The following is a 115,343-nucleotide window of genomic DNA, read 5'->3' as shown; positions in this document are numbered from 1 at the left end:
GGTCCGGGGGCTCCGTGTCGTACGACGGCACCCGTGTCCCCGGGGGGGGCACGGCCGACGGTGCCGTCGCCGACGAGGGCCCCCGGCCACGGGGGTGAAACCGGCGGCCCTCATCCCGGTCTACGGGCGGCCCGCCGTCCCGGGTTCACCACCGGCACCACGAACCTCACCAGAGCCGCCTGACCCACCCGACCCGCCTGACCCGCCTGACCCGCCAGGCCCCGACCCCCGGAACGCCGGAAGCCCCTGGCCGCACGGGGGAACGGGCCAGGGACTTCCACCTGGGACTACGGCTGACCCACCCTCACGGGTTCACCGCCAGCACCGCGTACCCCGCGAGCACCGCCAGGTGCACCGCGCCCTGCAGCAGCGTCGCCCGGCGCGGGATCACCGTGAGGATGCCCAGCACGATCGTCAGGGTCAGCAGCACCATGTGCGCCGACCCGAGGCCGAGGACGAGCGGGCCGGACAGCCAGGCGGAGGCGATCGCGACCGCCGGGATGGTCAGGCCGATGCTGCGAGCACCAGGGATCCGAACGGCTCCCCCGACCAGTGCGCGATGACCTCGGCGTGGTGCACGGCGGACAGTACGGCGGCCACCAGGAAGCACGCGACCACGCCCACCACCCAGCCGGGCAGGTCCTTGTGCCAGGTCAGGACGAGCACGACGAACGACACCACCGGAACGACGACGGTCCATTGCGCGGCACCCGCGCGGAGCTTCGTGATCATGCCGCCGAGGATCCCAGACCTGGCGCCCGTCACCCGAGTGCTCGCGCCGGGATACGTGGGGGTATGGCATAACTCATCCCGGTTTGCGCGTTCACCCGCCGTAGTCGGCAAGGTACTGAAGCACCTTGTCGACATGGGCCCGCACCCGGTCCGGGACGCCCCCGGTCGCCTCCACGGTCTTGTCGCTGGTCCGGTAGGCGGCCGTGACCAGGGCCGGCAGGTCGCGGGTGAAGCCGCTGCGCTTGAGCTGCTGGTCGAGCCAGCAGACGTAGTTGCCCATCGCGGCGATCGCGTCGCCCGGGTCGAAGTACGACTTCGGGCCGGGGTGGGTGGCCGCCTTGGCCCAGGCCTCGAAGACGCCGGGCGTCCACATGGCGATGCCGTACTCGCCGGTCTCCGGGCGGGCGGCGTTCGGGTCGAAGCCGCTCTCGGCCTTCAGCATCGCGGCCAGCAGCACCGGGGTGACCTCCGGCTCGGGGCAGCGCCGGGCCGCGTTCAGGATCATGTCCCGGTAGGCGACCGGGACGTCCGAGCCCGCCGGGATCGCGCCGGGCAGCGGGGGCGGGGCCGACAGCAGGGGCGGAGCGGGCAGCCGGGCGCGGTGGGCGCCCGGCCCGGCGGGCTCAGGACCACCGGTCAGCGCGAGGGCGGCGAGCGCGCAGGCCAGCAGGCCCGCCCCGGCCCGTACGGCGGCGCGGCGGTGCCGGGCCGGACGGGCGGTGGCCCGGGCGACCAGCGCGGCGAGGTCGGCGCGGGCCCGTTCCTCCTGCCCGGGGGCGAGGCAGGCGGTGACCACGGGACGCCATCGCGCGGGCAGTGCCGCGTCCAGCCGGAGCGGCGCCGCGCCGCGCGCGTACGCCTGGGCGGCCAGCGAACGGGCCCGGGCGGTGGCGCCGAGGAAGGGGTGCGGACCGCCGGTGAGCAGTTGGTGGGCGATCACCCCGTAGGCCCAGACGTCGGCGCTGGGGCGCACCGCGACACCGCGCGCGCCGGTGCGCTGGGACCACCACTCGGGCGGGACGTGGTCGGGCGAGCCGAGCGGCGGGGCGTAGGCGTGGGTGCCCTCCAGCTCCGCGGTGAGGCCGAAGTCGGCGATCTTGGCGGTGCCGTCGGGCATCAGGAGGATATTGGCCGGTTTCAGGTCCCCGTGCACCCAGCCGACCCGGTGCATGTGGGTCAGCCCGGCGCAGACCTCGGCGAGGATCCGCTCGGCACCGGGCACCGCACCGCCGGGACGGGCGACGGCCAGCACGTCCTGCAGACTGCGGGCGGCGCGCTCCATCACCAGGGCGACGGCACCGTCCAGGGCCGGGTGGTCCGGGTCCTCGACGGTGACCACGGCGAAGGTGCGGATCAGGTGCGGGTGGTCGGCGCGGCGGCTGAAGCGCTGCTCGCTGCGGGCCATCCGGGCCACGGTCCGCCGCTGGCCGGGGCTGAACCGGGCGGCGCCGAGGAGCTTGACGGCGACCGGGGTGCCGTCCGGGCCCTCGGCGGCGTGGACGCTGCCCCAGGCGCCCGCGCCGAGGAAGGCGCCGAGGCGGTAGCCGGCGATCGGGTAGCCGTCCGGGACCTCGAAGGGCGGGCCGTCCGACGACGGGTCTTGCGGCGACCGGCCTTCCGGCGAAGGGTCGTCCGGTCGGTGGTGGTCGGTGGGCAGTCCCTTCGGCGGCTCCGGATCGGGCCCGGCGTCGGGCCCGACGTCGGGCGTCACGGCCGGGCGGCCGCGCGCCGGGGCGGGAGCAGGGCCAGGTGCTCCTCCCGGACGAGGTCGAACTTCAGTGCCAGGGCGGCGAGTTCCTCGCGCTTGCCGCCGCCCGGGCCCTCCTCGTACGGCTCGCGCAGCCGCAGCTTGGTCTCCACCAGGTAGTCGATGTGGTAGTTCACCGCCGAGCGGGTCAGCCCGTGGCAGGAGGGCAGGGCGCGCAGCCGGGCCAGCACCTCGGTCACCCCGGGGACGGCGGCGGCGGAGGGCGAGCGCAGCCGGGGCTCGCAGAGCGCGAGCAGCACGAGGAAGTACTTGGCGGTCGGGTCCAGGGCGAAGGGGCTGACGGTGTGTTCGCCGTCGGCGCCGCCGGGACGGCCGTCCAGGTAGGCGTGCTGCGGGGCGAAGACCTTGAAGGAGGCGGGTTCGCCGAGCGCGGGCAGCAGCACGCGGGAGAGCTCGAAGGGCACGGGCGCGCCGAGCCGGCCGGGGGCGACCTTGATGTGCTCCCCCGCGCCCTCCAGGTTCTCCACGACGTAGGTCGCGGAGGCGCTGAAGTTGGACAGCCGCCAGTAGTCCTCGGCCGCGACCACCTCGCCCGCGCGGCGGGAGACGCCCTGGTCGGGCAGCGGGATGGCGACCGGTCGGCCGGGCTCGCCGCGCCCGAACACCGCGGCCTCGCCCGGGCCCATCCGCACCAGCGCGGGCGCTTCGCCGGGCGCCATCTCGGGCCCCGGACCGGGAAGTTGCACGATGACCGTGTCCACGCAGCCACCTCCGTGGGATCGGGTCGATGGTATCCGCCCGATTCGCCCCGTCGGCAATCCGCCACCCGGACGAGTGAAGGGACACCGCCAACGCCGCAACGCCGCCAACGCCCCAACGCCGTCCGGCTCGACCGGAGTTGCCGTCCACCCACGGGAGGAGCGCCCTTCTCCTTCCGGTCGGAGGGTCGGGCCGTTCGGCCGAGGCGGGCCCGGCCGAACGGCGCTGCGTACACGGCGAGCAAAAGAGCGATCCAAGGGTTGGTCAAGGCGGCGGCACCGGCGTACGACACCAAGGGCATCCGGATCAAACGCGGTCCTCCCGGGCACCGCGGACACGGCCTGCGTCCGGCCGCCGGGCATCCCGGACGCGGCCTGGGCGCAGTTCAAGAAGGCCTACGGGCCGCTGAACGTCGGAGGCTTGGAACGGATGGCCGAGCCGGAGGGGATCGCGCGCGCGATCCTGGCGCTGACCTCGGACGATTTCGGGTACCGGACCGGCGCTTCGGTGCCGCTGGACGGCGGGGCCACGGCCGGACGCCGGATGGTGCTGCCGCCCACGAACTGATCGCCCGCCAGGCCGCGGGTTGTCCGGATATCGAACGCTCGGCGAAATGATTGCGGTATGTAGTTGAACGGTCACCATGAGTGTGACGCAACGCACACACGCGGCGTTCACAATGTGTGCAACACTCATCCCAAGGAGTGAGATTCCCTTAATTTCCAAGGAGGTTCGCATCATGCGCACTCGGATCGCAGCTGTGATGATGACGGTGGCAGGGATCGCCGGGCTGACGGCAGGACCGGCCCTGGCCGCCACGGCAACGTCCGAGACCGACACCGTGGCCTGCACCACGGTGCTCAACCGCCCCTGCATCTCGCACCAGGCCGACGGCGAGGGCGTCGTCGGCGTCGCCCAGGTCACCGCCGACCCGGCCCAGTTGACGGTCGTCAGGGTCGAGGTCCGCACCCAGGCCGCCTGGGGCAGCCCGTGGGAGACCGCCGCCTCGGCCACCACCGTGCGGATCGGCTCCGCCAAGGCCGTCACCCCGCGCGTCGTCACCACCGACCTGCGCATCATCTGCGCCACCGCCGGCCCGGCGCTGGACGCGGCCAAGCAGGTCACCACCTGTACCAACCCGTTCTGATCACGGGGCCGGCCGCCGGGACCCCCGTTCCCGGCGGCCGCCCTGCCAGTTCGGCCATCCCGGTCGCACCGCCCCTCGGCCCTCGACCCTTCCGGGCACACCGCCCCCGACCAGGCCTCGGGTGGACCTGGGGCACCCGTTCACGGCAAACTGGTCTAGACCTCGAAGGTCTAGACCTCATACGCGCCTCAGAACGGTGGACCCAGTATGGAAATCGTGATCGTCCCAGACGCCCCAGCGGCCGGCGAACTCATCGCCGCGGCGATCACCGATCTGCTGACCGACAAGCCCGACGCCCTGCTCGGCGTGGCGACCGGCTCGACCCCGCTGCCGATCTACCAGGCCCTCGCCGCGCGGGTCGGCGACGGCCGGCTGGACGCCTCCCGGGCGCGCATCTGCCAGCTGGACGAGTACGTCGGCCTGCCTGCCGGCCACCCGGAGTCCTACCGCTCGGTGGTGCTGCGCGAGGTCGTGGAGCCGCTCGGCCTGACCGAGGGCTCCTTCCTGGGCCCGGACGGCAACGCGACGGACATCGCCGCGGCGGCCACCGCCTACGACCGCACGCTGGCCGAGGCCGGCGGCGTCGACCTCCAGCTTCTCGGCATCGGCACGGACGGCCACATCGGCTTCAACGAGCCCTGCTCCTCGCTGGCCTCCCGGACCCGGATCAAGACCCTGACCCGGCAGACCCGCGAGGACAACGCACGCTTCTTCGACAGCATCGACGAGGTCCCGCACCACGTCATCACCCAGGGCATCGGCACCATCCTGGAGGCCCGCCACCTGGTGCTGCTCGCCACCGGCGAGGCCAAGGCCGAGGCCGTCGCCCTCTCCGTCGAGGGCCCGCTGTCCGCCGCCGTCCCCGCCTCGGCGCTCCAGTTGCACCCGCACGCCACCGTGGTGGTCGACGAGGCCGCCGCCTCCCGCCTCAAGCTCGCCGACTACTTCCGCGACACCTACGCGGCCAAGCCGGCCTGGCAGAAGCTCTGAGCACTCCCGCGGCGCAGCCGTGACGGCCGGGGCGCCGGCCACCGATCCCCTCGGTGGCCGGCGCCCCGGCCTCGTCGTGTCGGCGGGTGCCAGAGTGCGGCGGGTACCGGAGTGCGGCGGGTGCCGGAGTGCGCCGGTCAGCGCTTGCGGAGCCAGGCGGCGAAGGCGTCCAGGGCCGGGCCCGGGTCGCGGCGGCCGAGGCCGATGCGGAAGCGGTCGGTCGGGGTGGGGGTCAGCTCGGAGCGGAAGATGCTCGCGGGCAGCAGGATGACACCCGCCTGTTCGACCAGCCCCGTGCAGAAGTCCTCCACGCCGTCCGCCCCGAGGTAGCGCGGGAAGGCGACGCAGCCGCCGTCCGGGGCGCGCCACTCGAAGAGGTCGGCGAACTCGGCGAAGAAGGCGTCGAAGAGCGGCAGGTTCTCCGCGATGATGCCGCGGTTGCGCGCCAGGATCCGCTCCCGGGCGGTGATCGCGATCCGGGCCAGCACCTCGCTCGGTGCCGAGTTGCAGATCGTGGTGTAGTGCTTGGCCCGTTCCAGGCGGGCGCGCAGCTCCTTGTCCCGGCAGGCGATCCAGCCGATCCGCAGGCCGGGCAGGCCGAGCGACTTGGACGTGACGTTGAGGGAGAGGGCCCGCTCGGAGAGGTCGGCGGCCTGCGGCAGGGTGCGAGCCGGGTCGCGCTCCAGGCCGCGGTAGACCTCGTCCGAGAAGACCCGGATACCGCGCTCGTCGCAGATGTCGACGAGCCGGGCGAAGTCGGCGGCGTCGATCACCGCGCCGGTGGGGTTGTTGGGGAAGTTGACCGACAGCACCTTGGTGTTGGGGCGCAGCGCCGCCTCGACCGCGTCGAGGTCGAGCGCCCAGTCCTGCCGCTCGTCCAGGGCGACGCCGGTGACCTCGCACAGGGAGAGCGGGATGGTCTCGGCGGACTGGTAGTTGGGGGTCACCACGACCGCGTGGTCGTCCGGTTCGAGCAGCACCCGCATGGCGAGGTTGAGCCCCTCCTGGGCGCCGCCGAAGCAGAGCACGTCGTCCGCGTCGACCCGCTCGTACATCCCGGCGATCGCCCGGCGCAGCCCGGGGTCGCCGAAGGTCTCGGTGTAGCCGAGGGCGAGGGTGTCCCAGGCCTCGCGGTCCTCGGGGCCGGCCAGGGCGAGCAGCTCGGCCATCGTCATGGTCTGGGCGTCGGAGGCGGTGAGGTGGTGGGGGGCGGTGAACTCCCAGCGCGAGAGGTGGGTTTCGAGCCGGAATTCGGGGAGCTGGGGCATGGGGGCTGTTCCTTCCTGAGGCCTGCGGGGCTGCGGGGCCTACGGGTCCTGCTGTCCTACGGGGCGGCGAGGCCTGCGGGGCTCACGGCCTGCGGGGCTTCACGGGTGGGCGGGGCTCACGGGCCTGCGGGGTGCTTGAGCTCGGCGAGCAGGCTGTAGGCGGTCGAGCGGGAGATCCGCAGCGCGGTGGCGACGACGGGGACGGCGCGTCGGACGGCGAACACCCCGGCCTGGTCGAGTTCGTGCAGTACGGCGAGCCGGTCCTCGCGGGTGAAGCGCTCCAGCGGGCGGCCCTGCGCGCGGACGTGGGCGCCGATGACGTCGTTCATCCGCTCGGTCCAGTCGCGTTCGAAGAGCGGTTCGGGGCGCGGCGCGGTGGGGGCGGCGAAGCCGGCCAGGAGGGCGGCGGCCTGTTCGAGCGGGCCTCGGTCGAGGTTGACGCAGAGCACCGCCGAGGGCCGTCCGGCGTCGTCGCGCAGTACGGCGCTGACGGAGGAGAGCCGGCGGCCGTCGGGCAGCGACTTCTCGTACGGGCCGTAGACGTCGGGGACGGAGGGGTCGACCTCGTCGAGTTCGCCGAGCATCGACGGGTCGCCCGGGGCGCGGGGGGTCATCGGGTTCCAGATGGCGAGCACCCGGTCGGTGGCGGGGTCGTGCAGCACCACCTCGGCGTACGGGCCGAGCAGCAGGGCGACCGCGCGGCAGACCGGGGCGAAGGTCCGGACGCGCGGGTCGGTGTTCTCCGAGGGCATGTCTGGACTGTACGTCCAGATCGGACACTTAGTCCAGCACCGCCGACGGCCGAGGCCCTGCCGGAACGGTCCGGCAGGGCCTCGGCGCGCGGGTGAGCGGCAGGTCCTACGCGCAGGTGATCGACAGCCCGAGGACGGAGGAGCAGCTGCGGGTGTCCCGGCTGGTGCCGGGCGACGGGTCGGCGGGCGCGCCGGCGGAGCGGGCCACGGTGACGTCCCAGCTGCGGACCAGCGAGAACAGGCCGACCTTGATCGAGAAGTGCCGGGTGGCGGTCGCGCCCTTGGCGAGCGGTGCGGCCAGCGTGCAGGTGAGCTTCCCGGCGGCGATGGCGCAGTCGGTGGAGGTCGCGGTCAGCCCGGCGGGCAGGTCGGCGGCGACGGTGGCCGCGGTGATCGGGTCGGGCCCCTGGTTGGTGAGGGTGATCGTGTAGTCGACCCGGCTGGCGAGCAGCTGGGTCACCGGGGTCGCGGTGAGCGCGACGCCCAGGTGGGCGCTGGGCGCGGCGTAGGTGAACCGGTCGGCGGTGACGGCCGCGCTGGTGCCGCCGGGCGTGGTGACCTGGACGTCCACCGGACCGGTCACGGTGGTGGCGGGGGCGGTCGCGGTGCAGCGGGTCTTGGTGCAGCTGAACGAGGTGGCCGCGCCGGCCGCGCCGAAGGTCACCGCGGTGGCACCGTTCAGGTCGGTGCCGGTGACGGTCACCGTGGTGCCGCCCGTCCCGGAGCCGCCGTTCGGGGTGATCGCGGTCACGGCCGGTACGGGCAGCGGGAAGTGCAGCAGCTGGACGGCGCTGCCGGTGAAGTCGGCGAGGTAGCCGTGCCGCCCGTCGGCGGCCAGCGCCAGGGTGTACGGGCTCGCGCCCACCGGGACGGTCGCGGTGACGGTCCGGCTCGCGGTGTCCACCACGCTCAGCGTGTTGTCGGCGTAGTTGGACACGTACGCGGCCGAGCCGTCCGGGGCGACGGTGACGGCGTACGGGCCGGCGCCGACCGGGACGGTGCCGAGGACCGTGTTCGCCGCGGTGTCGATCACGGCGGCCGTGCTGTCGTCGCCGTCGGCCACCCAGAGACGACTGCCGTCCGGGCTGAGCGCGAGGCCGAAGGCGCTGTGGCCGACGGGAACGGTGGCGCTCACCGCGCTGCCCGCGGTGTCGACGACGTTCACCGCCTTGTCGCCGGAGGCCGCGACGTACAGCCGCTTGCCGTCCGCCGAGACGGCCAGCCCGTGTGGCTCGGCGCCGACCGGGACGGTCGCGGTCACCGTGTTGGACGAAGTGTCCAGCACGCTCACGGTGTTGGCGCCGGCGTTGCTCACATAGGCGCGCGAGCCGTCCGGCGAGAGGGCGAGTCCCCAGGGCTGGGGGCCGACCGGGACGGTCGCGGTGACGGTGTGGCTCGCGGTGTCCACGACGCTGACCGTGTTGTCCAGGTGGTGCGTCAGGTAGGCGCGGTGCCCGTCGGGCGAGAGGGCGACCGCGTAGGAGCCGGTGCCGGCGGTGAAGCTGCCGCTCACGGTGTTGCTCGCGGTGTCCAGCACGCTGACGGTGCCGCTGCTCTGGCTGGTCACGTAGGCGTGGCCGCCGTCCGGCGCGAGGGCGACGCCCGCCGGGTAGGGCGCCACCGGCACCTGGGCGGTGACGGTCGGCGGCGGTGCGGCGGCCTGGGCGGTGGCGGGCTGGGACAGCAGTGCGGCCGTGGCCGCGGCTATCGCGGTCACGGCCGTCAGGGTCCGGCGGGGGGCTCGGCGTGTTCTCACGGTCTCTCCAAGCGGTCGGCGATACGGGCGGTGCTGCTGGGCTGCTGGGCCGCGGGTCACGTGTGGTACGTCACATGCGGGTGGGCGATGTGGGCCGCACGGGCACCACGCGAGGGGCGGCCCGGGGCCGCACGAAGCGTAGAAGCCACCCTGACTGCCCGTCAGGGAGTGACAACTAATGTCGCCAACTGTTCAGATTCGACCGATTCACCGGGGTAGCCCCCGGGCCGAACGGTTCAGGATCGTGCAGGAAATTGGAGTTTTGGAGTCGTATTAGATAGCGTTTCGAACGTGAGGCTGACCAAGAGCACCGACATCGCCCTCCGGATCGCCATGCGGCTGGCCGTGCTGGACGAGGGCGACAACCCGACCACCCGCGAGGTGGCCGAGTCGGTCGGTGTGCCGTACACCCACGCGGCGAAGGTGGTCAGCCGCCTGCAGCACCTGGGGGTGCTGGAGGCTCGGCGCGGTCGCGGCGGCGGGCTGATGCTCACCTTCGCCGGGCGGACCGGTTCGCTCGGGCTGCTGCTGCGGGAGCTGGAGGGGGTCGGCGACGTGGTCGGCTGCGCGGACGACCCGCCGTGCCCACTGCGGGCCGCGTGCCGGCTGCGCGGGGCGCTGCGCAACGCCCAGGAGGCGTTCTTCGCCGCGCTCGACCCGCTCTGCGTCGACGACCTGGTCGCCGCGCCCACCGGGCCGGTCCTGCTCGGCCTCGGCACCGGACCCACCGACTGATCACCCACCGATCGCACCCGCCCATCGGGGTCGCGCGCCACCGCACGGCCTTTAATACGCATCTCAGATGCCAGTTAGGAGCCCGACTGATGCTGTCCGCGAAGTCCACCGAGGTCATCGAGGCCACCCTGCCCGTCGTGGGCGCCGCCATCGGCGACATCACCCCGCGCTTCTACGACCGGCTGTTCGCCGCCCACCCCGAGCTGCTGCGCGCCCTCTTCAACCGGGGCAACCAGGCCAACGGCACCCAGCGCGAGGCGCTGGCCGGCTCGATAGCCGCCTTCGCCACCGCACTGATCGCCCACCCGGACCAGCGCCCGGACGCGATGCTCGCGCGGATCGCCCACAAGCACGTCTCGGTCGGCATCGACAACGAGCAGTACAAGGTCGTCCACGAGCACCTGTTCGCCGCCATCGTCGAGGTGCTCGGCGCGGCCGTCACCCCCGAGGTCGCCGCCGCCTGGGACGAGGTCTACTGGCTGATGGCCAACGCGCTGATCGCCATCGAGAACCGGCTGCGCGCCGAGGCCGTCGCGGGCGGCGGCCCGGCCGACCTGTGGCGCCCCTACACCGTGGTGACCCGCTACCAGGAGACCGACACCGTCACCAGCTACCTGGTCCGCCCGGCCGACGGCCGCCCCGTCCCCGCCTCCCGGCCCGGCCAGTACGTCTCCGTGCGCACCGAACTGCCCGACGGTGCCCGGCAGATCCGCCAGTACAGCCTCTCCGGCGAGGCCGACGGCGCGCTGCGCTTCACCGTCAAGCGCGAGGCCGGCGGCGAGGTCTCCGGCCACCTGCACGACCACCTGCGGACCGGCGACACCGTCGAGCTCTCGGCCCCGATGGGCGACATCGTCCTCACCGACGGCGACGGCCCGGTCCTTCTCGCCTCGGCCGGCATCGGCAACACCCCGATGACCGCGATGCTCGACCACCTCGCCGCCACCGGCTCCACCCGCCGGATCGTCTCGGTGCACGGCGACCGCGACCAGCTCGGCCACGCCTTCCGCGCCGACCTGGAGCAGCTGACCGCCAAACTGCCGAACGCCACCGCCCACGTCTTCTACGAACAGCCGCTCGGCGAGTGGCCGGCCGAGCGCACCGGGCTGGTGGACCTCGCCTCCGTCGAGGTTCCGGCCGGCACCACCGCCTACCTCTGCGGCCCGCTGCCCTTCCTGCGCGCCGTCCGCTCGCAGCTGCTGGCCGCGGGCGTCCCGGCGGCGGACATCCACTACGAGGTGTTCGGCCCGGACCTGTGGCTCGGCGCCTGACCTCCGGCTCCGGCAGCTGACTTCGGCTCCGGCGCCTGACCTCCGGTTCCCGCAGCTGACCTCCGGCTCCGGCACCCGACTTCGGGCGCAGGAGCGCGAGTTCCCCCCACGGCACCGGTCCACTCGATACGATCACGAGCGGTCCGGTGCCCGATCACGAACGGACCGGTGCCGTACGACCGGAGGGAGCCCGGATGCGGGTCGCGCTGTTCGCCACCTGCGTCAACGACGCGCTGTACCCCGCCACCGCGATCGCCACCGTGCGGCTGCTGGAACGCCTCGGCGTGACGGTGGACTTCCCCGCCGGGCAGACCTGCTGCGGGCAGCCGCAGTACAACACCGGCTACCGGAAGGGCTGCGAACCGCTGGTGCGACACACGACCCGGGCCTTCGCCGGATACGACCACGTGGTCACGCCCTCGGGTTCCTGCGTGGCGATGGTCCGCGACAACTACCCGCGGATCGGCGCCCGGGCCGCCGCCGACGGCCGCGGCACCGAACTGGCCGACCTCGCCGCCGACTTGGCGCCCCGGGTGTACGAGCTCACCGAGTTCCTGACCGACGTGCTCGGCGTCGAGGACGTCGGCGCGTACTTCCCGCACACCGTCACCTACCACCCCTCCTGCCACGGCCTGCGGCTGCTCGGCCTGGGCGAGCGGCCGCGCCGACTGCTGCGCGCCGTCCGGGCGTTGGAGCTGGTCGAGCTGCCCGGCGCCGAGGAGTGCTGCGGCTTCGGCGGCACCTTCGCGGTCAAGAACGCGGCGGTGTCGGCCGCCATGGCCGCCGACAAGGTCGCGAACGCCCTCGGCACCGGCGCCCGGGTGCTGTGCGGCTCCGACAACTCCTGCCTGCTGCACCTCGACGGCACGCTGCGCCGCCGGGGCGAGACGCTTCGCCCGCTGCACCTGGCGGAGGTCCTGGCCAGCACCGAGGAACACCCCTGGGGGCCCGCGTGACGCAAGCGTTCCTCGGCATGCCCGCCTTCCCCGAGGCCGCCGCCCGGGCCGTCCGGGACGAGCGGCTGCGCGCCAACCTGCGGCATGCCACCCACACCATCCGTGACAAGCGGGCCCGGGCGGTCGCCGAACTCGCCGACTGGGCGGAGCTGCGCGAGGCCGGGAAGGCGATCAAGGACCACACGCTGCGCCATCTCGACCGCTACCTGGTGCAGTTGGAGGAGTCCGTCACGGCGGCCGGCGGCACCGTGCACTGGGCCGCCGACGCCGAGGAGGCCAACCGGATCGTCGCCGGCCTCGTCCGGGCCACCGGAGAGACCGAAGTCGTCAAGGTCAAGTCGAATGGCCACCCAGGAGATCGGGCTGAACGAGGCGCTCGCCGCCGAGGGCATCACCGCCTACGAGACCGATCTCGCCGAGCTGATCGTGCAGTTGGGCGACGACCGCCCCTCGCACATCCTGGTGCCCGCGATCCACCGCAACCGCGCCGAGATCCGGGAGATCTTCGCCGAACGGATGGCCGCCTGGGGCCGGCCGGCGCCCGAGGGCCTCACCGACTCCCCCGCCGAACTCGCCGAGGCCGCCCGGCTGCACCTGCGGGAGAAGTTCCTGCGCGCCCGGGTGGCCGTCTCCGGCGCCAACTTCATGGTCGCCGAGACCGGCACCCTGGTCGTCGTCGAGTCCGAGGGCAACGGTCGGATGTGCCTCACCCTGCCGCGCACGCTGATCTCCGTGGTCGGGATCGAGAAGGTCGTGCCGACCTGGCGGGACCTGGAGGTCTTCCTCCAACTGCTCCCCCGCTCCTCCACCGCCGAGCGGATGAACCCCTACACCTCGATGTAGACGGGCACGAGCGCGGGCGACGGCCCGTCCGAGTTCCACCTCGTGCTGCTGGACAACGGCCGCACCGCCGCGCTCGCCGACCGGGTCGGCCGCCAGGCGCTGCGCTGCATCCGCTGCTCGGCCTGCCTCAACGTCTGCCCGGTGTACGAGCGGGCCGGCGGGCACGCGTACGGCTCGGTGTACCCGGGCCCGATCGGCGCCATCCTGACGCCCCAACTGCGCGGCACGGCAAGCCCGGTGGACGCCTCACTGCCGTACGCCTCCTCGCTCTGCGGGGCCTGCTACGAGGTGTGCCCGGTGGCGATCGACATCCCCGAGGTGCTGGTGCACCTGCGCGAGCGGGTCACGGAGCAGGGCGGGCACCCGCTGGAGCGGGCGGCGATGGCCGCCGCCGGGTACGTGCTGGACCACCCGGCGGCACTCGCGGCCGCCGAACGGCTGGCCGGGCGCACCCGCGCGCTGCACCCGCGCCGGCTGCCCGGGCCGGGGCGCGCGTGGACCGACACCCGGGACCTGCCGGAGGTGCCCGCCGAACCGTTCCGCGACTGGTGGCGGAGGAACCGCACGTGAAACCGCACACGACCGCACGGGAGTCGATCCTCGCCCGGATCCGGGCGGCGCTCGGCGACGCCGCCGGGATGGACGAACAGCCGCTGCCGCGAGGCTACCTGGCGGCGCACGTGCCGACGGACGACCCGGCGGCGCTGGTCGACCTGCTGCACCGCAACCTGGCCGAGTACCGGGCGCGGGTGCACCGGTGCCGCGAGGACGAACTGCCGCGGCGGATCGCCGGGTTGCTGGCCGAGCGGGGCAGCCGGACGGTCGCCGTGCCGGACGGGCTGCCGTCCGGGTGGCTGGCCGCGACCGCCCCCGCCGTCGAACTCGTGCCGGACGACGGGACGCTCACCGCCGCCCGGCTCGACACCGTGGACAGCGTGGTCACCGGCTGCGCGCTGGCCGTCGCCGAGACCGGGACGATCGTGCTGGACGCGGGGCCGGGCCAGGGGCGTCGGCTGCTCTCGCTCGTCCCGGACCACCACGTGTGCGTCGTCCGGGCGCCGGAGCAGGTCGTCGCCTCGGTGCCGCTCGCGCTGCCGCGCCTGGATCCCCGGCGGCCGCAGACCTGGATCTCGGGGCCGTCCGCGACCAGCGACATCGAACTCGACCGGGTGGAGGGGGTGCACGGGCCGCGCACCCTGGAGGTGCTGCTGGTCGGGCCGGAGCTCAGGCCGGCCTGAGCTCCAGGGTGCAGCACTTGGCCCCGCCGCCGCCCTTCAGCAGCTCCGAGACGTCCACCGGTATCGGCTCGTAGCCGTGTTCGGCGAGGCGGCCCGCCAGGTTCTTGGCCGTCTCCGGCAGCAGCACCCGGCGGCCGTCCGAGACCGCGTTGAGCCCGAACACCTCGGCGTCGGCGCGGTCGGCGAGGATGGCGTCCGGGTAGAGCGCGCGCAGCACGGCGCGACTGTCGGCGTCGAAGGCCTCCGGGTAGTACATGACGTGGTCGTCCGAGAGCACGGCCAGCGCGGTGTCCAGGTGGTAGAAGCGCGGGTCGACCAGGTTCAGGCTGACCACCGGGACGCCGAACAGCTCGCCCGCCTCGGCGTGCGCCGCGCGCGAACTGCGGAAGCCCGTCCCGGCGAGCACCCGGTGGCCCACCACCAGGTGGTCGCCCTCGCCCTCGTTGACGTGCCCGGCGCGGCGCACCTCGCGGTAGCCGCGCTCCCGGAACCAGGCCTGGTAGGCGTCCGACTCGGCGGCGCGCTCCGGGTAGCGGAAGGTCGCCACCAGTGCCCGGCCGTCCAGCACGGTCGCACCGTTCGCGGCGTAGACCATGTCCGGCAGGCCGGGCAGCGGGTCGATCAGCTCGACGGTGTGGCCGAGGCGGCGGTAGGTCCGGTGGAGCCGCTCCCACTGGCGCAGCGCGAGCGCGGTGTCGGTGGGCTGGGCCGGGTCCATCCACGGATTGATGGCGTAGTCCACGGTGAAGTGCGTCGGCCTGCACATCAGGTAGCGCCGTGGCCGGGCGGTGCGCTCCGGGGTCTGCGTGGGCATGGGTCAACCGTCCTTGGATCGCGGGGTGGCCCGGGTTCCGCCGGTACGGAACACCGCGCTGTTGCAGAGGCGGCTGCCCCGGTGGCACCGTTTCGCACACCCGCGCGGGCGCCCCCGGTGGACGCACGCCCCCGCGCACCCGGCGCGAGCACCGGCGCACGAACGCTCCGCCGCTGTCGGCGCTGTCGGCGTGGTGGCGCTCTCGGCGCTCTCGGCGCTCTCGGCGCTCTCGGCATTGTCGGCGCTCTCGGCATTGTCGGCGCTGTCGGCGCTGTCGCCGCTGCCGGCGGGCAACCGTGGTGGGCGGGCCGCCGGTCAGGCCCGCGTGGCTACCAGCGGAGCGCGGTGAAGTCCACCGGCGCGGGCCGCAGCGTCCGGCAGCGTTCGGCGAGGGAGCGCAGCCGGCGGTCCGCCTCCTCGGCGGGCATCCGGCGCCGGTCCCCGTGGCCGGGCAGCAGCCACTCGAAGCGGAGCACGCCCAGGCTGCGCTCCAGCGAGGCGGCCTGCTCCTCGATCGAGTACCAGGTGATGGCCTCCTGCACCTCCACGTCCTCGGTGGTGCGGGACCAGTACAGGCTGTCGCCGCTGAAGCAGTACCGCTCCTCGGCGACGAAGAGCACGCTGCCGCGGGTGTGGCCGGGGAACGGGTGGGCGACCAGGCCGGGCCCGATCTCCACCGGCTCGGTGCCGCGCAGTACCCGGTCCGCGTCGGGCACGGCCTCGAGGTCGCCCTCGTGGATCCAGAGCCGGGCGCCGAGCCGGTCGGCGTACTCCCGGCCGTGCCTGGCGTGGTCGCGGTGGGTGAGCAGGATGTCGGTGACCGGGCCGAGTGCGGCGTAGCGGGCGGCGAGAGCCTCGCTGTAGCGGGGCGTGTCGACCATCACCCAGCCGGTGGGGCGGCGGCAGAGGTAGGAGTTGGCGCCCGCGGTCCAGCGGGAGTTGTGGCCGAGCAGCAGCACGTCGTCGTCGAGCGCGAGCGGGAAGGGGTCGCCGGCCGGGTCGAGTGGGCCGGAGCCGGGGCGGATGGAGCGGGTCGGGCAGGCGTGGGCGGCGGCCCGCAGCTGTCGGCGCTCGGCCTCGTCGCGCGGTTGGCGGACCAGCTCGGACCGGCCGGCGTGCTCGCGGACCAGGTCGGGCGCGAGCTGCCGGGCGGCGTCGCAGTTGGTGCAGCGGTCGTCGATGGACCACTTCTCGGGTACGTCGGAGCGCGTGTCGATGGCCATGGATGTTCTCCCCCGGGAGGACGGCGACCCGGGCGGTCGCTCCCTTCGAGCATCGGCCGGTCGGGCCCAAAAGCGATAGGGGGTAAGGATCTTGTTCTTTCCGGGGTGCGGCGCTCTGAGCCGCGAGGAGAGCCGACGAGGGTACGTGGTCCATCTCACGTGCGGCCGGGGCGACCTACGGTGGCGTAGGTCACTTGATTGGGTGAACTATCTCTTTCATGCCGTACCTCCAGGAGACCCTTGACCTCAGCTCGTACGCCGCCCTCGGGGACAGCTTCACCGAAGGCCTGAACGACCCCGGTGTCGACGGCAGGTTCGCCGGATGGGCCGACCGCCTGGCCGGGCTCCTCGCCGCCGGGCGCCCGCCGGGCGCATTCCGCTACGCCAACCTGGCGGTGCGCGGCCGACTGTTGGACCAGATCGCGGCCGAGCAGGTGCCGCAGGCCCGCCGGCTCCAGCCCGACCTGGTCACCTTCTGCGCCGGCGGCAACGACATCCTGCGGCCGGGCAGCGACCCGGACGAGGTGGCCGAGCGCTTCGAGGCCGCCGTCGTCCAACTCGTCGAGTCCGCCGGGACGGTGCTGATCTGCACCGGCTTCGACACCCGCGAGGTGCCGCTGCTCAAGCACCTGCGCGGCAAGATCGCGACCTACAACGGGCACATGCGGGCCGTCGCCGACCGCAACGGCTGCAAGGTGGCCGATCTGTGGTCGCTGCGCGCGGTGCAGGACCGCCGCGCGTGGAGCGAGGACCGCCTACACCTGTCCGGCGACGGCCACCAGCGGGTCGCCCTGCTGGCCGCCCGCTCGCTGGGCCTGGCCACCGAGCAGGACCCGGAGGCGCCGTGGCCGGACGCCCCCATGCTCACCCCCGCCGACCAGCGGCGCGAAAACCTCCAGTGGGCCCGTGAGTACCTGATCCCCTGGGTCGGCCGACGCCTGCGCGGCGAGTCCTCGGGCGACCATGTCGAGGCCAAGCGGCCCGACCTGCTGCCCTTCTGACGGAGCGTCACGTTATCCTGACGATCCGTCAGGTAGCTCCGCCGGGTGCTGCGCCGCGAACGGCCCGCAGCACCCGGTGGAGCAGCACGGCAGCGCCCGCGCCGACCAGGTACCAGAACAGGTCCGGCGGGTTGAACGTCGAGCCGAGGACCAGCCGGACGAGCATGCTCCGGCGACCCCAGGCGTCCGGCAGCCCGGTGAGCTGGAACAGCTCCACGGCCCAGCTCAGCGCGGCCGCCAGGGCGGCGGCCCGGGCCGGCCGGATCCTCGGCGCGACCAGCACCACCAGCGCGTACACCAGGACGGTGTAGAGCGCGTCCCCGGCGTACTTGGCGACGTCCCCGCCCGACACCGCCCGCACACCCAGACCCGCGGCCACCGTCACCACGGCTGCTGCCCCTGCGGCCGTGCGGGCACGCAGGTTCCCCCCAAGATCATCCACGGGCCCACGCTACCCCGCTGCGGTGGCACCCGCATCGTCCGGGGCGCGTCGGCGGTCAGGGGCAGGCAGCGCACGGACGGGGCGGACGGGTACGGGTGGGGGCGATCTCACCCGCCCCGCAGGAACCACCGTGCGGCTCCGGACGTCCCTCCCCCCGATAAACCATCCGCGCAGCTCGCGGGCGGGTAAGGACCGGAAGGGACGGGCGGGGCGCGGTGGCGCGGATGACCGAAGCAGTGGACGGAACTGAGCTGAGAGCAGCGGGAGGCCGGGGCGGGCCTGGCGTCGCGGCGCAGCGGAGCATGGCAGCGCAGCGGAGCGTCGTGGCACAGCGGAGCGCGGACGGTGCGGACGACCCGGCCGGGCGGGCCCGGCGCGGGTTCGCGGTGGCCGGGTTCGCGTCGGCGCAGGACGGGCGGGCGCGGGAGCGGGGCAAGGAGCTGCGGGCCCGGGTGCCCCGGGAGCGGCACGCGGAGTTCGCCCTCGCCCACGGGCGGCCGACGGCCGTGGAGGCGATCGAGGCGTCGAACGCGGGCCGGCTCGCCGAGTTGGTGCCGATCCGGGTGGGACGGATGGCGGCCACGCCGTTCGCGTTCCTGCGCGGGTCGGCCGGGCTGATGGCGGCCGACCTCGAGGGCACGCCGGTGACCGGGGTCGGCGCGCAGCTGTGCGGCGACGCGCACGCCGCCAACTTCGGCCTGTACGGCGATGCGCGCGGCCAACTCGTCATGGATATCAACGACTTCGACGAGACCGTGCACGGTCCGTGGGAGTGGGACGTCAAGCGGCTCGCCGCCAGCCTGGTACTGGCCGGCCGGGAGACCGGCGCGAGTGAGACCACCGCGCGCGAGGCCGCCGAGCACGTGGCCGGCTCGTACCGCCGGACCATGCGTACGCTCGCCAAGCTGCCCGCGCTGGACGCCTGGAACGCCGTCGCCGACGAGCAGTTGGTGTCCTTCGCCGAGGCGCACGACCTCGCGGACGTGCTGCGCAAGGTCGGCGCCAAGGCGCTCGGCAACACCAGCGCGAAGTTCGCCGCGCGCAGCACCACCCGTACGGCGGACGGCGGTTGGCGTTTCTCCGCCGCTCCTCCGGTGCTCACCGAGGTGACCGACGCGACCGCCCGGGCCGTCGCCCACGCGCTCGGCCCGTACGTGGAGACGGTGCCCGCCGAGGTGCGCACGCTGCTGTCCCGCTACCGGGTGCAGGACGTGGCGTTCCGGGTGGTGGGCACGGGCAGCGTGGGCACCCGCTCGTACGTGGTGCTGCTCACCGACCACCGGGACCAGCCGCTGGTGCTGCAGGTGAAGGAGGCCCGCCCGTCCGCGCTGCTGCCGTACCTGCCGCCGGTGGAGCGGGACGGCCACGAGGGCCGGCGGGTGGTGCTCGGCCAGAAGCACATGCAGGTGGTCAGCGACACCCTGCTGGGCTGGACGACGGTCGACGGACTCCCCTACCAGGTGCGGCAGTTCCGCAACCGCAAGGGCAGCGTCGACCCGGCCGCGCTGCTGCCGACCCAGCTGGACGACTACGCGCGGATCACCGGCGCCCTGCTCGCCCGGGCGCACGCGCACACCGCCGATCCGAGCCTGCTGGCCGGGTACTGCGGCAAGAGCGAGGCGCTGGACGAGGCGGTCGCGGCCTTCGCCGTGGCCTACGCGGACCGCACCGAGGCGGACCACGCCGACCTGCTCACGGCGGTGCGCAGCGGGCGACTGCCCGCCGAGCACGGCGTGTAGTCACTCCGGCAGGCACTCCGCACAGCGTGTGGTCACTCCGACAGGAACGGCGCCACCGCGGCGACGAAATCCTCGGGCCGGGCACCGTGCACCAGGTGCCCGGCCTCGATGGTGACGAGGCGGCAGTCCGGGATCAGCCGGACGAGTTCGGCGATCCGCTCCTGGGGGACGTGGCTGGTCGGGCCGCCCGCGACCGCCAGGGTGCGGGCGGTGATCCTCGCCAGCCCCTCCCGCCAGGCCGGATCGGGGCTGTCGATCTGGGCCCGGACGGCCCTGACCATGGCCCAGTGGAAGTGGACGGACTCGTCCGGGTCGTCCGGCAGCGCACTCGCGGGGCGCGGGTACAGCGCGGGGATCTCCTCCAGGACCAGCCGGTCGATCCGTTCCGGCGCGGCCTGGGCGAGCAGGTAGGCGACGGCCCCGCCCATGGAGTGGCCGACGAGGTCGACGCGGTCCAGCCCGAGCGCGTCGAGGAAGGCCAGCACGTCGTCCCGCATCGCCTGCAGGCTGTAGGCCCCGGCCCGGTCACTGTCGCCGTGGCCGCGCAGGTCGAGCGCGTACACGTGGTGGCCGGGGGCGAGACCGGGCAGCACCACGTCCCAGTCGGAGGCGCGCTCGCCGAGGGCGTGCAGCAGTACCAGCGGCGGGCCGTCGGCGCGTCCGCTCTCGCGGTAGGCGAGCGTCACTCCGGGCAGGTCCACGGTCCGTACGTCGGTCATGCAGGCCACCGTACGGGCCGGAAGACCGTCAGCGGACCGCAGTTCGCCCTCGGCAGAGCGCGACCGGCTCGTCCTCGCGCCGCTCCCGCGCGGTGGCGCGGCCCGCGAGGACCGAGGCCAGGACGGCGAGTCCGGCCACCGCCGCGCAGACCGCACTCGTGGTGGGGCAGGCGGAGCGGTGCCCGCCGCCGCCGGCGGTCTGCCGCAGGTAGACGCCGGACAGGCCGAGACCGCGACGGCCGACCCGGCGCTGGGCCGAAGATCACCGAGCAGTAGGATCGATTCGCAACACGACGCGAAGGGGAGCTCAATGGCGCGGGTTGCGGTGGTCGGCGGCGGTATCAGCGGACTGGGGACGGCGCTCATGCTCGGCCGGCGGGGCCATACGGTCACGTTGTTCGAGCAGGACGCCAGACAGGCCGGCGAGGACCTGAACCAGGACTTCTTCGACTGGAACAGACCGCGAGTCCCGCAGGCCAACCAGCCCCACTCGTTCCTCGCGCCCGTGCGCACCGTGCTGCGCGCCGAGGCCCCTGACGTCTACGCGGACCTGCTGGCCCGCGGAGCCCACGAGTACCACGACTTCGACTGGTTCGGTGAGCACCCGCCGCATCGGGCCGGCGACGAGGAACTGGTGACCCTGCGCACCCGCCGCATCGTGCTGGAGGCCGCCCTGACCGCGGCCGTGCAGCGGGAATCCACCGTCGAGGTGCGGCGAGGCTCCCGGGTCAGCGCCCTCGTCTTCGAGGAGGGCAGCCCGGCTCGGGTCACCGGCGTGCGGGTGGGCGAGGAAACGCACCGGGCCGACCTCGTCGTCGACGCCTCCGGTCGTCGCTCGCCGATACCTGCCTGGCTGATCGCGGCCGGCTGCCGCCCGCCCGTGGTCGACAACCACCGCACCGGGATCACCTACCTGTGCCGCTGGTACCGCCTGCGCGCCGACGGCCCGCGTGACCCCGGGCGGGTGAAGAACGGCTCGACCGCGCCGTACGCACTCGCCGGCATCTTCCCGTCCGACAACGACACCTTCGCGGTGAGCCTGGTGGTCTCCACCGGTGATCCGACCCGCAGCGCGCTCATCGACCCTGCCGTGTTCGAGGCCGTCGTCCGCCGCTTCCCCGCCACCGCCGCCTGGCTCGACCTGGACCCCGAACCGCACTCCGCCGTGCTGGCGATGGCCGGCCTGGACAACCGCTGGACCTCGCTCGTCGACGCCGACGGACCCGTCGTCACCGGCCTGGTCAACGCCGGGGACAGCCTCGTCCACACCAACCCCACCCTCGGCCACGGGGTGGCCCTCGGCCTCCGGGCCGCCCAGCACCTCGCCACCCACGTCGACCGGATCGCCGCCGACCCCACCGGCTACCACACCTGGGCTGCACAGACCCTCCGCCCGTGGTTCGACGCGCAGGTGGCGGCCGACCGTGCCAACGAGCAACGCCTCACCGACAGTTCTCCGTCCACGGACGTACGGGCCGCCGCCCAGGCCGCCTGCGCCTTCGACGATCCCGTCGTCATGCGCGCCCGGGCCCAGGTGCGCCACCTCGTGCGCACACCCGACGAGGCCTTCGGCAGCGACGAGGTGCGCGAGCGCGTCACCGCCTGGCTGGCCGAGCGCCCGGACTTCTCGCCCCGGCACGACGGCCCGACCCGGGACCAGTGGGACGCGCTCATCCCGGCCTGAGCGCTTCGACCCGGGGCGGCGGCGGCCGGGACTCCCGACCGTCCGCAGGCCTCCCGTCCGTAGGCCTCCGGGTGGCACGCACCCTTGTGGCTTCGGCCGCTTCCACCACGGTCGTCCCCGCTCAGGTCCGTCAAGGGCTCGGCCCAGGCACGCCGCTGATCATATGATGTGCGGCGAATCGTGGCCGGTCAGCGGCCCGAAAGGCGAGGGGGACGATCGTGTTCGGCATCATCAGACCGTGCAGGCACCGGCTGTCCGAAAAGCTGCAGACCTCCTGGATGGCCCACCTGTGCGGGCTCTGCCTCGCACTGCGCGACGACCACGGTCAACTCGCCCGGACCGCCACCAACTACGACGGCCTGATCATCTCCGTCCTGGTCGAAGCCCAGGCCGCCCGGGAGGACGTCTCCTGGCGGCGCACCGCCGGGCCGTGCCCGCTGCGCGGCATGCGAACCGCCTCCGTCGCCAAGGGCGAGGGCGCCCGGCTCGCCGCCGCCGTCTCGCTCACCCTCGCCTCGGTGAAGATCCGCGACCACGTCGAGGACCGCGACGGCGTGTTCGCCCGCCGCCCCGTCGCCGCCGGGGCCCGCGCGGTCACCCGGCGCTGGGACCGGCAGAGCGCCGGCAGCGCCTCGACGATCGGCTTCGACACCGCCGTCCTGCTCGAAGCCGCCTCCCGGCAGGGCGAGTTGGAGCGCTCGCTGCTTCCTGGCGGATCCGTCCTGCTGGTCACCGAACCCACCGAGACCGCCACCTCGGCCGCCTTCGCGCACACCGCCGTCATCGCCGGACGCCCCGGCAATGCCGCCCCGCTCGCCGAAGCCGGGCGGCTGTTCGGCCGGCTCGCCCACCTCCTCGACGCCGCCGAGGACCAGGCCGCCGACGCCGCCTCCGGCGCCTGGAACCCGCTCACCGCCACCGGCACCGACCGCGCCGAGGCCGAACGGCTCTGCCGCGACGCCGTCCACGGCATCCGGCTCGCCCTGCGCGAGGTCGACCTGACCGACCGGGCGCTGGTCCACGTCCTGCTCGCGCACGAGACCGAGCGCGCCGTCGACCGGGTCTTCGGAGCCTCGCACACGGCCGACTGCCGCACCACGGGCGGCGCCGCGGGCGCCACGCCGGACGTCACCACGGACGTCACCACGGACGTCACCACGGGCGAGCACCCGCACGACGCGCCGCCGCGCCAGGCGCCGCCCGGACAGGACCCGGGTGCGCCGATCCCGCCGTGGGTGCCGCAGGGCCCCGGCTTCACCCCGCCCGGCGAGAAGCCGCCGCGCCCCCGCAACCTGCTCGCCGGGTGCGCGGTGTGGGCGCTGATGGCCTGCACCTGCCAGCTGCTCTGCTGCGACCACAACGACCCGTTCAGCCGCCGGCGCCGCCAGGGCTTCTGTGAGCGGCACGACTGCTGTGAGTGCCCCGACTGTTGCGACTGCTGCAACGGCTGCTCCGGGTGCGGAGACTGCTGCAACTGCTGTGACAGCTGCGACGGCTGCGACTGCGGATGCGACTGTTGAGGCGACTGCCGAGACGGCTGCCGAGGCACTTGCCGATCCACCGTCAGTCGGCGTCCCCGGCGACCGCCTTCCCCGGCATCCCCGGCATCCCCGCCTGATCGGCGCCGACCGGCCCGGAGTGCCCCCGCGGCACTCCGGGCCGGTCGGCGTTCCCGTACTCCACGCCCTCGCTCCCGCGCTCGCCCTCACCGCGCCGCCACAGCGGAACCACCGCCACCGGGCACCACCCGGCGAACTCAGGCATCGCGCCCCGCCGCCTCCCGGTCCGCCATCAACGAGTGCTCCAGCCGCGCCAGCAACTGCCGGAACCGCTCGGTGTCCTGCTCCGTCATTCGCCCCTCGGGCACTGCCCCCGGCCGCTCGGCCGTTCTCTCGTCCATGCGCCCGACGGTAGGCGATGACGATCAACGGCCGATAAACGTGCCCTGGAGTCCGGATGTGGTCGGCCCGTGAGCGCGGGCCCCGATCCGGCTGTCGGCACCGGCGGTCGGGCGAAACGGCGGTCGGCGAACGGCGGTCGGCGAACGGCCGTCCGGCTGCGGTCAGGGCCGGCCCGCCAGGGCGGCGTCCAGCAGCAGCCGGGCGGCTTCCCTGGCGTCGGCGGCGGCCGTCGGGTCGCCGTGGACGGCGGCGGTGGTGATGGCACCCTCGGCGAGCAGGGCCAGGTGGGCGGCGGTGGCGGGCGGGGCGCCGGCGGCCTCGGCGAGGCCGGCGAGGTAGCCGCTGAACTCCTCCTTGTGGTGCCGGGCGGCGGCCGCGACGACGGGCGTGGTGGCACCCAGTTCGCCGAAGGAGTTCACGAACGCGCAGCCGCGGAAGCCGGGTTCGGCGAACCACTGGCCGAGCCAGTCGAAGACCGCGAGCAGCTGGTCCCGGGGGGTGCCGCCGGCACGGGAGACGTGCACGGCGAGGCTCGCCCGCCAGCGGCCGTCGCGGCGCTGCAGGTAGGCCTCGACCAGGTCGTTCTTGGACGGGAAGTGCTGGTACAGGCGGCGCATCGTCACGCCGGAGGCGGTCCGGACGGCGTCCATGCCGACCGCTTGGATGCCCTGCCCGTAGAACAGTTCCTCGGCCGCGTCGAGGATGCGGGTCCGCGGGTCTTCGTGCTCCATCTGCCGTGCCCTTTGCGCGAGAACGATAGTTCTCCTATCGTAGCCACGGAAGTGAGAACGATCGTTCTCGCCAGTGGAATACCCGTTCCCGAGGAGTTCACCCATGGCCGAGCAGCTCGACGGACAGCGACCGCCCCTGCCCCCGTTCACCGAGGAGACCGCCCGGCAGAAGGTCCGGGCCGCCGAGGACGCCTGGAACACCCGCGACCCGCAGCGCGTCGCCCTCGCCTACACGCCCGACAGCCGCTGGCGCAACCGCACCGAGTTCCTCACCGGTCGCGAGCGGATCGCCGAGTTCCTCACCCGCAAGTGGCGCCGCGAGCTCGACTACCGGCTGATCAAGGAGCTCTGGGCGTACGACGGCAACCGCATCGCAGTCCGCTTCGCCTACGAGTGCCACGACGAGGCGGGCCGGTGGTACCGCTCCTACGGCAACGAGAACTGGGAGTTCACCCCGGACGGCCTGATGGCCCGCCGCCACGCCTCCATCAACGACCTGCCGATCACCGCCGAGGAACGGCTGTTCCACTGGCCGCTCGGCCGCCGGCCCGACGACCACCCGGGCCTCACCGAACTCGGCCTCTGAGTGCACTGAAAGCCCTGTCGGGCTGCCACCGGAACACTGCTGACGCCGTATCGGCGCATCGGACCGCGCTGTTCCAGGTCTGTGACACATCGCGAACCGGTCATTGACCTTGCGCTGGGACGCTTCTCCCCAGAAAGCGAACAGCACCATAGGGGGGACCTGGAATGTCCGTGCGCAACAGATTCGGCACCGCCGCCGCGATCGCCCTCATGACCACCGTGGGCGCGGTCCTGCTCTCCGCCTGCGGTCCCGACGGCCCCGACTCCGGTCCCACCGCCGCACCGACCGGCGCCGCTCCCGCTTCGGCGGCGCCGGGGACGGCCGCGCCCGGTGCCCCGTCCCAGTCCGGCAGCCCGGCGCCGGGCGCCAAGGAGGTCAACGGCACCTCCGCCGCCAACCACCTCACCATCAGCACGGGCACCCAGACCGTCGCGATGAACGGCGCCACCGTCGACTTCGGCACCACCGTCCGCGACCTCGCCTGGTCCCCCGACGGCAAGAAGGCCGCGTTCGTCAACGGCAGCGGCGACCTGGTGATCGCCAACCCGGACGGCACCGGGAAGGTCACGCTCGCCAAGAACCCGGGCGGGGAGACCTGGTCCCACCCCACCTGGCTGCGGGCCACCGCGATGCCCGGTGACACCTCCGGCGCCGCGGGGCTCGAGCGCTTCAACACGATCGTCTTCGCGTCCGACAAGGGCGGTGTGCTGAAGCTGGAGCGGGTCCCCACCAAGACCCCCGGCGCCACCCCCGAGGTGCTCACCCCGCACAGCTCCGAGGGCGGCGACGACAACCTGCCGCAGCCGCCGCAGACCGGCAACACCTGGGCCAACGCCGGCGGCCACCGCGGCGAGATCGCCTACGCCAACACCCCGGCCAACGAGGTGTACATCTACGACGACTACATCCGGCCCGCGGCCCGGGACATGGGCAAGGGCTCCCAGCCGGCCCTCTCCCCCGACGGCGAGCACCTGGTCTTCGTCCGCTCGGTGAACGGGCACGACCACCTGTTCACCCGCTCCACGCAGTTCGACCAGAAGCCCGAGAAGGACCTCACCCCCTCGGCCACGACCGACTACACCGAGCCCGTCTGGTCCCCCGACGGCAAGACCATCGCGGCCCGCACCCCGGACGGCGTCAGCACCCTGCCCACCGACGGCTCGGCTGGGCCCGTCCGGGTCTCCACCATCAAGGGCCTGCCCGCCTACCGGCCGTAAACAGCCGCACGGCCGTGAACCGCGGCACGGCCGTGAACCGCAGCGCGACGGTGCGCTTACTACTGTCCCCGGCCGGGCTGCTTCGCCAACTCGGCGCGCAGCTCGGCCAGGTGCTCGTCGGCCGACTCGTGCGGCAGGTACTCGACCAGGTCGAGGAAGCGGAACAGCACCCGGGTCTCGGTGACCGCGTACTCGTAGTCACCGAACCCGACCACCGCGCCCAGCCCACCGCGTGCCGCCCCGTGGACGGCGGCCGACGTCAGTGCGTCGGCCGCGTCCTCGGCGGTCACCCGTCGCCGGGCGTTCGGGCGGGCCAGGTACGGGCAGACCATCGACGCGTAGAGCATGCACGCGCGGTGCCCGGGGCCCTCCATGGTCGGCGCGAGGTTGCGGTACGGCCGGCCGGCCGCGAGCGCCTCGGCGATCGCGGCGCTCTCGGCGGGCCCCACGACCCGCCACACCGGTCCGCGCTCCATGAATCCGCCGCACACCGAACAGCGGCGCTCCAGCGCGCAGTCGGCGCTGCGGCCGTGGTCCGTCAGCGCGAACTGCGGCTCCTCCCCGTGCCACGGCGTGATCGCCGGCACCGGGTACCCCCGCCCGTCCCGGGGCCGCGCCCCCACACCGTCCGGCATCGGCACATGTTCGAATCGCACGCCCCTATCGATATCAGGGACGGGACCAGCCGGTCGACCCCGGGCGTGAGACCCCGCCGACCCCGCCGACCCTGCTGGCCTCGGTGGCGCCCGCCCCGGCGCCGACCGCGGTCAGCCCGAGCGGCCGTCCTCGGGGGCCTCCTGGACCAGCATCACCTTCCGCAGCAGGTCCGACAGCGTGCGCCGCTCGTCCTCGGAGAGCACTCCGAGCAGTCGGCGTTCCTCCCGCCCGACCACGTCGAGGGCCTCCTGCCACGCGGCGCGTCCGGCCTCCGTGAGGAGGATGTCGACCTTGCGGCGGTCCTCCGTGGAGGGGGTGCGCACGACGAAGCCCCGCCGTTCGAGGGTCTCCAGGCGGCCGGTGATCGAGGCCGGGGCGAGGTTGAGGTCGGCGCGCAGGTCGGAGGGGGCGGCGTGGCCGCCGCGGCCGGCGAGCTCGTGGAGGGTGTCGAACTCGTGCTTCTGCAGGCCGTAGTCGGCGACGCCCTGTTCGCGGACCCGGCGGAAGTGCCGGGTGAGTTTGGACATGCGGGTGACAGCGGCCTCGATGTCCGGGTCGAGGTCGGGCAGCACCGGTTGCCAGCGCTCGACGTGGCCGTCCGTCCAGTCGCGGGGCGGGGTGCGGTCCTGGTGGGGGTGCTCGGCCATGGGAGGAGTCTACAAACCTCAAAGCAACGCCATCAAAATATTCGTTGTCAAAATTTCGTCACCGAAATACAGTGCGGCGCGTGACCCGACACCCCCTGCGCCTACCGGACTTCCGCCTGCTCTTCCTCGGCCGGACCATCTCCACCCTCGGCGACGCCGTCGTCCCCGCCGCCCTCGCGATCGCCATCACCCGGGCCACCGGCTCCTCCGCCGCGCTCGCCCTGGTGCTGGGCTGCGCGATGGTGCCGAAGCTGCTCCTGCTGCCCTTCGGCGGGGTGGTCGGAGACCGCTTCGACCCGCGCCTGGTCGCGCTCACCACCGACCTCGTCCGGGCCGTCGCCCAGGTGCTCGTCGGCCTGGAGCTGCTCGGCGGGCACCCGAGCCTGCCGCACATCGCCCTCGCCTCCGCCGTCGGCGGCATCGCGTCCGCCTTCGCCATGCCGACCGCCTCGCCGCTGGTCGCGGCCACCGTCCCGGGCGAGCTGCGGCTGCGCGCCAACGCCCTGCTGGGCACCGCGAACGGCGCCGCCCGCCTCGGCGGTCCGGCCCTCGCCGGGCTGCTGGTGTACACCGCCGGGCCCGGCTGGGCGTTCGTCCTGGACGGCGCCTCCTTCGTGGTCAGCGCCGCGCTGCTGACCCTGCTCACCCGGTTCACCCGACCCGCCGGTGACCGCGCGCCCGCCGCGGACCGCGCCGACCACGCCCCGGGCGAACCGCGCTCGCTGCGCCGGGACCTCGCCGACGGCTGGGGCGAGGTGCGCTCCCGGGACTGGTACTGGACCAGTCTGATCGCCCACGGGGTGTGGAACGGCGCGAGCGCCGTGCTGCTCACCCTCGGCCCGCTCATCGCCGCCACCCGCCTCGGCGGCGACGGCGCCTGGGTGGCGTTCACCCAAGCCGGGGCGGTGGGCCTGCTGGTCGGCTCGCTGATCGCCGGGCGGGTCCGCCCCCGCCGTCCGGTGCTGGCGGGCAACCTCGCGCTCGCGCTGTACGGGCTGCCGCTGCTCGCGCTCGCCGTCCCGGCCCCGGCGCCCCTCGCGGTGGCCGCGCAGGCGGTGGCGATGACCGGGCTGGGCTTCCTCAACCCGGTGTGGGCGACGGTGGTGCAGCAGGACTTCCCGGCCGGGGTCCTGGCCCGGGTCACCTCGTACGACTGGCTGCTCTCGCTGGGCGCCGCCCCGCTCGGGTACGTCCTGGCACCGCTGGCCGCCGACGCCTGGGGAAGCCGGGTGCCGCTGCTGACGGCCGCGGCGCTGGTGACACTGGTCTGCGCGGGCACGGCGGCGGTACCCGGGGTGCGCAGGCACGGCGCGCGGCCCGCAGCCGGCACCGGAACCGCGCCCGCCACCGGGCCCGGAGCCGGAGCCGAGCCCGAGCCGGAGCCGAGCCTGAGCCGATGACCACGCGGCCGCCGGCTCAGGCTCGGCCTCCGGCTCAGGAGAAGGTCAAACCCCGATCGCCGGAGCTCAGTTCCAGATGCCGGTGATGTCGCTCGCGGTGGCCGCGTTGCCCGCGTGGCCGCCGGCGCCGGCCAGGTCCTCCAGGGTGCGCAGCACGTTGTAGTGGTTGTAGGTGGTGGCGGAGCTGCTGCCAGGGGTGACGTGGGCGCCGTAGACCAGGGTCGGGATCCGGTTGCCGGACAGCTTGTTGTCCTCGTCGAAGGTGACGACGAGGAGGCTGTTGTGGGTCTGCGCCCAGGTGGCGTAGGCGCCGAGGTTGTTCTTGATCCAGGTGTCGCCGGTGCTGACCGAGCAGTCGTGCATGTCGCTGCAGAGGTTCGGCACGACGAAGGAGACGTTCGGCAGGGTGGTGTAGTCGGTGGGGAACTGCGCGAAGGTCTTGGCGCTGCTGAGCGGGACGTTGCCGAAGCCGAACCACGGGTTGTGCTTCTGGGCGTAGTTGCCGCTGCTGCACACGGTGCTGCCCTGGCTGGGCAGGGTCTCGTTGTAGCTGGCCCAGGTCTTGCCGGCGGCGATGACCTCGGAGGCCAGGTTGGCGCTCTGGAAGCCGCCGACGGTCACGCAGCTGTCGTCGACGCGGCCCTGGGTGGAGCCGGAGAACAGCGCGTAGTAGTTCGGCTCGCTGGGGTGGGTGATGCCGAAGGACTGGGTGAGGTTGGCGCCGCCCGCCTTGAGGGTGTTGTTGAGGTACGGGGCGCTGCTGCTGCCGATGACCTGGGTGTAGGCGTGGTTCTCCATCACCACGACGATGATGTGGTCGGGCGTGGGCAGGGCGGCCGCCTGCGCGGTGGTGGCGGTGGCCGCCCACAGGCCGGCAGAGGCGGCGACCAGGGCGACGGCGGAGCCGATCGCGGTCGCGGTGCGGCGGGAGCGGGGGTTCTGGGGCTTCGTGGACGAAGTCATGACAAATCCTCGGGTGAGGAGCGGCCCCGGTGAGCCGCTCGGCATGGGGGGAAGGAACGTTTCCCGTACGCCGGGTGACGACCAGTACGCCTCAGCGCTGCGTCAGGACGGCGTCAGTACGTGTTGGTGCGGCGTTGGTGCGGCGTCAGTACGGCGTGCCGTTGGCGAAGTCGCCGGCGACGGTCGACTCGATGGCGTCGAGCACCCCGGAGTCGGTGGTGATCAGGCCCAGCTCGCGGTTGTGGTTCAGCGAATTGTCGGAGAAGTTCTCCGAGCCCGCGAACACCTTGGCCGACACCGTGCCGTAGTCGGCGACGATCGCCTTGGCGTGGACGTACAGGCCGGTGGTCGACGAGTAGGTGACGACCTGGCCGCCCGCCGCGGTCACCTGGTCGAAGGAGTCGGCGTACGAGCCCGGGTTCATCCCGACCACGCGCACGGTGACGCCGCGCGAGGCCGCCGCGGCGACGGCGTCCACCAGGGCCGCGTCGCCGAACTCCAGCTGCTCCAGGTCGAGGCTGGTCCGCGCGCCGTTGATCAGGGCCAGCAGCCGGGACTGCGAGTCGGTGGGCGACCAGACCAGGTTGTCGCCGTCGGTCGGGGTGACGGCGGTCTTGGCGTAGTCGGCGGCGAAGACCCGCTCGATCGCGGCGACGTCGTTGGCGTCGGTGTCGATGACGCCGTAGTCGCGGTCGTTCGCGTAGTAGGCGGAGTCCAGGTTGCCAGTCATGATCAGCGACGTGGCGCCGTCCACCGTGACGGTCTTCTGGTGGGTGTAGACGAACGCCGTGGAGGAGTACGTCACCCCGACCCCGGCGGCCTTGAGGGCCGAGTAGGCGGAGCCGTTGACCGAGGTGTGCGCGCCGTCCAGGATCACCCGGACCTTGACGCCGGCCCGCTGACGGGCGATCAGGGCGTTGACGGCGGTGGTGTCGCGCAGCTCGTACATGGTGACGTCGACGGACCGGGTCGCCGCGTTGATCAGGTTGTAGACGACGGTGTGGTCCTGGTCGGGGAAGACGATCGCGGTGTACGTAGCGGAGGCCGTGGTGGCGGCCTGGGCGGTGCCGGACAGCGGTATCAGACCGGCGGTGGCGAGCAGCAGGGCGCCGGCGCGGCGCGCCAGGGAGGCCAGGGGCATGGGGAAGCTCCATGGTCGGGTGACGGGGAACCTGGTGACGGGGAACCTGGTGGGCGAAGCTGGACGGGCGAAGCTGGTGGCGGGAGGCTGCTGAAGGGATCCGGCGGGAGGGAGCCGGTGCGGGGGAGCATGCCGGAACGCGCGGTGAGCGCCCGAACAGCATGCGGCGCGGCCGTCAACGCGGGTAGACGACAGCAGGTAAAACCTTGGCTCCGGACCGGGAAACGAACGGGGCGGCCGACACGCCGATTCCCACAACGGACGATGCGGGCGAACCGGTTCACATTGCCTTCGACCGCCCCGGCCGGTGATAGTGATCTTCGATCGGCGCGGCCGGACGCCGCGTCAGCTGATGAGAGAGCCGAGGAACATGGCGAAGACCAGCCTCCTGCGTCCCCTCGCGGTGGCCGCCGCCGCTGCCGTCCTGATGGCGACCGGCGCCGTGCACGCCGCGGCCGCCGACCGGGGCGCCGCCGACGCGCCCGCCTCCGACATCCCCGGCGTGCTCGCCGCCCTGCAGGCCACCACCGGCGCCGGCGCCCCGGGCGCCTTCGCGGTGATCCGCGACCACGGCGACAAGGAGAACGCCCGATCGGTGTCGGTCGGCCGGGCCGACCTGGACGGGACCCCGATGAACTCCTCGTGGAGGTTCCGGGTCGGCAGCAACAGCAAGATGTTCACCGCCGTTCTCGTGATGCAGCTGGCGCAGGAGGGCCGGATCGACCTCGACAAGCCGCTGCGCGACTACCTGCCGGAGGGCACCCTGCCGGAGGGGTGGACCATGACGGGCCGCCAGGTGATGGAGCACCGGGCGGGCGTCTACGACCACACCAACGACCTGCTGGAGCAGGCGGGCGAGGAGACCACCAGCGCGTTCGAGGCGCGCATCCGCACCAATGTGTACGACCCGCGCGACCTGGTGGCGATGTCGGTCAAGCACGGTGTGCAGTACACCCCCGGCACCCGCTACTCGTACTCCAACACCGACTTCGTGCTGATGGGCCTCGCGGTCGAGCACCTCACCGGCCAGCCGTTCGCGGAGGTGCTGAACGAGCGGATCATCCAGCCGCTCGCCCTGCGCAAGACCTCCTTCGTGGTGCCCGACCAGCAGATCCGGGGTGCCCACGTCACCGGCTACCTCACCAACGACGACCGCAGCAAGCCGCTGCTGGACTCCACCGCGCAGAACGGCTCCTGGGTGTGGAGCGCCGGTGCCGTCATCTCCGACGCCGAGGACCTCGACCGCTTCCTCACCGCGCTGCTGGCCGGCGGCGAGGGCGGGCTGGTCTCGGACGACTCGCTGCGGCAGATGACCGCCGCCCTGCCGACGCCCACCGCGAAGATCTCCTACGGCCTGGGGCTGCGCCGCATCTCGCTGTCCTGCGGGGACGTGTACGGCCACGGCGGCATCGTGCAGGGGTTCCAGACCCAGTCCTTCGTGACCCAGGACGGGCGGCGCAGCGTGGTGGTCTTCGCCAACGCCTCCAACAACGGCGCGGTGACGCAGGGGCTGATGAACACCCTGGAGCCGGCCTTCTGCGGCAAGAAGCCCGCGGTCGCGTCGAAGAAGTCCTTCGCGCCGAGCGCGGATGTCCGGGGCTCGGACCTCACCGACGGGCTGCCCGTGGTGGAGGACACCCGGATCTGACCCTGCGGCGCCCGTCCCCTCTCGCCGCGGAGAGGGGACGGGCGCTCGTGTCAGTGCCCGGGCGGCCCCTGGAAACCGCCCCCCGGCCGGGGGCCGTTCGCGCTGAGGTCGCTGAGCGCCTCGGTGAGCAGTTCCCGGGCCTCCTCGGCGCGGCCCTGCTCGATCAGCGCGGTGCCGAGTTCGGTCAGCGTCTTGGTCATGCTGTCCGGCCGGCCGACCGCCTCGTAGTGCGCCAGGGCCTGCCGGTAGGCCTTCTCGGCGGCCGGCCAGCGCTTCAACGCCGCACGGTCCAGGCCCAGTTCGTGCGCGGTCATGGCCGCGAGCAGGTTCATCAGCGGCGCGGACCAGCGCTCCACCAGCTCCAGCGCGCCGGCCAGGGCCCGCCGCCGGGTGTCCACGGCCTCCTCGGCCCGGCCGGACTCGCGCAGGCAGTTGGCGGCGCCGCGCAGGGTGACCAGCCGGCCGATCATCGCCGAGCGGTTGTCGACCTCGGCGAAGGCGTCCGCCGCCCGTTGGAAGGCGTCGATCGCCTCGCGGTGCCGCCGCAGGTAGCGCAGGCCGGAGGCGAGGTAGGTGAGAGCCCAGCCCTGCTGCTCCCGGTCGCCCAGCGCCTGGGCCAACTCCAGTCCTTCGGCGGCCAGTTCGATGCCACGCTGGTAGCGGTGCAGACAGGTGACGTACGTCCAGGCCAGGTAGTTGACGTGCACCGCCTCGGCCTGCCGGTCGCCGAGCGCGCGGGCGGCGTCCACCGAGAGCTGGAACACCTCCGCCCAGATCCCCCAGCTCAGCAGCCGGTCGGAGAACCAGTGCATGGCCTCGGCGGTGTCGATCACCTCCCGGTGGCGGCCGGTCCGCTGCGCCTGGTGCAGGGCGGCCAGCCACTCCAGGTGCTCGTACTCCAGCCAGCGTGCGGCCTCGGTGAGGTGCGCGGACGCGGAACCGGTGACCTCGGCGCCGTCCCTGGCGTGCTCGGGGTCGAACCGCAGCCCGTAGGCGGCGGCCCGGTCGAGGAGCCAGCGCCCGGCCCGGGTGCGGGCCTCGGCCAGGTCCTCGGGGGCCTCGTCGACGGCCAGCCGTTCGCCCGCGTAGAGCCGCACCAGGTCGTGCAGGCGGTAGCGCTCCGGGGTGGCCGGCTGCACCAGTCCGGCGTCGACCAGTTGCTCCAGCACCAGTTCGGTCCGGGCCGCCGACCGGCCCGCGTAGGCGGCGGCGACCACCGCCGTGAAGTCCGGTCCGGCCGTCAACGCGCATCGCCGGAGCACCAGTTGGGACTCGGCGGGCAGGCGGCGGTAGGACAGCTCGAAGGCCGGGCGGACCGCCAGGTCGCCGGTCTCCAGCAGGTCCAGGCGGTACTCCTCGGCGGCCAGCTGGCGCACCAGGTGGGCGACCGGCTGCTGCGGGCGGGCGACCAGCCGCTGCCCGGCGATCCGCAGCGCGAGGGGCAGGTAGCCGCAGAGCCCGGCCAGTTCGGCGGTGGCGTCGGGCGCGGCCTCGATCCGCTCCCGGCCGGCGATCCGGGCCAGCAGGCCGGCCGCCTCGGCCGGAGCGAGCACGTCCAGGCTCAGCCGGTGCACCGACTCCAGTCCGGGCAGCGCGTTGCGGCTGGTCACGATGGTCACGGCCGGTCCGGAACCGGGCAGCAGCGGGCGCACCTGGCTCTCGTCGGCGGCGTCGTCCAGCACCAGGACCAGCCGCCGCTCGCGCACCAGGGCCCGGTAGAGGCCGGCCCGTTCCTCCGTCCCGGCGGGCACCGCGGCGTCCGCGACGCCCAGGGCGCGCAGCACCTGGCCGAGGGCGTCACGGGCGGGCAGCGGGTGCGCGGACATGCCGCCGAGGTCGAGGGAGAGTTGGCCGTCCGGGAAGCGCGGGGCAAGGGTGTGGGCGGCGTGCAGGGCGAAGGCGGTCTTGCCGAGGCCGGGCTGACCGCTGACCAGCACCACCCGGGGATGGGCGGGCCGGTCGTCCGAGGCCAGGCCGGCGAGCGCCGCGAGGGCGCCCTCGCGGGCGGTGAAGTCGGCGATGTCGCGGGGTAGGGCGAGGGCGCTCTGGCCCGCGATGACGGGCGCTGTCCGGGGCGCTTGCTCCCTGCTCCCCGGGTCCCCGTTCCCCGGGTCCGTGGTCGCCGGGTTTTCGGGCGGCGCCGCCTGGGCCCCGACCCGCGCCGGACCCGGCCGGACGCCGCGCGGGCGCCCGGACTGCGCGGCACGGTCCAGCGCCTCCGTCTGCTCGCCGACCAGGCCCAGCGCGACGGCCAGGGCCCGGACGGTGCGCCGCTGCGGCCCGCGGGTGCGGCCCCGCTCCATGTCCCCGAGGGCGCGCAGGCTGACCCCGGCGGCCGCGGCCAGTTCCTCCTGGGTCAGGCCGGCCGCCACCCGGTGTTCGGCCAGCAGACGGCTGAACTCCCCCACGTCCGTGCCCGTTCCGCCGACCCCAGCCGCCATGCCCCGCCCCCACTCACTCGGTCCTGCCACTTCCGCACTTCTGCCTGGAATCACGCCGGGCGATCGGCACCAGGCAGAAGTATGCCCCGGCGGCGGAATTGCCCGTACCCGATCAATCGTCGACGTCTCTTCCCAGCTCAGGGGTACCGCCCGGGTGTCGGACGGTCCGGCGGCGAAGGCCGTTCCCCACGTCGGAACTGCCGGTAGTTCCGCCTGCGGTTCCGCTCTCTGGTGAACGGCTCGACGGCGGGTCGAGGTTCACATCGGGTTTTCCCTCCGGTCTCCCCTCGGGCTTCCCATGGGTTTTCCGGGGGCCGGCGGGACGGTTCCGCCCATCGGTCGGCGGCTGCCCACCGGTCGGCGACCGCCCGTAGGTCAGCGGCCGCCCGTCGCCAGTGTCTCGGCGTGGCGCCGGGCCTCGGCCCCCTCCATGCCGCGGCCCAGCTCGCACAGCAGGTCCGCGAGCAGTCCGTGCGAGCGCGCCTCGAGCGCGGGATCGCCGACGGCACGGCCGAGGGCGACGGCGAGCCGGGCCGAGGACAGCGCGGCGTCGCGGCGGCCGAGGGCGTGCAGGGCGCGGGCGCGGCTGTGGGTGGCGAGGACGGCCTCGGCGCCGCCGGGGCCGGCGGTGGCTTCCCGGACGGCCTCGTCGGCGTGGGCGAGGGCCGGGCCGGGGTCGCCGGCCAGGACCAGGGCGTCGGCGAGTCCGGTGAGCGAGGGCACCAGCAGGTGTCCGGTGACCGGGGTCCGGGCGGCGGCCACCAGGTCGGTGAGCATGGGCAGGGCCCGCTCGTAGCGGCCGGCCCGCAGCAGCGCGGCGGCCACCCGGCTGCGGCAGTGGTGGCGCAGCGCCGCGTCACCGGCCCGGTCGGCCGCGGCGACGGCGAGGTCCAGCTGCTCGGCGGCGGTGCGGTGGGCCGCGCGGGCGATGTGCAGGACCGCGAGGTCGGTGCCGAGCCGGGCGACGGCCGCCGCGTCGCCGTCCGCGTGCGCGGCGCTCAGCCCGGCTTCGACGACGGCCCGCCAGTGGGTCCGGTCGTGGCCGGTGGCCTCGTACAACAGGGCGATCCGGTGGGCGAGTTGCCAGGACCCGGCGGTCCGTCCGTACTGCTCGGCGCACACCACGACGGCGCGCAGGGCGCTCTCCTCGCGGCCGAACCAGGCCGCCGCCCGCTCGCTGCCGCCGGCCGCAGCCGTGCACTCGGCCGTCCAGCCTGCGGTGACGTCCAGGTAGTGGGCGATCAGCCGGTCGAGGGCGACGAACCGTTCGTCGCAGGTGAGTTCGGCGGCCTGCCGGGCGGCGTAGCGGCGCACCAGCTCGCGCCGGGCGTAGCGGCCGGGGGTTTCCTCCTCCAGCAGGTGGACGGCGTCCAGCCCGGTCAGCAGGGAGCGGGTGGCGGCGGGCGGGAGGTCGGCGAGGGCGGCTGCGGTGTCGGTGTCGATCACCGCGCCGGGGTGCAGGCCGAGCAGGGTGAACAGCCGGGCGGCGGCGGGCGGCAGCGTCCGGTACGTCCGGTCCAGGGCGGTGGTGAGGCCGATCGGGCCGCGGGCGGTGCTGGTACCGGTGCCGGACAGGGCGGCCAAGCCGGCCTCCTCGGCGGCGAGTTCGCGGGCGAGGTCGCCCGGGGTCCAGTCGGGTCGGGCGGTCAGCCGGGCGGCGGCCAGGCGCAGCGCGAGCGGCAGACGGTCGCAGCGCTCGGCGAGTTCGGCGAGTTCGGCGACGGTGTCCGGGTCGCCGCCGGTCCGGTCCGGTCCGAGGGTGCGGGCGAGCAGCGCGGCGGCGTCCTCGTGGCCGAGCGCGCCCAGCGGGAGCGGGACGCCGCCCTCGTGGACCAGCAGGTGGCGCAGGCGGCTGCGGCTGGTGACGACGGTGACGGGGGCCGGCCCTGGTTCTTCCCCGCCCTCGGTGTCCGCCGCCGGCGGGTCGGGCAGCAGGGGCCCGAGCTGCTCGTGGGAGGCGGCGTCGTCCAGCAGGATCGCCATCCGCCGGCCGGCGACGAGTTCGCGGTAGCGGCGGGAGCGTTCGGCGGTCGAGGCGGGGTGGGCGTCCGGGGCGACGCCGAGGGCGGTGAGGAACTCGGCCAGGACGTCGGCGGGTTCGCGTGGCCCGTCCGGGTCGAAGCCGCGCAGGTCGGCGCGGAGGAGGCCGTCCGGGAAGTGGCGGGTGCCGTGCCGCGCCGCCCAGTGCTGGACCAGGGCGGTCTTGCCGACCCCCGCCGGGCCGGTGACCAGGATCGGATGGCCCGCCCGGGCCGCGGGCAGGACCTCCTCCAGGCGGGCGAGTTCGGCACCGCGGCCGACGAAGCGGCGGTCGGGTGGGGCGGGCTGCTCGCCGAACTGCTCACCGGCGCGGCGCAGTTCCGGTCCGGGCGGGCCGGGGAGCCGGGCGATCGCGCGCTCGTACCGCTCCCGCGCCTCCGCCCGCCGCCCGTCCTGCTCCAGGCAGCGGACCAGCCGGGCGGTCAGCGTCTGCCGGGACGGGTTGGCGTCGGCCGCCTCGGCCAGTTCGGCGGTCGACTCGCCGCCGCGGCCCGCGCGGAGGAGTTCCTCGGCCAGCCGTTCCAGGGCGCGCAGTCGCAGGTCGGTGAGGTGCGGGAGCGCCCGCTCGCGCAGCAGGGCTGAGCCGCAGTCGGTGAGCGCCGGGCCGTGCCACAGGTCCAGCGCGGCGCGCAGCAGCGGCAGCGCGGGGCTCTCCGGGGCCGCATCCCTCGGGGCCGCCTCCCCCAGGCCCGTCTCCCCCGGGGCGACGGGCCCGGGCAGCGGGACGCCCGCCTCCTCGCAGAGGCGCGCGAAGCGCAGCGCGTCGACCCGGTCGGGCTCACCGGCCAGCAGGTAGCCGGAGCCCCGGGTGCCCAGCACCAGCCCCGGCCCGTCCAGCAGTTGGCGCAGCGCCGCGACGTGCCCCTGGAGGGCGGCCCGCGCGGTGGGCGGCGCCGCGCCGTCCCAGACCAGCTCGATCAGCTCCTCGGTGGCCACCGTCTGGTTCAGCCGCACGGCGAGCGCGCTCAGCAGCGCCCGCCGTTTGGGGGCCGAGGGCGTCACCGCCGTCCCGTCCTCCCGCCGCAGGACCACCGGCCCGAGCAGATCGATGTGCACGCGTCCCTCTTCTCCCCCACCCGCGGACTTCCGTCCGAGGATAGGCCCGACCTGCCCGTTCACGCTCTCGCGGACCGGTCGGGCCGCCGCGACCCGCGCTCGAACCGGACGTGGCGGTCGGCGTCGTGTCTCTCCGTCATGGCGGCACGGTATCCGGCGGGTCCGACACGAAGGACCGGGCCCCCTCGGGGATTCCGGCCCGGTGCGGGCCCGGGCCCGGGCGCGGGAGGCAAGGCCCCTCGGCGGTCGACGCAACCCGCACCCGCCCCGACCGCGTCCCCCGGGGCAGGAGCGGCGCGGCGCGGACCGTTTCGCGCATTACACTGCTCCACCCCGGGGACCACCCCGGGTGTGACGTGCGGCGATGGTGGGGGTACGTGGTGCGGATTCGGCTGCTCGGCCCGGTGGAGTTGCGGGTCGGGGCGGACGGCTTCGCCACGTTGGCGGGGGCGCAGCGGCGCGCGATCCTGGCGCTGTTGGCGCTGGGGCTCGGACGCGTGGTCACCGTCGACCGGTTCTGCGAGGCGCTGTGGGGGGAGCAGCCGCCGGCCAGCGCGCGGGCGGCGGTGCAGGGGCATGTCGCCGCGCTGCGCAAGGTGCTCGCCGGCACGCCGTTCGAGCTGCACACCCGGGCGTCGGGCTACCTGCTGACCGGGCCGGCCGACGAGGTGGACGCGCTGCGGTTCGAGACGCTGACCACCCGGGCCGCCGAGCACGCCGACACGGCCGACACGGCCCACACGGCCGGCACGGCCGGCTGCGGTGGCGGCGCCGAGGCGATCGCCCTGCTGGAGGAGGCCCTGCGGCTGTGGCGCGGCGACGCCCTGGCCGACCTGCCCGACACCCCGCTGCGCACTGCCGCCGTGGACCACCTGAAACAGTCCCGCACCGCCGCCCTGCTCTGCTGGGCCTCGCTGCGGCTGCGCCAGGGCACCGGCGCGGCGGCGGTGGCCGTGCTGGAGGAGAACGTCCGGACCGACGGGCTGCGCGAGGAACTGGTGGCGCTGCTGATGCGCTGCCTGCGCCAGGCCGGACGGCCCGCGGACGCGCTGACCGCCTACCACCAGGCCCGGCAGCGCCTGGACCGCGAGCTGGGGCTCCGCCCCGGCCCGGCCCTGCAGGCCGCCCTCGCCGAGGTGCTGGCCGACGACCGCCCGGAGCGGGTGCCCGCCGCGCCCCCGGCCCCCGGGCCCGCCGCCCGCGTCCCCCACCGGATCCCCCGCCGGATGGTGGACTTCGTCGGACGGCAGGCCGAACTCGACCGGCTCGACCACACCTGCGCCCCGGACCGCGCCGCCGACGGCCCGGTCCTGGTGGTCGGCCCCGCCGGGGTCGGCAAGAGCGCGCTGGTCACCGCCTGGGCGCACCGGGCCGCCGCCCGCTTCCCCGACGGCCGGCTGCACGCCGACCTGCGCGGCCTCGCCCCGACCGGCCCGGCGCAGCCCGACGCCGTCCTCGCCGACTTCCTGCACGCCCTCGGCGTCCCGGCCGACACCGTCCCCGCCGACCGCGCCGGACGCGCCGCGCTCTTCCGCGAACGCACCAGGGGCCGACGGCTGTTGGTGGTCCTGGACGACGCCGCCGACCCCGACCAGGTCGCCGACCTGCTGCCCGAAGGGCCCGGCTGCGTTGCGGTCGTCACCAGCCGGGGCTCGCTGGAGGACCTGGTCGCCCTCGACGGGGCCGCCCTGCTGCGGCTGGCCGCCCTGCCCGAGGACGACGCCCTGCTCCTCCTGGAACGCGCCCTGACGCCCGAACGGGTGCGCGCCGAACCGGAGGCCGCCGCCCGCCTCGTCCGCCTCTGCGACCGACTGCCGCTCGCCCTGCGGATCGCCGCCGCCCGCCTCGCCGCCCAGCCCGACTGGACGGTCGCCGAGCTGGCCACCGAACTCGCCGACGAACAGACCCGGTTGGCCGTCCTGGACGCCGACGGCACCCTCGGCATCCGCGCGCAGCTGCATCTGACGTACCGTCGACTCTCCGAACCCGCCGCCGACCTGCTCACCGCCCTGGCCGTCCACCCCGGCGGCGAGGTCGACACCCCGACGAGCGCCGCACTGCTCGGCACCGACACCGCCACCGCCCACCGGGCGCTCGGCGAACTGGCCGCCCACCACCTACTCCCCGGCACCGCCCCCGGCCGCTACGGCCGCACCGACCTGGTCCGGCTGTTCAGCGCCGGACTGCTCGCCGAACTGCCCGAACGACGACGACGCCTGCTCCGGGAACGCCTGGCGGACTACTACCTCGCCGCCCTCCAGCACTGCGGCTGTTACCTCGACCCCGGCCAGGAGGACTCCGACTCCCCCGCCCACCCGCCGCAGGCCCTTCCGCCCGCCGGTGACATCCGCACCGCGCTCGACTGGTTCCGCGCCGAGGAACCCGCCGTCCACGCACTCGTCGGCGCCACCGCTGACACCGACCCCGAACGCGCCTGGCGGCTCGCCCTGACCAGCGGCTCGCTCTACTACGGCGCCAGCCGCTTCACCGACTGGCTCGCCACCGCCCGGGCAGGCCAGGAGGCGGCCGAACGGTGCGGGGACCCGGTCGCGGTCGCACTGCTGCACAACTGCCGGGCGCAGGCCCTGGTCGCGCTCGAACGCCGGCACGAATCGGCGGAGGCGGCACGAAAGGCGGTGGCCGCCACCGAATCCGTCGACGGGCCGCGGGCCGCGTCCGCGCGCGTCCGGGCGCTCGCCACCCTCGCCTTGGTCACCGCGATGCTCGGCACCACCGCCGAAGCCGAACGGCTGGCCGCCTCCGCCACCGCCCTCGCCCTGGCGTCGGGCAACCGCCGACGGCTGGTCGACGCCAAAGTCCACCAGGGCTGGGTCCGCCTGGCCGGCGGCGACCGGGAAGGCGCGCAGCGCTGCTCCCGCGAGGCCCGCGAGCTACTGCCGCCCGCTCCCGTCACCCAGGTCCACCTCTGGTCACTGCTGACCGAGGCACAGGCCCTCCCGCCGACCGTCCGCGACGAGACCGCCGACCTCGCCTGGCACCGGTTGCTCGCCGCGTGCGAGGAGGCGGGCCTGCTCTACCTGCACGCGGTCACCGAACAGTCCTACGCCGCCCACCTGCTGGCCCGCGGCCGGGAACCGGAGGTGGGCGGCCGGCTGCGCATCGCGCTCGACCGCTTCCGCGCCCACGAGCGGCAGGCCGGCTACCTGAGCGAGTTCACCACCAGCCTGGAGGAGTCGCTCAACCTCCGCTCCACCGGCTGGCCACCGGGCCGCTGAGGCGGGCGAACGGGCAGCGGGCGGCCGAAGCGGGCCGACCGTCAGCGGACGGTCAGCGGGCGGCCGAAGCGGGCCGCTGAGCCGGCACGGTCACCGGACCGGCCGCGGCGGCGCCGCCCTCCGCGGCCGCTGCCGCCGTGCGGACGGGCGGGGCGTACCCGTGCTCCGCCGCCAGGACCGGGCGCAGCGCCCGAATGGCGTAGAAGTTGCGGGACTTGACCGTCCCCGGCGGCACCCCCAGCCGGGCCGAGGCCTCCAGCACCGACCGGTCCTTCAGGTGGAGCTCGACCAGCACCTCCCGGTGGTGCTTCTGCACCCGGCGCAGCGCCAGCGCGATGTCCCGGGCGACCACGACCTGTTCGTACGGGTCCTCGGCGAGCGGGCGGTCCTCCAACGGCTCACCGATGACCTCCTTGGCGCGGGCGGCGGCCATCCGGTAGTGGTCGATCGCGATCCGCCGGGCCACCGTGAACAGCCAGGGCCGGCTCTGCTCGGGCCCGGCGCTCAGCGCCTCCGGGTGCTGCCAGGCGCGCAGCAGGGTCTCCTGCAGGATGTCCTCGGCCTTGCCGCGGTCCCCGCCCGTGGCCCGCAGCAGCGCACGCAGCAAGTAGCCGCCGTGCAGCCGGTGGATCTCGGCGAGCGTCTCGGGGTCGAGGGTCGGACGGACCGGGCGGGCCGGGGCAGTGGCAGCCCCCGCCGCGTCCGACGGACCCCCGGAGGGCTGGGCGACGGGCGTGGACTGGGCGACGGACGGCTTCGACACGCGCTACCTCTCAGATCGGGCAGGGGGCACGGCACAGACAGGGCACCGCTGGGCAGCCGGCCGGACGTCCCCGGCAGCGGCTACGACAGCACACTGCCGGAGCCCGCCAAGTCCTCACCAACGATCCGCCAACGCCCCGACTCACGGCACCCGGGCCGCCGCCGGATGCCGTGTTAGCCGGCCCCGGCCACGCGCGGCAGGCCCCCGTCGCAGGCCCCGCCGAACGCCCTCGATCAGGCGGCGGTCAGCGCCCGTTGAGCTCCCGCACCAGGTCCTCCACCCCGTCCTCGCCCCGGTGCTCCATCAGCATCGCGACCCATCTCGCCAACCGCTCCCGCTCCGCCGCCGACCACCCCGACGCCGACGGATGCTCGTCCACCACCAGCGCCGAGGCCACTCTCAACAACCCCGACGGCGCCGATCCGGGCCGCCACCGCCCCTGCGGCACCGCCCGCAACGCCAACCGGCGGGCGACGGCGATCACCACCTCCGCCGACGCCTCCGGCACCCGCAGCCCGGTCGGCCCCGCCCCACTCGGCGCACCCGCCCGCACCAGCGCGGCGACGAACTCCCGCGCCTCCGGCCCGTCCACATCCATCCCGCGGCCCTCCCCCGTCCCGATCACGGGACTCACGCTCCTTCCACCTCGATGACACTCGGCGGACGCCGGGTGCCACCGAACGACGGTACCGAGCGGTAGCCGGTCGAGCAGGGGAATTAGTGCGTACGACCGGACGGGCGGACGCACGGCACAACCTCCCGGCACGACAAGGGGAGCGAGGCGCGCCCTGCCCGCTCAACGGTCCCCCCGCCGGGAGTGGTTCAGGTGAACCGGAACGGAACCTTCGACCGTAGTCCCGGCTGTACGGGCCGACCGGAGGCACCGGTCGGGCGCAACACGGACCGGAAGGTCGGACGATGGCTTTCACCGACGGCACCCCCGGTGTCGGCACCGACGTCCCCGCCGCCCCCGACTACTCGCCGGCCGCCTGGCCCGAACCCGTCGCCCTCCTCCCCCGGCAGCCGCTGGACCTGCTCGGAACCGTCCTGATCCCCGCCCCCGAACGGCAGTTGTTCACCCGCGGCCCGGACACCGACCCAGCCACGGCCCCCCAGCCGCCGACCGGCCCCGCCACCCCAGCCGCAGCCGCAGCCGCAGCCGCACCACCCGCCGCGATCGCGGCGGTTGCGGCAGTCGCGGCACCGGACACCCCGGCCCTGCGCCGTGCACCCGCCGGCCCGCGCACCCGCCGCCTCACCCTTCCCGGCAGCGCGGAGACCCGGCGCCGACACCTCCTCGACCGCATCCGCGTACCCCTGCGCGCCTGCCACCGCATCGCCGTCGTCGGCAGCCCCACCGAAGGCATCACCACCGTCCTCGGCGCCCTGCTCGCCGAACACCGCGCCGACCCGGTCGTCGTCCTCGTCCCCGGCGGCCCCGCCCAGGGCGAACACCGCACAGCCGGCCGACTCGTCGTGCACGCCGTCCAACCGGACCCCGCCACCCTTCCCGCCACCCTCACCGAACTCAGCGGCCACTACCCGGTGATCCTCGCCGACACCACCGCCTCCCCCGTCGACCTCCGGCTACCCGCCGTCGAACTCGCCCACCAACTCGTCCTCTGCGAACCCGCCTCCGCCACCGGCGCCCACAACGCCAACACCCTCCTCGACCACCTCACCGCCCTCGGCCACCACGGCCTGGCCCGCGGCGCGGCCACCGTCTTCACCCCCGCCCCACCCGCCGACCGCCCCATCGCCGAACGCGACCTCCTCACCCACTTCCGCACCCGCTGCCGCGGCGCCGTCGCCCTCCCACCCCCCAGCCCGGCCGACCCCACCACCCTCCGTCCCCGCACCCGCGACGGCTACCTCGAACTCGCCGCCCTCATCGGCGACGCCATGGCCGACCGCCAAGGGTGACGCCGCCCCCGGAACCGCCCCGCCCCGGCCACAGGCGCGGAGGGTGACGGCGGTGGGTGGCGACATGGCGGGACGGCTGCGGGGCTGCGGGGTGCCCGTTCCCGAGCCTGCCCTCGACCGAACGTCACCGCAACGGGCCTGCCACAGCACGCAACACGCCTCACCAACCCGGGTACCTGCCCGGGGCGGAGCGACGGTGGTGGCTTGGGTGGGGCGTGGCTTGGGTGGGGCGTGGCCCGGCCGGCCGGGAGCTACCGCACTTCGCCCCTCCTCCGCCCGCTCCGGGCACGGGCCCGGATGGTGATCGTGGCAAGGCGGGGCAAGGGTCGTGGCGCGGGCGGCTCCAGGAGCTGCCGAAACTCGGACCGCCGCACACCCCTCGTCCGCTCGTGCGCCCGGCCCGGGCACGGGCCGCAGTGCGGGCACAGGGGGCGATGGCGGCCCGAAGGGAGCACCCTCCCCTCAGTTCTCCTCCACGCGGCCCGGGCGCCAGCCTCGGGTGCGGGCGCGGGGGGTGACGGCGGCGGCTGCGGCTACCAGGGCGGCGGTGGCGAGGGAGGCGAGGGCGATGGTGGTGGCTTGGGTGGGGGCGTTGGTGGCGGGGCGGGTGGGGGGCATGGCGAGGGCGGCCGCGGGGGGTGCCGGGGTGGTGGGGGCGGGGTCGGGGAGTTGGGTGACGGCGGTGACGGGGTCGATGGTGCCGTAGCCGTACTGGGGGTCGGTGCTGTGGTAGGCGGTGGTTTCCAGGCGGCGGGTCAGCTGGTCGACGGTGAGGGTCGGGCGGTAGCCGAGGGCGAGGGCGGCGGTGGCGGCGACGAAGGCGGTGGCGAAGCTGGGGCCGACGCCGGTGTAGTAGCCGCCGGGGGTGGGGCCGGGGCCGGTGACGGCGTCGCCGGGGGCGGCGAGGTCGACGCGGCCGCCGACCGGGACGGCTGTGGGGCCGTCCGGGAGTGCGCCGCCGGGGGCGAGGTCGCGGACGGCGAGGACCTCGGGGTAGGCGGCCGGGTAGGCGGGGCCGGGTTTGGCGGTGCCGGACTGGCCGGTGTCGGTCGGGGCGGTGTCGGGGGCGGCGGGGGCGACGATCAGGGCGCCTTTGGCGCGGGCTGCCCGGACGGCGCCGGCGAGGGCGTCGTTGCCGCCGGGGAGGGCGACGGCGACCGCGATGACGCGCGCGCCCCGGTCGGCCGCTGCCGTGATGCCCTGGGCGAGGAGGTCGGCCGAGGCGACCCCGGCCTCGTTGGTGACGGAGACGGCGAGGATTCTGGCGCGTGGCGCGACGCCGGCGAAGCCCGTCCCCTCGCGTTGGTCGGCGGCGATCAGGCCGGCCAGGAAGGTGCCGTGGCCGACGCAGTCCTGGGTCGGGTCGGCGCCGCCCGGGAGCGGGGCGTAGTCGAGGCGGCCGGTGAGCAGGCCGCTGCCGTCCTTGACTCCGGAGCCGAGGACGGCGACGGTGACGCCTTCTCCCCGGCTGAGGGGCCAGACCCGGTCGGCCCGTAGGAAGGTCTGCGGCCAGGGGGTGAGTTGGGTGCCTTTGGTGGATGCCGGGAGGCAGCCGGCCGGTTTGCCGCCGGGGTCGCGGCGCAGTTGGGTGACGCCGGGCAGGGTGTCCGGGGAGTCGGCGGCGGCCGCGCTGCCCGCCGAGGGCAGCAGCAGGCCGGCGGCCAGCAGCGCCGCCGTGCCTCGTACGGCGGGCAGACCCACACCCCTCGCGGAGACCCCCCTCACGGGCGCCCGCCTCACGCGAAGCTGCCGATCCGCTCGGTCGGGATGTCCTGGGGCAGCAGGAGGCTGAGTTCGTCCAGGTCCGCGATGTCCAGCCGGGACAGCCGCCCCGCCTGGCGGGTGATCATCGCTTCCAGCATCTGCCGCGCGAAGCGTCCGTTGCCGAAGGAGCGGTCGCGCGGGACGACCGCGAACAGTGTGGCGAGTGCCGCCAGGGTCTCCGGGGTGCAGCTGTACCCGGCGGTTTCGGCCTGGAGCCGGACGATGGTGACGAGTTCGTCGTCCGCGTAGTGGTCGAAGGTGATCTCGCGGGAGAACCGCGAGGCCAGGCCGGGGTTGGAGGCGAGGAAGCCGCGCATCTCCTCCTGGTAGCCGGCCACGATGACGACGACCTCGTCGCGGTGGTCCTCCATCAGCTTCATGAGGGTGTCGACCGCTTCCTGGCCGAAGTCGCCGCCGGCGCCGTGGCGGGGTGTCAGCGTGTAGGCCTCGTCGATGAAGAGCACGCCGCCGCGGGCGCGTTCGAAGGCGTCCCGGGTGAGCTGGGCGGTGTGGCCGATGTAGCGGCCCACGAGATCGGCGCGGGCGGTCTCGATGAGCTGGCCGGCGGGCAGCACCCCGAGTTCGGCGAGGAGTTCGCCGTACAGCCGGGCGACGGTGGTCTTGCCGGTGCCGGGCGGACCGGAGAAGACCAGGTGGTGGCTGATGGTGGCGGCGGGCAGGCCCGCCTCGATCCGGCGCCGGGTCTGCTTGGTGAGGTTGACCAGGTCTTCGACCTGTTCCTTGGCGGCGGCGAGGCCGACCATGGAGCGCAGCCGGTCGAGCAGGCCGGGCTCGTCCGGCTTGCTGTCTCCGGCGACGGCCGCGGCGGCCTGCTCGCCGACGTCGCCGGGCAGCAGCTGGGTCAGTGCGACGTTGTCGAAGTTCTCCAGTTCGGCGAGCCGGGAGGCCTGCCGGTCGACCATCTCCTCGAACACCTTGCGGGCTGCTCGGCCGTTGCCGAAGTCGGCGCCCTTGGGCATCCGTTCGAAGTGGACGGCGAGCGCTTCGCGGGTGCCCTCGGCGAGTTCGTAGCCGTGGCCGGCGGCGGCGTGTCCGACGATCGTGGTGAGTTCGTCGACGCTGTAGTTCTGGAACTCGACGGTGCGGCTGAACCGGGAGGCCAGGCCCGGGTTGGAGGCGAGGAACTCGCGGATCTCGACCTCGTATCCGGCGACGATGACCACCAGGTCCTCGCGGTGGTCCTCCATCAGCTTGACCAGGGTGTCGATGGCTTCGCGGCCGAAGTCGGGGCCGGTGCCGCCGGAGCCGGCCGACAGGGTGTACGCCTCGTCGATGAAGAGCACGCCGCCGAGGGCCTCCTTGACGACCTCGGTGGTCTTCAGGGCGGTTCCGCCGATGATCGAGGCGACCAGGTCGGCGCGGGCCACCTCGACGAGGTGGCCGCTGCGCAGCACACCGAGTTCGGCGAGGATGGCGCCGTAGAGCCGGGCGACGGTGGTCTTGCCGGTGCCGGGCGGCCCGGCGAAGACCAGGTGGCGGCTCATCGGGAGGGCGGGCAGGCCGGCCTGTTCGCGGCGCCGGGCCAGCTTGTTGAGGTTGACCAGGGTGGCGACCTGCTCCTTGACGCCCTCCAGACCGACCAGGGTCTGCAGGACGGCCTGCGGACCCTGGGGGCCCTGCGGCCCGGCGTCGGCGGGGCCGGACTGCGGGGTCCCGTCGGCGGGTGCGCTCTCCCCGTCGGTGGTGACGGCGGTGCCGGGCGTGGCGGCGGCGACCGCCGCCGAACCGTGGGCGTCCGGTGACCGGTTGTCCCGGCTGTCGAGGTTCTCGACCGCGAGCCGGTCGGTCGTCTCGGTCTGCCGCAGGCCCGCGCCCTGGTTCTCGGCGGCCAGGCAGTCGGTGAGCCGGACGGGCTCCGCGGACTCGGAGCGCAGCCCGTCCACGGTGTTGTCGATGAGCTGGCAGGAGGTCAGTGTGGCGCGGGCGCCGGCCATCAGGTGGAGTCCGTGGCGGCGGTTGGTCCGCAGCCGGGAGCGGGTGGCGGTCAGTTCGCCGCCGCGCTCGACGCTCGCGCCGTCGAAGGCGTTGTCGGTGGAGTCGACGTCGCGCAGGGTGGCGACGCCCTCGGTGCCCACCGAGATGCCGCAGGACTTGCTGCCGCGCACCTGGCTGCCGCCGAGGTAGGTGTTGGCGCCGTCGGCGATCCGGATGCCGTGGTTGCCGGAGTCGAGCACGGTGGCGTCCTCGATCCGGCCGCGCCCGTCGCGCAGCACCTCGATCCCGTGGCCGCCGGCGGCGGTGACGGTGGTGCGGCGCAGCAGCGGGTTGGCGCCGTCGCGCACCACGATGCCGACGCCGGCCGCGTCGCGGACCTCCAGCCGGTCGAACTCGGCGGCGCTCTCCCCGGTGAGTTCGACGCCGTCGGTCTCGGCGTCGCGCACCACCGCCCGCACCAGGCCGGGGCCGGCCGACTCGCCGACGTGGATGCCGGCCTGGGCGGGGGCGGTGACCTCGCAGTCCTCGAAGGTGCCTCGGGAGCGGCCCGTGATGTGCAGGCCATGGCCCTGGGGGCGCACGGCGCGGCAGCGCCGCAGCAGCGGGTCGGTGCCGTTGGTGAGCACGTAACCGTGGCCGCGCACGGCGGTGACGGTGCAGTCCTCCAGGACGACCCGGGCGGTGGAGCCGACGAACACGCCCAGCGCGCTGTCGCGGATCTCGGTGCGCAGCAGCCGCGTGGTGCTCTGCTCCTCCAGGGCCACGGCGGGCTTGTCGGTGGCGGAGATCTCGCAGTCCTCGACCACGCCGCGCGCCTCGCCGTTGGCGCAGACGCCGTTGCCGCGGGCGTCGCGCAGCACGCAGCGCCGAACGGTCGGGTTGGCCCGCTCGCCGATCACCAGGGCGGAGGTGCCCAGGTGCTCGATGACGCTGTCCTCGATGACACTGGCGCCGGTGGACGTCTCGACCAGCCCGGCGCCGGCCGGATTGACCACCCGGCAGCCGCGCATGGCGAGTTCGCCCTGCTGGCGGGTGAGCACGGCGGTCCACGCGTTGCCGGCCACCTCGCAGTCCTGGAGGGCGAGTTGACCGCGCGGAACGTCCACGGCGGGCAGCTCGTCGTCCTGCCCCTGCAACACCAGTCCGGTCAACTGGACGGCTTCGGTGAGCACCTGGACCACCGAGCCGCGCCGCGGACTGATCCGCACACTGCCCCGGACGTCCTCCGCGGTGATGCTCACCACCTTGGTGAGCACCAGGTTCTCGTCGTACCGGCCGGGGCGCACCGAGATCACCGCGCCGCTGCGGGCGGCCTGGAGGGCTTCGCCGATCGTGCGGTAGGAGCCGGGCTCCCGCTGCTCCGCGCAGACCGTCAGCACCGGGCGCGACATGCCTGGGGTTCCCTTCGTCGTGGGGCGTGGTGGTTCTTCGGTGGTTCGGGCGTGCGGCGTCAGGGCGTGCAGGTGGCACGCACCGCGCTGGCGGCGTGGTGGGCCAACTTGGCGCCGCTGCTCCAGTCGACGCCGCGGCTGTGCAGGGTGAGGGAGATCGGGCCGCGGTAGGGGAACGGCCCCTTCGTCACCCAACTACCCAGGCTGGCCGTCTGGTTGATGGTGAACGAGCCGACCGATCCGCCGCCGCTCTGCACCGTGTAGTAGCTCGGGTTACCGCCGACCTGCTTCACGTTGCTGCTGGCCGGGATGTAGACGGCCAGGGTGCAGCTGGTGACCTTGTCCAGGCTGAAGGTCCAGACCACCGAGTTGCTCTTGTCGTCGTTCGCGTCACCGGACATCGGCATCGAGGCGTAGGTGCCGTTGCAGCCGTCGCCGCTGTAGCCACCGGAGTTGTTGCGCCAGCCCTTGTCGCCGTCGTCGTACCAGCCGTAGGTGCGGTAGTTGCCGCAGTACGGGCCGGCGACCGCGGTGACCGGCGCCGGCTGCTTGGCGACCGGCGGCGGGGCGGGGTTCTGGGCCCCGGCCGGCGGCGGGGCCGGCTGGTTCGCCGGCGGCTGGTTCGGGGCGGGCTGGTTCGGCGCGGGCTGCTGGGGCGCGGGCTTGGCAGCACCGGCGCCGCCACCGGCCGGGGCGGGGCCCGAACCGCCCTGGGCCGGGCCGCCCCCGCCGGTCGCGCTGCCGCCGGTCCCCACCGGGTTGGCCGCTCCACCGGGCTGCGCCGCGACGCCGGAACCCCCGCCGCCACCCGTGCCGTTCGGGGCCGACGCCGGCTGGTCACCCGTGGCAGGCGGGACCGATCCGGCGTCCACCGGCGGAACGACCGCCCCGGGCTGCCCGTCCGGGGCGGGACTCCCGCCGCCGACGCCGCCGTGCTCGTCGTAGCCGGGCACGAACCCGCTACCGCCGTCCCCGCCACCCTGCCCGTACCCGGGCGGCGCGTCGGCCTGGGCCGGCCCGTGCTTGGGGTCGTTGCCGCCGAGCTGCGTCACCACCACCGAGGTGCCGACCAGCACCAGACCGACCGCGACGGCCGCCGCGATCATCGGCCGGGACACCCGGCCCGGCCGCGGACCCGGATCCGTACCCGACTCGGTGGACGACTCACCGACCACCGCGGCGGCCAGCGCCTCGGGCGTCCCGGCCGCCGACGGAGCCGCGACGGCGGGGGCCGCGACGGAGGCGGGAGCGGGCACGGGAGGCGCGGCCGGGGTCACGGCCGGCTTTCCTGCCTGCGCCCCGGCCTTGGACGCGCTCTCGGACGCGTTCTTGGGGGCACGCTCTGCTTCGGCCCCGGCCCCCCCGGCGGCTCCCGCCTGCGCGGGCAGCACCGCGGTCGGGGCGCCCGCCGCGGCCTCCGCCGCCGCCCCGGACGCCGCCTCCGCAGACTCCGCTTCCGCGGACTCCGCCTCGGCGGCCAAAGCCCAGTTCACCGTCGGAAGTTGGAAACCGGACGGCTTCCGACCCGGCTCGCCGCGCTGCTCCTCGCCCACCATGCATCCCCTGTGTTCGACGACACTCCTGTGGGGAGGTACGGCCAGACCGGCCCGCGCGGTTCAGCCGGTTCCGCCCGCCTTCAGGAGCCGACGGTCCAGACCGGCTCCTCGGCCGCCTCCGGCGGGGTCAGCACGAACGAGACCGCCCGCTCCAGCACCTCCTGCTCCGGCTCCGCCCACGGCCCGTCACCCTGGGCGCGGACGTGCGCGAGCAGCTCCGGGTCGGGCGCCAGCCCGTACTCCTCGAGGTAGTACGTCACCGTGTCGGTCCAGATCCACCGGCCGTCGGTGCGGAAACCCATCGGGACGACACCGCGCAGGCTCGGATCGACCACGTCGTCCATCAGCATCGTGGTCAGCAGCACCGCCGCCCCCGCCCGCAGGTAGCGGGCGACGGCCTCGCGCTCCCCGCCCGCCGCGAGCCGCGGCCGGTCCGGCCCGAAGCCGGGCCCGGTCACCGGGTCCACGACGTCGAACACCGCCGCGAGCCGGAACCCGTCCCGCACCGTCTCGCCCATGCCGCACTCCTCCTGCTGGTCTTTTCCCTACGCTACGTCCCACGGACGGCCGGGCGTCCCCGGTTCACCGGAGGCGGCACGAGCGAGGAGCCGTCCATGGCGGGCCTCCGCGCCGGGCCTCCGCGCCGGGCCTCCGTCCGGGGTCGGCTCCGGAGTCACCTCCGGGGGTCCGGACCGCGTGCCCCGAGGGGCCTATCCCGTCCCCGAGCCGAGATCGAGCGTGTAGCGGGCGAGGTCCGCGGGGCGGACGCGGTCGGTCGGGGCGACGGCGTCGCGACGGGCGAGCCAGCTGCGGAGGCGCTCGGGGGCCGGGCGGACTCCGCCGATCTCGTGCAGCAGGACCCGCGCCGGGTGACCGGCGTCCGGATCGGGTGCCTGGACGTCGACCACTTCGAACTCCGTCCCCGGGGCGAAGATCACGGTCGGCTGGTCCCCCAGTTCGCCGAAGGCCGAACTGCGGCGGCCGCCGACGGACCAGATCGCGAACTCGATCCCGAGGTCCTCGCCGAGTTCCGCACCCGGCGCCGCCAGACCGGTCACCGGTGCCCGTTCGGTCAGGACCGTGCCCGGGGTGTACGCGCCGAGGCCGGTCCCCTCGGCCGGGCCCGCGACCAGCACACCGCCGTAGTGGCTCGGCAGCCGGCGCAGGCCGGCGGCGAGGCACCGCAGGTACGGGCCGTAGCGGCCGGGTGCACCGGAGCGGGCCGCCGCGAGGAGCTCGGCGCGGGGAGCCAGGGGGGTGCAGTCGCCGTGCTGCAGCAGCACGGCGACCAGTTCGGGCCTCGGGTCGACCGCCTCCGACCGGGTGCGGAGGCTGGGCAGCCGGGTGGCGACGTCCTCGGCCCGCCGCGCGAGCCGCTGGTAGGCGGGCCCGAGCTGGGACACCAGGGCCGCGCGGTCCTCGGCGGGAGTGCTGGGCGCTCCCGCCGCCGGGGACACGGCCAATGGGGCGGGCACGGGCGGCGCGGGTACGGGTACGGGTTCCGGCTCTCGTTCTGGAACCGGCTCCGGGTCGGGGGTCGGCTCGGGTTCCGGCGCTGGTTCGAGTTCCGGCTCCGGTTCGGGCTCCGGGTCGGGCTCGGGCTCCGGCTCGGGCTCCGGATCGACTGCGCTCGAGGACACCGGACTTGACGCCTCGGAAGCCGGCTCCTGCGGCACTGCCGGGGCTTCCTCTGCCTCGGTCACCGGACGAGGGTCCGGAGGCGTCGCCTCGAACTGCCCGCCGGAGGTCGCCACCGTGACAGCGGGCGTCGGCGCGGCCACCGGTTCGGGTTCCGGTTCAACCTCGGGTTCGATCTCGGGCTCGATCTCGGGCTCGACCTTGGGCTCGACCTTGGGCTCGAGCGTCGGCTTCGGCTCAGGCGTGGGCGCCGGCTCGGCCTCGACCTCACACTCCGGCTCCGGCTCCGGCTCCGGCTCGGGCACCGGCACCGGCACCGGCACCGGCACAGCCGTCAGCTCAGGCTCGGCAGCAGCCCCCGCTTCCGCCCCGGCCCAGTCCAGCCCGTACAGCCGCGCGCAGAACCGCCCGACCGCCGCGGACCCGATGTCCAGCGTCCCCGCGACGGCGAGTGCGAGGCGTGCTGTTCCCGGCGGGAGTGCGCCGAGCAGGGCGCCGAGGTGGTCCCACAGGGTCTCGGGGACCGGGCGTCCCGGGGCACCGACGACGAGTACCGGCTGTGCGGGGTCGGGGCGGCGCAGTCGTGGTCCCCGGTCCGGGGTGGCCGCGGGGCGGAGCCAGAGGCCGGCGGCGACTGCCTCCAACTCCCAGCCGGGGAACGCCGGGTAGCGTGCCGGGCCGGGTGCCGGGGGCAGGTCGGGCCGGGTGCGCCAGCCGACGGCGGTGACGGTGCGCTCGCTCGGGCGGGCGACCAGTTCGGTGAGGTACGGTTCCCAGCCCTCGGCGCCGTCCGCGCCTACGTGGACGTGCCGGGTACCGGCCCCGGCCCCGGCCGGTACCGGCACACCGACGGCCGCCCACACTTCCTGCCGGAGCGAGGCCGCCGACACCGCCGCCAGTTCGATGAGTTGGACCGGCTCGGCCCACGGCGCGCTCAGCGTGAGGCGTTCCGGCCTGCCGGTCGTCGTTTGCAGCAGCGCGGCGGCGTTGGCGAGTTGGGTGCCGCTGGGCAGCGGTCCCTCCGGTTCGCCGAGGACGAGCAGCAGTCCGTCGTCCGCCGTGACGGCCCGGTCGAGTACGGCCGGTCGCTCCGATCCCACGGCGGCCTCGGTGATCCAGTACGCGCCGCCGGCCAGCGGGGTGATGGTCGCGGCGGCCGGCCAGTGGGGACCGAGCGGCACCGTTCCGGCGCCGGGCCGGCACCGCCACCAGGTTCCGTCGACGGCCGGCAGCGTGCCGTCCGTCTCGACGCTGACCACGGAGTCGGGTGCGACGACCGTCAAACCGCAGCGCCTGGCCAGCAGTTCGGCGGGTCGGCGGCCGTCCGGCCCGACCGCCGCCAGGCCGGAGGCGGCGAGCACCAGCGTCTCGGCCCCGCGTTCGCGCGCGACCTGCGCGAGTTCGTCCAGCGAGGCCAGCAGGACGGGTGCCGCGTCCGCGGCGGCGGCGAGCAGCAGCAGCGCCCGCGGTTCGACGGGGACGGCTGCCAGCGCCTCGGCCAGTCCGGCCGCTTCCGCGTCGGGCGGCGCGATGACGTAGTGCGGGCCGAGTGCCCGCAGCGTCGAGCCGCCCGTCCCGGGAGTCACACCCACCGCACCCGTCCTCACCGGCCCCGTCCTCACCACACCCGCACTCACCGCACCCGCACTCACCGCACCCGGCGCGATACCCGTAGCCCCCGTCATCCTTCTTCTCCCAGGTGTCCGGTCTGCACCTGTACGGTGCGCCGCCGGGTGATGTACAGCCCGCGCCCGGTGGGGAACTGCCGCGGCTTGAGGTTGCCGAACAGGTATCCCTCGGAGGGCGGGCAGGACATCAGCAGCGAGGGCGAGTTGACTTCCTGGAGCTTGCGCAGCAGCGGGTCGCCGAGGGCCCGGCCGATGCCGTTGGCGCCGCGTGCGACGACCAGGTGGAGGCCGATCTCGGTGCCCTGGGCGAGGTCTTCGAGCAGGGCGGCGAAGGGGTGGGTGCCGCTGCCGGAGCCCACCAGGTCGTAGTCGTCGACGAGGATGAACAGTTCCGGGCCGGTCCACCAGTCGCGCAGCTTGAGCCGGGAGGGGGTGATGTCGGCGGGCGGGATGCGGTTCTTCATCGCCCTGGACGCCCCGTCGACGATCTGGCGGAGCTTGTCGATGGCCACCGCGTAGCCGAGCCGGTATTCCTCCGGCACGGCGTCGTACAGGCCGCGCCGGTAGTCGACCAGCATGATCCGCGCCTCGGCCGGGGTGTAGGTGGTGGTGATGGCGTTGATCATCAGTCGGAGCAGGTTGGTCTTGCCGGATTCGCTGTCGCCGACGATCAGCAGGTGCGGGTTTTCCTCGAAGTCGTGCCAGAGCGGGGAGACTTCGGTGTCCTCGAGGCCGATGGCGACGCGCAGTCGTCCTTCGGGCGCGGGGAGTCGGGCGGCGTCGAGGGTGAGCGGGAGCATCCGTACCTCGGGGGCGCGCGGCCCGGTCCAGTGTGCGGCGACGGCGTCGACGAGGTCGGCGACGCCTTCGCCGAGGTCGTCGGTGCGGCCGGAGCCGTCGATGCGGGGCAGGGCGGCGAGGAAGTGCAGTTGTTCGTCGGTGAGGCCGCGGCCGGGCAGCTTGGGGACCTTGGCGGCGGCCCGCATGTTGATCATGGAGTCGACGGAGTCGCCGAGGCGCAGCTCGAAGCGGGTCTGCAGCTGGTCGCGCAGGCCGCCGGCGACCTCGCCCCACCTGGTGGTGGCCACCACCAGGTGGACGCCGTAGTTGAGGCCGCGCTGGGAGATCAGGGTGAGCGGCTGGACGAGGTCGTTGAACTCCTGGCGCAGGGTGTTCCAGCCGTCGATGACCAGGAAGACGTCGCCGTGCGGCTCGTCGGACAGTTCGCCGGCGGCCCGGCGGCGGCGGAAGGCGGCGATGGAGTCGAGGCCGAGTTCGGCGAAGTACTGTTCGCGGCGGTTGATGATGGCGTTGATCTCGGCGACGGTGCGCAGCACCCGCTCGCCGTCGTGCCGGCCGGTGACGCCGCCGACGTGCGGCAGGCCACGCAGGGCGGAGAGCGTGCCGCCGCCGAAGTCCAGGCAGTAGAACTGGACTTCGCGCGGGGTGTGGGTGAGCGCGAGGCCGGTGATCAGGCTGCGCAGCAGGGTGCTCTTGCCGCTCTGCGGGGCGCCGGCGATGCCGACGTGGCCGCCGGCGCCGGAGAGGTCGGCGGTGAGCAGGTCGCGCAGCTGCTGGAAGGGGCGGTCGACCACGCCGACGGGCAGTCCGAGGATGCCGTGGCTGCTCGCGTCCTCGGTGGTGAGGCCGCGTTCGGGGTGCGGGACGAGCGGCGGCAGCAGTTCGTCGAGGGTGGGCGGGACGTCCAGCGGCGGCAGCCAGACCCGGTGGGCGGGCGGGCCGGCGTCGCGGAGCTTGCCGGTGGCGACGTCGAGCAGGGATCCGGCGGCGGTCTGCTGCTCCTCGGGTTCGGCCTGGGCGACGGGGAGCCGGCGGGGCACCACGTAGTCGGTGCCGTACGCGACGACCTGCCCGGCGATGGCGGCCTGCTGGGCGGCGCGGCGCTTGGGCCGGTACGGGCCGGAGACGTAGGCGGCCTTGAACCGGGTGAGGGTGGAGATGTCGCTGCGCAGGAAGCCGTTGCCGGGCTGGGAGGGCAGCTGGTAGGCGTCGGGGACGCCGAGGACGCCGCGGCTCTCCATGGCGGAGAAGGTGCGCAGGCCGATCCGGTAGGACAGGTGGGATTCCAGCGCGCTCATCCGGCCTTCGTCGAGGCGCTGCGAGGCGAGCAGCAGGTGGACGCCGAGGGAGCGGCCGAGTCGGCCGATCATCACGAAGAGTTCCATGAAGTCCCGGTGCGCGGACAGCAGTTCGCTGAACTCGTCGACGACGACGAAGAGCGTGGGCAGCGGGCGCAGCACGGCGCCGGCGGCGCGCGCGGTCTCGTAGTCGAGCAGCGAGGCGTAGCCGGCGTCGCGCAACAGCTCCTGGCGGCGGACGAGTTCGCCGTGCAGGGCGTCGCGCATGCGGTCGACCAGGGAGGCCTCGTCGGCCAGGTTGGTGATCACCGCGGAGGTGTGCGGGAGGGTGTCGAGGCCGAGGAAGGTGGCGCCGCCCTTGAAGTCGACCAGGACGAAGTTGAGCACCTCGGAGGAGTGGGTGACGGCGAGGGCGAGCACCAGGGTGCGCAGCAGTTCCGACTTCCCGGAGCCGGTGGCGCCGATCAGCATGCCGTGCGGGCCCATGCCGCCCTGGGCGGACTCCTTGAGGTCGAGGTCGACGGGGCGTCCGTCGGGTCCGAGGCCGAGCGGGACGCGCAGCCGCTGCGGGATGCCGCGCTGGCCCCAGAGCTCCTCGACGTCGAGGGCGTGCAGGTCGGGGATGCCGAGCAGGGCGGTGAGGTCGAAGTCGGTGGCGAGCGGTTCGGCGGCGTCGACGCCGTCGGCGATGCGGTAGCGGGCGAGCAGGGCGGCGAGGCGGGTCGCGGCGGGCAGGGTGAGCGCGTCGGGTCGGCCGAGGTCGGTGACGACGTCCTTGCGGTTGCGGTCGGAGCCGACCATGGTGAGCCGGCCGTCCTCGATCCGCAGCCGCAGGGTGGCGCGGGCGGGGCCCCACTCCAGGCTGTCGGAGAGGTCGATCAGGACGGCGTTGCGGTAGCCGGTGAGTGCGGCGCGGCTGCCGGTGTGCGCGCCGGGGCCGTCGAGGACCAGGACGGTGAAGGGCTCGTCGCGGTCGGGTACGGCGTCCGGTTCGAAGCCCGGGCGGCCGGTGAACTCCTCGCCGAGCAGCTGCTCGACCTCGCCGAGGCTGCCCGCGACCAGTCGGACCGGGCCGGCGCCGTCGGTGTCGGTCGGGTGCAGGGCGTGCGGCAGCCACTTGGCCCACTCCCAGTCGGCCCGCCGTTCGGAGTCGGTGACGACGGCGATGCTCAGCTCGTCCGGGCCGTGTACGGCGGCGAGTTGGGCGAGCACGGCCCGCACCAGGGCGCGGGCGGCCTCGGGGTCGTCGGAGCGCAGCAGCAGGTGGGCGAAGCCGCGCAGGTGGATGGCCATCGGCTGGTCGGCGACCGTCCCGTAGGCGTGGATGAAGCGGCGCAGCGCGTGGGCGCAGAGCGGTTCCAGGTCCTCGACGGGCTTGGTGGCGAGCGGTGCGAGCGGGGTGGCCAGGCGCTGGGCGCCGACGCCGATCCGGACGTCGCTGAAGTCGGGGTGGGCAGCCCGGCGCTCCCACAGCCGGCTGGTGCCGACCAGCGACCACAGCTCGTCCGGCGCGGGGTGGCGCCAGGTGAGGGCCTGCCGCTGGGCGTCGATCGAGCGGCGCACCTGGCGGCGCATCTGGGAGAGGTAGCGCAGGTAGTCGCGGCGTTCGGCGCGCAGCTGCTGCTTGCGGTCGCTGGAGCCGCGGATCAGCTGGGTGAGCAGCATGCCGACGGCGGACAGCGCCATCATGCCGACCGCGACGTAGCTGAGCGCGCCGCCGCCGCCTTCGCCGCCACCGCCGGGGTGCAGGAACATGAAGACCATCGACAGCGAGCCGAGCGCCATCGGGGCCATGCTGATCACGCTCGCCATGCCGCTCTGCTTCTCCGGCAGACCCGGCGGCTCCTGCAGCTGGATCTCGCCGTCCGGCATCTCGGGCCCCGGACGCCGGGGCGTCCGCTTGACCAGCACCACGCTCACTCAGGGCTCCTCACTGCGACCGGCTCTTCACGCCACGGGCTCCCCATTGCGACGCCGTCCCCTCTGGCTGACGGACGGTACGGCGCCCGGGGTTCAACGGCGGGTTGAACGCGGCGCGCCGGGCGGGCCGTTCATCCGGGCGGAGAAGGCAGCACACCACCGAGCCGGAGGACAGGCGTGAGCAGCAGTGTCGTCGCAGGATTGTGCCGATTGAGGTTCCATGCGCCGGGGGCGGTCTTCGAACTGGCCGTCCCCGCCGACGTACCGCTGGCCGACCTGCTGCCCGCCATCCTCGGCCACGCCGGGCCCGACCTCGCCGAGGAGGGGCTGGAGCACGGCGGCTGGGTGCTGCAGCGCCTCGGCGAGGACCCGCTGGACGAGGAGCGGAGCGCCGAGGCGCTGGGCCTGCACGACGGCGACGCGCTGTACCTGCGGGCACGCCACGAGGCGCTGCCGCCGGTGCACTTCGACGACCTGGTGGACGGCGTCGCCACCGGCATGCACGAGCGCGGCGACACCTGGCGCCCGGGCCTGACCCGGATCCTCTCGCTGGCCCTGGCGGTGACCGCGCTCGCGGCGGGCTGGGTGCTGCTGGCGCTGCCCGGCCCGGCCGCCCCGCGCGAGGCCGCGGCGGCCGCGGTCGCGCTCCTGCTGCTGCTCGGCGCGACCAGCGCCTCCCGGGCGATGGCCGACGCGGGCGCGGGCGCCGCGCTGGGCGCCGCGGCCGTGCCGTACCTGGCGCTGGCCTCGCTGCTGCTGCCGAACGGGCCGAGCGGCGACGACCTGCTCGGTGCCCGGGTGCTGGCGGCGTCCTCGGCCGGGGCCGGGGCGGCGGTGCTGGCCCTGGCGGCGGTCGGCGCGGCGGCGCCGCTGTTCCTCGGGGTGGCGCTGGTCGCGCTGCTCGGGGTGCTGTCGGGGGTGCTGGTGCTCGCCGGGCTGACGCTCGCCAAGCTGGTGGCGGTGCTCGCGGTGGTGGCGGTCCTGGTGGGTGCGTTCGTGCCGTCGACGGCCTTCCGGCTGTCCGGGCTGCGGCTGCCGATGCTGCCGCGCAACGCGGAGGAGCTGCAGGAGAACATCGAGCCGGTCCCGGCCGCCGCGGTGCTGCCCCGCGCGCTGGTCGCCGACGACTACCTGATGGCCCTGCACGCCGCCATCGGCGCGGTCTGTGCGGCCTGCCTGGCCGTCCTGCCCTTCGCGGACGGCTGGGCCGGCCCGGCCGAGGCCGGCACCCTGAGCCTGCTGCTCCTGCTGCACGGCCGGGCCGTCGGCAGCATCCGCCAGCGCCTGACCATCCTGCTGCCCGGCGTGCTCGGGGCGCTCGTCGTGCTCGCCCGGGCCACCGCCACCGCCTCGGCGACCGGGCGCCTCACCCTGGTGGGCGGCCTGCTGGCGCTGGCCGTCGCCCTCCTGGTCGCCGCCTGGACGGTGCCCGGCCGCCGCCTGCTCCCCTACTGGGGCCGGATCGCCGACATCCTGCACACCCTGTGCGCGCTCGCGCTGCTGCCGCTGGCCCTCCAGGCCTGCGGCGTCTACCACACGCTGCGCGGGCTCGCGGGCTGAGCCGGACGGGGGGGGGGGGGCCCCCCCCCGCGGGGGGGGGGGCCCGCGCCCCGCCCCCCCCCGGGGGGGGGGGGGGCCCGGGGCCCCCGGGGGCCCCCCCCCCCCCCGCGGGGGGGGGGGGGGCGGCCCCCCCGCGGGGGGGGGGCCCCCCCCCGCGGGGGGGGGGGGCGGGGGGCGGGGGGGGCGGGGGGGGCGCCCCCCCCGGGGGGGGGGGGGCGCCCCCCCCCCCCGTCCCCCGGCCGGGTGGCTCAGTCGAACGGGCGCAGCGGGTGCACCGGCTCCCCCGCGCGCTCGCGGGCGTCGAGGGCGGACCAGAGGGCACCCGGCTCCAGCCGCATGGCCGCCGGGGCACCGGGGTTGACCACGATCCCGAGGCCCGGCGGCAGCCGTTCCAGCAGCGTGCCGGGCCCGATCACCGCGTGGTCGGGGTTCCCCGCGGCGTCCAGCCAGGACCGCGCGGAGTACACCACCACCGCCGGCTTCCCGTCCGGGAGCCCGAACCCGCCGACGCCGCCGAACTCGTCCAGCAGCACGGCGAACCGGGCGGCGGCCAGCGCGCGGTAGACGTCCTCGGCCGGCCCGTACCCGGTCGCGGCCAGCTGGACGGCCGCGTCCACCGGGTCGGTCGGCGCCGGCCACTCGCGCGCCAGCGGCGAGGGGCGGTACTCCCCGTTCTCCGCGAACTCCTCGACGGTGCCGTCCTCCCCCGCGCGCCACCGCCCGATCACCGCCCAGTCCGGCGGCTCCCCCTCGCCCTGCCAGTGCGGGTCGACCAGTCCGATCCACTGCCCGGGCGCGGCCCTGGCCGCGGCCAGGATCCGCTCGGGTACCGGCCCCGGGCCCGCGTCGGGTGCGGGCGGCGCGGGTACGGGTGTCGGCTCGGCTCGGTCCTGGTCGGAAGCGGTCATCGTGGTCCTCTCGGTCGGTGGTGGCCGGCACTGCGCGTCCCGCTACTCGTAGTCGTCGTCGGAGAGCGGGGGCGGGTCGTCCAGCCTGCCGTAGACGATCCACTGGCTCTCCGGCGGCACCGTCTCCTCCCCGCCGTCCATCGGCTGGTTCCACTGCACGGCCGGCGGGATGATCCTGATGGGTGTCCAGTACATCCCGCTGCCGAAGAGGATCTCCAGTTCCTCCGGGCTCTCCGAGATCGCCGGCAGGAAGGCTCCCCGGGTGTTCTCGGGCACGAGCAGGTGCATCTGGATCAGCCGGCTGGCGAAGGACGGGTGCAGGTGCTCGCCCACCGTGGCGGAGATGTAGGTGGGTTCATGGACGAACTCACCGACCCGCAGCACCCGCGGGTGCTCCCAGTTCCCCACGAACGGCGCGCCCCGGCTCACCAGGAGCGGCGCCGTCACCGGGCAGAGCCCGATCGCGTCGTCGATGGCCGCGATGTGGTCCAGGATGGCCTGGCCGTTCGGCCGGGCGGCGATGTCCGCGTCCGGGTTCGTGTCCAGTTCCCACTGGGTTTCCTTGATCTGGTAGTACGAGAGCTCGTTGGCCGCGCTGCCGTCGCCGTCCTCGCTGGGCTGCGTGTAGAACTCCAGCGCGGCCTTGAGCTGAGGTTCCAGCTCCGCGACGAGGTCCGTCATCTGCCGCAGCGCGGCGTTCCGGACGGCGACCGCTTGCGGGTGCTGGGAGACCGTCATGTGGAACTCCAGCTGCGCGTACCGCACCTGGAAGTCGCGGGGCATCGCGGCGAAGTGGTTCTGGGCCAGCTGCCAGCCGCCGCTCTGCGCGAAGAAGGCCTCGGCGGCCTGGGTGGCGGTCGCACCGGCCTGCGGCCAGTTCGCCGGGTTGAGCCACCCTGCGGCCGGCGGCATGTGCTGGCCGACCGGCGGCGGCACGGCGCTGTTGTCCGAGTCCGACCCCACCGCGAGGTCGTTCAGCACGTTCGCGATGTCGTCGGCCGAGTGGTCGCTCGCCGAGTCGCCGTCGGTGGAGGAGTCGCTGTCGGTCGAGGAGTCGCTGTCGTCCGGGTGCTCGACCGCGTGCTCGACCGCGTACTCGGCGTCCGTGTGCTCGGCCTCCGCGTGTGTGCCCGCCTCCTCCGCGTCGGCGGCCAGCACCCGCTCCCGCATCCGTTCGACCTGGTCGAAGTCCCGGTGGCTGGGCCAGTAGGCCTCGTTCGGGATGAAGGTGACCTCTTGGGCGTAGACACCGGTCGCCGGGTCCAGGGAGACGTCCTCCACCAGCTCGACGCCCACGATGTACTGCGGGTCGATGCCGCCGGGGAACGCGACCTCGTCCTCCAGCTCCGCGAGGCCCGAGTGCTCCAGCGTGGCCCGGACGTCGATGCCGCCCGGCGCGTCGGTCACGTAGCGGCGGTGCGTGCCCCAGTCCACGTGCTGGGCCCGGTCGGAGCGCGTGGTGCTCACGAAGGACGACGCCTCGTTGTTCCCCACGTAGTCCCGCAGGTCGACGTGGCGGTTCTCCTGCCTCGGCGCCAGCCCGTGCTCGAAGACGTGCTCGTAGTCCTCCATGCCCGGCCGCTGCCGCTCCCAGCGGTACAGGAGGCCGAGGTCGTGGCGCCACACCGGCGTGGTGCTCTGCTCGGCCAGCAGCTCGCCCAGGTTGACGTCCCGGCTGGTCGCGATGGGTGGGTTGGGCAGCTCCGGGCCTACCAGCGCGTCCTGTTGCGGTGGCACCGCGTACCGGGGCGGTTCGAGGTCGGGATCCATCCGGACGCCCTGGGCGCCGAGGACGTCGGCCAGCAGGCGGTACTCGGGTTCCTGCGGCTGCCCGTCCTGGTGGTGGACCGCCTGGGGCTGCACCTGGTGGAGCAGGTTCCCGTCCACGTCGTAGTGGAACTCCCGGCCGTCCGGAAGGTAGTGGATCTCACCTCCGTGAGCGGGGTAGTGGATCTGTACGTGGTCGGGGAAGACATGGGTCTCCGAACCGTCCGAGTAGCGGTGGACCTCACGGTCCTGGTGCTGCTCGGACGCCACCAGGACGACCTGCTCCTGGCCGTCGGCGTGCCCGGCGTGGTCGCCGTACTCGCCGTTCCACATGTTGTCCAGCGCGTCATCCGGGTGCCGCGGCCCGGCGCCCCGGTCGCCGGGCGGGCGGACGGACAGGGGGCCGGACGGCGGTGTCGCGCCCGGGCTGTCGCCGGCGGGGTCCGGGTGGAAGGTCCGGAACAGCCCCGCCGATCCGTCCGGAGCGGCCTTGACGTACAGCCTGGCGGTCGACGGACCGTCGGGGCCTGCGGGCCTGCCGCTGACGCCGGTGCGGCCGGTCGGGGCGTGGACGGGCAGCCCGGTCTGCCGGGCGACGGCCTGGGCGTGCTCGGCGGACTCGCAGCTGACCAGCGCGATGGAGGCCGGTTTGCCGTTCACCGTGTCCTGTGCGTCGGCGGCCTTCCGGGCCAGGTCGGCGAGCTTGCGCTTGAGCAGCCCGCCGACCTCGGTGCCGCTGACGCCGTGGGCCTTGGTGCCGTCGGCCAGCGGGAGGTCGAACCCGTGCGGTCCGGCGTGGGCGGCGAAGAAGTAGGTGTGCTCCCCGTCCCACGGCACCCGCTGGGGCGTACCGGTGACGAGGCCGTCGGCCGTGCGGGGTACGAAGGTGGTGACCTCGCTCAGCTCGGGGTAGAGCTGGGCCCTGGACGCCCAGTCGGCGTCGTCGAACAGCGCCTGTCCGCGTTCCTGACCGGAGGCGTCGGTGATCGGGTGCGTGCGCAGCTGCCCGTCGGGAACGGTCCGGCCGTCGTTCAGCCGTACTCCGCCGGACGGCGGCGCGGGCTGCTCGGTGTGGTCGGTGCCGGCGCCCGGCCGCCGGGCCGGGGCTTCGGTGGCGGTGTTGTCCGACTCCTCGGCGGGCACCTCCCTCGCCCTGAGCCGGACGTAGGTGACGCCGTCGTCCGTCCGGGTGGGCGTGCGCTCGGTGACCTGCATCCGGGCGCCGGGCAGGAAGAGGACCTCGTCCTCCTCCATGTGCGAGGAGAACGGCGCGATGTCGCGGCCGTTGTGGCCCGTCGCGTCCAGTTCCAGCAGGACCCGGTACTCGTCCTCGCCGTCGTACTTCTTCATGAAGCCCAGCGAGGTGCCCTCGTTGGTGCTGAAGCTCGCGAACGTCCGGTGCTGGATGACGTCGCCGCCGTACTCCGGACCGGGAGGCCGGCCGGTCGGCTTCGACGGGTCCTCCAGCGTGCCGTCGCCGCGGAACAGCTTCCCCTGCGCCGCGGGCAGCAGCTTCAGGGCGTCCGCCAGCAGGTGGCTGTGCAGCGCCATCTCGTGCTGGATGCCGGCCAGTTGCTCGTCGGTCAGGGAGTCGGCGAGGTGCCACGGGTCGGTCCGCTCCCGCATGCCCTCGGCCAGCTGCGGAAGCGCCGTGATCGACTGCGGCAGGGCGGTGCCCTCGTCCCCGTAGCGCTTGGCGATCAGCGCCGCGATCTTTCCCCGGAGCGCGGGGACGGCCCCGGCGCCCGGGTTCTTGAGCAGCACGTTGAGCAGCGAGTAGGCCGGCCCGGTGTAGGTGTAGAGCGCCACGAAGTGGGCGTGGCCGAGCAGGTCGGTCACGGCCTTGGGGTTCTCGACGCCGTTGCGGGTCATCCAGTTCTGGTAGGCCTTCACGCCGGGCGCGGGGGCGGGCTCGGTCTCCGCCAGCATGTCCCGGCGGTTCGCCGTCTCCTGGAGGACCGCCTCGTCGACCTCCTTCGAGGTCAGGGCCCACTCCAGGTAGGTGCGCTCGTGCGGCAGCCCGACCGTGAGCGTGTCCGGCGCGGGGTGTTCGGACGTCGGCCCGATCGGCCCCTCCCAGCCCTCCACCGGCGGGCGCAGCTCGAACAGCGGCACCCCCGGCAGGTTCCGGTACAGCTCGGCGCCGTCGGCGTATTCGTGGTCGGGGAACGCCCCGGCGAGCCGCATGCCCGCCACCACCTCGTGCAGCGAGTGCTCGCCGCCCGTCAGCAGGGACGCGTACAGGGCCCGCGCGAACGGCTCGTGCCCGGTTCCGCCGAGCCGCAGGTACGCGTGCATGGCGTCGGCCGCGGCCCGGGACACCCCGGAGACCGTCCGGATGCCCCGGCCCGCGAGGTCGGCGTGCCAGGCGGCGTCGGCCTGCGGGACCTCGGGGCGGCCGGCCGTGAACCGCGGGTCGCCGGCGGCCCGCTCCCGGAACGCCTGCATCACCTCGTGCAGGCTCCCGTTGGCGACCAGGTCGGCGTACTCCGCCGTGCCGCTCTCCTCGGCCAGCTTCCGCAGCGCCTCGCGGGCCTCGTGGAGCGCCCGGGGGTCGCTCGCCGTCCACTCCCCGAGCTGCCGCTCGAAGTCCTCCGTGTGGTGCCGGTACCGCGGCTCGTCGAAGACCGCGTGCCGTACGGCCACTGCCATGGGTGGCGGCTGCGGGTCGAGGTGCAGCGCGGAGAAGGAGGACGCGACGTCGTGGAGCTGCTGCTGGTCGGGGACCGGTCCGCCGGTCTCCGACTCCGCGACGGAATGCTCCCCCGTGGCGTGCTGCTGGTCGGGGACCAAGGTGTCGGCGCCGAACTTCACCGCGCCGGCGAGCGGGCCGCGCACGCGGTGCTCCTGGACGGTCGGGTACTCGGCCCTGCCGTCGTCGCCCGCCAGGTAGGCGCCGAGCAGTTCGGTCGGGGTGTTCCTGGCGATGCGCAGCCAGTTGCCGCCGGGGACGATCACCGGACGGCCGCTCGCCGTCACGCCGACGCCGGAGGAGACCACCAGGTGGCCCGGTCGACCGGTGTCCACGGTGCCGTCCGGATGGCGCGCCTGGGCGAACCAGACCCGGCCGTCGGCGGCGTAGGCCACCGCCTCGGTCAGGCCGCCGTCCCACACGTACTGCATGACCTCGCGCACGTACTCCTGGTCCGGCCGGGAGTTGAGGTCGCAGCCCACGAAGCGCAGCGGCTTCACGCCGTCCCAGGCGTCGTCGGCGCGGAGCTTGAGCAGCCCGCGCGCGATGTCCGCGGGCGCGACGGTGACGTGGTCCAGCACCGGCACGCCGTCGGAGGTGTGCATGGCGAGGGTGAGGTAGTCGTCCGCGTGCGGGAAGTGCGGGAACACCGACTCGGTGAGCGCGCGCCAGTCGTCGCCCCGGGCGCCCACCCAGTAGAAGTCGGGCCGGTCCAGCGGGAGCAGTTCGGAGGCCGGGGCGTTCCCGGGGTCGCGCCAGGCGTGCTCCAGCGCGGCGACGGTCACCGCGTGGCCCGGGCGCTTGAGCCCGTCGACCAGCGTGACCAGGTGTTCCAGGTCGGCCGCCGCGACCTCGTCGCCGTTCGACCCGCGCAGCTTCCGGACGTAGTCCTCCAGGTGCGTCCGGGTGACCGGGTGGCCCGTCGGCACGGACAGGGCCTCGCGGACCAGGTCGGCGGTGCGGCGCACGCGGGTCAGACCGTCCAGGGTGATCCGGTCCGCGCCCCGCAGCTCCTGGGCGAGCTTCGCGGTGTGCCAGGCGTTCGTGCTCGCCTCGCGGCGGGCCGCCTCGCCCGACAGCAGCTCGGTGAACCGGCCGGGGAGCGGGCGCCGGTGGTCCGCGCCGATGTGCTCGGCCAGCGGCCACAGGTCCTCGTGGGTGCGCAGCTTCGGGATGTTGGCCAGCTCGGCCAGCGTCTGGTGCAGCCGCAGGTCCTCGGTGGTCGCCTTCGGGAACGCCTCCGGTGCGGACCGCTCGGTGAGGTCGATCCGCTCGTAGCTCTGCCGGGAGGCCGGGTCGTAGACGATCTTCCGGGCGGTGAGGTCGAAGGTGCTGCCCGGACGGATGAGGACCTCGTCCTCGCCCTGCTTCTCCGAGAACGGCTGGATGTCGAAGGCGCTGCCGCCGCCGTCCACCGCGTAGTGGACCAGGGCGGGGTGGGTGATCGCGAGCTGCTCGCGGGTCTGCATGAAGTTCCGCGCGACCCGTTCGCTGGTGCTGGTGCTGACGAAGTCGCGGTTGCGGTAGGTCGAACCCGCGTAGGTGGGCGACAGCCGGCTGCCGAGCGAGTTCAGCGGGCCCACCACCCGCTCCCCGCGCCAGAGTTCCCCGCTCCACGTGGGCAGCTTGGCCAGCGCCTCGTCCAGCAGCTCGGTGTGCACGAGGAGCTCGCGCTCGATCCTGGGGAGCTGCTGCTTCACGGCGGGCCGCAGGGCCGCCCAGTCCTCGTCGGAGCGGTCGCGTGGCGCCCGGCTGAGCAGCGGCGCGAGCACCGGGTCGTGCCTGAGGATGGACGGCAGGAGGCTCGGGTGCCGGTTGTCCAGCAGCTGGTTGATCTGGTACTCCAGCGCGGTCCGCCGGCTGAGCGGACCGAACCGCAGCATCACGTTGATCAGCGCGTGCGTGGGACCGCTGTAGAACGCCAGCGCGTCGAAGTGTGCGGGGGTCAGCCGGTCGAGCACCTCGTGCGCGGTCAGATGGTTACGGTCCAGCCAGTCGACCACTCGCTGCGAGACCTCGGACTCGCCGTCCCGGACGGCCTCGAACGCGGCCCGGTTCGCGGCCGAGGCCCTCCTCGTCGGCTCGTCGGACCAGCCGTTCTCGGCGCGTGGCTTGGCGAGCAGCTCGTGGTAGGCCGCCTCGTGCGGCAGCATGCCGTACTCGCCGAGCTCGGCACGGACCCGGTGCTGCGGGATGCCCGGGACGTGCTGGTACATCGAGGACACGTCGCCCAGCGCGTGCGTCGGGATCGGGGGCAGCTCGCCCACCAGTTGCGCGCCCTTGAGGATCTCGTACAGCGAGTGGTCGCCCAGCGGCAGCATCCAGCCGGTCAGGGCCAGCAGCATGTCCTGCGGTTCGCTGTCGTGGACCTTGAGCAGCCGGAAGCCGTTCAGCATCTTCGCCGTGGTGGCCGAGTTGCCGGTGCTGACCGGCATGTTCTTGCCGAGGTGGGTGTCGCCGTACCAGGCGGACTTCTCGTTGACGGTGTTGAGTGAGCGGCCGGACTTCCAGGCCAGCGGCCCCGCGCCGCCGTCGTGCCCCTGGAACGCCAGTTCCCTGGTGCTCAGCGGCATGCCGCGCTCGGCCAGGTGCGTCGCCGTCAGGTCGTTCAGCGGCACCTCGCGCGGCTGCCGGGCCTTCAGGCTGGCCAGGTACTCCGCGCCGGCCTTGAGCGGCTCCGCGCCCTGCTTGATCACGGTGCCGGTGCCGAAGTGGTCCTTGGTGAACATCGACTCCAGGCCGGGCACCTTCCCGAGGAACGCGCGCAGACCGCCGTTGAGGAAGTCCGCCTGGGTCTTCAGTACGCGCAGGTCCAGGCCCATCGCCTCGGCGCGGGCGGAGTCCCCGGTCTCCAGCAGCGCCTGCAGCACCTTCTTCAGGCCGTGGTCGGAGTCGTTGACGTAGGCCGCGTTGTAGAACGCGGTCATCAGTTCGCGGGTGTTGCCGGTGCGCATCATCGTCCGGAACTCGGCCAGGGTGAGGTCCACGCCGACCTGGCCGGCGGAGCTCTTCTCGTCCTTGAGGAAGACCTTGTAGAGCTCGCCCTCGGCGACCGTCGGGTGGGCGGCCCGCAAGGCGTCGTAGAGCCGCTGTACGGCGTTGCGGGCCGCGGCCTGCGCCTTGGGGTGGCCGTAGGCGAGGGCGCCCAGCTTGGCCTCGAAGGCCACCGCCCGCCGCTTGTGCTCCGGGGTGGCGTGGAGCTCGTGCTTGGGACCGGTGCCCAGGGGCTGCAGGCCACGGCGATCGGTGATCGGGTGGTCCGGCGTGACCTCGGCCAGCGGATGCGGGTCGTGCAGCTGCGGGCCGTGGACGGCGACGACCTGGACGACGGGACCGTGCGCGCCCGCGCCGTCGTTCACCGGCGCGGCGTTCTCGTGCTGCGGCCCGGCGTTCTCGTGCGGGGGCGCGGCGTTCTCGTGCTGCGGCCCGGTGGGCGGGGTCTCGCCGTTGCGGGGCACCCGGAGGTGCAGCCATTCGCCGCCCGGTTCCACCCGGGGCCGGCCGCCGGCGTCCCAGCCGACGTCCCGGCTGACCACCAGGTGCGTACGGCCCTGGTGCGAGGCCACCCAGAGCTTGCCGTTGGTGACGAACGCGTCCAGTTCCGCGTCCGGGAGCCGTTCGCGCAGTGAGGTCAGCACCTGCTCGACGTAGGCGCGGGCGTCGCAGGCGGCGAACCGCAGCGGCCGCCCGTCCCACTCCCCGCTGCGGTGGAGCTCGGCCAGCCGGTCGGCCAGGGCGTCCGGGTGCAGGGTCCCGCCGTTCCAGCCGGGCGCCCCGTCCTCGGTGACGGCGTGGTAGGCGATGGTGAAGTAACGCGGGTCGTCCTGGATCCGGCGCACGTTCCGCTCGACCTGCTCGCGCGTGGCGGGACCGGCCGTCGGGTCGTGCAGCACGTGCACGCCGCCGTCGTGGTGCGGGGTCAGCGCGCGGGCCACCTGGACCGCGAGCGGGAGGGCCTGCGGCAGGGCGTGGCCGCCGGGGTGTTCGGGCGTGAACTGCGTCCAGTGGTCGGCGGGTGAGAGGCCGAGGGTGGTGTGGGCGTGCGGGATCTCCAGCTCGATCGGCACCAGACCGGCCGCCGACCGGTCGCCGCCGAGCTGCCGCACCACGGTGGTGTCGCCGTTGCGGAGGTCCAGTTCGACCTTGACGTAGCCGGTGTAACGGGCCATCGGGGTGGCCGCCTTGGCGTTGGCCACGGTGCGGCCACCGGCCTCGGTGACCACGCCCAGACGCTGCCGGTGGGTGCCCCCGCCCAGCACCGAGGCGGTGCCCTCGACCTTGCCCCCGAGGTCGCCCTGGGCACCGGCCTGCGCCCGGACGTTCCACTGCCGCCCGGTCAGCTGCGTGCTCCGGTGTCCGCCGCCCGACTCGTTCGCCGGGCTGAGCGCCGCCGCGGCGTTGTCCCCGTGGTACTCCAGCTGGACGAGGGACAGCCGGACGGTCACCTCGGCGTCGTCGACGAACCAGCGCCGGCCGACCGACGGGGTGGCGACCGGCCTCTGCTGTCCGGCCGGCCCGGTCGCCGGGGCCAGCAGCGAGGAGAGCTGGGCGTGGCTCAGGCCCGCGGTGACCATGGGCTCCAGCCGCTTCCAGGTGCCCTCGCCGAAGAACCGCGGGCCCTCGATCCGGAGCAGGCTCCGCAGGCCCGAGGTGTCGCCGGCCCAGCGCAGCACGTCCCCCGGGCGCAGGCCGGAGGTGAACACCTCGGCCGGCGGCACCCGCAGCTCCCGCGCGGCGACCACGCCCTGCCGCCGCCCCCGCAGGGTGGGTCCGTCGGCGGCGCGGTCGCGTTCGGTCAGCACGTCGGCGTGGATGACGGTCTCCGAGACCGTACGGCGCAGCCGCCACTGCGGGACGACGGCGTTCCCGGCCTCGGTCAGGCTGTGGACGGCCGCGCGCAGCCCGGACCGCGGCGGCTGGACGGGGGTCGGCACCGGCCTCCCGTCGCCGGGCAGTTGCAGCGCGGGCCGGCGCTCCATCACCACGGACAGCCGGATGTCGGCCCGGTGCGCCTCGGCCGCGACCTTGGACTTGACGGCCGTTCCGGTCACCAGGACGTCCCGGCGGTGCTCCAGCGCGTCCTGCCGGCGGGTGTGGGTGACGCCGCCGCCGGCCACCACGGCCACGCCGGTGCCCAGCGGGTCGGTCGTCGCCAGCACGGTGACGCCGACCGAGTTCGCGTGCCCGCTGCCGGAGTTGGTGCCGACCTCGGAGCTGGTGAAGGCGGTCTGCGCGCCGGCGCCGATGTTGAACTCGACCTGGGCGGCGTCGCCGGACTTGGTGATCCGGTCCACCGAGGCGGTGATCCGCACGGTGCTGCGGCCGTGCGTCAGGACGATCTCGTGGCCGGAGGTCATCGGCTTCAGCAGCGGGTGCAGCCGGTCGAAGTCGAGGGCTTCGAGGAGCTTGGCCTTCATCCCCGTCCAGTCCCGGCCGAGGACCGCCTTGCCCCGGTCCTCCAGGCTCGCGACCACCCGGGAGACCGCGCCCGGCCCGCTGTGCACCAGGCCGTTCCCGGCGTCGAGGAGGACCCGGGTGACGATGTCGGAGGAGCCGATCCGCTGGTCCGGCAGGTGCCGGACGGGCGGGCCGTCGTTCACCGGCGGCCGGACCACCTCGCGGTGCGGCGCGGCGATCACGACGGGTGTCGGAACGGTGGTCTCGGCGAGCGACCGCTGGAGCGGGCCGGGGACGAATCGGATCGTGAACGCGGCGTCGCCGTCGAAGAGTTCGGCTGTCTCGGTGCTCTTGCCGCGGCTGTTGGTGCCGCCGGTGCGCTCGATGGTGAGGCCCCGGACGCTGTCCCGGGTGTGGGCGTACTCGCCGGTGACGCTCACGTGCGGGACGGTGCCCTTGAGCGAGAGGCCGCCGCGCCAGCGGCTCATCCGGTCCCAGCTGTAGCCGATCGTGGTGCGCTGCTGGCTGCCGAGCTCGAACTCGAACCCGTTCACCGTGCGCCGGTGCCGCAGGGCCAGCGGGGCGACGGTGACCTCCACCGTGCCCTTCCAGTTCCCGGTGTCCACGGACAGCTTGATCCCGCCGCCCCGGCTGAGCCGGGACAGCGAGGCGGTCAGGCCGGCCGTGTCGAGCTGCGCGGCGAGCCGGGCCGAGGCCCGGGCGCTCACCGGGCCGGCCGTTGCGAGGACGCGCTCGACCTCGCCCAGCACGCTCGGGCCGCGCCGGCCGACGCTCAGCACCACGTCGGAGTGGCCGAGCCGGTCGGGGACGCGCAGGTGCGCGGGGGGCTGCCCGGTGGCCTGCGGCCGGACCGGCGGCTGCGGCTGCGCCTCGTCCAGGCGCGGGGGCGCCGCCCCGTCGAAGGGGTTGGCGATGACCCGGCTGTTACGGGCCCGGGGCTCGGTGTGCGCCTGCTCCATGCTCAACGAGGCGTCCAGCCGGACCGGGTCGCCGTGCGGCTTCCCGTTCACCGTCAGGTGCAGCTCGAAGGTCGCGTCATAGAGCACCTGGGCGCTGCGGTACTTGCCGTTCGCGTAGCTCTTGGCCGAGTCGCCGCCCCGCCAGCCGTCCCGGTCGCGCACCTCGTGGGTGACCGTGGCGGTGCCCTGGAGCGAGTCCTGGAACGGCTTGCCGTTCTCGTCCAGGACGTTCTCCCGGGTGTGCACCGGCCCCTTGCCGAAGCCCTGCGCCGTGATGTTGCGGCTGTCGGAGTTCAGGAACCGCTGCGACGCGAAGGTGGTGCTCTCCCGGACCGGGTTGAGGTCCGCCGAGTCCTGCTCCCGACGGTAGGTCAGCGTGGTGACGTGCGCGGTGACGCCGATGCCCAGCTTGCTCAGCGCGCCGAGCGTGACCGCCGGGGTCCGCAGCGGGACGTCGTGCGTCATGCCGACCAGGTGGGCGCCGACGGCGGCCTGCGAGAACGCCCGCAGGACGTCCTGCCGGACCGCGCGCCAGGCCTTCTCGCCCAGCTGGACACGGCCGATCTCGTCCAGCCGCGCGTGCAGCGGGGCGACGCTGTGCACGTCGCGGACGACCGTGGTGACGGGCAGGCCGGTGTACCCGGCCGCGCCGGGCCAGATGCCGGTCGGCGGGTGCGGGACCGGGGTGCCGGGCGGCAGCGCCGTGGACTCCTGGTGCGCGACGGGACCCGCCTGCCCCTGGTCCGTGTGGGCGGGGGCCTGGACGGTCTCCGAGCGGTCGACGACCACCCGGAACCCGAGCCCCGCGTCGACCGAGCGGGCCTGGACGGGCCGCAGCCCGCTGCGGCGGGCGCCGAACTCGATCTCGATCCGCGCCTCGCCCTCGAACACCACCGCCGTGGACTTGACCTTGGTGCCCAGCCCCAGGTCGTCGCCCCCACCGTGCAGCCCGACCTTCTCCCTGCCGGTCCTGGCACCCGCGCCGGCTCCGCCGCCGCCGTTCTTGGCCGAGCCGGTCGCGCTGAGCGGCAGCGGGAACTGCCACCCCGAGCTCCTGGTGTTCTGCTCGACGTGCGTGCGGGAGGTGCCGGTGGCGATGTTGAACTCGGTGGTCGGCAGGTCCGCCGTCTGCCCGATCCGGTGGATCCGGGCGTTCTTCAGGGTGAGGGCGGTCGTGGGACCGAGGGGGACGTCCAGCTCGATGGTGCGGGTCTCGCCCGACATCAGAGCCTTGAGGTCCTGGTGCAGCGTGTTGAGGTCGACCTCCTCGAGCAGCTTGGCCTTCAGCGCGGGCCAGTCGCCGCCGAAGTGCTCGGCTGCCTGCTCCTCGAAGCCGGCGATGAACTCGGTCATGCCCTTGGCGCCGGGCCGGGGCGCGTTCAGCTCGTTGAGCTGGACCCCGTCCGCGGTCACGACGGGCGCCTCCCGGTGCGGCAGCGCCCAGACGTCGGTGACGACGTGCGGGCCGGCCAGCCGCCCGCCCTCGCGCGAGCCGGGCGGCGGCAGCAGCAGCGGTCCGTCGAGCGGCCGCGGCGCACCGGTCTCCCGGAGCGGGACGGCGACCCGGGCCGTCACGTCCACCGGCCCGATCCGCTGCGGCAGTGCCTCGCGGGGCACCTCGGCGCCGTGATGGGTGAGGTTCAGGAAGTCCACCGTCAGGCGGAACTCGGTGTCGTAGAGGACGGCGGTCTCCACCGTCTTGCCGCGGGCCACCATCCGACTGGCCTGCGCGTCGGTCATCCCCTGCTGCCGGCCGTGCTGGTAGCCGGCGGTCTCGGTGAGGTCGGCGGGCTTGCCGAACTTGAACTTGCCCTGGGCGCCGACGTTCAGCTGCCAGAGCCGGTCCTTGGTCACGCCGACCGAGGTCTGCCGCTCCGAGCCGTACTCGAACTCGAAGTTCTCGGCCGTCCGGACGAAGGTGCCGTGGCCGAGCCCGGCCGCCATCCGCACGGTTCCGGACCAGCTGCCCGCCGAGAACGGCACGTCCCACTGCTCGCCCCGGGACAGCGCCGTCAACTTGGCCTGGAGCGTCTCCGCGCCGAACAGGCTCTCGGCGAGCGTCCTGGCCGCCGGCTCCTCGCCGTGCAGCACCCGGCTGAACCGCTGGGTGAGCCGGTCGAGGATCTGCGTACGGGTGCCGCCGAGCCCGATCAGCACGTCCGAGGCGGCCAGGCCGTGCTCGTCGATCCGCGACGGACGGACCGGCGTCACCGGGCCCTGCACGACGTGCTCGCCGTCCGCGTCCACCACGACGTGCCCGGGCTGCAGCACGTCCTCACCGGTGTGCACGGACGCGTCGTCGTGGTGCGACGCGACGTCCTCGTGCACCACCTCGTTCCCGTCGTGGTGCGGCTGGACGTCGTTGCGGGCGAACTTCAGGTCGCCGGACAGTTCCGTGACGACCTGGTCGTGCTCGACCTGCTGGTAGCCGCTCGCGGACAGGTCGAGCACGTCGTTCTCCCGCGGGAGGTTGGCCCCCGGGGCGTAGGGGTGGATCTCGAGCCACCTGCCGCTCCCCTTGGCGATCACCGGGAATCCGTTGGCGTCGAACCCCACCTTGGCCGCCGCCACGAAGGCCCGGCCACCGGTCGGCTGGAGCGGATCGCCGGCGTGCGGCGCCGGGACGGGCGCGAACCAGACGTCCTGCCTGGCGGCCCGGATCTTGATGTCCATGCCCGCGTCGTGAAGCTCCTTCTGAAGGGACCGCAGGTACCCGCCGCTGCCGGCCTCGGCGAGGCGGCACGCGTCGAACTCGATGTTCTTCGTGCCGTCCCAGTGCCCGTCCCGCCGGAGCGACTGGATCATGGCGCGCATGTCCGCGGGGGCGATCCGGTATCCGCCGACCGTGGGGTACGCCTCGTGGTCGGTGTGCACGACGATCCTGAACCAGTCCTTCGACGTGCTGAGGAACCCGAACTCCGGCAGCGCACTGCCGTCCAGCACCCATCCGTGCGTACCGCCGTCACCGTCGACGAGCGGCCGGCCGGGGTCGGACCAGTGCGGAACGGTCATGAGGAGCGGCACGGAGTGCGTCGGCGCTCCGGCCCCGGCGGCGTTCCCCGCGGGCGGGCCCGCGTTCTGCTGCGCCGCGTCCTGCTGCGGGTCCGCTCCGGCCTGGTCCAGCGCGGCGTGGTCGGCCCAGAAGCCCGCCTCGGTCTTGCCGCCGCCGACCGGCAGGGTGTGAAGCGCCGGACCGACGATGCTGCCCTCGTCCACCTCGTCGACCGTGAACTGGGTGGCCTCGCTGTCGAAGTAGGCAGCCGTGCTCTCCGGGGACGCGCCGTACTTCAGCCGGAACCACGTACCGGGGTTGGCGTACACCGTGTCCCCGGCTGCGTTGCTACCGGCCCGCTCGGCGGCGACGACGTGCCAGGTCCCGAAGGCCGTCCGGACGAGCCAGACCTTCCCCCGCGCCGCGAACACGGTGATCCGGTGGTCCATCCGCCACAGGTGCTCGAGGACCTGTTCGGTGAACGGCCGGTGGCCGTCCGCGTGCAGGTCCGTCGCCAACAGGCGCAACGGTGTGCGGGCGGGGTCCCACCCGCCCTCGGTCGTCAGCGCGTAGACGGCGTGCGCGACGTCGGCCGGAGTCAGTGGGGAACCCTTCAGCCGGGGCAGACCGTCAACGGTCGGCATCAGGACGCTGAAGTGGTCCCCCTCGAACTCGCTCGCCCTCAGGGCCCGAACGACGGCCTCGTGGTTCGGGGAGTGCTCACCGAGCACGTGCACGGCGCGTCCGACCGGCTCGGTGGTGACCAGGTTCGCCGCGCCCCAGACCCTCCGGAGCTGCTCCATCGCCGCGCGGTGGTCGGTGTACGTGACGTCCCGGGCGACCGCCACCAGTCGGCGGAGATCGCGCTTGTGCGTCTCGGCGTTCTGGGTCACCTGCAAGGAGAAGCGGTGCAGGTCCTCCAGGGTGACCCGGTGGTCGGGCCGGAGGCGGAGTTCGGTGCGGGCGAGCGTCGCGACCAGCGACACGTCGGTGAGTTCCGCGCGGCTGGTACCGGCCGTCCCGTGCAGGGTGGCGACGATCCTGGCCGTGTCCCAGGCGTGTTCCGTCGCCCGCTGGACCAGGACCGGGTCGGGCGTACCGGCCCCGGCACCCTCGGCGCCCGGCATTCCCAGGTGGGCGCCGATCGCCTTCGCCAGCGGCCACAGGTCACGGGCGTACCGGACGTCGGTCCCGTTGCCGAGGCGGGCCAGCTCGGACCTCAGCTCCTCGTGGAGCTTCCGGGGCCACTCGGGCGACCCCTCCGACCACTCGAACGGTCGCGGTGCCCCGGTCTCCACCTGGTCGATCCGCTCGTACGGTCCGGTGTACGAGGATCCCCTGCCGAGGTGCGTGGCCGTGAAGACCGCTCCCGGTTTGACCAGGATCTCCTGTTCCTCGAGCAGGAAGCGGGAGAACGGCGTGATGTCGACACCGCTCTCCCCGGCCAGTCGGATCCGGCGGAGGACACGGTGGGCCAGCCAGTACTTGGCGAGGTCCCGGTCGGGCAGCAGGAACCTCTCCGCCGTCTCGATGAGTCGGCTGGTGCTGAGCAGCGCCTCGCTGCTCTGCGTGCTTCCGGCCCTGGCCCGGAGCAGTCTCTCCAGGCCCTCCAGCCGGCCGGGCGCCCACTCGCCGCGATAGACGACCCCGGTCGCGCCCGGCAGCTTGTCCAGCGCCTCCACGATCATCTCGGCGTGGATCCGGAATTCCGTCTTCAGGTCCGGAAGCATCGCCATCGCCAGCCGGTAGGCCTCCGCGGAGTCCTCGGCCGTCCGTAGCTCCGGAGTGGACTTCGCGAGCAGCGGCCCGAGGACCCGGTGGTCCCGGAAGACCGAGGGGAGGCTGCCCACCGGCCCCTTCAGCAGATTGTCGATCTGCTTGCCGAGCGCCTGGTCCAGTGTCACCGCGCCGTCGTGCTTGAGCAGCACGTTGATCAGCGGGTACGCCGTCCCGGTGTAGATGTTGAGGGCCTCGACGTGGGCCAGGCTCAGCCGGGCACGGAGCTGGGTGGGCGTCAGCCCGATGGTGCCCAGCCACTCCCGCTCGTGCGGGAGGAGGTTGGCACCGTTGCCCGCCGTCATGCGCGCCCACACCACGGCCACCTGGTCCAGTTCCGCCTCCTTGTACCCCCCTTGATCGCGCGGCCGGGCGACCAGGTCGTGGTAGGCCGACTCGTGCGGGAGCATCACGGACGCCTGGCGCAGCGTGCCCTCGGGCAGGCCGGGCACGTGCCGGTACATGACGGCCGCCTCGGTCAGCGAGTCGGCGGGCACGGGCGGGAGCTCCTGGGCGAGGTCGGCCCCCTTGAGGATCTCGTAGAGCGTGTGGTCGCCGAGCGGCAGCATCCAGCCGACCAGGGCCAGCAGCATGTCGTCGGGGGAGACCTCGGGGACCTTCAGCGCCTGGAACGCGGTGAGCATCTTGGCCGTCGTGGCCGACAGACCGACACTGAGGTGCAGTCCCTTGTCGTTGCGGGTCTCCCCGTACCACGCCGACGAGGTGTTGAGCTCGTACCGGGAGCTGCCCGTCACCCAGTGGAGGCCGCCGGTCGGACCGGTCACCTGGAAGCTGAGCTCGCGCGGGCTCAGCGGCATGTCCCTGTTGATCGCCACCGCGTCCACCGGCATCGGGACCGGGCGCTCCTTACGGGCTTTGGCGCTGGTCAGGAACTCCATCTGTTCCGTGTAGGGGGCCTTGTGGAAGGTTGCTCCTGTGGCGAAGTAGTCCCTGGCGAAGTAGCTGGCCTTCGTGACCGTGGAGGGCATCCACCGGCTCGGACTGTTGAGGAACTCCAGCCGCTCCGGCACCTGGGAGGTGTCCAGGCCGAGCATGCGCAGTCGGTAGCCGATGTCCGCCGCCGGGCGGTCGGCCAGGTCGTTCAGCAGGTATTTGAGGGAGAGCGGGGCCGTGTCCTTGTTCCCCTGGGCGTAGGAGGCGTTGAAGAACGCGGTCATCAGCTCACGGAGGTTGCCGTCGTCCGCGAGCATCGAGTGGAACTGGTCCAGGGTGAGGTTCTCGCCGACCTGCCCCGCCGAGGTGACGTCCCCGCCCAGGAAGACCTTGTACACCCGCTCACCGGTCGGGTCGGCGTGCGCGAGCTTCAGCACGTCGTACAGCCGGTACACACTGCTGCGCGCGGCCCGCAGGGCCCTCGGGTCGTCGTAGGCGAGCTTGCCGACGGCCTCCTCGAACCTCCGCACGGCGGCGTCGTACTCGGGCCTCGCGTACAGACCCTGCCGTCCGACGCCGAACTCGTGGGCCTCCGGGTCCGGCTTGACGATCGGGTGCTGCGGCTCCGGGTGCTCGGGGGCCGGGTGCTCGGGGGCCGGGTGCTCGGGGGCCGGGTGCTCGGGGGCCGGGTGCTCGGGGGCCGTCGGCATCGGAGCCGACTCCTCGCCGGGGTGGCCCTTGACGTGGGTGACCTGCACCTCGGGGTGGTCCGGCGAGGCGGACAGCCGCACCCAGGACCCGCCGCCCTCGACCCGCGGGAGTCCGGCCGCGTCGAAGCCGACCGTGCGGGCGACCACCAGCTGGTGCGTGCCGTCGGCCTTCTCGTGGTCCGGCCGCGACCAGAGCGAGCCGCCCGGCGCGTCCACCTGGACCTTCAGCTCCGGCCGCAGCTCCCGCAGCGCGCCGAGGAATCGGGCGGCGTACGAGTCCGCGCCGCCCCGGCCCGCGTCGCAGCCGGCCAGCCGCAGCGGACGGCCGTCCCAGACACCCCGGTCGTACAGGTCGAGCGCGGCCCCGGCGAGCTCGTGCGGCGTGACCGGCCGGCCGTTCCGGCTCGGCGCACCGTCGGGGCCGGTGCCGTGGAACGCGAGGGTGAAGTGGGTGGGGTCGGCCGGGAAGTGGGCGAGCGCCCGCTCGGTGGCCCGGGGCGCCGGCCCGAGGTCGGCCACCCAGTGCACGCCGGGACGGACCTCGGTGATGTGCACGGCGTCGGCGGACTCGTGCGGGGCGACCGGACCGTGGACCACGGTCGGCGCCACGACGGGTGCCTCGACGTGCTCGGTCGGCGCGGGGGTGTCGTCCGCGCTGCGGCCGACCGTCCGGACCGGCTCGGCGGGGGCGACGGGCTCCTCGGGCTCGGTCGTGGTGCGGGGCTCGTTCCCCTCGTGCAGGGGCTCGTTCCCCTCGCGCGCGGGGTCGTTCCCCTCGTGCGGTTCCGCGTCCTCGCGGGTCTCCGGGCGCTCGCGGCGCCCGCCGCCGGACTCGCGCTGGACCGGGGCCAGGACGTCGAGGATCTCGTCGACGTCGCGCTCGCGGCCGCGGTCCTCTTCCGCCTCGTCGAGCCGGGGCTCCTCGGCCCGGGGCTCGTCGTCGCGGAGTTCCTCGGGCCGGGTCTCCTCGTCGGCCCGCGGCTCCTCCGGTCGGGACTCCTCGCGGCGGGCGAAGGCGTCCTCGTGGGTGCGCTCGTGGGTGCGCCAGGAGACCTCGTCCAGGTGGGCGAGCTTCCACAGCTCGCGGTAGCGGTCGAAGAACTCGTCGCCGTACTCGCGCTTGAGCGCGGCGGCCCGGTCCTCGGCGAGGACGTGCGGCCGGGCCAGGTCGTCGAAGCCCCGGGCGGCCTCCCGGAGGGCGGGCGCGACCTCCCGTTCGAAGGCGGCGTGCTCGTCCAGTTCCCCGGCCAGCTCGTCCTGGCGCCGGCGCCATTCGTCCCGGCGGGCCGTCAGGTCCTCGCGGGTGCGGAACACCTCGTCGAAGGCGCGGCCGGTCCGGTCGGCGTGGCCCTCGGCAAGCCGCTCGGCGGCGTGCTCCGACAGGCCGCCGTGCGTGCGGGCCGCCACGTCGGCGGTGGTCTCGGCGACGCGGTGGGCCGCCTCGCGGGCGGCCCGGTACATCAGGAGGTCGCGGACGTTGCCGGCGTCGGTGAGGCCCTCGATCGCGCGCCGGAGGGCGTCCGGGCGGTCGGCATACTCGGTGACCCCGCGGTCCAGGGCCTCGGCGAGATCCCGGGTCACGCCCTCCGTCGCCCGGTGGACGTCACCGGCGGTGACGCCGTACTGCTCGGCGAGAGCACTGTCCTCGGGGTGCAGGTGCCAGGATCCCGCCGCCTGCTCCGCTTCGGCGAAGGCGCGGCGGATCGCCGCCTCGCGCGCCGCGTGGACGGCGAACTCGTGGGGCAGGCCGCTGACGTGGCCGCCCAGGGCCAGGGTGAACAGCTCCACGGCCTCCGCACGCTCGCGGCGCGGTCCGGCGGAGGAGTCGAGGGGGCCGGCGATCTCGGCGAAGTCCTGGGCGACCCGCTCGCGCAGCTGCTCCTTGACCGCCTTCACGGCGGCGTCTGACAGCTTCACGGGCCCCGTCACCCCGGCGGCGGCCAGCAGTTCGCGGTCGGTCGCCGGGAGCCGGTCGTACCAGCCCGAGTCCCGGACCGCCCCGTCGACCAGGCGATCGGCCTCCGCGAGGGCGCGTTCCCGGTCGGCGCGCACGGCGAGTTCCTCGCGCAGGTGCCCGGTGAGCCGGTCCAGGGCCTCCCGCGCCCGGCCCGTGGCCTCCTCGACGACGTCCTCGGCCTGCCGGACCGGCCCGGCGCCCTCCGCCGGAACCGCCGTCAGATCGGGGACGTTCTCCGGCCGGGTGTAGAGCCGGGCCGCCTCGTCCTCCGCCCGCTGGAGGAACCCGCCCTCCGAATCCGTCCGGATCGTGCCGAGACCGGCCTCCGGGATCCGGGCGGGCTCGTGGGTGGGCCCGGTGCCGTCGCCGATGAGCCGCGGTGAGCCCAGGGAGTCCAGCGCGTCGTCGAAACGCTCGCGGGCCATCCGGACGAAGGCCTCGCGCACGGCCGCGACGCGCACCAGCCCGTCGAGGTCGGCGAGGATCCGCTCACGCTCCTGCGGCCGCTCCGCCAGTTCCCGGTACATCGCGTCCCTGGCCCTGCGGTGCACCGCCGCGGGCAGGTCCGCCGGGGCGTGCTCGGGGAAGCGCACGGACCCCTCGGCGAACTGCTCCGCCAACCGCGCCTCCGCGGCCTCGTCGTACTCGTGGCCGCTGTCGTCGGGGTCCCTCCGGTGCCGCTCGGCCGCGTCCGAGAGCTTGGCCTCGTAGTCGTCCTGAAGGTCCCGCTGGGTCTGCCGCCACCGCGCCTCGCGCTCGCCGTCCGCCTCGACGCGGATGTGCTCGGGCGCGTCGGCGTAGTGGTACGCGTGGCCGGACGCGGTCCGGTCCGACGACGGCGTGGACCCGTGCGGCGGCGGGACCTGCTCGGACCGGGGGTCCTCGCCGAACCGCCCGGAGTCGGGCATCGGCTTGTCGACCTCGCCGCGGAGGTAGTTGTCCGGCAGCTTCGAGGGCTTCGTGGTCACGAGCAGCAGGGGATCCTTGACGGGCCCCTCGGCCGGCTCCTCCGTGGGCGTCGTCCCCTCGATGGGCGGCTTCCGCTCGGCGTTCCCGTTGGTGTACTCGTGCCAGTTGCCGCCACCCTCGACGACCGGGCGGCCTTGCCCGTCGAAACCGACCTTCCGGGCGACGATCAGGTTTCCGCTGCCGACGCCCGGCGCCGTCATCGTCCTCGGGCCGCTGAACCCGGGCACCACCCAGACCGGCCCGTCGGCGGCCCTCGCCCCAAGTCCGGTGAGTCCCTTGACCTGCCAGACGTGCTCCATCACCTCGGCGACGAAGTTGACGTGCTCCGCGCCGTTCAAGCCGCAGGCGATGAAGTCGAGGACCTTCCGGTCCTTGAGCTGCCCGTGCTCGCCCAGGGCGATGACGGCGTCCGCCACGTCCTTCGGGGACAGCTCGACCCCGTCGCGGGTCGGCAGGCCGTCCGCGTTGGTGTGCATCACCAGGGCGTAGCGCGAGGCGTCGTCCGGCCGCTGTTTGAGTGCCTGCAGGGCCGCTTCGGAGGGCGGGTCGCCGACGACCCAGGCGTTGCGGTCCTCCGCGGACAGGGGCCGGCCGTGCGTCGAGGCCGCGCCGTAGTCGGGCGCCGGCACGTGCTGCGTGGTGGTGCCTTCCGGCGCCGGGTGGGTGACCGGGGTGTCGTTGCCGGTCCTGTCACCCTGGGCGGTGTGGTCGACCTGGGCGGTGTGGTCGACCTGGGCGGTCTGCGGCCGAGGGGTGTCCGGCTCCTCGTGGACGACCGGCCGCTGCTGGTTCTGCCCCTCGTGCTCGCCGGTCGTCGGCACCCGGCCGGGCGTCTCCGTCGCGGAGCTCGTGGCGTGCGCGGGGGGCGTCACGGGCTCGGCGGACTCCTCCGGCGTCCGCTTCGGTCCCGTCTCCTCGCCGCCGACCGTCGAACTCCGCTTCGGCGGCTCCGGCGTGGAGGCGTCGGAGGACTTGGACCCGCCGGAGGAGGTCTTCGCCCCGTCGTCCCCGCCCGTCATCTTCGTCCGGCTGCCCGCCGGGGGCTCCGCGGTCGTCTTGTTCCCGTTGTTCCCGCTGTTCCCGGACGACGTGGACGAGCCGTCCGAGTCCGTCTTCAGGTTCTGCGGCCGGGCGCCGTCGAGGGGGCCGGTCCCGTGCTCGTTGTCGCCGACGAAGATCCCCTTCGGCGGCCCGCCGACGCTGCCCCCTCCCTCCGGTCGGGAGACCCACAGCGAGGTCGGGTGGCCCATCAGGTTGGAGACCACGGCCAGCGGGAAGCGGGCGTAGTTGGGGAGTTCCAGGTCCTGGAGCTTGAGCCGCAGCGGGCCGCCCGCCATGTGGCCGAGGTGGCCGAGCGCCCCCATCGCGACGCCGCCGTAGAAGCTCTCGACGGAGACGGTGAACTTGTGCTCCTCGCCGAAGGTCAGGTTGTAGGCCCCCTCGGTGATGACGTTCTGGACGCCCCCCTTGAGCCAGCCGCCGACGCCCTCGCCGAGCCGGTACAGGAACTGCCCGGCGGTCTGCGGGTGCAGGCCGTCCATCAGGCCCACCGCGCGCTTGGCGAGGTCCTGGGTGGCCGTGACGGTGTCCGTGAGGTGCTTCGCCTCCGCCTTGAGGAAGTCCAGGTGCTTCGTCTCGCTCTCCAGCAGGCTGCCGCCGAGGTGCTTGAGCTCGTTCTGCATCTGCCCGATGTGCTTGGTGAGGCCGTCCAGGGCCTTGAGGTCGACCATCCCCGCGGTCTCGACCAGCGACCTCACCATCTTGTTGAAGGCGCCGAGGTCGATGGCGTGGCGGGCGCCGTCGGCGGCGAGCCGGGAGGCGATCAACCGCCCTGCGGCATTGGCGAGTTCCGCGTCGATGCCGTGCTGGACGAGGTCCTTCTCGAACAGCTCGCCCATCTGCTGGGCGAGCTTCTCCACCTTGCTGAGCTTCTGCGCCACGTTCTCGAGGGCCTCCCGGCCGGCGCCGATGACACCCTTCTCGCCGCTCTCGACGAAGCCCTTCTTGACCTGGTCCGCGATCTCCCCGAGGGCGTTCCGCTCGGCGTTCTTCGCGCTGTTCTTCGCGGCGTCCTTCGCGGAGTTCTTGGCCGCGTTCTTCGCCGCGTCCTTCGCGGCGTTCTTCGCGATGTCCTTCTCGACGATCTTGAGGGCGTCCTTGACGGTGAGCCCCGAGGTGTTCCGCATGAGCTTGAGGACCTGGTTCAATTCGGCCGTGCCGAGCGTCTTCAGCTCGTTCTTGAACTCGGACCCGGCCAGCATCTTGAGTTCGGCCTGGAGGTCCTTGCTGAGGCCGCGCCCGAAGATCCGTCCGAACAGCTTGCCGGCGCCGAAGGTGAGCAGTTCCAGCGGGCCGGTGAGCAGGCCGTTGATCGCGCCCATCTCGATGGCCTGGATGAAGGACTCCTTCTCCCACTTGTCCTTGTGGCCCTTGCCGATCTGGATGCCCTGGATGATCCCGTCCATCAGCATCGCGGTGGTGATGGACAGGAACTCGTGCAACAGGAGCTGCTTGAACAGCCAGATGAAGACCTGCTTGATCACTTCGCCCGCGACCTTGTAGGCGACGAAGATCTCCGCGAGCGAGCCGCCGAAGGTGATCGGCAGCATGGCGATGGCCCAGGCGATCTGGGCCACCAGCTGGATCAGCTGGGCGATGATCATCCACTTGGCGTACTCGACCTGGTTGGCCACCTTGTGCGCGAACTCGCCGAGCTGCTTGGCCATCATGCCCGCGGCCGTGACGTAGTCGGTGCCGCCGTCCTCACCGATGAGCTGGCGCATCTTGCGCATGAACTCGTCGGCCGCCTGGCCCTCGAAGCTGTCGCGGCAGATGTTGACGAGTTCGACCAGGTAGCCGCGGAGCTCGGGGATCTTCTCGTTGATCAGCAGGTAGTCGTCGCCCGCCGTGCGCAGGTTGTCCTCGTTCGCCTCCGGCCACTTCATCCCGGTCACGATGCTGAAGAACTTCGCCAGGCCCGGCGGCAGCATGATCGACACGGCGGTGGACTCCTGGCGGTGGTCGTACGGAAGAAGGGAGGTGCCCGGCCGCACGGCGGGCCGGACGGCGCGTCAGACCGAGTTCCCGGCCTCGTGGTCGGCGTCGTTGAGGATGTTGGCGGTGTTCGTCCCACCGGTCCCGGCGCTCTCGACGGTGCTCCGCACGCTCTTGAGCAGCTTGATGATGGACTCGGTGGGCGCGTCGACGTTCTCGTGGTACTTCTTGCCGATCTCGTCGTTGCCTGCCGATTCCTTGTTGTACAGGTTGATCTGCCCGGTCCAGGTCTCGATGTCCGTGAACAGGTCGGCGAGCTGGGGGTACTTGCCGAACTTGTCCTTCAGGTCCGACAGCGCGGTCAGCCTCTCAGCCACGGAACTCCTCCTGCCGGTCGCGCTTGCGCCGCTCCTCCGCCGCCGCGTCCTCGGCGAAGCCGGGGCGCATCTGCCGCAACGGGGCGAAGAGTCCGTCCAGTTCGGTGCCGCCGGTCATCGAGGCCGCCAGGGTCTCACCGAGGCCCTTGAACTCGCCCATCGTCGCGGCCACCCGGTCGCCGAGGTCGGCCCGCGCGGTGTTCAGCACGTCGGTGAGCACCTTGGCGAGCTGGGCCGGAGCCATCGACCGGTAGGCGGTGGTGTGGAAGGTCAGCGACTCCACCTGTCCCTGGGCGCCCACCACCGCGGTGACCATCCGGTCCTTGGACGTCACCGAGGCGGTCGCCACCTCCAGTTCCTTGGCCGCCGCGGCCATCTTGACCTGCTGCTCCTCCAGCGCGGCCATCGCCTGTTCGATCTGTTCGGCGAACGAGAGTTCCACTCCCGCACCTCCGTCTCTTCCCGAGGGTGCGTCCCGGGCCCGGGGATGTCGGGCCCGGGACCGCACCGGTCCGTGGGGTCGTACGGTCATCTCTACGGCTGCGCCCGGCCGCCGGGTTCGACGTCGGCCGACCGCGTCCCGTGAGACGGGGCCCCGCGCGTGCTCAGCGGCCGATGACGCCCGTCACCGCACCGGAGTCGGTGCCCCAGACCTCCTCGTCCTCGGCCAGCCAGGTGGTGCGCTGCCGTTCCTTCTCGCTCTGGCCGGCGGCTCCGGCGCCCGCACCGGCACCGGCGCCCATCGGGGGCATCATCGGTCCGCCCATTCCGCCGGTGGTCGGGACGCCGCGGCCCATCAGCTGGGCCTCCTCGGCGGCGGTGGCGGCGGCGGCCCGGCCGGCGGCGGCGCGCCCGGTCAGGGCCGCCTCCTCGGCCAGCGCGGCGCCGCCGTTCGCGGCGCCGAGCGTGGCCATCCGCCCGCCGGTCCCGATCGTCGGCGGACCCGAGGCGCTGATGCCGCCGGTGGTCCGGGGGCCGGAGAGGCCCGAGCCGCCGGTCTTGCCGAAGGACTCCCCGAACAGGTCGGTGCCGCCCTTGAAGGAGCCCGAGCCGCCGGCACCGCCCAGACCGCTCGTACCGAAGGAGAAGTCGCTGCCGAAGGAGGGCGGCAGGCCGGCCCAGCTGCCACCCCCGCCGCTGCCGCCGGAGGTACCGCCGGGCCGCCCGGTGTAGGCGCGCGACTGGTCGTTCAGCAGCTGTTCGAACTGCGAGATCGGCTGCCCGTTGGCGTTGCGGACCGTGCCGTCCTTGTCGATCGTGTCGTCCTTGCCGAGCAGCACCGGATTGCCGTTGGCGTCCTTCAGCGCGGCGCCGCCGGGACCGGTGACCGTACCGTCCTCGTTCTTCTTCGAGCCGGGCGGCACCGTGAACGGCGCGCCGAGGCCGCCGCCGCCGGTCTGGTTCTGGGTCGGGGTCGGCTTGCCGACGGTCGTCCCCAGCGGCACGTGCCGCGGCTTGCCGTCCGCGCCCAGCAGGGGCTTGCCGTCGGGACCGATCAGCTCGCCCTTGGCGTTGACCGTGGTGCCGGGCGGCACGTACAGGGGCTTGCCGTCCTTGTCCAGGAGCGGCTTGCCGTCCTTGCCGAGCAGCGGCGCCTGGCTGCCGCCTCCGCCGCCGTTCCCGTTGTTGCCCCCGATCCCGGTGAACGAGCCCGGCACGTGCGGGGGCGGGGGCGGGGGCGGGGTGGCGCCCTTGGTCCCCGGCGGCTTCTTGTCGCCCGAGCCGCCGAGACCCAGGTCACCGCCCTTGCCGTCACCCCCGGCGCCGGACGATCCCGGCGGGGGCTTCGGGCCGCCGTCCGGGGCGGTCGGCGGCTTGTCGGCGGGCAGCCACTTCTTCGGGGGGTCGACCTTCTGCAGGACGGCGGTGGCGTGGGAGTAGGCCGTCTTGAACGCGGTCATCGCCTCGGTCGCGTGCTTGTCCAGGGTGAGCTCGATCCAGGTCGTCCAGGTTTTCTTGGAGAGCTCCTCCAACCACTGTTTGAAGGCGTCGTTGTCGGTCGGCAGCACCTGCCCGCCGGTGAAGGAGGCGGTGTTGTTGTCCACCATCGTCGGGACCAGGCCCGCCGTCGCCACCGCGAACGCGGCGTGGACGCATGCGTGCGGCCAGGAGAACGAGGCGTCGTCCTCCTTGAGGGTCCACTTCGTCGCGAACAGGTTCTCGCCTCCGTTGACCCGCCAGGCGTTGTAACCGTCGTACATCTTGCGGTGCGCGGCGCGCATCGCCTCCGCGACGTCGTCGAGGGCACTCGCCATGGCGTCCGTCGTACCGAGGTCGAGGTGCAGCTTGATGAACTCGTTCCGCGTACCGATCAGGACTTCCTTGAACCGGCCGGCCGCGCTCCCCTGGAAGTCGCTGCCCGCGCCGTCGACCTCGTCCGCCCAGGTCTGGATCTTCTGCTGCTGGTTCCCCACCCAGAGGTTCGCGGCGCGGATGACCGTCGCCGCGTCGTTGTAGCTCTGGGCGCTCGTCTTGTCGTTCCTGCGGTCGCCCCACAGGAGCGGCGCCAGGATGGTGTCCGCGTTGGCCTCGAAGTGCCCGAGCGGCGTGCTGGTGTCACCCGCGGGCGGCTTGAGCTGCCAGAAGTCCCAGTCGACCGTGACGCCCACGATCGTGCTCCACGGGCTCGTGGTGTTGTACACCCACTCGGCCCACATGTCGTAGCCCGCCCAGCCGCTGCTCCCCGACTTCTGGGACTTCCTCTCGTCGTTGCCGCTCTTCATGCCCGTACGGACCTCGATCCCGGTGATCCACGGCTGAGCCATCGCCGCGTCCCGGTTCGTGATCGAGGTCTGCGTCGAGCTCGCGAAGGCCGCCAGGGCGTCTTCCCATGGGTAGTGCTTCGGATCTGCCATGGCTTCCTCCGGTAGGCAGCGGAACGGGAACGGAAGGGGACGGCGCCGTACCCGCCGTCGGACGGGCGGTCAGGCCCGCCCGACGGAGAGTCGCGTCACTTGACGGATGTCGACGGGCTGCCGCCGCCCAGGACGTCGTGCAGGATCTCCATCATCTGCGCCTCGGTGAGGCTCTCCTCCGCCCCGAGGTTGAACATGGTCCCGGCCATCTGCAGGTCGGACTTGATGTTCTTGACGTCCGTCTGGATGGCGGTCAGCGCGGAGGCCACGCTGGCCATGAACTCGGTCGAGCCCTTCTTCAGGTTCGCGATCTCGGGCAGGATGTCGTTGCCCGGCAGAAGGGGCGGGCAGTCGTGCACCTTGCTCGCCGCGTCGCCGACCTCGATGCGGAAGGTCTCGAGCTTCGTGGCGAAGTCATTGAGACCGCTCACCGAGACCTTGATGGTTTCCTCGCCCATGGGCGATCACCTCCGTCCTCGCCTCAGTGGTGGAACTGCTTCCCGGCGTTGGCGTCAGACTCCGTCATGATCTCGTGCATCGTGTTGAGGGTGTTCGCCGCGGCGGTGATGTCCTCGTCCATGGCGCTCTCGTTGGCCGCCACGACCCGGGAGAGCTCCTCGAAGGCGTTGGCCGCGACACCCTGGAAGTGGCCGCCGTCGATCACGCCCTTGAGCTTGCCCATGAGTGCGTCCAGGTTGCTCCGCATCATGGAGCCGGCCTGGCGCAGTTCGGTGGCCGCCTGCGAGACGGTTTCGTGGTGGAGCTGGATGCTGCCGAAGTCCATCGGTACTGAATCCTCCTTCTGTGACGGGAAGTCAGGCGCCTTGCAGGCCGTTGTAGATGCCGTCCGCGGCGTGGGCGCGCGCGTCGTCCTCGGCCTGGGTGAGGATCTGGTTGGCACCCTGGGTGGACTGCACGAACCGCTCGAAGGACCCGATGATCTGCTGGTAGCGCGTCATCCAGTCCTCCACCTTCTGCTGGAAGATGGTGCTGGCGCCGGAGATGTAGCCCCCGGCCAGCTCCTCCTTGATCCGCTCGACCGTGCGCCCGGCGGTCACCATGTTCTCGATCTGGTGCTCCAGGCTGGCGAGGACCTGGCGGATCGCCTCGTCCTCCTTGGTCAACATGCCCGGTGTGGTCATGGCGTGCTCCCTTCCCTGCGCTCGCCGGGCGGGCGGCCCGGCGGAGATTCCTGATCGACTCAACGGCCCTGCGACGGGCGGTGGTTCAGCCGCACGGCGGCGAGGCCGGCGGCGCGGCCTGGGTGGCCTGCGCGGCCGGGGTGGCCGTGGCGGTCGGCGAGGCGCCGGTACCGTCGCCGAGGGCGGCCGGGTCGAGGCTCGGCCCGGCCGGCAGTAGGCCGAGCACCGGTGCGGGCACCGCGACGGGGGTGGTGCCGCCGTAGCCGAGCTGCTTCGCCACCGCCGCGGCGGGCAGCGGGAAGCGCACCCCGGCCTCGGTGACCAGGTACTCGGTGCTGCCCGCCCCGGCGCCGGACAGCGCCCGCACCAGGGCCCCGCGGCCCGGCCGTACGGCGATCCGGTCGGCGACCGCGCAGGTGCCCGGTGGCGCGCCCACCGGGGCCGTCGGCGGGCGGCCCGCCTCGGCCCGGTCGGCGGGCAGCACCGTGACGGACGTGACCGGGGCGCCGGCGCCGGTGTGCAGGTCGGCGCAGACGCCTTCGCCGCGCAGCGGCAGGACCAGGGCCGGCGGCGTCTCCGGGAGCCCCGGGGCCGGCGGACCGCCGGGCGCGGTGTGCGCGGCCAGGTCCATGGCGCCGATCGGCGCGGGCGTCGGGGCGTCGCCGCCGTACGCCTCCTGCTGGGTGCGCGGGTCACCGAGCAGCAGCGCGTACAGGGTCGGGGTGAGCGGGGCGAGGCCGTCCTTGGTGAGCAGGTAGTGCGCGCCGCCGGGGGCCCCGAAGAGCTGGCCGATCCGGGTCGGTTTGCCGCCCAGCGCCGGGCCCGGCTCGCCGCGCCGGGCGACGGCGGGCGAGGCCAGGTCCGGCCCGGCGGGCAGCGCGTTCAGCAGGCCGGCCGGGACGGGGAAGGGCGTCGCACCGCCGTAGCCGAGCGCCTGCAGCGCCTGGTTGGCGGTGTCCACGCGCAGCCGCTGGCCCTGCCAGAGCAGGTGGACCGAACCGTCCGGCTGGGCGACCAGTACGCCCTGGGCGGCGGTCAGCGCCCGTCCCTCCGCGGCCGGGTCCATCTGCAGGCCGAGCCGGGTCGCGGGGGCGCCGGTCGGGCCGGACTGGACGGTGCCGCAGACCAGCCAGGTGCCGCCCGCCAGGTCGGCGGCCGGGGGCAGCCCGTCGGGGGCGCCGACGATTCCGACCGGTAGGCCGCGCGGCGCGTCCGCGAGCGAGTCCCGGCTCACCTGCCGCACCGTCATCTGGTCGCCGGCCACCAGCCGGGCGCTGGTGTCGTTCAGCACCGGGTGCAGCTGCCCGCCGACGAAGAGGTAGCGGGCGCCGGTCTCCTCGACCACCACCAGGGTGCCGGGTTTGGCCCAGCCGTCGCTGCCGCCGGGTTTGATCACCCCGTACACCGTGACGCCGAGCCCGATCAGCACCGCGACGGCCAGGCCGGTCATGGTGCCCCGGGTGGTCCGCCCGGTGGGGGTGTCCGGCGCGTCGGGCTCCGCGCGCAGCATGCCCGAGGCCAGCCTGCTCATCACGAACAGGTGCGCCTGCACCTGGTCGCGTCGGGACTGCATCCGGTTCCTCCCCGCCTCCTGGGCGCACCCGTTGTCGCCGGGGACGCGCGGTGCGCGCGTCCTCTTCGGTGCTACGGGCGGCGGAGGCGGTCCGGTTCACCGCCCCGGCGGCGGCTCCGGCGGCGGCCCTGTCGGCGGCTCCGCCGGCGGTCGGTGGTCCGGGCCGGCGAGGGCGTTCAGGCGGGCGCTGACGGCGTCGGCGTCACGGTGCTCCAGGTCTTCGAGGATGGCGAGGCCGCGCGTCCAGGAGGCCCGGGCGGCTTCGGGATCGCCGAGGGCGAGGTGGGTGTCGCCGATGTGGGTGTGGATGTCCGCCTGGAGGAAGTAGTCGCCGACCTCCTGCCGCAGCCGCAGGGACTCCTGGTAGGCGGGCAGGGCCTCGTGGTACTCGCCGAGCTGGTGGTGGATGTAGCCGACGCTGTCCCAGATCGACGACTGGGCGGGGAGGTTGCCGGTTTCGCGGGCCAGGTCCAGCGCGCGCCGGCAGTGCGCCAGTCCCGGCCGTGGCTCGCCCTGCTGCGTCAGGTACCAGCCGATGCTGTTGAGGGCGAGGGCCTGCCCGTTGCGGTCGTCGATCGCCCGGAACAGCTCCAGTGCCCGGCGGGACTCTGCCACCGCCTCGGCGTCGGCCTGTTCCTCGCCGAGCGCGAGGGCGAGGTCGAGCAGTGTCCTGCCCTGGCGCGGCCGGTCGCCGAGTGCGTCGAACAGGTCGAGGGCCAGGCGCAGTTCGTGGCGGGCCTGGGGCTGGCGGCCCTGGGAGCGGTGCACCTGGCCGAGCCAGCGGTGCGCGTGGGCCTGTCCGCGGAGGTCCCCGGTCCGCTCGGCGGCGGCGAGCGCGGTCTCGCTCGCCCGCTGCCACTGCTGCCACAGCCCCGACTTGAGCAGGTAGGCCACCTGCGCGGCGACGAGCTGCCAGGCGTGCGTGTCGAGCCCCGCCCGGTGGGCCCCGTCGACGATCCGTTCGAGCACCGGCTGCTCGCCCCGGTACCAGGCGAGCGCCTGCCCGCGGTCGGCGAGGTCCTCGGGCGCGACCCCGGCGGCCGGCTCCGCGAGGGCGAGCGGCTGCCAGGAGGCGTCGTCGGCGTAGGCGAGGCAGCCGGCCCGGTGTGCGGTGTGGAGGTAGTGGTCGAGCATCCGCAGGGTCGCCTCGGCCCGTCCCTGCGGGGACTCGTCGGCGGCCGCCCGCTCGGCGGCGTAGGCGCGCAGCAGGTCGTGCAGGGTGTAGCGGTCCCGGTCCGGCGCCGCGATCAGGTGGGCGCGGTGCAGGTCGTCCAGCAGCCGGCGGGCCTCGGCCGGCTGCAGGCCGGCGAGGCTCGCGGCGGCGGCCGCGCCGATCTCCGGCCCCGGGTGCAGGCCGAGCAGCCGGAACAGGCGCGCGGCTTTCGGCGCCAGGGCGCGGTAGGACCAGGAGAGCACCACCCGGACGTCCGCGTGCACGTCCCCGGTGGACAGCAGGTCCAGGCGCGCCCGGGAGTCCCGCAGTTCGCGCGCCCAGACGCCGAGCGGGGTGCCGGGGTGGTCGGCCGCGCGGGCGGCGGCGATGTTCAGGGCCAGCGGCAGCCTGGCGCACAGCTCGATCAACTCGTCGGCGTCGTCGGGCTGTTCCTCGACGGCGGCGGGGCCCAGGCGGCGGGCGAGCAGTTCGCGGGCCTCGGCGCGGGAGAGCACGTCGAGGGCGAGCGGGACGGCGCCGTCCAGGGCGACCAGTCCGGGCATCCGGTTTCTGCTGGTGACCAGGACCAGGCAGGTGTCCGAGCCGGGAAGCAGCGGGCGGACCTGCTCCGCCTCGAGGGCGTTGTCGAGGACGATCAGCGTCCGGGTGCCGGCCAGCCGGCTGCGCAGGAGCGCGAGTTGCCCGTCCGGGTCGGCGGGGATGCGCGAGGCCGGTACGCCGAGCGCGTCCAGGAAGCCGCGCGCCACGTCGGCGGCGTCGACCGGGCTCCTGGCCGGGTCGAAGCCGCGCAGGTTGGCGAAGAGCTGCCCGTCGGGGAAGCGGTCCGCCACCCGGTGGGCGAAGTGCACGGCGAGCGTGGTCTTGCCCACGCCGGCGGTGCCGGCGATCGCCGAGATCACGACGGCGCCGCAGCCGGGGATCCGGTCGCCGAGGAGTCCGTCGAGCGCCTGGATCTCTCGGGCCCGACCGGTGAAGTGCCGGATGGCCATCGGCAGTTGCTGCGGCACGGCCGGCGCGCCACGCCCCCCACCCGGCCCGGCCGGGGAGCGCGGGAGGGGCGGGGAGGCCGCCGCACCGGCCTCGGGCCGGGGCGCGGCCGCCGGGGTGTCCGGTCCGCCCGGCTCCTCCGCGCCCGCGTCCCGGGCGGCCATCAGCCACCGGGCGCGGGTGTCCGGGTCGAGGCCCAGGGCCCCGGCGAGCCGGACCACCGAGGACATCCGCGGCCGTCGCCCACCTGCCTCCAGGGCGCTGATCGACCGGGTCGACACCCCCGAGCGCTCTGCCAGCTCGTCCTGGCTCCACCCCGCCGACAGGCGTCGCTCCCGTAACAGCTCGGCGAACACAGCAGCCCCCAACACGTCCCCCACTCCCCCGGCCAAGCGTCCCCCGCGCCCCGCCCCGTCCGGCGCGGGCCGCGAACGAGCGTAGCCGGGAGCGGCCCGAGTGTCAGGTCAACGTCAGGTCAACGTCGTGGTCCGCCGGAGCCTCCGGCGGCGACAATGAACGCCCGATCGACCCGTCCGAGGAGGAGCACGTGAACGCCCGCACGGCCGCTTCGCGTCCGACCGGATTGCGCGACACCGACGGTGGCACGTCCACCGGAAGTCGCATCAGGGTCACCGGCTGAATCCGCCGGCCCGGGACGCGAGCCGAGGCAACAGGGGTACCGCGGCCCGCGTCCGGGTCGGCTCAGCTCGGCATCGCCGCGAGTGCCGCGCGGGCGACCGTCACGGCCTGCGCCTCGCAGCCGTCCGCCGGGTGCGCCTTGCCGCCGAGGTCGACCGAGAGGCGCAGGTTGCCGTCGCGGACGTGAAGGGAGCAGTTCGTCCCGTTCCCCACCGAGCCCCAGTAGGCCTCCTCGCCGACGCCGAGGCCGCTCGCGCGGCGCTCGCCGACGGCCAGGTCACCGAAGTCCTTGCGCTGGACCTGGGTCGCGTTGTCGCTGGTCCCGGCGCTGCGCTGGAGCATCCAGCGGACGATCGCGGACGGGTTCCGGTCCCAGTAGGTGGTGCCGGAGACGACCGACGAGCCGTACCAGTAGCAGTCGGTCTCGGCCCTGGAGGACTGCTCGACGTAGTGGTCCTCCTCCTGCTTGCGCTCGGCGGCCGGGAGCGGGAGCCGCCCGGTGGCCTCCGCACAGGCCGGTGCCTTGACGTACTTGTCCGGAACGGCCGGGCCGTTCGGGTCGTTCGCGTCGCGCAGCCACAGGTATCCGCCGACGCCCGCCGCGGCGACGAACCCGGCGGTCACCAGGGCGGCGGTCCGGCGCGACCGGCGCGGCGGGGTACCGGCGGCGACGACGGGTACAGGTGCGGGCGCGTCGGTTTCCGGCCCGGTGTCCACGGCCGTGGCCAGGGCGGTCAGCCCGGGCGCCGCCAGGTGGTACGAGGTCGGCTCGGACGTCCGCGCGCGCGGCGGCGCGGCGCCCTGCGGGGCGGCGAGCAGCCCGTCCACCGCCGTCTGCTGCGCGGTGATCAGCGCGTGCACCGTCGGCGGCCACTGCCGGGCGGCCGGGGCGACCGGGCCGAGGAGTTCGAGCAGGCGGGCCGGGGTCGGGCGGGCGGCCGGGTCCTTGGCGAGGCAGGCCGCGAGCAGCGGCCGGGTGGCGGCCGGTACGGCGGCGAGGTCCGGCTCGGTGTGCACGACGTTGTAGAGGGTCTGCAGGGTGGAGGCCCCGGCGAAGGGGCTGCGGCCGGTCAGGGCGAGCGCCAGCACCGCGCCGAGCGAGAACACGTCGGCCGCCGGGGTCAGTACCCGGCCCTCGGCCTGCTCGGGCGACATGTACGCGGGCGAGCCGATCACGCCGCCGGTGTGGGTGAGCTCGGCGTCCTCCTCGGCCGCCCGGGCGATCCCGAAGTCGATGACGCGCACGCCGTCGTCGGCGAGCAGCACGTTCTCCGGTGTGAGGTCGCGGTGGATCAGCGCCGCCCGGTGGATCTCCACCAGGGCCGTGGCCAGGCCGACGGCGAGCCGGTGCACGGCGTCCGCGGGCAGCGGCCCGGCGGCCTCGACGGCGGCGCCGAGCGAGGGCCCGACCACGAACACCGAGGCGAGCCAGGGCGTCGGCGCGTCGACGTCGGCGTCCATCACGGCCGCCGTGTACGCCCCGGACACCCGGCGGGAGGCGCCGGCCTCGCGCCGGAACCTGGCCCGGAAGCCGTCGTTGGCGGCGAACCGGTCGTGCACCTGCTTGACCGCCACCAGCCGCCCGTCCGGCGCGGCGCCCAGCAGCACCCGGCCCATCCCGCCGCGCCCCAGCTCCGCGAGGACCCGGTACGGGCCGACCTCGGCCGGGTCCGACTCCCGGCGCGGCCGCATCGAGGCGCCCGTCACCGGAACGCCGGCTGCGTGGGGGACACCTCGGGGGACGTCCCGTTCACGGACACGAACTGCGCCACCTGCACCGCCGTCGCGGCCATCGTCCGGGTCAGCTCCTCACACCGCCCCTTCGGGTAGCTGCTGCCCTTCACCGCGATGAAGACGTTCAGGTTGACGTCGCGCACGTAGAACACGCAGTTCTCCTCGTCCAGATACTTCTTCGGGAGCCAGAACGCCTCCTCCGCGAAGCCCGGGTCCGACACGCGCGTGCGGCCTCCGACGTAGAGGGCCTCGAAGTGCTCCTTCGCCCGCTCGGCGCCGGTCAGGCCACCGGGGAGGCTCGGGTAGACGTCCCAGTCGACGTCGAGCTGGTCGCCGCTGCGGGAGTTCCACTGGCAGCCCTTCTCCGGGTGCTTCCCGTGCGAGTCCGTGGCCTCCCAGGTCCCGGGGTTGCCCCAGGGTGCGGAGAACTCGGGCGGTACCGTCACCCTCCGGGCGTCCGCGCAGGTGGGCGCCACGGCCGTGTACTTGTCCTTGACCTGCGAGAGCGGCACGTTCCCGGGCGTGGGCACCGGCTCGGGGAACACCGAGTCCAGGTTCACCACCCCGGTGGCGACCAGCCCGCCCGCCACCCCGGCGAGCGCCAGGACGATCGCGCCGACGGTCAGGACGATCCGCCTCCCCCGGCGGCGCCGCCGCACGGGCGCGGCCGGCGGCTCGGCCGGTCCGAAGGCACCGCCCACCGCGGGCACGGGCCGGTCGGCGGCCGACGCGGGCACGGGCCGGACGGCGGCCGGCGCGTCGGTGCCCAGCAGCCGGGCGATCTCCGCCCCCTGCGCCGCCAGCAGCCCGTGCACCGCCTCGGGCCACGGCCGCGTCGACGGGGCGAGCCGCCCGACCGCCGCGAGCACCTCCTGCGGGGTCGGCCGCGCGGCCGGGTCCTTGGCCAGGCAGGCCGCGAGCAGCGGCCGCAGTCCGTCCGGCACCCCGCTCAGGTCGGGTTCGGCGTGCAGCACGTTGAAGAGGATCCGCGGCAGCGACTCCCCCGTGAAGGCCGGCCGGCCCGCGCAGGCCACCACCAGGGTCGCGCCGAGCGAGAACACGTCACTGGCGGGCGTCAGTTCACGCCCCTCGACCTGCTCGGGCGACATGTAGCCGGGCGAGCCGATCATCGCCCCGGTGCGGGTGAGCTTGGTGTCCTGGCTCTCCGCCGCCCGCGCGATCCCGAAGTCGATGACGCGCACGCCGTCCTCGGCGAGCAGGACGTTGGAGGGCTTGAGGTCCCGGTGGATCAGACCCGCCCGGTGCACGTCGACCAGCGCCTGCGCCAGCCCGGCGGCCAGCCGCCGGACCGACTCCTCCGGCAGCGCGCCGACCGCCCGCAGCGCCTCGTTCAGGGCCGGACCGGGCACGAACTGCGAGGCCAGCCAAGGGGTTTCGGCCTCCGGGTCGGCCGCGATCACCGCCGCCGTGTACCCGCCGGAGACCCGCCGCGAGGCCTCCACCTCGCGCCGGAACCGGATCCGGAACCCGTCGTCCTCGGCGAACTCGGCGTGCACCTGCTTGACCGCCGCGGGCCGCCCGTCCGGCGCCACCCCCAGCAGCACCCGCCCCATTCCGCCCTGCCCGAGCAGCGCCAACACCCGGAACGGCCCCACCTGCGCAGGCCCGTTCGGTCCCACCGTCTCCACGTCGCCCCTGCCCCCCGCCGCTGTGTGCGAACAGATGATACAGACGGGCCCTCCCTGCGATCCGGGCCGGTCCGATCGGGCACGGAACCTCCCCGCGGCCTGCCCGTCACTCGCATCGGTGCCGCGAACTGGCACCCGAACGACGCCTGGCCGAGGCTGGGGCCGGGTCCCCCTTCTGACGGGTTCGGTGCCGATGTTCGATACCAGCTTTGCGTTCCCGCGTTCCCTGCTGCGGCCGGTGGGCGGCGCCCGGGGCCGGGTCGCCGTGGTCGGATCGGGCATCGCCGGACTGGTGTGCGCACACGAGCTGCAGCGCCGCGGCTTCGACGTCGTCGTGTACGAGCGGGCGAACCGGCCCGGCGGGCGGGTGCGGACCCACCGGTTCTGGGACGGCACGCACGTGGACCTGGGCGCCATGCGCATCCCGGGCAACCACCACTGCGTGCTGCACTACGTCTCCGGGTTCGGGCTGGCGACCCGCCCGTTCGTCAACGCCAACCCGCGCGCCTTCTACCATCTGCGCGGTCGCCGGGTCCGGGTGCAGGACGTGGCCTCGCTGTTCCCCTCGTACGCGCTGCGCCCGGCCGAACGGCAGGCACCGGCACCCCTGCTGGACCACCTGCTCGGCTCGGTGTGGCGCACCTTCACCGTCGAGCAGCAGCGCCGCATCCTGGAGGGCCACTGGGACGACCCGGCGCTGGAACGGGCAGCCTCGGTGTCGCTGTGGCAGTTCGTGCACGAGCACGTGTCGCAGGACGCCTGGGAGCTCTTCGGACACGCCAGCGGCCTCGCACACTACGAGCAGTCCTCGCTGCTGGAGGTGCTGGTCGACTACTTCGGCCTGTTCCACAGCGGGCAGGTCGAGCTGGTCGACGGGCTGGACGCGCTGGTCCACGCCTTCGTCCGGTCCCTGCGCCCCGGCACGCTGCGGCTCTCCACCCGGATCGACGAGATCGCGCTGACCGCGGACGGCGTCCGGATCGGCGGCCGGCGGATCGGCGCCCGGCTGCGCGACCACGCCGACTACGTGGTGTGCTGCGTCCCGGCGCCCGCGCTCGACCAGATCACCGTCACCCCGGGCCTGCCGCCCGCCCAGCGGCACGCCGTCCGCGGCATCAGCTACGCGAGCAGCGTCAAGACCGTCCTGCACCTCACCCGCCGGCGCTGGGAGCTGGAGGACGACATCCACGGCGGCGGCAGCTTCACCGACCTGCCGATCCAGCAGGTCTGGTACCCGTCGGACAACGCGGTTCTCACCGAGGGCGGGGTCAACGGCAGCTCCGGCCCGAGCTGGGGCCCGCGCGACCCCCTGCGCTCCGCGGACCCGGCCGCCCTGCTCGGCGCGTACCTGTGGGGCGCCAACGCCCGGCGCTTCGCCGCGCTGCCGGTCGCGGACCGGGACGCGCTGGTGCTGGACTGCCTGGAGAAGCTCCACCCGGGCATCACCGGGGACGTGGACGACATCGTGCACTGCGACTGGGACGTGCAGACCGGCATGGGCGGCGGCGCCTTCGCCCACCTGGCGCCCGGCGAGCACACCCGCTACCTGAGCGTGCTCGGCTCCCCGCACCCGGTGGAGCAGCCGCGGATCTTCTTCGCCGGCGAGCACCTGTCCGGCGCCCACGCCTGGTGCCAGGGCGCCGCGCAGTCCGCCCTGGACGCGGTGAGCACGCTGCTCGACCGCGCCGGACACCCCCGGATCGCCGCCCGGGTGGGCACGGCGTGACCGGCCCGCACGCCGGCCGGGCGCTGGAACGGGCCGAGCTGCTGGCCCCGTTCCGGCCCGCCCGCGGCGAGCGGGTCGGCCTCGAGGTCGAGTGCGGCCTGCTCGACCCGGCCACCGGGCTGGCCGCCCGCTACTTCGGCCCGCGCGGCGTGCTGGCCGTCCTGGAGGAGGTGCTCGCCCGGTGGGGCGGCGAGCGGCTGGCGGACGCCGGACGGCTGACCGGCGTCCGCCTCCCGGACGGCAGCCTGATCACCCTGGAGCACGGCGGCCAGATCGAGTACTCCTCGGCCCCCGTCCCGAGCGTCGCCGAGGCCGTGGCCGACATGCGCACCGCCCTGGAGCGACTCGCCGAACCGGCCGGCCGGTTCGGCCTCGCCCTGGTGCCCGGCGCCAACCTGCCCTTCGACCGGCTGCGCGACATGCGGTGGGTGCCGATGAGCCGGGGCGCCATCATGCGGGACCACTTCGCCGGGCTGGGCACGGCGGGCAGCCGGGCCCGGTACGTCATGGCGCTGTCGCTGTCCACCCAGGTCACCCTGGACTACCTCTCCCCCGAGGACTTCACCCAGAAGCTGCGGATGCAGATGGCCGCCGCCCCGGTGGTCTCCGCACTGCTCGTCAACTCGCCGATCCAGGAAGGCCGGTGCGATGGACTGCTGTCGAACCGGTGCTGGGCCTGGCTGCGGATGGACCCGTACCGCAGCGGCGTGCTGCCGCCCGCGCTGCGCCCCGACGTCACCGCCGACGACGTGGTCGACTGGGCGCTCGGCATCCCCCTGATCCACTACCGCACCCCGGACGGCCGCTACCACCCGGCGCCGCCCGGCCGCACCTTCGCCGAACTCCTCCGGGACGGCTACGGGGACGGTTCGCGGCCGACTGCGGACCACTGGGCCGCCCACCTCGACCAGCTGTGGACCAACACCCGGGTCCGCCGCACCCTGGAGCTGCGCGCCGCGGACGGACCGCCGTACCCGTTCGTCGCCGCCGTCCCCGCGCTGTGGGCGGGGCTGACCTACCACCCCGAATCCCGCGCCGCCGCCTGGGAGTTGCTCGGCCGCTACACCCTGCGCGAGCACCGGGCCGCCCTCGCGGAACTCCCCGCCCGGGGCCTGGCCACCCGCCTCGGCGGCGACCCGGTCCGCCCACTGGCCGTCGAACTTCTCCGCCTCGCCAGGGCCGGCCTGGCCGCCCGCGTCGCGGCGGACCTCGAGCCGCCGCACGTCCTCGGCTACCTGGACCCGCTGGACGAGATCGCCGCCACCGGCCGGACCTTCGCCGAGCGGTGCCTGCGGCGCTGGCACGGCGACCTCGGCGGCGACCCCGCCCGCTACGTCGCCGCGTACCGGGTCTGAACGCCCGGGGCCGGGCCGGCGTCCGCCCGCCGTCAGCGGTCCGTCATCGGGTCGTCAGCAGTTCGTCAGCGGAGCGTCAGCAGCCCGTCAATCCGGGCCCCGGCCCGGCCGAACCGGGGGAAGCTGGACGTCCCTGCAGGTCCGCAGGCCGTACCGGAGGTGAGCCGCATGTCCGTCAGCGCAGCGTTCCATTCCGCCGTCCCCGACGTCCGCCGCCGGAGCCGCACCCTGCGCGCCGCGCTCTCCCGGGGCCTGCAGCGGGTCCTGGAGCGCCTGGCCGCCAGCCCGCTCGACAACTCCGTCCTCGGCGCCATCGGCGCACCCCGACCGCCCCGCCCGCACACCGCGTCCCGTCCCGACGGCTCACCCCGACGACTCGACCCGACGGTTCACACCGCGATGCCGTACCCGGACGGGCCGAGCGGCGCGGGGGCGGCGCCGACGCCGCCGCCGGACGTAAGGCCCGTCCCGGCGTAGGCCTGCCACTCGCGCGGGGAGACCCCGTAGGCGGCCCGGAACGCCCGGCTGAAGTGACTGGCGCTCACGAAGCCCCAGCGGCCCGCCACCGCCGCCACGGTGACCCGGCCCGCCGTCCGGCGGGCGAGGTCACGGCGGCACAGGTCCAGCCGCTGGCGCTGGATCCAGCGGGCCACCGTCACCCCCTCGAAGCGGAACAGCTTGTGCAGGTACCGCACCGACACGTGGTGGGCGGCCGCGATCCGCTCCGGCGACAGGTCCGGGTCCCCGAGGTGGCGCATGATGTGGTCCTTCACCCGGGCCAGGGTGGCCAGGGCCGCCTCCGGTGCCTCCGGCCCGGACCGGCCGCGGCGCTCGTGGGCGAGCACCGCGAGCAGGTCGAGCGCCGTGATGGCGAGCCAGGACGCCAGGTGCGGTTCCATCGAGCCGGCCGAGCGGGAGAGGCACTCCAGGTACGCGGCCACCAGCCGGGCGGTGCCGTCGGCGCTGTCGAAGGCCGTCGCGGTCAGCACCCGCAGGTCGTCCTCCGAGACGCCCACGGCCGAGCGCGGCCAGTGGAACGCCGTGAAGGCGAAGGGCTCCGGCAGCTCCTTGGCGAACGGCCGCCCGGCGTCGGAGACCGCGAAGGTGCCCGGCCGCAGCTCGACCCGGTGGCCGTCCTGGACCAGGCGGGCGGTGCCGCGGTGCTGGAGCGCCAGTGTGAGGTGGTCCTCCCCGCCGCGGGCGATCAGCCCCGCGCTGCGCTCGACCCGCTGCGGCCCGGCCTCCACCAGGGAGACCTGCAGGTCGCCCAGGCGGTGGCTGGTGATCGTCGCGGGCGCGGGCGCGCCGTCGAGCAGCTCCACGTCGAGCGGGATGAAGGTACGGGAGACGGCCTCGCGCCAGTACTCCGCGCGGTCGGCGGACGGTACTCCGGTGGTGTCGAGGACGACGGACATCGGTGCTCCTCAGGCTGCTGTCGGCCGGACCGGCCAGGTCCGGCCGGGTGGTGTCGCGGTGTCGGAACGGGAGAGCGGGAAGGACGCGGCGTCCCGGCCCGGCGGGCTCGGGGCCGGGGTCACCACGACCGGCTGTGCAGGGCCACGTGCACGGTGTCGACGACCTGGATCAGCGCGGCCCGGGCGGTGCCGGTGGGGCAGTGCCCGGCGAGCAGCAGGAAACCGTGCACCGCGCCCTGGTAGCGCATCGCCACCACCGGGACGCCCGCCGCGCGGAGCCGGGCCGCGTAGGCCTCGCCCTCGTCCCGCAGCACGTCGGCCTCGGCGGTGACCACGAGCGCCGGGGGGAGCCCGGCGAGCTGGTCCAGGGACGCGCGCAGCGGCGCGGCGGTCGCCTCGCCCCGCCGGCGCAGCTCCGGCAGGTAGTCGTCCCAGAACCGGCGCATGTGGTCGCGGTGCAGGAAGTAGCCCGTCGCGTACCGGCGGTAGGACGGGGTGTCGAAGTCGGCGTCGGTCACCGGGCACAGCAGCACCTGCTGGACCAGCCGGACGTCCCCGCGCTGCCGGGCCAGCAGGGTCAGCGCCGCCACCAGGTTGGCCCCCGCGGAGTCGCCGACGGCGGCGATGCGGCGCCCCTCCAGCCCGATCTCGTGGCCGTGCGCGTGGATCCACCGGGCCACCTCGTAGCACTGCTCGACGGCCACCGGGTAGCGGGCCGCGGGCGAGCGGGCGTAGTCCACGTACACCACGGCGGCATCGGTGCCCAGGGCGAACTCCCGGACCAGCCGGGCGTAGCAGGCCGCGTCGCCGAGCGACCAGCCGAGGCCGGGCAGGAACAGCACCACGGGGCTCGGGCCCACGGCGTCCGCGGGTCTGGTCACCTGGACGTGCACCCGTCCGGCCGGTCCGCAGGGCAGGGCGAGCCACTCCGTCGAGGTGCCGTGCGGGTCGTCCGGGTCCTCGTCCGGGTCCTCGTGCGGGCCGCCGGTCGGGACACGCTCGGGGGTGAGGAAGGAGAGGTCCGGCAGTTCCGTCGCGGACCGGCCGGCCCGGGCGTCCAGGAACTCCTGGAGTACCCGGTCGAGCACCGGGTGCCGGTCGGGCAGGGGGGTGGGGTCGGGCAACTCTTCGCTCCTGGCTTCGGTCGGTGGGCGGCGCGGCGGCCGCGTGCGCGGCGGCGGTCCGGCGGCTCGTCAACCGGCATCGCGGTGCGGCGGTTCGCGCCACTCCCGGGGAGAGACACCGTACGCGGCGCGGAAGGTCCGGCTGAAGTGCGCCGGGTTGACGAAGCCCCAGCGCTGGGCGACGGCCGAGACCGTGGGCGTGGTGCGGCCGCGCCGGGCCAGCTCGCGGGCGCACGCCGCCAGGCGGCGCTGCTGGATGAGCCGGCTCACCGTCACGCCCTCGCCCTCGAAGATCCGGTGCAGGTAGCGCACGGAGATGTGGTGGGCCTGCGCGATCCGTTCGGGCACCAGCTCGGGGTCGGCCAGGTGGTGGTCGATGTACTCGCGCACCCGACGGACCAGGTGCGCGTTCGGGGCGTCCGGCTCCTCCGGCCGGGCTCCGACCAGCTGGACCACGAGCGCGCTCAGCAGGTCCGCGACGCTGCCCGCCAGCCGGTCGCCGACCGGGGCCGGGTAGGAGTGCGCGGAGGCGGCGAGGACGGCGAGGAACGGCAGGAGCACCGGTCCGCAGCCCTCCGTGGGGCCGACGGCCGTCGCCGCCGCCTGCCGCAGGTCCCGCTCCGGCACGCCCAGCAGCCGGCGCGGCAGGTGGAACAGGTGGGTGCGGAAGCGCTCCGGGTAGTCGACGGCGTACGGACGCGCCGTGTCGTACACCACAAGCCCGCCCGGCGGCACCTCCGCCCGGCGCCCGTCCTGCTCCAGGACGGCCCGGCCCGTCTCCTGCACGCCGATCGCGACCTGCGGCTCGCCGTACGGGGCCCGCTTGATCAGGGCCGCCGTGCGGGAGAGCCGGGCGGCGTCTGCCTCCAGGGTGGAGATCCGCAGGTAGCCGAGCCGGTGGGACACCAGGAGTCCGTCGAAGGGCCGCCCGGTGCGCGGGTGCACCTCCACCGGGACCATCGCCCGGGACACCGCCCCGGTCCAGTACGCCGTCTTGTCCTCGTCCGCGACCGAAGCGGTCGTCACCCGCACACCCATCTGACCGCCCTTCCGCCGAATTCCCTGCGCGGTCCCAGCCTGGGGCGCGGGCGCGGCGGCCCGTTAGGTCATCTGACTGTCCTTTCGGGCAGCATGTGCCGCGCGGCCGGGCAGCGACCGCCGGGAAGGACGTCAGCGCAGGTCAGTGGCGTTGTCGAGGGCGTGGGCGAGCGCGGCCCGCGAGGTGATGCCGAGCTTCGGGAAGATCTTGTAGAGGTGGGCCGCGACGGTGCGGGGCGACAGCAGGAGCCGGCGGCCGATCTCCTTGTTGGTCAGCCCGGTCGCGGCGAGCCGGGCTATCCGCAGCTCCTGGCCGGTGAGACCGGGCGATTCCGCGGCCGGTGCGCCGGGCGGCGGTGCCACCGGGTCGCCGGCGGCCCGCAGCTCCTCCTCGCAGCGCCGGGCCCAGGGGTCCGCCTGGAGACGGCGGAACACGTGGTGGGCGGCGCGCAGCGGTTCCCGGGCGCCGGGCCGGTGGCGGCGGCGCAGCCACGAGCCGTGGGCGAGCCGCAGCCGGGCGAGGTCGAACGCCCACTGCTCCGCGCCGGGGACGGCGTACGCGGCGCGGTAGCCGGCGTCGGCTTCGTCGTCCCCGGCGGCCACGGCGGTGGCGGCCGCGCACAGGAAGGCGTGGCGGTCGGAGATCTCCGCGGAATGGGCCGCCCGGCCGGCGGCGAGGTGGGCCCGGGCCTCCTCGTGCCGGCCGGTGTGCACGGCGGCCGTGACCAGGTCGAGGACCAGGGCATGGCGCCAGGGCGGGCCGCCGGGCAGCCGCCCGGGCGGGGTGAGCTCGGAGAAGTGGGCGTACGCCTCCTCGTGGCGCCCGTGGGCGAGCGCGGCCAGTCCGCGCAGGTGGGTCAGGCGGTCGAGGACGTACCGCATCCGGGCGCGGGTGGCGGTGGGCCGGATGGCCTGCTCGACCTCCCGGAGCCCGGCCTCGTCGCCACGGCCGGCCAGGAAGTGGGCGTAGTACTGGCGGAACATCAACGCGTTGGTGTGGTAACCGAGTTCGTCGGCGATCTCGGCTTCGCGCAGGCAGACGGCGGCCTGGTCCCAGTGGCCGAGCAGGAAGTCCTGGTGGCATTTGGCCTTGGCGATCGAGCCCTGGGAGGCGTAGCCGTGCAGCCCGGTGAAGCGCTGCCACAGGGAGCCCTCGGGGCAGTCGAGGGCCGAGGCGGTCCACAGCAGCAGCCAGGCGGCGCCGGCCTCCTGTTCCTCCGTCATCCGCTCGGCGACGGCCCGCAGGGTGGCGGCCGCGTCCGGGCCCGGGTCGGTCCAGGCCCGCAGGCACAGCCGGCCCGCCTCGGAGACCTCGTCCCGGTGCCGTTCCAGGGCCCGCCAGGCCCACGGGTCGTCCGTGTAGGTGGCGGCCAGGAGCAGTTTGAAGTAGGCCTGTTCGGTGATCCCGCCGAAGGTGTCGGCGCCCGGTGCGGTGAGCGCGTCGAGGGCCGCGGGCAGCAGGGCGGCGGAGGACTCGAAGTCGACGTGGTGACTCTGGTCGGCGTAGACCACCGCGTACGCGAACAGCGGGGCGACGTCATCCGGCACGGTGACGGTCTTCAGTTCCTCCACCAGGGACGCGGTGTGGCGCAGTTGCCCGCCGCGCGCCGACATCACCGCGGCCCAGGTGAGCCTGCGGACGCGGTCGCAGGAGCTGGGGCTGAGGACGGCGGCGCGTTCGAGCAGCAGCGCGCCCTCGGCGTCGCCGCCCCGGCGGGCGAGCTCCCGGCCGGCCTCCTGAAGGCGGTGGGCGAGGTCCTCGTCGGGCAGCAGCGCGGCGGACGCCTCGTGGACCAGTCGCCTCGGGTCGTCCGGCGCGAGGGCTTCGGACAGGGCCCGGTGGGCCTCGCGGCGCGCGGTGTCGGAGGCCGCGGCGACGACGGCGGTGCGGACCAGGGGGTGCCGGAAGACCAGCTGTCCGGCCGGGTCCAGCCGGGCCAGGCCGTCCGCCTCGATCCGGGCCAGGGCCTCCTGCGCGTTCCCGTCGGCGACGGCGCGCAGCCAGGCGCCGCTGCTGAACTCCGGGCCGGTGGCCAGGGCGCCGAGCAGCAGGAAGCGGCCGACCTCGGGCGTCATCGCGCCCAGCCGGTCGGCGAACATCCGCTCGAGCTTGCGCCCCAGCGGCAGCCGTTCCGGCAGCGGCGCGGTGCCCCGCTGCTGGGCGGCGGCGAGTTGGCGCGGCAGTTCCACCAGCGCCAGGGGGTTCCCGGCGGCCTCCGCCAGGACCCGGTCCCGGGCGGCCGCGGCGAGTTCGGGGTGGCAGGTGCCCAGCAGCAGGGCCGCGTCCGGGCGGGGCAGGGCGCGGACCTCGACGGCCTCGGCCGACCAGGTCTGCGCGGCCGGTCCGTCCGGGCGGCTGGCGCCGACGATCACCATCGGCAGTTCGGCGCAGCGCCGGTGGAGGAAGGCGAAGACGGTCGCGCTCGACGAGTCGATCCAGTGCAGGTCGTCCAGGAGCAGCAGCACGGGGGCGGTCCGCATCGCCTCCTCCAGCAGTGCCAGGGCGGCGGCGCCGACGGCGAAGCCGCTGGGGGTTCCGGAGCGGACGCCGAGCGCGCTCTCCAGGGCCTCCCGCTGGTGGTCGGAGAGGGCGCCGGAGCGCTGGAGCAGTGACCGGAAGGCCTGGTGCAGGGCGCCGAACGCGAGGTCCGTCTCCGCCTCGGCGCCGACGGCCCGCAGGACGGTGAAGCCCCGTTCGCGCGCGGCGCGCTCCACCCAGGACAGCAGGGTGGACTTGCCGACGCCGGGCTCGCCGCGCAGCAGCACCGTGGACCCGCTCGCGCCGTCCTCGGCCTGCACCAGGGCGGCGGTGAGCAGTTCCGTCTCCCGCTGCCGCCCGACCACGGCCGGGACCCGGCTGTCGTGCACCACTCTTCGTTCCCCTCGGGTCGGTCGGACGGACCGCCCGCCCCGGGGACCCAAGGCTAATGCCCGCCAGGACCTGCTGTGACCACACTGGGTGTGGCTCCGACCACACCCGGCGACGCGCCGCGACTCCCGGCACGGAGGGCCGCTGACGGAACGTGTTCAGACAACTCGAGGCGTTCGCCGGACGTACAACGGGCAGCCATGAACGGTCCGCCGGGCGGTACCCCACGGGCGCTGTCCTTGGGGTGCCGTCCTCCACCCTCGCGACACCCAGAGGTCATTCCACCCATGGCAGAGCTGAACCGTCGACGTTTCCTCCAACTCGCGGGCACCACAGCCGCGTTCACCACGCTGTCGCAGAGCATCGCGCGGGCCGCGGCGATCGCCCCGCAAGGCGCCACCGGCACCCTCCAGGACGTCGAGCACATCGTCGTCCTGATGCAGGAGAACCGTTCGTTCGACCACTACTTCGGCGCGATGAAGGGGGTCCGCGGCTTCGGCGACCCCCGCCCGGTGACCCTGCCGAGCGGCAAGTCGGTGTGGCACCAGACGGACAGCGCCAAGAAGGAGGTGCTGCCGTTCCGCCCCCAGGTGAACGACCTGGGCATGCAGTTCGTCCAGGACCTCAACCACGACTGGGCCGGCGGCCACAAGGCCTTCAACAACGGCAGGTACGACCAGTGGGTCCCCGCCAAGACGGCCACCACCATGGCCTACCTGACCCGCCAGGACATCCCGTTCCACTACGCGCTCGCCGACGCGTTCACCCTCTGCGACGCCTACCACTGCTCGTTCATCGGCTCCACCGACCCGAACCGCTACTACATGTGGACCGGCTACACCGGCAACGACGGCACCGGCGGCGGCCCGGTCCTCGGCAACCAGGAGGCCGGGTACGGCTGGACCACCTACCCCGAGCGGCTGGAGAAGGCCGGGGTCTCCTGGAAGGTCTACCAGGACATCGGCGACGGCCTGGACGCGGCGGGCTCCTGGGGCTGGATAGGCGACGCCTACCGCGGCAACTACGGCGACAACTCGCTGCTCTACTTCGACAACTACCGCAACGCCAAGCCCGGCGACCCGCTGTACGACAAGGCCCGCACCGGCACCGACGCCAAGGCGGGCGACGGCCTGTTCGACGTGCTGCGCCGCGACGTCCAGGCCGGCACGCTGCCGCAGATCTCCTGGATCGCCGCCCCCGAAGCGTTCACCGAGCACCCCAACTGGCCCGCGAACTACGGCGCCTGGTACGTCTCCCAGGTGCTGGACGCGCTCACCTCCAACCCCGACGTGTGGGCCCGCACGGCGCTGTTCATCACCTACGACGAGAACGACGGCTTCTTCGACCACGTCGTGCCGCCGTTCCCGCCCTCCTCCGCCTCCCAGGGCCTCTCGACGGTGTCGACCACGGCCGACTACTTCGCCGGGAACGCCGCCAACGCGGCCGGTCCGTACGGCCTCGGCCAGCGGGTGCCGATGCTGGTGGTCTCGCCCTGGAGCACCGGCGGCTACGCCTGCTCGGAGACCTTCGACCACACCTCGATCATCCGCTTCATGGAGCGCCGCTTCGGCGTGCTGGAGCCCAACATCTCGCCCTGGCGGCGCGCCATCTGCGGCGACCTGACCTCCGCCTTCGACTTCACCGCGTCGAACCCCGCCCCGGCCGCGCTGCCCTCCACGGCCGGCTACCTCCCGCCGGACCGCAACCGGCACCCCGACTACGTGCCCAGCCCGCCCGCCACCGGCACCATGCCGAAGCAGGAGCCCGGCACCAAGCCCACCCGCCCGCTCAAGTACGCCCCGTACGCGGACGGCGCGGCCGACACCGGCACCGGCAGGTTCCGCCTCACCCTCAGCGGCGGCGCGGCGGCCGGCGCCCAGTTCCTGGTGACCTCGCCCAACCGCACCGACGGGCCGTGGACCTACACCGCGGAGGCGGGCAAGTCGATCACGGACACCTGGAACACCAGCTACTCCAAGGGCGTCACCGACCTGACCGTCCACGGCCCCAACGGCTTCCTGCGCCGCTTCCGCAACCCCGGCAAGACCGCCGGGCCCGAGGTCACCGCGCGGCACAACCCGACCACCGGCAACCTCGACCTCACCCTGACCAACGCGGGCGCCGCCGACGTCGTCCTCACCGTCAGCAACGCCTACGGCGGCACCCCGCAGACCGTCACCGTCCGCCGGGGCGCGACGCTCGCGTACACCGTCGACCTCGGCGGCTGCCGCCACTGGTACGACGTCACCGTCACCTCCGCGGCGACCGCCGACTTCGTCCGCCGCCTGGCCGGCCACGTCGAGACCGGCGCCCCCGGCCTCTCGGACCCGGGCATCGTCACCTACTGATCCGGCTACCCCCCGCCCCGCCGCCACCGCCACCGACGCCGGCGGGGCGGCGGGCGGCGGCCATTCGGCGCAGCGCGCCCCCGCACCGCGCGGGCCCGGCCGGGCGGCGTGCCTATCGTGGGCGAATGACCGATCGTCGGACCGCCCGGCCTGCCGCGGGCCGCTTCGGCTACCTCGTGGCCGCCGCCGCCTTCGCCGTCTGCATGGCGGGCACCACACTGCCCACCCCGCTCTACGGGCTGTACCAGGACGAGATCGGCTTCTCCGAGCTGACGGTGACGGTCGTGTTCGCCGTGTACGCCTTCGGCGTCATCGGCGTCCTGCTGCTGGTCGGCAACGTCTCCGACACCATCGGGCGCCGCGTCGTCCTGCTCTTCGGACTCGGGTTCGCGGCCTGCAGCGCCGTCGTCTTCCTGGCGGCGGACAGCGTGCCGCTGCTGCTCCTGGGCCGGCTGCTGTCCGGCTTCTCGGCGGGCCTGTTCACCGGCACCGGCACCGCGTACGTGCTGGAGCTCGCCCCGCCCGGGCGGACTGCCCGCGCGGGCTTCGCCGCGACCGCCGCCAACATGGGCGGCCTCGGCTGCGGATCGCTGCTGTCCGGCGTGCTCGCCGAGTACGCGCCCGACCCGCTGGTCCTGCCGTTCGTCGTGCACCTGGTGCTGCTCGCCACGTCGTTCGTCCTCACCCTGTTCCTGCCGGAGACGGTCGCCGGGGCCCGCCCGCTGCGCACCGCCCGGCCCAACCGGCCGTCCCTGCCGCCGGAGGTCCGCCGGGTGTTCGTCCCGGCCGGGCTCGCCGCGTTCGCGGGCTTCTCCCTGCTGGGCGTCTTCACCTCGGTCAGCCCGGCCTTCCTCGCCGCCGGCCTGGGCATCCACAACCACGCGGTCGTCGGCCTGATCGTCTTCACGGCCTTCTTCGCCTCCACCCTGGGCCAGCTCCTGGTGCCCCGTCTCGGCACGGCCCGGGCGATCCCGCTGGGCTGCCTGGTGCTCATCGTCGGGCTCGCCCTGCTGGCCGTCTCCCTCGCCTGGACCACCCTCCCGCCGCTGGTGCTCAGCGCCCTGGTCGGCGGCGCGGGCCAGGGCATGGGCCTGCGCGGCGCCGTCGGCGAGGTCGCCGCGGCGAGCCCCGCCGAGCACCGCGGCGGGGCCCTGTCGGCGCTGTTCGTGGTCGCCTACTTCGGCATCTCGATCCCGGTCATCGGCGTGGGCCTGCTCACCGGGCCGGTCGGCCTGGCGCATGCCGGCCTGGTCTTCGCCGCCTGCATGGCCGCCCTGGCCGCCGTGTCCGGAACGTACCTGCTGCGCCAGGCCAGGGCCGGGGCCGGGGCCTGAGCCCGTGTGACGCCGGGGGCCGGCTTTGCGCCGGGAGGCCGTGTTGCGCCGACCGGTGCTTGCCGCCCGGGCCCGGGACCGATAGACACGGTCCCGACACTGTGTGTGACACCAGGAGGTCCCCGGCCATGAGCGTGACGAGTCGGTACCGGGACGCCTGGGAGGGCTTCTGGCGCGGTGCGCCCGAGGAGCCGGGCTCGGTGATCTGGGACGCGGAGCCGGCCCTCACGGCGGAACCCCACCTCGCGCTGTTCGCCCCCTACGTCACCGACCCGGGGCTGCCCGTGGTCGACCTGGGCTGCGGCAACGGCACCCAGACCCGCTTCCTGGCCGGCCACTTCGACCGCGTCCTCGGGGTCGACCTGTCCGCCGCCGCCCTCGACCTGGCCCGGCGCCGGGATCCGGCGACGCGGGCCGAGTTCGCGGCGCTGGACGCCACCGACGCCGAGGCCGTCCGGGCGCTCCACGACCGCCTCGGCGACGCCAACGTCTATCTGCGCGGTGTGATCCACCAGAGCGAACCGGCCGACCGCCGCCTGGTCGCCGACGCCGTCGCCACGCTGGTCGGCGCACGCGGCCGGGCCTTCCTCGTCGAGCTCGCCGAGGCGGCCAAGCAGGTCCTGGCCGACCTCGCCCACCACCCGGCCGGGCCGCCACCGAAGCTGCGCCCGGTCTTCGCCCACGGCCTCGCCCCTGCCGAGGTCGCCGACACGGCCCTCACCGAGCTCCTCGACACGGCCGGCCTCGCCGTGCTCGCCGTCGGCGACCTGCCGCTGATCACCACGGAGTCCGCCCCCGACGGCCACCGGATCGACCTCCCGGCCCGGTGGTTCGTCGTGGGCGCCCGGCCGGCCCGCCCCTGAGCCGGGCGGGCCGGCCGTCGGGCCGTCAGGCCGGGTGGGCCGCCGTCGGTTCCTTCTCCCGGCGGAGGAGGTCGTCGAATCAGACAACAGCCTTACCGCGAGCCTGGACGCCATGCACATGCAAGGCCAACGCGATCGAAATCGCAACTTCCTTTTGTTTTCACTTACTTGGGGTATACCTGCACCGCCACGCGAGGAGCGGCTCCCGATTGGCGCCGCTGCCAGAACGGGCTGTCCGGCCACCGCTGTTCGAGGGCGTAGTAGGCCGCGTGGTGGCGCCGGTAGGCGGCGGTGACGGCCGTGACGACATCGGTGTAGCCATCCAGCGCGTGCGGGTCGCCGTCGAGGTGGCCGTGCACGGCGGCTCCGGCGGCCTGACCGGTGTACAGGGCCGTCAGGATGCCCTGGGAGGACAGCGGGTCGAAGGCGGCCGCGGCGTCGCCGACGGCGGTCCAGCCGTCGCCGTGGACGCGGTCCAGGCGGACGGTGTGGGCGGGCGCCCTGGCGGGTGCGGGGAGCGTGCGGTGGGCGGCGGTACGGGCCGCGGTGGGGCCGGTGGCGGCCAGGCGCAGCCCGAAGGACCGGCTGTCCGGGCGGGCGGCGGGCAGGTCGGCGTCGGTGAAGAAGGCGACCAGCAGCCGGCCGCCGGGCAGCAGCGCGCTGTACCACCAGCCGTCGGGCGCGGCCTCGACGAGCGTGGTGGCGTCCGCGGTGTCGCGGGCGTCGAGGGTGAGGTACAGCGCCACGAGCCGGTCGCCGCGGACGCGTCGGGCGCCGTGGGTGGTGGCGATGGCGGCGCGCCGGCCGGTGGCGTCGACGAGGTGCCGGCAGCGGACCGTCCGGCCGGCCAGGGTGAGGGCCCACGAGCCGTCCTGGTGACGGGCGTCGGGGCGCACCACCGCCTCGCGGACGTCCACCCCCACCGCGCGGGCCGCCGCGCGCAGCCGCCGGTCGAAGAGTGCGCGGTCCAGGTGCCAGCCGGGGCCGTACGGGTCGTTGATGCTGTCGACGGTCCCGATGTCCTGGGCCCCCCAGGCGGACCGGTTGCCGTAGCAGGGCAGGTGCCCGGTGCCGGGGACGGTGTCGGCCACGCCGAGGTCGCGCAGCAGCATCCGGGCGACCGCCGGCAGCGCCTCGCCGACCGGTGGCGGGCCGCCGGGGGCGTGGGCGAGCAGCACCCTGCGCCCCCGGGCGGCCAGGGCGAGGGCGGCGGCCGCACCGGCCGGTCCGCCGCCCACCACCGCGACATCGTGGTCCGACGTCACGCGCCGCCCTCGGTCGGCGCGCCCTCGGTCGGCGCGCCGGCCTCCTCGCCGAAGGGGTCGAGCTTGTCGAAGTACCCGATGGTGACCTCCTCGGCCGAGAGCCCGGTGAGCGCGAGGACCTCGCCCGCCGCCTGCATGCTCAGGCTGTCGTGGGCGGCGGTCGCGGCGGGGACGTGGATGGCGCTCAGGTTGCGGGTGTCGGAGACGCCTTCGAGCGGGAAGCCGGGTACGGATTCGACCTGCATCCGCTCCGGGAAACGGCCGTCGCCGACGGTGTACGGGCGGACCTCGACGATGCCGAAGTGGTACCACTCGGCGACGGCCTGCTTGAGCTGCTGCTTGTAGTCGCCCTGGAGTCCGCGCAGCCAGGACGCGCGCTTGGCGAACGCCGCCTCGCGGCCGTCCTCCTCGACCCGGGTGATCTCCTTGTTGACGATCCGGTAGTCGCTCTCCTTGAGGACGTGGTTGGGCACCCGGGCCGGCCAGAAGGTGGGCAGGTAGGGGTCGTAGCGGGGGCCGAGCTGCTTGGCGGCTTCGTACCCCGAGCGGCAGCTGGCGGTGTCGGTCTGCCAGGGGACGGCCATCCAGCGGGTCAGGTCGCCGGGGCCCTGCTCGTGCAGGGGACCGTCCGGACCGAGCGCCCGGGCCTGGCTGAGCTTGTCGCCGTAGTCCGGTTCGGCGGTGCCCTCGGCGCGGTGGCGGATGCGCAGCGGTTCGCCGTACATGGTGGGGTGCCGGATCGGCCAGGTGACCTCGCAGCCGGGGTGGAAGGCGTCGGCGAGGCAGAAGTCGAGGGCGGCGCGGTCCAGCAGGGCGGGCTGGTCGGCGACGGGCGCGTCCTCCGGGCGCCGGGGGAAGCCCGGCCACGGCGTGGTGGTGAACTCGCCCTTCATCCAGGCGAGGAGGATCGCGTCCTGGGTCGGGGAGACGGTCATGTACTGCAGGACGGAGGTGGGGATGCTCTTCATGCCGTCGCCGTAGATCCACGGCCAGGGCATCGGGGAGATGCCGTCCCGCTTGGGGTCGCGCAGCGCGGTGTAGACCTGGCGGCGCAGTTCCTCGTGCGTGGGCGAGGGGTCGGCGAGCCTGGCGAGGTGGTCGGGGGCGAGGAAGTCCTGGGGGCCGCCGAAGCCGAAGTGGGCGGCGAACCCCTTGTTCACCCACTGGAGTTCGCAGAACCGCTGCAGGATCGGTTTGACGTCCCGCTCGAAGTTGACGGTCTTGGGCGGCGCCAGCGTCCCCTCGGTGACGAAGAGGTCGTACAGCAGGTCGTGGAGGGTGCGCACGGTCTTGACGTCGGGTGCGTAGTTCGGCGGGGCGACGACGACCCAGGCCGGGTCGACGCGCAGCGCGGTGCCGTCGATGGTCACGGTCGCGGTGACCGGGCCGTCGGAGGTGTCGTCGCACCAGCCGTCGTTGTTGCCGTACGAGACGAGCTCGCCGCCTTCGGGGTTGCGGGACGTGCCGACGCCGCCGAGCACGACCAGCCGGCCGTCCGGATCGCAGTGCATCCGGCCGAGCGGGACGGGCGCCCCGAGGAAGGAGCCGCCGGTGAACTCCACCTCCTGCTTGCTGCCCGCGACCAGGGTCTTGCGGCCGGGGTCGATGACCAGGCTCGCCCGGTCCTTGACGGCCGCGTTGCGCCGGGGCTCGGGCTGGTCCTTCATGTCGGGGATGTCGAGCGGGAGGCTGAACTCGTACCAGGCGGCCTTCTTGTTGGCGACGTGCACCGCCCACTCGATGCGCACCCGCGGGTCGTCGACCGTCAGCTCGCGGACGACCCTGCCGTCCGCGCCGTAGCCGTAGATCCGGAAGCGGGCGGCCTGCCGCTTGATCGCGCCCTGGTCGTCCTTGGAGAAGCCGGGCTGCTCGGCCGGCGGGTCCGGCACCTCCGGGCCGAGGAACCAGCCGTCGTCCCGAGTGCTGTTGCCGACCCGGGCGATGCCGATCGCGGGATGGATCCTGGCATAGGCGATGTCGTCGCTCAACGCGCTCTCCTCTGCTCGCACGGACGGGGCACGGCCGTCCGATGCCGCCCCCACCCCAGGGTCTTCGGTAGACGAACCACCGGAGTTGAGCACGCGCCCGGGTGAAGCGGTCGGACCGGAACGCGGAGCGAGCGCCGGACCGACGGGGAGGGCAGCGGGCCCACCACCGTCCGGCCCGGCGGGTCACTGCGCGGTCCAGCCGCCGTCCACGCCCAGTGCCTGGCCGGTGATGTAGGAGGCCTCGTCCGAGGCGAGCCAGAGGACGGCGGCGGCGACCTCCTCGGGGCGGCACAGCCTGCCCAGGGGGATGTTGCCCAGGTAGAACTCGTCGGCGCTCGGGCCGCGGTCGCGGCGGGCCTGTTCCAGCATCGGGGTCAGCACCGGCCCGGGGCAGACCGCGTTGACCCGGATGCCCCGGGGGCCGTAGTCGATGGCGCTGTTGCGGGTGAGGCCCACCACACCGTGCTTCGCCGCGGTGTACGGGGCCGCGTTGAGGTAGCCGACCAGGCCGGCGATCGAGGCGACGTTCACCACCGCGCCGCCGCCGTCCTGCCGGAGCATGGCCTGGATCTCGTACTTCATGGACAGCCAGACGCCCTGCAGGTTGGTGTCGGTGATCCGACGCCAGTCCTCCAGGTCGAACTCGTGCAACTGCCGCCCCGATCCGGGGACGCCCGCACTGTTGCAGGCGATGTCCAACCGGCCGTCGCGGGCGACCACCTCCTCGACCAGTGCGGCGACGTCGGACTCCCGGGTGACGTCGGCCGGCACGGCGAACGCCCGTCCGCCGGCCGCCTCGATCACGGAGACCGTCTCGGCCAGTGCCCCGGGCCTCCGCCCGGCGACCGTCACCCGGGCTCCGGCCGCCGCGAAGGCGACGGCGACGGCCCGGCCGATCCCGGTACCGCCGCCCGTCACCAGGACGGACCTGTCCTGAAAGCGCATCCCCGCGCCCCTCTTTCCGCTCGTGTTTCCTGGGTCGGCTCGTGGGTTTCGTCGGCTCAGCCTGTCCGCTTGACGAGGTCCTCCACCGCGCGCACGATCGCCGCGGAGTCCGGCAGGACACTCGGCTCCAGCGCCGGGCTAGCCGGGTAGGGCACGCCGAGCGACCCCAACCGCACCACGGGGGCGCGCAGTTCCTCGAAGGCGTGCTCGGTCACCGCCGCGGCGATCTCCGCCGAAGGCCCGTACCGGACCCAGGCCTCGGCCGCGACCACCACCCGTCCGGTCCGGCGCGCGGAGGCCGCCAGCGTGGCCACGTCCAGCGGTCGCAGCGAGCGCACGTCCACCACCTCGCAGTCCAGGCCCTGTTCGGCCAGCCGGCCCGCCGCCACGAGGGCCTCGGGCACCATCCGGGACAGCGCGAGCACCGTGACGTCGCTTCCGGGGCGCACCACCTCGGCGGTACCCAGCGGCACCAGGTGCGACCCGGTCGGGACCTCGCCCTCGGTCGCGTAGAGCAGCTTGTGCTCGACCAGGATCACCGACTCGTCCGAGCGCAGCGCCGCGGTGAGCAGGCCCTTGGCGTCGGCCGGGCTCGCGGGCAGCACGGTGTGGAGCCCGGGCAGATGGGCGGTCCACGCCTCCAGCGACTTCGAGTGCTGCGGGCCGGCGTTGATCCCGGCGCCGCCCTGGGTGCGCACCACGACCGGCATGCGCACCTGGTCGTTGTAGGCGAACGGGAGGGCGGCCACGCCGTTGGCGATGCTGTCCAGCGCCAGGCACAGGAAGTCGGTGTACATGATCTCGACCACCGGCCGCAGTCCGCTCATCGCCATGCCCATCGCGGCGCCGACGATGCCGTTCTCGGAGATCGGGGTGTCCAGGACCCGGTCGGCGCCGAACTCCTCCAGCAGTCCCCGGGTCACGGAGAAGATGCCCCCGTAGTGGGCGACGTCCTCGCCCAGCACGACCACCCGGTCGTCGGCGGCCATCTCCCGGCGCAGCGCGTCGTTCAACGCCCCCGCGTACGTCATCCTGGTCGTGGCCGGCGACGTGGTCGTGGCCGGCGAACCGGCCGTGGTCGCGCTCGTGGTCGTACCGGTCACCGCAGTGCTCCTTGGTCCCACCTGGACGCGTACGCGAAGAGCTGGTCGGGGTCGGGCCACGGGCTCGCCCTGGCGAACGCCACCGCCTCGGCGATCTCCGCCACCGCCGCCCGGTCCACCTCGGCCAGTCGCTCGGACGGGACGCCGCGCTCCCGCAGCCGGCCG

72 protein-coding genes and 2 pseudogenes (1 of these 74 cut by a window edge) are annotated in these 115,343 nt (G+C 74.4%); 25 read left to right on the top strand and 49 right to left on the bottom strand.

Annotated features, from left to right (window positions below):
- Window positions 1-304: 304 nt before the first annotated feature.
- From ACZ51D_RS23530 to ACZ51D_RS23515, 4 genes and pseudogenes are all read right to left on the bottom strand, one after another.
- Window positions 305-517: pseudogene (locus ACZ51D_RS23530) on the bottom strand (ionic transporter y4hA); the annotation flags it as partial.
- Window positions 505-732 (bottom strand): hypothetical protein, encoded by a 228-nt coding sequence (locus tag ACZ51D_RS23525; protein WP_465618095.1) that lies wholly within the window; start codon window positions 730-732, stop codon window positions 505-507. The pseudogene ACZ51D_RS23530 and the gene ACZ51D_RS23525, both read right to left, overlap by 13 nt.
- Before the next feature lie 91 nt (window positions 733-823).
- The gene (locus ACZ51D_RS23520) at window positions 824-2,443 is read right to left on the bottom strand and encodes a protein kinase domain-containing protein (protein ID WP_465663456.1); all 1,620 of its coding nucleotides are present in this window, start codon (window positions 2,441-2,443) and stop codon (window positions 824-826) included.
- Window positions 2,440-3,201 (bottom strand): serine/threonine protein kinase, encoded by a 762-nt coding sequence (locus ACZ51D_RS23515; RefSeq protein ID WP_465618091.1) that lies wholly within the window; start codon window positions 3,199-3,201, stop codon window positions 2,440-2,442. The genes ACZ51D_RS23520 and ACZ51D_RS23515 overlap by 4 nt, the downstream gene beginning before the upstream one ends.
- A 427-nt stretch (window positions 3,202-3,628) precedes the next feature.
- Here ACZ51D_RS23515 and ACZ51D_RS23510 point away from each other — a divergent pair, with 427 nt between their 5' ends.
- The 3 genes from ACZ51D_RS23510 (at window position 3,629) to ACZ51D_RS23500 (ending at window position 5,336) form a co-directional block, all read left to right on the top strand.
- Window positions 3,629-3,766 carry a hypothetical protein gene (locus ACZ51D_RS23510; protein ID WP_465618089.1) on the top strand — a complete coding sequence of 46 codons (138 nt, stop codon included), beginning with the start codon at window positions 3,629-3,631 and terminating at the stop codon, window positions 3,764-3,766.
- A 172-nt stretch (window positions 3,767-3,938) separates the two neighbouring features.
- Window positions 3,939-4,346 carry a hypothetical protein gene (locus ACZ51D_RS23505; protein WP_465618087.1) on the top strand — a complete coding sequence of 136 codons (408 nt, stop codon included), beginning with the start codon at window positions 3,939-3,941 and terminating at the stop codon, window positions 4,344-4,346.
- A 207-nt stretch (window positions 4,347-4,553) separates the two neighbouring features.
- On the top strand, window positions 4,554-5,336 hold the full coding sequence (locus ACZ51D_RS23500) for a glucosamine-6-phosphate deaminase (RefSeq protein ID WP_465618085.1): 783 nt from the start codon (window positions 4,554-4,556) through the stop codon (window positions 5,334-5,336).
- A gap of 137 nt (window positions 5,337-5,473) precedes the next feature.
- Here the strand turns inward: ACZ51D_RS23500 and ACZ51D_RS23495 are convergent, their stop codons facing one another.
- The 3 genes from ACZ51D_RS23495 to ACZ51D_RS23485 all read right to left on the bottom strand — a co-directional run bounded on the left by ACZ51D_RS23495 (window position 5,474) and on the right by ACZ51D_RS23485 (window position 9,073).
- Entirely contained in the window at window positions 5,474-6,604 is a 1,131-nt protein-coding gene (locus tag ACZ51D_RS23495; RefSeq protein WP_465618083.1) for an aminotransferase class I/II-fold pyridoxal phosphate-dependent enzyme, read from the bottom strand.
- Between the two features lie 116 nt (window positions 6,605-6,720).
- The gene (locus ACZ51D_RS23490) at window positions 6,721-7,356 is read right to left on the bottom strand and encodes a helix-turn-helix transcriptional regulator (protein WP_465618081.1); all 636 of its coding nucleotides are present in this window, start codon (window positions 7,354-7,356) and stop codon (window positions 6,721-6,723) included.
- 106 nt (window positions 7,357-7,462) lie between these two features.
- The gene (locus tag ACZ51D_RS23485) at window positions 7,463-9,073 is read right to left on the bottom strand and encodes a beta-propeller fold lactonase family protein (RefSeq protein WP_465663455.1); all 1,611 of its coding nucleotides are present in this window, start codon (window positions 9,071-9,073) and stop codon (window positions 7,463-7,465) included.
- 330 nt (window positions 9,074-9,403) lie between these two features.
- Between ACZ51D_RS23485 and ACZ51D_RS23480 the strand changes: the two genes are divergently transcribed.
- From ACZ51D_RS23480 to ACZ51D_RS23460, 5 genes and pseudogenes are all read left to right on the top strand, one after another.
- Window positions 9,404-9,847 carry an RrF2 family transcriptional regulator gene (locus ACZ51D_RS23480; protein WP_465663454.1) on the top strand — a complete coding sequence of 148 codons (444 nt, stop codon included), beginning with the start codon at window positions 9,404-9,406 and terminating at the stop codon, window positions 9,845-9,847.
- An 89-nt stretch (window positions 9,848-9,936) separates the two neighbouring features.
- Window positions 9,937-11,118 (top strand): globin domain-containing protein, encoded by a 1,182-nt coding sequence (locus ACZ51D_RS23475; protein ID WP_465663453.1) that lies wholly within the window; start codon window positions 9,937-9,939, stop codon window positions 11,116-11,118.
- A gap of 194 nt (window positions 11,119-11,312) precedes the next feature.
- Complete coding sequence (locus ACZ51D_RS23470; RefSeq protein WP_465663464.1) at window positions 11,313-12,074, top strand: (Fe-S)-binding protein; 762 nt, start codon at window positions 11,313-11,315, stop codon at window positions 12,072-12,074.
- A 17-nt stretch (window positions 12,075-12,091) separates the two neighbouring features.
- A pseudogene (locus ACZ51D_RS23465) lies at window positions 12,092-13,487 on the top strand (lactate utilization protein B).
- A 68-nt stretch (window positions 13,488-13,555) separates the two neighbouring features.
- A complete protein-coding gene (locus tag ACZ51D_RS23460; protein ID WP_465663463.1) occupies window positions 13,556-14,155 on the top strand; it encodes a LutC/YkgG family protein in 600 nt (199 codons plus the stop codon).
- Here ACZ51D_RS23460 and ddaH read toward each other — a convergent pair.
- Window positions 14,142-14,969 carry a dimethylargininase gene (gene ddaH / locus ACZ51D_RS23455; RefSeq protein WP_465618073.1) on the bottom strand — a complete coding sequence of 276 codons (828 nt, stop codon included), beginning with the start codon at window positions 14,967-14,969 and terminating at the stop codon, window positions 14,142-14,144. The genes ACZ51D_RS23460 and ddaH overlap by 14 nt on opposite strands.
- Window positions 14,970-15,298: 329 nt before the next feature.
- On the bottom strand, window positions 15,299-16,192 hold the full coding sequence (locus tag ACZ51D_RS23450; protein WP_465618069.1) for a 4Fe-4S domain-containing protein: 894 nt from the start codon (window positions 16,190-16,192) through the stop codon (window positions 15,299-15,301).
- 218 nt (window positions 16,193-16,410) lie between these two features.
- On the opposite strand from ACZ51D_RS23450, the gene ACZ51D_RS23445 reads away from it, so the two are divergent.
- Window positions 16,411-17,193, top strand: a complete 783-nt coding sequence (locus ACZ51D_RS23445) for an SGNH/GDSL hydrolase family protein (RefSeq protein WP_465663452.1) — start codon at window positions 16,411-16,413, stop codon at window positions 17,191-17,193.
- A 28-nt stretch (window positions 17,194-17,221) separates the two neighbouring features.
- On the opposite strand, the gene ACZ51D_RS23440 is transcribed toward ACZ51D_RS23445, so the two are convergent.
- Window positions 17,222-17,635, bottom strand: coding sequence for a ribosomal maturation YjgA family protein (locus ACZ51D_RS23440; RefSeq protein ID WP_465663451.1), 414 nt, complete (start codon window positions 17,633-17,635; stop codon window positions 17,222-17,224).
- A 224-nt stretch (window positions 17,636-17,859) separates the two neighbouring features.
- Between ACZ51D_RS23440 and ACZ51D_RS23435 the strand changes: the two genes are divergently transcribed.
- A complete protein-coding gene (locus ACZ51D_RS23435; protein ID WP_465618063.1) occupies window positions 17,860-19,374 on the top strand; it encodes a DUF2252 domain-containing protein in 1,515 nt (504 codons plus the stop codon).
- Window positions 19,375-19,406: 32 nt separating this feature from the next.
- Here ACZ51D_RS23435 and ACZ51D_RS23430 read toward each other — a convergent pair whose 3' ends face one another.
- Window positions 19,407-20,093: an alpha/beta fold hydrolase gene (locus ACZ51D_RS23430; RefSeq protein ID WP_465663450.1), complete on the bottom strand. Its 687-nt coding sequence runs from the start codon at window positions 20,091-20,093 to the stop codon at window positions 19,407-19,409.
- Window positions 20,094-20,403: 310 nt separating this feature from the next.
- Here ACZ51D_RS23430 and ACZ51D_RS23425 point away from each other — a divergent pair, with 310 nt between their 5' ends.
- Together ACZ51D_RS23425 and ACZ51D_RS23420 are read left to right on the top strand one after the other, a co-directional pair.
- Window positions 20,404-21,777: an FAD-dependent oxidoreductase gene (locus ACZ51D_RS23425; RefSeq protein ID WP_465618057.1), complete on the top strand. Its 1,374-nt coding sequence runs from the start codon at window positions 20,404-20,406 to the stop codon at window positions 21,775-21,777.
- A 218-nt stretch (window positions 21,778-21,995) separates the two neighbouring features.
- Entirely contained in the window at window positions 21,996-23,297 is a 1,302-nt protein-coding gene (locus tag ACZ51D_RS23420) for a DUF5685 family protein (RefSeq protein WP_465663449.1), read from the top strand.
- Window positions 23,298-23,340: 43 nt separating this feature from the next.
- Here the strand turns inward: ACZ51D_RS23420 and ACZ51D_RS23415 are convergent, their stop codons facing one another.
- The 3 genes from ACZ51D_RS23415 to ACZ51D_RS23405 form a co-directional block, all read right to left on the bottom strand.
- A complete protein-coding gene (locus ACZ51D_RS23415; RefSeq protein ID WP_465618053.1) occupies window positions 23,341-23,541 on the bottom strand; it encodes a hypothetical protein in 201 nt (66 codons plus the stop codon).
- The gene (locus ACZ51D_RS23410) at window positions 23,534-23,677 is read right to left on the bottom strand and encodes a hypothetical protein (RefSeq protein ID WP_360493981.1); all 144 of its coding nucleotides are present in this window, start codon (window positions 23,675-23,677) and stop codon (window positions 23,534-23,536) included. The genes ACZ51D_RS23415 and ACZ51D_RS23410 overlap by 8 nt, the downstream gene beginning before the upstream one ends.
- A 162-nt stretch (window positions 23,678-23,839) precedes the next feature.
- The gene (locus ACZ51D_RS23405) at window positions 23,840-24,409 is read right to left on the bottom strand and encodes a TetR/AcrR family transcriptional regulator (RefSeq protein WP_465618050.1); all 570 of its coding nucleotides are present in this window, start codon (window positions 24,407-24,409) and stop codon (window positions 23,840-23,842) included.
- Window positions 24,410-24,512: 103 nt separating this feature from the next.
- Between ACZ51D_RS23405 and ACZ51D_RS23400 the strand changes: the two genes are divergently transcribed.
- Together ACZ51D_RS23400 and ACZ51D_RS23395 are read left to right on the top strand one after the other, a co-directional pair.
- On the top strand, window positions 24,513-24,995 hold the full coding sequence (locus ACZ51D_RS23400) for a nuclear transport factor 2 family protein (RefSeq protein ID WP_360493975.1): 483 nt from the start codon (window positions 24,513-24,515) through the stop codon (window positions 24,993-24,995).
- Between the two features lie 164 nt (window positions 24,996-25,159).
- Entirely contained in the window at window positions 25,160-26,212 is a 1,053-nt protein-coding gene (locus ACZ51D_RS23395; RefSeq protein ID WP_465663448.1) for a hypothetical protein, read from the top strand.
- Between the two features lie 59 nt (window positions 26,213-26,271).
- On the opposite strand, the gene ACZ51D_RS23390 is transcribed toward ACZ51D_RS23395, so the two are convergent.
- Together ACZ51D_RS23390 and ACZ51D_RS23385 are read right to left on the bottom strand one after the other, a co-directional pair.
- Window positions 26,272-26,868, bottom strand: a complete 597-nt coding sequence (locus ACZ51D_RS23390; protein ID WP_465663447.1) for a hypothetical protein — start codon at window positions 26,866-26,868, stop codon at window positions 26,272-26,274.
- A 111-nt stretch (window positions 26,869-26,979) separates the two neighbouring features.
- Window positions 26,980-27,516 (bottom strand): MarR family winged helix-turn-helix transcriptional regulator, encoded by a 537-nt coding sequence (locus ACZ51D_RS23385; protein ID WP_465618044.1) that lies wholly within the window; start codon window positions 27,514-27,516, stop codon window positions 26,980-26,982.
- Window positions 27,517-27,596: 80 nt separating this feature from the next.
- Between ACZ51D_RS23385 and ACZ51D_RS23380 the strand changes: the two genes are divergently transcribed.
- Window positions 27,597-28,916, top strand: a complete 1,320-nt coding sequence (locus ACZ51D_RS23380) for an MFS transporter (RefSeq protein ID WP_465663446.1) — start codon at window positions 27,597-27,599, stop codon at window positions 28,914-28,916.
- A gap of 66 nt (window positions 28,917-28,982) precedes the next feature.
- Here ACZ51D_RS23380 and ACZ51D_RS23375 read toward each other — a convergent pair whose 3' ends face one another.
- Complete coding sequence (locus ACZ51D_RS23375) at window positions 28,983-29,879, bottom strand: alkaline phosphatase family protein (RefSeq protein ID WP_465618040.1); 897 nt, start codon at window positions 29,877-29,879, stop codon at window positions 28,983-28,985.
- Window positions 29,880-30,024: 145 nt separating this feature from the next.
- The gene (locus tag ACZ51D_RS23370) at window positions 30,025-31,020 is read right to left on the bottom strand and encodes a phospholipase D-like domain-containing protein (protein ID WP_465663445.1); all 996 of its coding nucleotides are present in this window, start codon (window positions 31,018-31,020) and stop codon (window positions 30,025-30,027) included.
- A gap of 370 nt (window positions 31,021-31,390) precedes the next feature.
- Here ACZ51D_RS23370 and ACZ51D_RS23365 point away from each other — a divergent pair, with 370 nt between their 5' ends.
- A complete protein-coding gene (locus tag ACZ51D_RS23365) occupies window positions 31,391-32,668 on the top strand; it encodes a serine hydrolase domain-containing protein (protein ID WP_465618038.1) in 1,278 nt (425 codons plus the stop codon).
- A gap of 50 nt (window positions 32,669-32,718) precedes the next feature.
- Here ACZ51D_RS23365 and ACZ51D_RS23360 read toward each other — a convergent pair whose 3' ends face one another.
- Together ACZ51D_RS23360 and ACZ51D_RS23355 are read right to left on the bottom strand one after the other, a co-directional pair.
- A complete protein-coding gene (locus tag ACZ51D_RS23360; RefSeq protein WP_465663444.1) occupies window positions 32,719-35,109 on the bottom strand; it encodes an ATP-binding protein in 2,391 nt (796 codons plus the stop codon).
- Window positions 35,110-35,484: 375 nt separating this feature from the next.
- Complete coding sequence (locus ACZ51D_RS23355; RefSeq protein WP_465663443.1) at window positions 35,485-38,205, bottom strand: AfsR/SARP family transcriptional regulator; 2,721 nt, start codon at window positions 38,203-38,205, stop codon at window positions 35,485-35,487.
- 377 nt (window positions 38,206-38,582) lie between these two features.
- Between ACZ51D_RS23355 and ACZ51D_RS23350 the strand changes: the two genes are divergently transcribed.
- Window positions 38,583-41,441 carry an AfsR/SARP family transcriptional regulator gene (locus ACZ51D_RS23350; protein ID WP_465618033.1) on the top strand — a complete coding sequence of 953 codons (2,859 nt, stop codon included), beginning with the start codon at window positions 38,583-38,585 and terminating at the stop codon, window positions 41,439-41,441.
- A 52-nt stretch (window positions 41,442-41,493) separates the two neighbouring features.
- On the opposite strand, the gene ACZ51D_RS23345 is transcribed toward ACZ51D_RS23350, so the two are convergent.
- Both ACZ51D_RS23345 and ACZ51D_RS23340 read right to left on the bottom strand, forming a co-directional pair.
- Window positions 41,494-42,204, bottom strand: a complete 711-nt coding sequence (locus tag ACZ51D_RS23345) for a sigma-70 family RNA polymerase sigma factor (RefSeq protein WP_465618031.1) — start codon at window positions 42,202-42,204, stop codon at window positions 41,494-41,496.
- A gap of 244 nt (window positions 42,205-42,448) precedes the next feature.
- Window positions 42,449-42,838, bottom strand: a complete 390-nt coding sequence (locus tag ACZ51D_RS23340) for a hypothetical protein (protein WP_465663442.1) — start codon at window positions 42,836-42,838, stop codon at window positions 42,449-42,451.
- Between the two features lie 284 nt (window positions 42,839-43,122).
- On the opposite strand from ACZ51D_RS23340, the gene ACZ51D_RS23335 reads away from it, so the two are divergent.
- Window positions 43,123-44,127 carry a hypothetical protein gene (locus ACZ51D_RS23335; RefSeq protein WP_465663441.1) on the top strand — a complete coding sequence of 335 codons (1,005 nt, stop codon included), beginning with the start codon at window positions 43,123-43,125 and terminating at the stop codon, window positions 44,125-44,127.
- Window positions 44,128-44,589: 462 nt separating this feature from the next.
- Here the strand turns inward: ACZ51D_RS23335 and ACZ51D_RS23330 are convergent, their stop codons facing one another.
- From ACZ51D_RS23330 to eccCa, 6 genes are all read right to left on the bottom strand, one after another.
- Window positions 44,590-45,852, bottom strand: a complete 1,263-nt coding sequence (locus ACZ51D_RS23330) for a S8 family serine peptidase (RefSeq protein WP_465663440.1) — start codon at window positions 45,850-45,852, stop codon at window positions 44,590-44,592.
- Between the two features lie 11 nt (window positions 45,853-45,863).
- Window positions 45,864-49,238 carry a right-handed parallel beta-helix repeat-containing protein gene (locus ACZ51D_RS23325; RefSeq protein WP_360493929.1) on the bottom strand — a complete coding sequence of 1,125 codons (3,375 nt, stop codon included), beginning with the start codon at window positions 49,236-49,238 and terminating at the stop codon, window positions 45,864-45,866.
- A gap of 59 nt (window positions 49,239-49,297) precedes the next feature.
- The gene (locus ACZ51D_RS23320; protein WP_465618021.1) at window positions 49,298-50,731 is read right to left on the bottom strand and encodes a hypothetical protein; all 1,434 of its coding nucleotides are present in this window, start codon (window positions 50,729-50,731) and stop codon (window positions 49,298-49,300) included.
- Between the two features lie 143 nt (window positions 50,732-50,874).
- Window positions 50,875-51,312, bottom strand: a complete 438-nt coding sequence (locus tag ACZ51D_RS23315; RefSeq protein WP_360493924.1) for a hypothetical protein — start codon at window positions 51,310-51,312, stop codon at window positions 50,875-50,877.
- A gap of 192 nt (window positions 51,313-51,504) precedes the next feature.
- A complete protein-coding gene (locus tag ACZ51D_RS23310) occupies window positions 51,505-54,024 on the bottom strand; it encodes a hypothetical protein (RefSeq protein ID WP_465663439.1) in 2,520 nt (839 codons plus the stop codon).
- Between the two features lie 89 nt (window positions 54,025-54,113).
- Complete coding sequence (gene eccCa / locus ACZ51D_RS23305) at window positions 54,114-58,079, bottom strand: type VII secretion protein EccCa (protein WP_465663438.1); 3,966 nt, start codon at window positions 58,077-58,079, stop codon at window positions 54,114-54,116.
- 210 nt (window positions 58,080-58,289) lie between these two features.
- Here eccCa and eccD point away from each other — a divergent pair, with 210 nt between their 5' ends.
- Window positions 58,290-59,639, top strand: a complete 1,350-nt coding sequence (eccD, locus tag ACZ51D_RS23300; RefSeq protein ID WP_465618015.1) for a type VII secretion integral membrane protein EccD — start codon at window positions 58,290-58,292, stop codon at window positions 59,637-59,639.
- A gap of 248 nt (window positions 59,640-59,887) precedes the next feature.
- Here the strand turns inward: eccD and ACZ51D_RS23295 are convergent, their stop codons facing one another.
- The 12 genes from ACZ51D_RS23295 to ACZ51D_RS23240 all read right to left on the bottom strand — a co-directional run bounded on the left by ACZ51D_RS23295 (window position 59,888) and on the right by ACZ51D_RS23240 (window position 95,805).
- Window positions 59,888-60,547, bottom strand: a complete 660-nt coding sequence (locus tag ACZ51D_RS23295) for a type VII secretion system-associated protein (protein WP_465618013.1) — start codon at window positions 60,545-60,547, stop codon at window positions 59,888-59,890.
- Window positions 60,548-60,589: 42 nt separating this feature from the next.
- Window positions 60,590-83,671, bottom strand: coding sequence for a scabin-related ADP-ribosyltransferase (locus ACZ51D_RS23290; protein ID WP_465663462.1), 23,082 nt, complete (start codon window positions 83,669-83,671; stop codon window positions 60,590-60,592).
- Between the two features lie 81 nt (window positions 83,672-83,752).
- The gene (locus ACZ51D_RS23285; RefSeq protein ID WP_465618011.1) at window positions 83,753-84,052 is read right to left on the bottom strand and encodes a hypothetical protein; all 300 of its coding nucleotides are present in this window, start codon (window positions 84,050-84,052) and stop codon (window positions 83,753-83,755) included.
- Entirely contained in the window at window positions 84,045-84,494 is a 450-nt protein-coding gene (locus ACZ51D_RS23280; protein WP_391549843.1) for a YbaB/EbfC family nucleoid-associated protein, read from the bottom strand. Before ACZ51D_RS23280 ends, ACZ51D_RS23285 begins: the two co-directional genes overlap by 8 nt.
- 163 nt (window positions 84,495-84,657) lie before the next feature.
- The gene (locus ACZ51D_RS23275; protein ID WP_465618009.1) at window positions 84,658-86,907 is read right to left on the bottom strand and encodes a hypothetical protein; all 2,250 of its coding nucleotides are present in this window, start codon (window positions 86,905-86,907) and stop codon (window positions 84,658-84,660) included.
- A gap of 95 nt (window positions 86,908-87,002) precedes the next feature.
- Window positions 87,003-87,365: a hypothetical protein gene (locus ACZ51D_RS23270; protein WP_465663437.1), complete on the bottom strand. Its 363-nt coding sequence runs from the start codon at window positions 87,363-87,365 to the stop codon at window positions 87,003-87,005.
- Between the two features lie 23 nt (window positions 87,366-87,388).
- Complete coding sequence (locus ACZ51D_RS23265) at window positions 87,389-87,691, bottom strand: hypothetical protein (protein WP_465618005.1); 303 nt, start codon at window positions 87,689-87,691, stop codon at window positions 87,389-87,391.
- Between the two features lie 31 nt (window positions 87,692-87,722).
- Window positions 87,723-88,049, bottom strand: a complete 327-nt coding sequence (locus tag ACZ51D_RS23260) for a hypothetical protein (RefSeq protein WP_465618003.1) — start codon at window positions 88,047-88,049, stop codon at window positions 87,723-87,725.
- A gap of 85 nt (window positions 88,050-88,134) precedes the next feature.
- The gene (eccB, locus tag ACZ51D_RS23255) at window positions 88,135-89,622 is read right to left on the bottom strand and encodes a type VII secretion protein EccB (protein WP_465663436.1); all 1,488 of its coding nucleotides are present in this window, start codon (window positions 89,620-89,622) and stop codon (window positions 88,135-88,137) included.
- Window positions 89,623-89,718: 96 nt separating this feature from the next.
- Window positions 89,719-92,154, bottom strand: coding sequence for an ATP-binding protein (locus ACZ51D_RS23250; protein WP_465663435.1), 2,436 nt, complete (start codon window positions 92,152-92,154; stop codon window positions 89,719-89,721).
- A 331-nt stretch (window positions 92,155-92,485) separates the two neighbouring features.
- The gene (locus tag ACZ51D_RS23245; RefSeq protein ID WP_465663434.1) at window positions 92,486-94,129 is read right to left on the bottom strand and encodes a protein kinase domain-containing protein; all 1,644 of its coding nucleotides are present in this window, start codon (window positions 94,127-94,129) and stop codon (window positions 92,486-92,488) included.
- Window positions 94,126-95,805 (bottom strand): serine/threonine-protein kinase, encoded by a 1,680-nt coding sequence (locus ACZ51D_RS23240; RefSeq protein WP_465617995.1) that lies wholly within the window; start codon window positions 95,803-95,805, stop codon window positions 94,126-94,128. Before ACZ51D_RS23240 ends, ACZ51D_RS23245 begins: the two co-directional genes overlap by 4 nt.
- A 193-nt stretch (window positions 95,806-95,998) precedes the next feature.
- On the opposite strand from ACZ51D_RS23240, the gene ACZ51D_RS23235 reads away from it, so the two are divergent.
- From ACZ51D_RS23235 to ACZ51D_RS23225, 3 genes are all read left to right on the top strand, one after another.
- Complete coding sequence (locus ACZ51D_RS23235) at window positions 95,999-97,531, top strand: flavin monoamine oxidase family protein (protein ID WP_465617993.1); 1,533 nt, start codon at window positions 95,999-96,001, stop codon at window positions 97,529-97,531.
- Window positions 97,528-98,886: a glutamate-cysteine ligase family protein gene (locus tag ACZ51D_RS23230; RefSeq protein WP_465663433.1), complete on the top strand. Its 1,359-nt coding sequence runs from the start codon at window positions 97,528-97,530 to the stop codon at window positions 98,884-98,886. Before ACZ51D_RS23235 ends, ACZ51D_RS23230 begins: the two co-directional genes overlap by 4 nt.
- Before the next feature lie 168 nt (window positions 98,887-99,054).
- Entirely contained in the window at window positions 99,055-99,363 is a 309-nt protein-coding gene (locus tag ACZ51D_RS23225; protein ID WP_465663432.1) for a hypothetical protein, read from the top strand.
- On the opposite strand, the gene ACZ51D_RS23220 is transcribed toward ACZ51D_RS23225, so the two are convergent.
- From ACZ51D_RS23220 to ACZ51D_RS23205, 4 genes are all read right to left on the bottom strand, one after another.
- On the bottom strand, window positions 99,276-100,301 hold the full coding sequence (locus ACZ51D_RS23220; RefSeq protein WP_465617990.1) for an AraC-like ligand-binding domain-containing protein: 1,026 nt from the start codon (window positions 100,299-100,301) through the stop codon (window positions 99,276-99,278). The two genes, ACZ51D_RS23225 and ACZ51D_RS23220, sit on opposite strands and share 88 nt — an antisense overlap.
- Before the next feature lie 119 nt (window positions 100,302-100,420).
- Complete coding sequence (locus tag ACZ51D_RS23215; protein ID WP_465663431.1) at window positions 100,421-101,425, bottom strand: alpha/beta hydrolase; 1,005 nt, start codon at window positions 101,423-101,425, stop codon at window positions 100,421-100,423.
- Between the two features lie 69 nt (window positions 101,426-101,494).
- The gene (locus tag ACZ51D_RS23210; RefSeq protein ID WP_396287844.1) at window positions 101,495-102,463 is read right to left on the bottom strand and encodes an AraC-like ligand-binding domain-containing protein; all 969 of its coding nucleotides are present in this window, start codon (window positions 102,461-102,463) and stop codon (window positions 101,495-101,497) included.
- Window positions 102,464-102,595: 132 nt separating this feature from the next.
- Window positions 102,596-105,334 (bottom strand): ATP-binding protein, encoded by a 2,739-nt coding sequence (locus ACZ51D_RS23205; protein WP_465663430.1) that lies wholly within the window; start codon window positions 105,332-105,334, stop codon window positions 102,596-102,598.
- 285 nt (window positions 105,335-105,619) lie between these two features.
- On the opposite strand from ACZ51D_RS23205, the gene ACZ51D_RS23200 reads away from it, so the two are divergent.
- From ACZ51D_RS23200 to ACZ51D_RS23190, 3 genes are all read left to right on the top strand, one after another.
- The gene (locus ACZ51D_RS23200) at window positions 105,620-107,680 is read left to right on the top strand and encodes a phosphocholine-specific phospholipase C (protein WP_465663429.1); all 2,061 of its coding nucleotides are present in this window, start codon (window positions 105,620-105,622) and stop codon (window positions 107,678-107,680) included.
- A 125-nt stretch (window positions 107,681-107,805) separates the two neighbouring features.
- Entirely contained in the window at window positions 107,806-109,014 is a 1,209-nt protein-coding gene (locus ACZ51D_RS23195) for an MFS transporter (RefSeq protein WP_465617982.1), read from the top strand.
- A gap of 128 nt (window positions 109,015-109,142) precedes the next feature.
- Window positions 109,143-109,877, top strand: coding sequence for a class I SAM-dependent methyltransferase (locus ACZ51D_RS23190; protein WP_465663428.1), 735 nt, complete (start codon window positions 109,143-109,145; stop codon window positions 109,875-109,877).
- A gap of 164 nt (window positions 109,878-110,041) precedes the next feature.
- Here the strand turns inward: ACZ51D_RS23190 and ACZ51D_RS23185 are convergent, their stop codons facing one another.
- From ACZ51D_RS23185 to ACZ51D_RS23165, 5 genes are all read right to left on the bottom strand, one after another.
- Entirely contained in the window at window positions 110,042-111,142 is a 1,101-nt protein-coding gene (locus ACZ51D_RS23185) for a tryptophan 7-halogenase (RefSeq protein WP_465617978.1), read from the bottom strand.
- Window positions 111,139-113,130 (bottom strand): LodA/GoxA family CTQ-dependent oxidase, encoded by a 1,992-nt coding sequence (locus ACZ51D_RS23180; RefSeq protein ID WP_465663427.1) that lies wholly within the window; start codon window positions 113,128-113,130, stop codon window positions 111,139-111,141. The genes ACZ51D_RS23185 and ACZ51D_RS23180 overlap by 4 nt, the downstream gene beginning before the upstream one ends.
- 183 nt (window positions 113,131-113,313) lie before the next feature.
- Window positions 113,314-114,075, bottom strand: coding sequence for an SDR family NAD(P)-dependent oxidoreductase (locus ACZ51D_RS23175; RefSeq protein ID WP_465617974.1), 762 nt, complete (start codon window positions 114,073-114,075; stop codon window positions 113,314-113,316).
- 56 nt (window positions 114,076-114,131) lie between these two features.
- Window positions 114,132-115,178, bottom strand: coding sequence for an alpha-ketoacid dehydrogenase subunit beta (locus tag ACZ51D_RS23170; RefSeq protein ID WP_465663426.1), 1,047 nt, complete (start codon window positions 115,176-115,178; stop codon window positions 114,132-114,134).
- Window positions 115,175-115,343, bottom strand: the end of a protein-coding gene (locus tag ACZ51D_RS23165; protein ID WP_465663425.1) for a thiamine pyrophosphate-dependent dehydrogenase E1 component subunit alpha. Its footprint extends 839 nt past the window's final position; the window shows 169 of its 1,008 coding nt (coding positions 840-1,008); its start codon lies beyond the right edge, outside the window — the gene reads right to left on this strand; its stop codon occupies window positions 115,175-115,177. The genes ACZ51D_RS23170 and ACZ51D_RS23165 overlap by 4 nt, the downstream gene beginning before the upstream one ends.

Source organism: Kitasatospora sp. NPDC033851 (assembly GCF_055576085.1).
The sequence above is the reverse complement of the archived record's forward strand: the minus strand, read 5'-3'. Positions and strand labels throughout refer to the sequence as shown.

Coding starts and splice junctions, on each gene's coding strand:
- ACZ51D_RS23525 (WP_465618095.1), bottom strand. CDS start 732: ATGATCACGAAGCTCCGCGCGGGTGCCGCGCAATGGACCGTCGTCGTT.
- ACZ51D_RS23510 (WP_465618089.1), top strand. CDS start 3,629: ATGGCCGAGCCGGAGGGGATCGCGCGCGCGATCCTGGCGCTGACCTCG.
- ACZ51D_RS23505 (WP_465618087.1), top strand. CDS start 3,939: ATGCGCACTCGGATCGCAGCTGTGATGATGACGGTGGCAGGGATCGCC.
- ACZ51D_RS23500 (WP_465618085.1), top strand. CDS start 4,554: ATGGAAATCGTGATCGTCCCAGACGCCCCAGCGGCCGGCGAACTCATC.
- ACZ51D_RS23495 (WP_465618083.1), bottom strand. CDS start 6,604: ATGCCCCAGCTCCCCGAATTCCGGCTCGAAACCCACCTCTCGCGCTGG.
- ACZ51D_RS23490 (WP_465618081.1), bottom strand. CDS start 7,356: ATGCCCTCGGAGAACACCGACCCGCGCGTCCGGACCTTCGCCCCGGTC.
- ACZ51D_RS23475 (WP_465663453.1), top strand. CDS start 9,937: ATGCTGTCCGCGAAGTCCACCGAGGTCATCGAGGCCACCCTGCCCGTC.
- ACZ51D_RS23470 (WP_465663464.1), top strand. CDS start 11,313: ATGCGGGTCGCGCTGTTCGCCACCTGCGTCAACGACGCGCTGTACCCC.
- ACZ51D_RS23460 (WP_465663463.1), top strand. CDS start 13,556: ATGGACGAACAGCCGCTGCCGCGAGGCTACCTGGCGGCGCACGTGCCG.
- ddaH (WP_465618073.1), bottom strand. CDS start 14,969: ATGCCCACGCAGACCCCGGAGCGCACCGCCCGGCCACGGCGCTACCTG.
- ACZ51D_RS23450 (WP_465618069.1), bottom strand. CDS start 16,192: ATGGCCATCGACACGCGCTCCGACGTACCCGAGAAGTGGTCCATCGAC.
- ACZ51D_RS23445 (WP_465663452.1), top strand. CDS start 16,411: ATGCCGTACCTCCAGGAGACCCTTGACCTCAGCTCGTACGCCGCCCTC.
- ACZ51D_RS23435 (WP_465618063.1), top strand. CDS start 17,860: ATGACCGAAGCAGTGGACGGAACTGAGCTGAGAGCAGCGGGAGGCCGG.
- ACZ51D_RS23430 (WP_465663450.1), bottom strand. CDS start 20,093: ATGACCGACGTACGGACCGTGGACCTGCCCGGAGTGACGCTCGCCTAC.
- ACZ51D_RS23425 (WP_465618057.1), top strand. CDS start 20,404: ATGGCGCGGGTTGCGGTGGTCGGCGGCGGTATCAGCGGACTGGGGACG.
- ACZ51D_RS23415 (WP_465618053.1), bottom strand. CDS start 23,541: ATGCCTGAGTTCGCCGGGTGGTGCCCGGTGGCGGTGGTTCCGCTGTGG.
- ACZ51D_RS23410 (WP_360493981.1), bottom strand. CDS start 23,677: ATGGACGAGAGAACGGCCGAGCGGCCGGGGGCAGTGCCCGAGGGGCGA.
- ACZ51D_RS23405 (WP_465618050.1), bottom strand. CDS start 24,409: ATGGAGCACGAAGACCCGCGGACCCGCATCCTCGACGCGGCCGAGGAA.
- ACZ51D_RS23400 (WP_360493975.1), top strand. CDS start 24,513: ATGGCCGAGCAGCTCGACGGACAGCGACCGCCCCTGCCCCCGTTCACC.
- ACZ51D_RS23395 (WP_465663448.1), top strand. CDS start 25,160: ATGTCCGTGCGCAACAGATTCGGCACCGCCGCCGCGATCGCCCTCATG.
- ACZ51D_RS23385 (WP_465618044.1), bottom strand. CDS start 27,516: ATGGCCGAGCACCCCCACCAGGACCGCACCCCGCCCCGCGACTGGACG.
- ACZ51D_RS23375 (WP_465618040.1), bottom strand. CDS start 29,879: ATGACTTCGTCCACGAAGCCCCAGAACCCCCGCTCCCGCCGCACCGCG.
- ACZ51D_RS23370 (WP_465663445.1), bottom strand. CDS start 31,020: ATGCCCCTGGCCTCCCTGGCGCGCCGCGCCGGCGCCCTGCTGCTCGCC.
- ACZ51D_RS23365 (WP_465618038.1), top strand. CDS start 31,391: ATGGCGAAGACCAGCCTCCTGCGTCCCCTCGCGGTGGCCGCCGCCGCT.
- ACZ51D_RS23360 (WP_465663444.1), bottom strand. CDS start 35,109: ATGGCGGCTGGGGTCGGCGGAACGGGCACGGACGTGGGGGAGTTCAGC.
- ACZ51D_RS23335 (WP_465663441.1), top strand. CDS start 43,123: ATGGCTTTCACCGACGGCACCCCCGGTGTCGGCACCGACGTCCCCGCC.
- ACZ51D_RS23325 (WP_360493929.1), bottom strand. CDS start 49,238: ATGTCGCGCCCGGTGCTGACGGTCTGCGCGGAGCAGCGGGAGCCCGGC.
- ACZ51D_RS23315 (WP_360493924.1), bottom strand. CDS start 51,312: ATGGGCGAGACGGTGCGGGACGGGTTCCGGCTCGCGGCGGTGTTCGAC.
- ACZ51D_RS23295 (WP_465618013.1), bottom strand. CDS start 60,547: ATGACCGCTTCCGACCAGGACCGAGCCGAGCCGACACCCGTACCCGCG.
- ACZ51D_RS23290 (WP_465663462.1), bottom strand. CDS start 83,671: ATGCTGCCGCCGGGCCTGGCGAAGTTCTTCAGCATCGTGACCGGGATG.
- ACZ51D_RS23275 (WP_465618009.1), bottom strand. CDS start 86,907: ATGGCAGATCCGAAGCACTACCCATGGGAAGACGCCCTGGCGGCCTTC.
- ACZ51D_RS23270 (WP_465663437.1), bottom strand. CDS start 87,365: ATGGGCGAGGAAACCATCAAGGTCTCGGTGAGCGGTCTCAATGACTTC.
- ACZ51D_RS23265 (WP_465618005.1), bottom strand. CDS start 87,691: ATGGACTTCGGCAGCATCCAGCTCCACCACGAAACCGTCTCGCAGGCG.
- ACZ51D_RS23260 (WP_465618003.1), bottom strand. CDS start 88,049: ATGACCACACCGGGCATGTTGACCAAGGAGGACGAGGCGATCCGCCAG.
- eccB (WP_465663436.1), bottom strand. CDS start 89,622: ATGCAGTCCCGACGCGACCAGGTGCAGGCGCACCTGTTCGTGATGAGC.
- ACZ51D_RS23235 (WP_465617993.1), top strand. CDS start 95,999: ATGTTCGATACCAGCTTTGCGTTCCCGCGTTCCCTGCTGCGGCCGGTG.
- ACZ51D_RS23225 (WP_465663432.1), top strand. CDS start 99,055: ATGTCCGTCAGCGCAGCGTTCCATTCCGCCGTCCCCGACGTCCGCCGC.
- ACZ51D_RS23220 (WP_465617990.1), bottom strand. CDS start 100,301: ATGTCCGTCGTCCTCGACACCACCGGAGTACCGTCCGCCGACCGCGCG.
- ACZ51D_RS23210 (WP_396287844.1), bottom strand. CDS start 102,463: ATGGGTGTGCGGGTGACGACCGCTTCGGTCGCGGACGAGGACAAGACG.
- ACZ51D_RS23200 (WP_465663429.1), top strand. CDS start 105,620: ATGGCAGAGCTGAACCGTCGACGTTTCCTCCAACTCGCGGGCACCACA.
- ACZ51D_RS23195 (WP_465617982.1), top strand. CDS start 107,806: ATGACCGATCGTCGGACCGCCCGGCCTGCCGCGGGCCGCTTCGGCTAC.
- ACZ51D_RS23190 (WP_465663428.1), top strand. CDS start 109,143: ATGAGCGTGACGAGTCGGTACCGGGACGCCTGGGAGGGCTTCTGGCGC.
- ACZ51D_RS23175 (WP_465617974.1), bottom strand. CDS start 114,075: ATGCGCTTTCAGGACAGGTCCGTCCTGGTGACGGGCGGCGGTACCGGG.